Source organism: Niallia sp. Kr1 (genome assembly GCF_050389805.1).
Taxonomy (GTDB): domain Bacteria; phylum Bacillota; class Bacilli; order Bacillales; family Cytobacillaceae; genus Bacillus_BD.
This window is the reverse complement of record NZ_CP130945.1, coordinates 4865001-4980343: the sequence shown is the minus strand read 5'-3', so window position 1 is coordinate 4980343 and position 115343 is coordinate 4865001. Positions and strand designations below refer to the sequence as shown.

The following is a 115343-nucleotide window of genomic DNA, read 5'->3' as shown; positions in this document are numbered from 1 at the left end:
CGCCAGGTCTAAATGCCACTTGGAATCTCGATCCATGTACATAAAAGATCAGTGGAAATAGGAATTAAACCAACCAGTCAAGAGGAGGGAAACATATGCGTTTCGACGAGTCGTATTCAGGAAATGTATTTATTAAAAGTCATTCAGATTATAAGGAAAGTCAGGCTGTTATTTATGGAATGCCAATGGATTGGACGGTAAGTTTTCGCCCAGGATCTCGTTTTGGTCCTGCACGGATTCGTGAAGTATCAGTTGGATTAGAGGAATATAGTCCATATTTGGACCGTGAATTAGATGAAGTAAAGTATTTTGATGCAGGAGATATTCCTCTTCCATTTGGAAATCCGCAGAGAAGTTTGGACATGATTGAAGAATATGTGGATCAACTATTAGCAGATGGAAAGTTTCCATTAGGAATGGGTGGAGAGCATTTAGTATCATGGCCTGTCTTCAAAGCCATGCATAAAAAATATCCTGATTTAGCGATCATTCATATGGATGCCCATACTGATTTACGAACAGAGTATGAAGGTGAACCATTGTCACACTCAACACCGATTCGTAAAGCAGCTGATTTAATTGGACCTGAGAATATTTTTTCCTTTGGAATCCGTTCCGGCATGAAGGAAGAATTCCAGTGGGCAAAAGAAGTAGGATTACAGATTTTTAAATTTGATGTTCATAAGCCACTTTGTGATGTATTACCAAAGCTATCAGGTCGTCCTGTTTATGTAACCATCGATATTGATGTCCTAGATCCAGCTCATGCACCAGGGACAGGTACCGTTGATGCGGGTGGCATTACCTCAAAGGAACTATTGGCATCGATTCATGAAATTGCTCGTTCCAATGTGAAAGTAGTGGGGGCCGATCTTGTTGAAGTAGCACCTGTATATGATCACTCCGAACAAACGGCGAATACCGCAAGCAAAATGATCCGTGAAATGATTTTAGGTTTTGTAAAATAAAAAAGGGGGCAGTTCCCCCCTTTCTTGTGGTGTTTTTCACTCTTTTTCCTCCCCTTAAATACCATTATGATTGATCTTCCAAAAAATGGGTTATTCTAATGAAAGAAATAGACCATCCTTGATTTAACCTCCTTCAGCAAATGTCTTTGTATCGAAAGCTTGCGATAGATACAGGAGTCTCTAACGATAATAGATGGTGAGATGATTGCAAGCTTTTATCAATTCAGTAGGGGACCAAGCCCTGGCTGAATGAAGTGAAAGCCTCTGGTGGATGTCTCGGATTTATTAAAGGAAATTCCTCGGAGCGAGCTTCGGGGTTGTCTATGGTCGCAAATTCGACATGCGAATTTGATGTTCTCTTGAAACTATCTAGTAAAAAATTTATACTTAATAGGTTATCCCGTCTTAACTGACTGTGAGATTCCATATAATGGGATTTTAGGATAAAATGGAATGTAGATAAGCGGGCGAGGGTTAACTACCCGTAAAGGCTAGATGAAGGTGAACACAGACTTTATAAGCCTACGCAAACGTCTGTGTGACAGTAGACTGCTAGTCTCAACTAACCATCAGTGGGGAAGAACACTCACTGTTAGAAGTTCCACTTTATATAGATGAAAAGGGGTGTGGCAGTTGGTCAGCTTACAGACAGAACAATTGCCTGTTAAAATAACTGTAAATACAACGATACATAATGGTTCAGAAAAAGAAACCTATGAGTTAATTACGTTTGGACATTTTTATCAAAAAGCCAATTCCGTTTACCTTCGTTACGAGGAATTTCTCGAAGAGGGAACGATTCAAACGATTGCGAAAATATCTGGTCAAGAGGGCTCTCTACTCAGAACGGGAGCGGTTAAAATGCGAATTCCGTTTCGGAAAAATAAAACAGCAATAGGTAGCTATGAAACGCCTTATGGGGTATTAGAACTGAGTACGGCGACATCACATATAGACCATTCTTTTGACGAGGAATTAAAGCAGGGGGAATTTACCTTTTTATACCGTTTAAACATGCAAGGTTCAGTTACAGGTACATATCAATTAAGCATTCGATTTGAGGAGGATCATTCATGAACATAGTGGAGCAAGTAAAGACGAAATTAAGAGAAGAAGTTGCTGCAGCAGTTATTAAAGCTAATTTGGCAACAGAGGACCAACTGCCTGATGTGGTTTTAGAAATACCAAAGGATAAGGTAAATGGAGATTACTCTACAAACATGGCGATGCAGTTAGCAAGAATTGCGAAGAAAGCACCGAAAGTCATTGCGGAAGAGATCGTTACTCACTTTGATAAAGCAGCGGCATCGATTGAAAAAATCGAGATTGCGGGTCCTGGATTCATTAATTTTTACATGAATAATGGGTATTTAACAGACTTAATTCCAGCGATTTTAAACGCAGGGGACAAGTATGGAGAAACAACGGTTGGAGGAAATCAGAAAGTCCAAGTGGAATTTGTTTCTGCTAATCCAACAGGGGATTTGCACTTAGGGCATGCCCGCGGTGCAGCAGTTGGAGATTCTCTTTGTAAAATTTTAGCGAAGGCTGGCTATGATGTATCTCGGGAATATTATATTAATGATGCTGGGAACCAAATTAATAACCTTGCTCTTTCCGTTGAGGCGCGTTATTTCCAAGCACTTGGGATGGACAAGCCAATGCCTGAGGATGGGTACCATGGGGAAGATATTATTGGCATCGGAAAAAGCTTAGCTGATGAGTTTGGTGACAAGTTCGTTAACATCGATGAAAAGATGCGTTTCGAGCAATTCCGTGAGTATGGTTTAAAATATGAGATGGAAAAGCTGAAAAGGGATTTAGAGGATTTCCGCGTTAGCTTTGATGTATGGTTCTCAGAAACCTCACTCTATCAAAACGGTAAAATTGATGTGGCATTGGATGCGTTGAAAAAGGCCGGTTACATCTTTGAACAAGATGGCGCTACATGGTTGCGCTCCACAGACTTTGGTGATGATAAAGACCGTGTGTTAATCAAACAAGATGGTTCTTATACGTATCTTTTACCTGATATTGCGTACCATCGTGATAAGCTAGAGCGAGGCTTTGAAAAGTTAATTAATATATGGGGAGCAGACCACCATGGCTACATCCCAAGAATGAAGGCAGCGATACAAGCATTAGGCTATGATGCGGATACACTTGAAGTAGAGATTATCCAACTTGTTCATCTTTATAAAAATGGCGAAAAAATGAAGATGAGTAAGCGTACAGGGAAAGCTGTTACGATGAGAGACCTTGTTGAGGAAGTAGGTCTTGATGCAACTCGTTATTTCTTTGCGATGAGAAGTGCTGATACGCATATGGATTTCGATTTAGACTTAGCGGTATCCCAGTCAAACGAAAATCCAGTATACTATTCACAATATGCTCATGCTCGAATTTGCTCCATTTTGCGACAAGCAGAGGAGCAAAACCTATCAATCAAGAGTGATGCTAACTTTTCTTACATTCAATCTGAAAAAGAATTTGATGTTTTGAAAAAGCTAGGAGAGTTCCCGGAAGCAGTAGGTGAAGCGGCTGTGAAGAGAACGCCGCACCGCATTACAAATTATATTTTTGAATTAGCGTCTGCCTTCCATAGCTTCTACAATGCTGAAAAAGTATTAGATTTAGAACAAATGGAGAAAACAACGGCACGTTTAGCATTAATTAAATCTGTACAAGTTACATTAAAGAATGCCTTAGAATTAATTGGGGTATCTGCACCAGAAAAAATGTAATAAGAAAAGCATAAGCGCCTTGCCCACCCCCGATAAAGAAAACTCTCCGACTGGCAAGACGTAAGGCGGAGATTAGGAGTAGTTGCACTTATGCCGGTACGGCCAAGCGCAAGACGGGCCGGCATGAAGATTGGTTTTTAATCTTCTTGACGGATTGAAAGAAAAGTATAGGCGACTGCCCAGGGACGACGGGCTAGACCTGAGTCCCTAGGAGCCGACACTAGACAGGCTTGCGACCTTGAGGGGGTAGGCGCTGGAGCTAGACAACCAATAACTTTAAAAACTTAACTTGCTTAACTTTTGAAAAAACGGGTCTGTCCTACACTATGGACAGACCCGTTTTGTTTATAGGAAAAGTGAGATGGCTCTAGCGGTATATTCTTTACATATTGTCCAGGGGGTTAAGTGTTGCGTATCCTTGAGCTTTAAGAGTTTGGCGTTTTGTTGGTCATGCCTAATAATCTTTAACACTTCTTGTATATAGGCTGGATTGTAAGTATAGCAATTTATTTCGTGATTTAAGTAAAAACTTCTTTTATCAAAGTTAGCTGTACCTATATCACAAACTTTTTGATCAATGATTAGGATTTTGGCATGGTAAAATCCCTTTTGATATTGATAAATCTCGGCGCCCATCGGGATTAGCTTTCTAAAATAGGGATAAGAGGCTTCTTTCACTAATGGATGATCTGCTTTACCGGGCACCAAAATCTCCAGTTTTACACCTCTTTTAATTGCAGCCTCTAGTTCAGAAAATATATTTTTACCTGGAATAAAATAGGGTGTACCAATGATAATCGTGTTTTTGGCTTGACGAATTAAATCGGTAAATGTTTTTTCAAGATAAAACCCTTCAGATGGAATCACTTGGTGCTGATAGGGACCTTTTTCTAAAGGTGGGAAGTAGGGATCTCGGTATTGAAGACGAATGTTGGCTGCTATTTGCCAGTCGGCTAAAAAGACATCTTGTAAATCTTGAACGCCTTCCCCTTTTATTTTAATATGACAATCTCGCCAAGGGCTAAGCTTTTTATCTAAATTAATGTATTCCTTTCCCACATTAAATCCGCCGAGATAACCGATTTTTCCATCAATAACTGTAATTTTTCGATGATTCCTTGTGTGAAAAGAGTAAAAATAGAATGGAAAGGTAGGAGTTTGTGAAAAGGCAAGTTCAATACCTGTATTTTGTAATCTTTTTTTGATTTGACGTTTTGGTTTCAAACAACCAACCCAATCAAGTAAAAGGCGGACTTCCACGCCTTCTTTTGCTTTTTCCTCAAGTATGGATAAAAATTCATAACCAACAGCGTCATCCTTCAAAATATAAAAAAGCACATGAATATGTTTTTCTGCTTTCCGTAGCTCGTTAAAATAATCTTTAAAAAGCTCAGGTCCAGACGTAAAAGGGTTGATATCACTGGCTCGTTGAGGATAGATTTTAACCTTTAGGCGTTTCAGGTGCTGCTTTCGGCCAAGTATAAAATCAAGCACTAACCATATGACTAGAATGAAAAGCACTAGCAAAGCTTTCAAACGAAGCTGCCCCCTTTCCCTTGTATAGCTACTTTGTCATAGTATGTACGGGAAATGACCATCCTATGTTGAATGTAGCAATTGTACTTTATTTTAAAAATAGAACAGCTCTGCATTCTAGTCCGCAAATGGTCTATTTCCCTCAAACAAGTTTAATCTCCTCACTAACAGTTGACTCGGATCTTTTAAAGTAAATTTTCTCGAGCGAGCTCGGGATGGTTATCCGGAAACAAATTCAACGGGCGAATTTGATTATTTCGTGTATCATTCCTATTCAAAAATATTAAATTGTACTATAATAAAAAGTGAATGTTTTCTAAATTTTCAGTTAGTAGAAAGTGACAATTATGAATGAACCAGGGGAGAAGATATGGATGAAAAAGAGGGAAGTACATGCTTCAATCAAAGATGAGCGGTTGATTCAAAAACGTAGAGATCAGATGATCAATGGTGCTGTTAAATTGTTTATCGAAAAGGGCTTTCATCGGACAACCACCCGAGAGATTGCACGGGCTGCAGGTTTTAGCATTGGTACATTATATGAATATATCCGTGAAAAAGAGGATGTCCTCTATCTCGTTTGTGACCGAATCTATGATCAGGTAAAGGAGCGTGTTGAGAAATTTCTCAACCCCGAACATTCTACATTAGATGCTTTAAGACTTGGGATTGATCACTATATTCGTGTCGTTGACGATATGCAGGATGAAGTTCTTGTCATGTATCAAGAAGTTAAATCTCTATCAAGGGACGCTCTTCCTTACGTATTAAATAAAGAGTTAGAGCTAGTTGAGCTTTTTGCTAAGATGTTATCACGATGTGTGGAAAATAAAGAATTATTTTTAACAGAAGATGAGATTAAATTGTATGCGCACAATATTTATGTTGCTGGACAAATGTGGTCATTCCGGAGATGGGTATTGAGGAAACTATTCACGCTTGATGAGTATATTGTATATCAAACGAATTTTTTGATTGAAGGATTTAAAGACATGAGATTAATGAATATGGAGGTCCATCAATAAAAAGAAGTTAAATCCACAGTCAAGGAATAAAGTAAAAGGTTGAAAAAAGCAAAGGAAATTGTCTATCATATCTAGAATATTTAAAGAAACAAAAGTTAATCTTCCTTCAGTAGAAGTCTTTAACGACAATGAGTGGAGAGATGAGTGCAAGCTTTTATCAGTTCAGTGGGGGTAAAAGCCCCGAATGAAGCTAAAACCCCCTAATGGATGTCTTGGATTTTTCAAAGGAAATTCGACGAGTGAATTTGATCATTTTATTTGTGAGTTCGTTAGAATCCTTAAGGAATTGAAAGTTTTTTTGTCTAATGCCCCGGTGTCAAAGGGGGTATTGGGGGACCAAATGTGATGCATTAAACAGACGATTAATTACTAGGAAGAAGTGAAGAGGCTTGAAGTGGTTTTTAAAATTATTTATTTGGTCAGGCGTAGGAGCCTTTTCTTATTTTTTATACAATAAACAGCTTGGAGCAATTCCCTTTTTACTTCTGTCAGTTTATTTCTTTTTTTATGCAAAAAAAAGTTTTCAAAAAGAGAGGAAATAATCAAGAGATTCTCTGGCTAAAACTAGCATAAACCCCTGTTAATTGTTTATAATGAAGAATATGTATTTTAGTCGAACATATTACCTATTCTTATTCTTGTGGACTTTTCATTATTTTATTACATAGATGGGTAGTAGAGAGAAAGGAAGTGCGGGTCTTGAGTTTACAATACTCCAAAGAAGAACTGTCTGAAATGTCTTTAGTAGAGATTGCATACGAAGTACTAGCTGATAAGAAAAAAGCGATTCCATTTTCAGAGATTATCGAGGAAATGAAAGCATTACTAGGAAGTTCAGATGAGGAAATTAGAGCAAAAATTGCTCAATTTTATACAGATCTAAATATTGATGGTCGTTTTTTATGTCTTGGCGAAAATCAATGGGGACTTCGAACTTGGTATCCAGTTGATCAAGTAACAGAAGAAATTGTTAATCCTGTTAAAGCGAAGAAGAAGAAAAAGGCGAAGAAAGTTGTGGAAGACGACCTCGGATTTGATGATGAGTTAGATGAGGATTTAGATGGATTCGATGATCCTGAAGATTTAATTGAAGACGATATAGATGATGAGGACTTAGACGATGATGTCTTAGACGATGATGAGGATCTAGACGAAATCGATGACGAGCTTGATGAGGATTTAGATGAAGACATCGACGAGGATATAGATCTTGATGAAGATGAATTTGAATTGGATGAAGAAGAAGAGGATTTAGAGGAAGATCTTGATGTAGATGAGGAAGAGGAAGATTAAGGTTCCGAATTACACCTTGACTTTTTAATGTGATACTTGTAGAATACTTTTTGGGCTCTTAAATGAGATCATGAACTAATAAGAGTAGCGCTCCCTTACTTAGATAAGTAAGTGGAGCGTTTTTATTTTTAGTAGACATTGTTTACATTAAATGTTTAGCTTCCATACTTAGCTAGGCAAGGTGTCTTCGCGTTTCGTATTTGTCGAAAATTGGCACCGAACCTGCAAACAAATTTACTTATTTCTTTATCTTTAAATAGAGGTAAAATGCGCAAACTGTAATGGAGGAGGAATTATTAACATGACAAAATATATTTTTGTAACTGGTGGCGTAGTGTCGTCACTTGGAAAGGGAATTACCGCAGCTTCTTTAGGAAGATTGTTAAAAAACAGAGGCGTGAATGTTACGATTCAAAAGTTTGATCCATATATTAACGTGGATCCAGGAACGATGAGCCCGTATCAGCACGGTGAAGTGTTTGTTACAGATGATGGTGCAGAAACAGACTTAGACTTAGGTCACTATGAACGTCTGATTGATATTAACTTAAACAAATACAGCAATGTTACAACAGGAAAAGTCTACTCCACTGTTATCAAAAAAGAGCGCCGTGGTGACTATCTAGGAGGAACCGTTCAGGTTATTCCTCATATTACAAATGAAATCAAAGAACGCTTATTCCGTGCAGGACGTGAAACAAATGCGGATGTCGTCATTACGGAAATAGGTGGTACAGTTGGAGATATCGAAGGCTTGCCATACTTGGAAGCGATTCGCCAAGTCAAGAGTGATGTTGGTTCTGATAATGTGATGTATATTCACGTTTCTCTTGTTCCATTTATTAAAGCGGCGGGTGAAATGAAAACTAAGCCAACTCAACACAGTGTGAAAGAGTTACGTAGCCTTGGAATTCAACCAAACCTCATTGTTGTTCGTAATGAAATGCCAATGACACAAGAAATGAAAGACAAGCTTGCCTTATTCTGTGATATTGAAAAAGAAGCGGTAATTGAATGTATGGATGCAGATCATCTATTAGCGATTCCTCTTGCCTTACAAGCGCAAAATATGGATTCAATTGTGTGTAAACATTTGAAATTAGATTGTCAGGAAGCAGATATGACAGCTTGGACCGAGTTACTTGAAAAAGTTCGTCATTTATCGAAAAAGACAAAAATTGGTCTTGTTGGGAAATATGTTGAATTACAAGATGCTTACCTTTCTGTTGTAGAAGCATTGAAGCACGCAGGCTATGCTTATGATTCTGATATTGACATTAAATGGATTAACTCTGAAGATGTAAATGAAGAAAATGTAGCAGAGTTGTTAGATGATGTCGATGGGGTCCTTGTACCAGGAGGGTTCGGTGATCGTGGAATTGAAGGTAAGATTGAAGCGATTCGCTATGCTCGTGAACAAAAACGTCCTTTCTTAGGAATTTGCTTAGGAATGCAGCTGGCTTCAATCGAGTATGCTCGTAATGTACTTGGTTTAAACGGGGCTCACTCTTCTGAGATTGTACCTGAAACACCGCATGCGATTATTGACTTACTTCCAGAACAGAAAGATGTTGAGGATCTTGGTGGAACTCTTCGCCTTGGCCTATATCCTTGTAAGTTAACGGAAGGAACAAAAGCATATGAAGCCTATAAAGATGAAGTGGTTTACGAGCGTCACCGTCATCGTTATGAGTTTAACAACCATTATCGTCAGGCAATGGAAGAGAAAGGATTTATTTTCTCTGGTACAAGCCCAGATGGACGTTTAGTAGAAATTATTGAACTTCAGGATCACCCGTGGTTTGTGGCATCACAATTCCATCCTGAGTTTATTTCAAGACCAAATCGTCCACAACCGTTATTCCGTGACTTTATTGGAGCATCTTTAAAGCATAAAGAAAAATAAAAAGTGATATTAAAGCTGACTACTTAAGTAATACTATACTTAAATAGTTAGCTTTTTTTGCGAAATTGTAAAAATTTTATTAAAGGTGCTGATTTTGACCGCTGTTGATTAAAGTGGAAGGCACGAAGACTTATTCGGAGAAGCTAGACAGGAAAAGTACCTTTAAAAATACGAAGCGTCAAGGTCGATCTGGATAGCAGGGTGGAAAGCGAAATGGCTGAAACAGAATTCAGAATTTATCAACTCAATGTAAAGAAGTCAATTTTTCAAAAAAAGTCTCCTCCAACTATAAATTGTATGTTACATTTAAATAAAATGAATGATTAGTAAAACACTTTTGAAATATGTGTCCTACTAAAATTTTATTCCTTTAATGAAAGAAGGAATTAGTCGGTAAGACATAGAATTAAATAAAAGTGATTAACCATATAAATATAGACCTGTAAACGACGTAATTTAATATCAAACAACAAGTATTGAATTTTAATTCAGAAGAAGAGGTGGCACGATGGGGAAGAAGATACTAATAGTAGATGATCAGTATGGAATTCGGATCCTCCTTAATGAGGTACTACAAAAGGAAGGCTATGAGACGTATCAAGCAGCAAATGGCTTACAAGCGTTAGAAATCGTTCAAGAAAATGTACCTGATTTAATCTTACTCGATATGAAGATTCCTGGAATGGATGGCATCGAAATATTAAAAAGAGTGAAACAGATTCATCAGGATATGAAAGTCATTATCATGACGGCATATGGAGAATTAGATATGATTCAGGAGGCTATGGATTTGGGAGCGATTACTCATTTTGCAAAGCCTTTTGATATTGTAGAAATTCGAGAAGCTGTTAAAAAATATGTTTCCCAGCCTAGTGTAAAACAGAATTAATAGAGATGGAAAAAGGTAGAAAATCCCTAAAAAATTGAAATTTATTTAGAAAAATAGTAATTTCAGGATAATTTTGATATGATACTAGATGACTTCCCTATGGTTTTGTTCGTGTTATTTTTATTTTAAAAGGTAAAGGTAAACTACATAATCATTTATCGTGATAGAAAGACTATGAATGAACACCCATAAGGAATCGATCTACATATAAAAAGGGAGGAACTACGATGCCATTAGTTTCTATGACTGATATGCTGAATAAAGCAAAATCAGAAGGCTATGCTGTGGGTCAATTTAACATTAACAATCTAGAGTACACTCAAGCGATTCTTCAAGCTGCGCAGGAGCAAAAATCTCCAGTTATTTTGGGAGTTTCTGAAGGTGCTGGGCGTTATATGGGTGGATTCAAAACCATTGTCAAAATGGTTGAAGGGTTAATGGAAGATTACAACATTACAGTTCCAGTAGCGATTCACTTGGACCATGGTTCAAGTTTTGATAAGTGTAAAGAAGCGGTTGATGCTGGCTTCACATCTGTCATGATTGATGCATCACATCATCCTTTTGAAGAAAACGTAGAAATCACTGCAAAGGTAGTTGAATACGCACATTCAAAAGGTGTGTCTGTTGAAGCTGAATTAGGGACTGTTGGTGGGCAAGAAGACGATGTGGTAGCAGATGGAGTTATTTATGCGGATCCACAAGAATGTAAAGAACTTGTTGAACGTACAAAAATTGATACATTAGCACCTGCATTAGGGTCTGTTCATGGTCCATACAAAGGAGAACCTAAATTAGGGTACACTGAAATGGAAGAAATCGGAAAAACAACAGGTCTTCCACTTGTCCTACATGGCGGAACAGGAATCCCAACAAAAGATATTCAAAAAGCTATTTCTTTAGGTACAGCAAAAATCAATGTAAATACTGAAAACCAAATGGCTTCAACCAAAACGGTTCGTGAAGTACTAGCTGCTGATCCTGATGTATATGATCCACGTAAATATTTAGGACCAATGCGCGAAACGATTAAAGAAACAGTTATGGGTAAAATGAAGGAATTTGGTTCAGTAGGAAAAGCATAATTGAGTGTTAAACCGCCCATTAGAGGCGGTTTTCACTGTATGGTTATATTTTTCTATTTATTACCAATTTCACTTAGATAACTAGAACTTTACTTTAACATAAAGCGAAAAGATAAATTCCAATAAGTATCAAATAGTCGTAATTTTTATAATGAAAAGGGGTATAATGATGAAATTTTTTATCGATACTGCAAATATGGACGAAATTAGAGAAGCCCATGAATTAGGAATTATTTCTGGGGTTACAACAAACCCATCCCTAGTAGCAAAGGAAAAGGGCATTTCATTCCATGATCGTTTACGTGAAATTGCTGAATTAGTTCCAGGCTCTGTTAGTGGAGAGGTAATTGCGCTTGACGCGGAAGGAATGATCAAAGAAGGTCGTGAATTAGCAACCATTGCTCCTAATATTACCGTTAAAATCCCAATGACTCCAGACGGAATGAAAGCTGTATCCGTTCTTTCAAAGGAAGGCATCAAGACGAATGTTACCCTTATTTTCAGTGCAAACCAAGCATTACTTGCAGCTAGAGCAGGGGCAACTTATGTATCACCTTTCTTAGGTCGTTTAGATGATATTGGTCATAATGGCTTAGACTTAATTTCAACGATTGCTGAAATTTTTGCTATTCATGGAATTGACACAGAAATTATTGCTGCGTCAATCAGACATCCTCAACATATTACAGATGCTGCATTGCGCGGGGCACATATTGCAACAACTCCGTATAAAGTGATTAAGCAATTGTTTAAGCATCCATTAACAGATCAAGGGATCGAAGCCTTTATGGCAGATTGGAAAAACCGCGAATAATCTCATTTCCTTGAATTTCTGATTCTAATAGAAGGGTGACTTGAGAGATAGTCGCCCTTTCCCATAAAATATCCCGTTTTTTCTTTTACTCAAAAATAATGCAGAAATTTTAAATTTTTTCTAATATGATGGATGATGGTCATATTTTGTGTAAAATAAAGAATGGGTATATTGAATAAAGTCCATTTAAATATCCTATGATGGAAAGACATCCGATATATTAAAGAGCTATGTTAAAAAATGAATGTTAATTTTAAACTACAGTTTATTGCCGTGGAAGGCACAAGGACTCTTGCGGGAAAAGCATAAAGGCAAGACATCGTTAACAACAAATTTAACAGAGCCTAAAAAAAGAAATTAGTGTTGTGCCAAGTATTAGTTTTTTGAAGTTAGATTGATGTCTAGCTTCAGCGCCTAGCTCCTAGTGAACTTCCCGCTTCTTCCGCAACGATTGCGTCAACATCGATTCGCACTGTCGTGCTAATCGTGTTTCCTTTATCTCAGTGGGAACATCGACTAAAAACCGCCACGTCCTGTGGCGAACGTCGAAGTCAGCACATCCTGTGCAAGTCAGTTCATACGGAGCTGGGCAAGGCGCTTACGCTTTTAAATATAGATGGAAGGGAGTTCAAAATGGAAAAATTAATGATTGCAGGTGGCTATCCGTTAAAAGGGACTGTTCGAATCAGTGGCGCCAAAAATAGCGCTGTTGCCTTAATTCCTGCGACAATTTTAGCTGATTCCCCTGTAACAATTGAAGGGTTACCTGATATTTCTGATGTCCGAATTTTAAAGGGATTGCTTGAGGAAATAGGAGGAAAGGTAAATATTACGGAAAGTGATATGGTTGTAGACCCTTCATCTATGATTTCCATGCCCTTACCAAATGGGAAAGTAAAAAAGCTTCGTGCTTCCTATTATCTAATGGGGGCAATGCTAGGCCGATTTAAAAAGGCTGTTATTGGATTACCTGGCGGTTGTCATTTAGGTCCAAGACCGATTGATCAACATATCAAAGGTTTTGAAGCACTTGGTGCAAAGGTAACCAATGAACAAGGTGCTATCTATTTGCGTGCGGATGAATTAAAAGGTGCGCGGATTTATTTAGATGTCGTCAGCGTCGGCGCTACTATAAATATTATGTTGGCTGCAGTAAGAGCAAAAGGTCGTACAGTCATTGAAAATGCTGCAAAGGAACCGGAAATTATTGATGTCGCAACCCTTTTAACAAATATGGGTGCCAAAATAAAAGGAGCAGGGACGGATATCATTCGGATTGATGGTGTTGATGAGCTCCATGGTTGTAAACATACGATTATTCCTGATCGGATTGAAGCGGGTACCTATATTATTCTTGGTGCGGCTGTCGGTGAAGGGGTGATTGTGGATAATGTCATTCCACAGCATTTAGAATCCTTAATCGCTAAGCTTCGTGAAATGGGTGTCACGGTTGAAACGAAGGATGATCAAGTTTATGTTCATTCTGTTCCAAAAATGAAAGCTGTTGACATAAAAACACTTGTTTATCCAGGGTTTCCAACGGATTTACAGCAGCCTCTAACATCCTTACTAACGAGGGCAGAAGGAACAAGTATGATAACCGATACGATTTATTCGGCTCGATTTAAACATACAGATGAATTAAGAAGAATGAACGCAGCCATAAAAGTAGAAGGACGTTCATCAGTTATTAACGGTCCTGTTAAGTTAACAGGTGCAAAGGTAAAAGCAAGTGATTTACGTGCAGGTGCCGCCCTTGTAATTGCAGGTTTAATGGCTGAGGGCGTAACAGAAGTAACAGGACTTGAACACATTGACCGCGGTTATAGTCGTATGGTTGAGAAATTAAATGGCCTAGGTGCAACTGTCTGGCGTGAAAGCTTGACGAAAGAAGAAATTGAACAAACGAAGAATGCTTAAGCACCAAAACAAATCATTCTACCAGTAACGAATAGCAAATGCTGGGGAATAAATTATATAATTAGGAGAGGTAGAAAATGGAAAGAAGTTTAACAATGGAATTAGTACGGGTAACAGAAGGTGCTGCACAGCAATCAGCACGCTGGTTAGGTAGAGGGAAAAAAGATGAAGCGGATGATGCAGCTACAACTGCAATGCGCGAAGTTTTTGATACAGTACCGATGCGTGGAACGGTTGTCATCGGTGAAGGTGAAATGGACGAAGCACCTATGCTTTATATTGGTGAAAAATTAGGGACAGGCTGGGGACCAAATGTGGACGTAGCAGTAGACCCAGTAGAAGGAACGGAGATTGTTGCAGCAGGTGGATGGAATGCATTAGCCGTTTTAGCGGTTGCCGATCAAGGAAACCTTCTACATGCTCCAGATATGTATATGGAAAAAATCGCTGTTGGACCAGAAGCTGTAGGAGTCGTTGACATCAATGCTCCTGTTATTGAAAATTTAAAAGCCGTAGCCAAAGCGAAAAATAAACCAATTGAAGACGTGGTTGTGACAATCTTAAATCGTGAACGCCATGCAGAGATTATTAAACAAATTCGTGAAGCTGGTGCCCGTATTAAGCTGATTGAAGCTGGGGATGTAGCTGGAGCGATGAACACAGCGTTTGAAGAAACAGGCGTTGATATCTTATTGGGATCTGGAGGCGCTCCAGAAGGTGTATTAGCGGCTGTTGCATTAAAATGTCTAGGGGGGGAGCTTCAAGGGAAACTTTTACCACAAAGTGATGAAGAAATCAGACGTTGTAAGGAAATGGGTGTAGAAGTGAACCAAGTCCTTTATATGGATGATTTAGTTAAAGGTGATGACGCCATCTTTGCAGCAACCGGAATCACAGATGGAGAGCTTCTTAAAGGAGTTCAATTCAGAGGCGGATATGCAACAACTCATTCTGTTGTTATGCGTGCTAAATCTGGTACGGTTCGTTTTATTGAAGGCAGACATAGCTTAGCGAAAAAGCCAAACCTGGTTATAAAATAAGCATGAATGTGCTCTGGCAGGTATTTATTTTACCTGCTAGAGTTATTAACATATAAAGGATTAGAAAATAGAAAATTATTCCTTTTTTCCATCAAAAATATATTGATTTATGTCCACTGGAGAGGTAAAATAAATCATCCTTCTTCGTAAATCATGAAAACTAAAATATGAGAAGTTCTTCAATGGTTTTCAGATGCCTCTTAAATACAATGTAATCTTCCAAAAAACCTTTCATATCTATTGCCTAGAATGTTCTGCTTGTGAAAGGAATGATTGAAAATTCAAAAGAGTGGTGTAACTATGGGATTAAATATATCAAGTTTAGAGAATATGAAGTTGAAAGAGCTTTACGAATTAGCTCGTGAGTATAAGGTTTCTTATTATAGTAAATTAACCAAAAAAGAATTAATCTTTGCCATCTTAAAAGCACGGGCTGAACAGGAAGGGTACTTTTTTATGGAAGGTGTCCTCGAAATTATTCAATCTGAAGGCTTCGGCTTTTTAAGACCTATCAATTATTCACCAAGTTCAGAGGATATTTATATATCAGCATCACAAATTCGACGCTTTGACTTACGTAATGGGGATAAAGTTTCTGGAAAGGTTCGTCCTCCAAAAGAAAATGAACGTTATTTTGGATTGCTCCAAGTAGAAGCTGTTAATGGTGATGACCCTGAGTCATCAAAAGAACGTGTACATTTCCCGGCGTTAACTCCTTTATATCCAGATCGCCAAATGAAATTGGAAACTACTCCGAATAAAATCTCAACAAGAATTATGGATATTTTAGCTCCAGTGGGATTTGGTCAGCGTGGTTTAATTGTTGCCCCTCCAAAGGCCGGTAAAACGATGCTGATTAAAGAAATCGCTAACAGCGTTACGATTAACCATCCTGAGGCAGAATTGATTGTCCTTCTTATTGATGAACGACCTGAAGAGGTAACCGATATTGAGCGCTCCGTTCAGGGGGACGTGGTGAGTTCAACATTTGATGAAGTACCTGAGAACCATATTAAAGTGGCTGAATTGGTTCTTGAGCGTGCGATGCGTCTTGTTGAACACAAGCGTGATGTCGTGATTTTAATGGACAGTATCACAAGACTGGCTCGTGCCTATAACCTTGTCATTCCGCCAAGTGGACGTACATTATCAGGTGGTATTGACCCAGCAGCCTTTCACCGTCCAAAACGGTTCTTCGGGGCCGCGCGTAATATTGAAGAGGGTGGATCTTTAACGATTTTAGCCACCGCGCTTGTTGATACAGGTTCACGTATGGATGATGTCATTTACGAGGAATTTAAAGGGACAGGCAATATGGAACTTCATTTAGACCGTGCCTTGGCTGAGAGAAGAATTTTCCCAGCAATTGATATTCGTCGCTCAGGCACAAGAAAAGAAGAATTGCTCATTCCAAAAGATCATTTGGATCTCCTTTGGGCCATTCGAAAGTCCATGTCAGATTCACCTGATTTCTCAGAGAAATTCCTACGTAAGTTAAAGCATACTAAATCAAACGAAGAGTTTTTTGCTCATCTAAATGATGAAATGAAGGCAAAACGATCTTAATTTTTTTATAAATGGTAATAAATACGAAGTTGCATTTCAAATTAGACCTTGCTATAATATGAAGAGTGTTTTTTGTACAATGTTACGCTTAGGCGTATGTATATAACTCTGTCTCGAAAGATTCAGGGCGGAAGGAGATGAAAGGGAATGAAAGCAGGAATTCATCCAAATTATAAAAAAGCTACAGTGAAATGTGCTTGTGGAAACGAGTTTGAATCTGGTTCAGTAAAAGAATCAATCCGTGTTGAAACTTGTTCAGAATGCCACCCATTCTACACAGGACGTCAAAAATTCGCTGAAGCTGGCGGTCGTGTTGATCGATTCAATAAAAAATACGGTCTTAAATAAGAATTACGACTACGCTAAATTTAGTAAATGTAAACAGACAAACAGGCAGGTTTTCAACTTTGCCTGTTTTTTATTGCCGGAAATCTTTATTTAATATGGGGGATTTCTTGGCCTTCTCTGGTAAATTATGCTAAACCGCGCATAATCCCTTGAAAACGAAGTAAAAAAAATTTCCTAACGAAGTGATAGGATCCATATAGGTAAGAAACAATAGATAAAAAAATTAGGCTTTTCGATCTGTGTAATCGTTTTTGACTGAGAATATTGCCTATACTATAATTAAGAATAAAAGAAAAGTGCAAAAATATACTTTTTAACTAAGAGAATAGACTAGCTCCAGCGCCTAGCCCCTCGAGGTCACAAGTCAATCCGTTAGGAAGGTTAAAGGGCAAACCTTCGTGCCGGCTCGCCTTGTGCTTGACCGTACCGGCATAAGTGCAACTACTCCTTATCTCGGCCTAAAGGCTTACTTAGTCGGAGAGTTTACTTTATCGGGGCTCAGGAAGGCGCTTGCGCTTTTAAATTAAAAGAGGTGAGAGCAACAATGTTTGATCGACTACAAGCTGTTGAGGATCGATATGATAGATTAAACGAATTACTTAGCGATCCCGAAGTTATAAATGATACAACTAAATTACGTGAATACTCGAAAGAGCAGTCCGATATTCAAGAAACGGTTGCAGTTTATCGTGAATACAAAGAAGTGCGTGAGCAATTAAAAGACGCCAAGGAAATGTTAGAAGAAAAGCTTGATGCGGAAATGAGAGAAATGGTTAAAGAAGAGGTTAGCGAACTAGAAGATAAAGTTGAAGATTTAGAAGCGCGCCTTAAAATCCTCTTAATTCCAAAAGATCCTAACGATGATAAAAACGTAATTATGGAGATTCGTGGTGCTGCTGGCGGAGATGAAGCCGCCCTGTTTGCAGGTGATCTGTTCCGCATGTACAGCAAGTATGCAGAATCTCAACGTTGGAAAATTGATGTCATTGAAACACACACAACCGGTGTTGGTGGTTATAAAGAGATTATCTTTATGATTAACGGACATGGTGCTTATTCGAAACTTAAATTTGAAAATGGAGCGCACCGGGTTCAACGGGTGCCTGAAACTGAGTCTGGTGGACGTATTCATACATCAACGGCAACGGTTGCGGTTCTACCTGAAACAGAGGAAGTGGAAATTGATATCCATGATAAGGATATTCGTGTAGATACATTTGCATCAAGTGGACCAGGTGGACAAAGTGTTAACACGACCATGTCTGCTGTTCGTTTAACCCATATTCCAACGGGAATTGTGGTTTCCTGCCAAGATGAAAAATCCCAAATAAAGAATAAAGAAAAAGCCATGAAGGTACTTCGTGCCCGTATTTACGATAAGTTTCAAAGTGAAGCTCAGGCTGAATATGACCAACAACGTAAATCAGCTGTCGGAACGGGAGACCGCTCTGAGCGAATCCGCACGTATAATTTTCCGCAAAATCGTGTAACCGATCACCGCATTGGATTAACGATTCAAAAGCTGGATCAAATTCTTGAAGGCAAACTTGATGATATTATTAACGCCCTCATTATGGAAGAACAGTCCAGTAAATTAGAAAGTGCAGAGGATTAAGCATGGGTAAAGTTTTTGAAGCTCTTAAATGGGCTTCTTCTTTTTTACGTGAAAAAGATCGAGATGAAAATGCCGGAGAGTTATTATTACGTTTTTATACAGGGATGGACCGATCAAAGCTCTTAGCGAATTTGAGAGAAGAACTAGATCCTGCTGTGGAAAAGACGTTTCAAGAAGCGGTTGTATTGCATGGATCAGGTACACCGATACAGTATATCATGGGATTCGAAGAGTTCTATGGTCGCAAGTTTATGGTGAATGAACATGTCCTCATTCCACGACCTGAAACAGAGGAATTGGTCTTGAGTGCCTTAGAGCGGATGAAGTCTTTGTTTGGCGAGGATACAAGTCTGGATGTTGTTGATATTGGTACGGGAAGTGGTGCCATCGCAGTTTCTCTAAAATTAGAGCGATCCTCCCTCTCGGTTACTGCATCAGATCTTTCGAGGGATGCTTTAAAAGTAGCAAAGGAAAATGCTGAAACATTAGGTGCTGACATTAATTTCGTCAACGGAAATTTGTTGCAGCCTTTTATCGAGAAAGGACAAAAGTTTGATGTGGTGTTGTCTAACCCACCTTATATCCCGTTAGGCGATCAAAAACAAATGTCTATCGTTGTGACAGATCATGAACCGCACCAAGCCCTTTTTGCTGGAGAGGACGGTTTGGATATCTACCGAGACTTTTCCGAGCAACTGTCATTTGTTTTAAAAGAAAAGGCATTGGTAGGGTTTGAAGTAGGTGCTGGTCAAAGTCAGGAAGTATCCCAATTGATGCAAAAGGCTTTTCCTGCCGGAAAGATTGAAACGGTGTATGATATTAATGGGAAAGACCGAATGGTGTTTATCGAATTAGAGTAGAGAATTTCTCTCTCTCTCTTTTTTTTACGTAAAAACATTTAATAGATTCCTAGTCTATAAAAAAATTTATTTTTGCTAGTTTAAAAAGTTAGCTTCCTGTCCACAATGTGTTAGTGAAGGGACGGTGCTAACAAACATGAAACGAAAAGACGCTGCTATTATCTATTTATTAATTCTATCAATTGGAACGATTTTAAGTTTATATATACCAAAAAATGAAGTAACCGCAAATGAGGCTGTCGTCATCCCGAATGATGCGATTCGCCTTCGTATTCTAGCCAACAGTGATTCTGAAGAAGATCAAAGGGTCAAACGCTTGGTAAGGGATGAAGTGAATGCAGAAATTACCGAATGGGTATCACATTTAACGTCTAAGCAAGAGGCTAAAAGAGTGATCCAGGAGGGACTTCCAGAGCTTCAGCAAATTGCTCGGGATGTTTTAGAACAAGAACAAGTCAATCAATCGGTTAAAGTAGAGTTTGGAAAGGTAGATTTCCCAACTAAATTATATGGAAATTACTTGTATCCTGCCGGTGAATATGAAGCCATTCTGATTACCCTTGGTGAGGGAACAGGAGCAAATTGGTGGTGTGTACTATTTCCTCCCCTTTGTTTCCTTGATTTTTCAAACGGTGTAGCAGTCAGTGAAGGTTTTGATGAGGAAGAAGAAAAGCAAAAGGAAGATGAGCAACAGAAATCTCTTGAGGTTGTAAAAAATAAAGTCGATCAAGAGTTGAATCAACCTAAACCACCTGTTTACACAAGTGAAGATGAAGAGCCGGTTAAAGTGAAGTTTTTTATTAAAGAAATTTGGGATAAGATTTTTGGATAATAGAAGGAGCCTCTGGGCTTCTTTTTTTATGGCTGTGTTAAGTTGATCTTGTATTGTTAATTGTAGTGGAGTGGAAGGCGTGAAAACTTCTGTGGGAGAAGCGGGGAAGCGGGGTAGGCAAAGACATTGTAGACAAGAAGTGTCGTGGATAGCTGAGAGGCAAGCAAAGTGCATGTAACGGAAAACAACCACCGAGTTAACGTGGTTTTTTATAAAAAATGATTCTATTTACTCTATTTAATCATATTAATAGATTAACAAGGTTAATAGGAGGAATGGAACATGAATTCAATCGTACGGGTAGCAAAATTAGAGGACGTAGAAGTAGTAACAGGGTTCTTGGAAAAGGCAAAATTAAATAGTCATGGAATCGAGGAAATGGTGGATTCTTTTTTAATCATGGAGGATACTAGTGGAGTGAAAGCAACGATGGGAATGGAGATGTTTGGGGTTAGCGGTTTATTACGCTCATTAGTGATGACCGCAAATACTTCAGAAAATGATTTACTACAATTGTTCGAAGAAATGTTTTTACTAGCAAGAAAGAAGGAGGTAAAAGATCTATATTTAGCAACAAATAAATTAGGTGCAATGAAGTTTGTGGAAGTGTTAGGATTTGAAATTGTAGATAACGACCAGTTGCCGATGGCCTTTTCTCAGTCGGAGCATGTTAAACATATTTTGACTGTGGATAACTCAGTTTTCTTACGACGTAGATTAGTTTAAACATAAAAGTACCAGTTGGGGATATATCTACTAATATCCACAGGTTTTTCCACAAACTGCACAATTTTATCCACATTTTGTGGATAATGCTTGAGTTATAGCGATACTTCTTTTATACTTTCAAAGGAAAAATAGCATATTAACAGCAAAATTTTGAGTGTGTTGAAGGTGAAACAAAATGAATACTAATTACTGGGTTGTGGATAAAATTGTGGATACACTGGAAAATTCTCCACAACTTAAACAGGCAGCCGAATTATTGGAGCAAAATGAAGTCGTTGCTTTTCCTACTGAAACGGTATATGGCCTAGGTGGAAATGCCAAAAGCGATCTAGCTGTGGAAAAAATCTTTGCAGCTAAGGGTAGACCGAGTGATAACCCCTTAATTGTTCATATCGCAAGGAAAGAACAATTAAATGATTTTGTGGATGTTATCCCAGATTCGGCAAAGAAATTAATGGCACATTTTTGGCCAGGACCCTTAACCATTATTTTATCTTATAAAGAAGGAACTCTTTCTTCAAAAACGACAGCTGGATTATCAACTGTTGGGATTCGAATGCCGGATCATCAAGTAGCATTGGCGCTTTTAGAGCAGGTTGACTTGCCAATAGCAGCACCGAGTGCAAACCGATCGGGGAAACCAAGTCCGACGATGGCTCAACATGTTAAAGAAGATTTAGATGGTCGGATAGCTGGGATTGTTGATGGAGGACCGACCGGTGTGGGAGTTGAATCCACAGTGGTTGATTGTACAACGGAAATCCCTGTTATTTTAAGACCAGGTGGTGTGACAAAGGAACAACTGGAGGATGTAGTAGGTGAGGTTTTGTATGATCCGGCTTTGACCGATGTAAAAGAAACGCCAAAATCCCCTGGAATGAAGTATCGGCATTATGCACCAGATGCCCCGCTCTATCTTGTGGACGGTAGTAAAGAAGGAATTCAAGTATTGATTGATGGGTCAAGGCGTGAGGGGCTAAAAGTAGGGGTATTAACAACCGAAGAAAATCAGTCATTTTATGACGCAGATTATATTTTTACTTGTGGTAAGCGAGAACATCTTGAAACAGTGGCAAGCTCGATTTATGAAGCATTGCGTAGTTTTGATAAGGCGGGGATGGATCTCATTTATAGCGAGATGTTTCCTAATGTAGGAGTCGGAAATGCGATCATGAACCGATTGTTAAAAGCAGCAGGACAGAAAGTGATAAAAGGATAGGTGTAAACCGAAGACTAGGACGACAAGAGTTCGCTTTAAAAGTGCAAAACAGTAAATCGCAATGCAAATAGGGTGTGAAATTATATTTCTCGCCCTATTTTTTATTGCTGTAATAACTAAATTTTGGTTTTCTTGTGATTAAAAATTTAAATGTTAGTTTTCCTGTGATTAATAAATAAACGGAAAATTTCCGTTTAAATTGGAAAATAATCATATTTCTTTTAAACTAAGGGAATTTCTTTTGCTAATCGTATTCAAAACATTGAGTTTTGTCATATTTAGAGAAGTTAATCGGAATAACTCCGCTTATATCTGCTTCATAAGCCTCCCCTATATACATTAGTCGGATATTCTACGACTATAATCCTATTACCTATGCCGTCTTTCATCCTGCATAGCGTAAGTATATTCAACGCACATAAATAACTTATTTCCTTATAGAAACATCAGTGGCTTTCACTTCTCGTTATTACTAAACTGCATGGTATCGGCATTTTAACGTTATATTTTGAGGTTTTTTATGGGGGAAAGGATGCCAAATCTCCTTACAGAATATGTATGGTGACAGGTACCTCCCAAATTCTGACAGGTGCCTGGTGTATTAGATAATAATGTCGAAAGGTTTTTCCTTTCGGAAAATTAAAAAAGACCCCAGCTACTTCATGTTATAAAATAGAGGCACCTGACAGAAAACCTCAATCTTATATTCCGAAATGGAGGATGAAGTAGATGGGGTTAAAAAAATATAACAATATTAATAATATACAAGGAAAGAAAGGTAGTCAATTTAGTTCTCAATTAAGAGGCATTGATTTAGAAAAAGTATTGATAGTAGCCATTGATGCAGCTAAATTCTTTCAAAAGGCTTTATTATGTAATTACTTTGGGGATGTATTGGAGAAGCCGTTTTTCTTTGGAGTTAATCAAGATGGATTGAAATTATTATGTTCCAAAATAGAGGAAGCTCGTAGTGAAATTCAAGCAGAACGAATTTTTATTGGAGTGGAATCCACAGCACATTACTATGAAGATATCGTATACGAGTTAGGAAAAAGAGGTTATGGAGTTACCATCATAAACCCAGCTACTACATATGAGGAACGTGCCAGTGCATTAAATTGGAGTAAGACAGATGACTTGGATCTGTATGCAATTGCCCATGCTTTAATTCAAAATAAAGGAATGGAAAATAAGCTTCCAGAAGGTTCATATCGTAAATTAATGAAACTTACTAGGGCAAGAAGAAGAGAGGTTCAAAAACGTGCCTTAGTTAGAATACAGATTAGAACGCTAATGGATCACATTTGGAGAGACTTTCAAGGGTTTGTGGAGATTGAGAACAATAAACCTAAGAAAAAACTCATATTCAGTGACTTTTGGGGGCAATCTTCTTTATTTTTTATAGAACATTTTCCACATCCATCAAGTTTGTTAGAACAAGGCGAGAAAAAAGTTTGGGAGATTGTTAAGGAAAAAAAGCTGAGAATAAAAGAAACTCATATCCAAAAACTTTTTTATGTGGCTAGAAATTCAATTATAAAACAGGTAGAGGATGTTTCGGCTGAATTGCTTCTTCTTCGGTTAGCTATACAAGATTTATAACGGTTGAATGGAAATATAAAACTTATCGAAAAGGAAATTGAAAAGGAACTTCTTCAGACTGATGGGAGGCTCTTATTAACGGTCCCAGGAATCGGTGTAGTCACAGCAGCTGAGTTTTATAGTGAATTAGGTGACATTTCTCAATATGACAACGCTGGACAACTTATAAAGAAAGCAGGAACGAATCCAATAATAATTCAATCCGGTGGAACTCAAGGATATTATGGACGTATTTCTAAACAGGGCAATAGGCATTTACGCTTTATGGTTTATACAGTAGGTAAATGTTTAGCGCAGCACAATAAGGACTTGCGACCATATTATGAGAAGCTCAAAGCAAAGGGCAAACATGCCCGAAAAGCGTTTATAGCCTTGGGAAACAAATTTATTAGAATTGCTTTTTCAATGTTAAAAAATCGGAAGCCATATGAATCAAAACAATCAGACTACCGAGTGTTTAATGAAGTGAAGAAAAAATTACTTTATACCAAAATGAATACTTATTTAAATATTGTATTAGCCGCTTAAAGTTAAAAAATAATGAATCTCTCTTCTGGGATCGAGGGAAAATCGACATTGGTGCCGGAGGCGAATCGACCTCGAGTGACAGCATGATTTACCTTGTCCTGTAAATGCGAATTGTACGTTAATAACGGGTTTGAACTAACCAGGTTGCATCCATGCAGAATTGAAGCAAGGTAAGATTCTTATTCAGATCCGAGATGAGAGATTCATTTATAGCGTTTTCTGTCAGTTGCCTATGGAAAATTTTGTAAAAAATATGCATAGGGTGTGTTCCCTATGCATAAAAATCAAAAATTCCTATTTGACATAGTACGCTGTCACCCTACTAAATTCCCCCCAGTTCCGGTCGTCCAGGTTTTCCTTCTAAAAGTTATTGGACTTGCATAAGTTGAATTGAGAAAGCCTGAGGAGGAATGGGTATGTCGGGGATTATTGGAGAATTGATTACAATTATCATTATGGCCTTTGCGCTGGGAATGGATGCATTTTCAATTAGTTTAGGGATGGGCATGTATCGTCTTCAGTTTCGCCAGGTTTTAAATATTGGTTTTACGGTGGGGCTTTTTCATATATTTATGCCGTTATTAGGCATTATAGCTGGTCGGTTTTTATCAGAACGTTTTGATGCAATTGCTGGTTATATTGGTGGTGGTTTATTATTGATATTAGGGTTGCAAATGATTTGGTCAAGCTTTCGAGAAGATGGTGAGAGCGTGCTTACACCTGTAGGATTTGGATTGATTCTATTTGCTCTGAGTGTCAGCCTCGATAGTTTTTCAGTAGGATTATCTCTTGGTATCTATGGGGCTAAAACATGGCTTGTCTTGATTTGTTTTGGTGTTGGGGCCATGCTATTATCTTGGTTAGGATTGTTTGTTGGACGTTTTGTACAAGGTTGGATCGGGAAATACAGTGAAATTCTAGGTGGTGCGATTTTGTTATTTTTCAGCCTAAAGTTATTACTACCCTTTTAAAAAAACAGGAATAAAAAAATTCTATTTCTTATTTTTGGAAATGTGGTTAAATAATAATTGTGAAGGTTTGTTAAATTTTCACATCTAAGTCTATTGAACTAGTTTAAATTACCTTATAATGAATGAAAGGGTGTCTGTTTGTGACGAATGTTTTATTTGTCTGCACAGGGAATACATGTAGAAGTCCGATAGCAGAATCATTATTAAAGCATATAAATATTCCTGGTGTTGATGTGAAGTCAGCTGGGACCTATGCAGTAAATGGGAGTGAGGCGTCTACTCATACAAAAAAGGTATTAGATGAAAATAGCATTCCCCATAGCCACAAATCCACTACTGTTTCAGAAGATCTAATGGACTGGGCTGATTTTATTTTAACAATGACAACCGGTCATAAAAGGACGATTATCGATATGTTTCCGCATGCTCAAGCGAAAGTTTTTACATTAAAGGAATTTGCGAAAATGGAGGGGTATCCAGATATTGCCGATCCGTTTGGTGGATCTGTTGAACAATATCGTCATACCTACATTGAAATAAAGGAAGCTATTGAAAAAATAGTTGATATACTAAAAGAACATACATCATTCAAGTAAGGAGGAAACAAGGTGCAAGAAAAACAACATTATAAATGGGGCATCAGGAAGCAGCTTGTTATCTTTACAACAACACTCGCGATTATCACCTATACTACAAGCGGTTTTTTCATTTATATTCTTTATCCGATCGTTAAAGATTTTATTGGGATTGGAGAAATGACATTTACAATCATAACGTTTTTATTGGGAATTATATGGTCGGGAATACTCGCCTTTTTTGCAGCTGTGATTATCATCAATCCATTACGAAAGCTTGAAAAGGTTGCGATTAAAGCAGCTTCCGGGGATATTAGTGAAAAAGTGGACATACCAAAGGTAGATAATGAAATTCGTTCATTAGCCGTAGCATTTAATGAAATGTTAGTAAAGTTACGAGAAATGGTACATAACATTGATCAAAATTTCCAGCAGACGAATGAAACAGTCTTATCCATCTCGAATGAATCAACTGCAGCAGCAAAACAAGCATCAGCTATTGCTAGAACGACGTCTGAAATTGCTGCTGGTGCAGAAAATTCAGCTTCTGCTATTCAGGCAACAACCGAATCAGTTGAAGGGGTCATTGAAATAGCTCAACGTGTAGAGCAAAAGGCAAAGGTTTCTGAGTCGATTTCATGTAAAATGGTTAAAGACCTGGGGCATGCAAAGACGGTTGTTCAATCGCTTATTACTGGAATTGAAACGTTATCAAATGATAATCAACAATCGTTAATGACTGTTAAAGAATTAGAAGAAAACGCAGCAAAAATTGAACAGGTGATTCAACTTGTTGGAGAAATTGCTGGACAGACGAATCTACTCGCTTTAAATGCTTCCATTGAAGCGGCACGTGCTGGTGAACATGGAAAAGGTTTTGCTGTTGTAGCAGAGGAAGTTCGATTATTAGCAGATGAAAGTGCAAAAGCAGTTCAAGGGATTTCTCATTTAACGAAAAATATTCAACAAGGGGTCAACCGTGTCGTTGTTCAAATCAAACAACAGGTAGACACCGCTAATGAAGAGGTTTCAAAAGGTACGAAGACCAATGCAGCTTTAGAAGAAATGACAGCAAGTATTCATAAAATGGCAAACGCAACAGCTGAAATTTCCGATCTTGTGAAAGATCAAATGCATGGGATTAAGGCTTTATCAACTCAATCCGAAGAGGTGGCTTCCATTGCAGAAGAAACATCAGCAGGCGCTCAGGAAGTATCAGCTCTCATTCAATATCAAACAGACGTAATTGAAAGTGTTGAAAAGCTTACGATTCATTTAAGAGAACAAGCGGAAAGTTTACAAGGAACGATTACGCAGTTTAAAGTTTAACTTCCTTCAGCAAATGTCTTTGTAGCGAAAGCTTGCGACAGGTACAGAAGTCTCTATCGATTATAAGTGGTGAGATGAATGGAAGCTCTTATCCATTAAGTGGGGGTTCAAGCCCTAGATGATTGAAGTTAAAGCCTACGGCGGATGTCCCGGATTTTTTAAGGAAATTGCTCGAGCAAGCTCAGAGATTGTATCCGGACGCAAATTCGACGGGCGAATGTAATTAGAATACATCTATTGGACAAGCAATTTATAAAAATCCTTTTCCTGACTTTAGTAAAGAATGGAAGGGTTTTTATTTTTGGCTAATTGTGTCAAAATATAGGGGATAAGTATTTAAGTTTTCTAAAGCGGAATTCTAGGAGGTCTTTTTATGAAAGTGGCAATTGCTTCAGATCATGGTGGAGTGAATATTCGTGAGGAAATTAAATCATTAATGGATGAAATGGGTATAGAGTATGAAGATTTCGGCTGTGAATGTGGAACATCCGTTGACTATCCAGATTATGCGCTTCCAGTTGCTCAAAAGGTAGCAAACGGTGAGTTTGACCGTGGTATCTTAATTTGCGGGACAGGCATTGGAATGAGTATTGCAGCAAATAAAGTAAAGGGAATTCGCTGTGCCCTTGTACATGATGTATTTACTGCAAAAGTAACTCGTGAACATAATGATAGTAATGTGTTGGCTATGGGTGAACGTGTCATCGGACCAGGTCTTGCCCGGGAAATAGCTAGAACATGGTTATCAGGAGAATTTGAAGGTGGACGTCATGCCAATCGTGTAGCGAAAATCACGAAGTATGAAGAGGAGCAAAGGTAAGAAGTCGTTTTTCGACCAGGAATAGGTGAAAGAAATCGTTTTGACAGAACAAATCGTTATGAACCTTTCTTGTCCGATTATAGCTTCATTACGTTAGGAGGAGTGGCCATGAACACTAATACCATAGGTTCACAAATGGCAAAACTATTAGATGAGTTTCAAGAACAGGCTCAATTAAATAACAAACATCTACTTGTAGTCGGTTGTAGTACGAGTGAGGTATCTGGAAATCGAATTGGTACATCAGGTACCTTCGAAGTGGCGGAAGCCTTATTTTCTGAACTCGAAAACTTTCAAAAACAAACAGGTGTTTCACTAGCCATTCAATGCTGTGAGCATTTAAATCGCGCACTAGTAGTGGAAAAGGAAACTGCAGAGAAACGAAACTATGAGATGGTTTCTGTAGTCCCCGTACAAAAGGCTGGTGGCTCTCTGGCAACTTATGCCTTTCAACATATGAAAGATCCGGTAGTAGTAGAGTTTATTAAAGCGGATGCGGGAATTGATATTGGGGATACCTTCATTGGAATGCATCTTAAGCATGTGGCCGTCCCTGTTCGTGTTCCAAGCAAAGCAGTTGGAAACGCACATGTTACAATGGCAAAATCACGACCTAAACTAATTGGTGGCGAAAGAGCAGTTTATGTAAATAACCATGATAATCAATCCTGTAACTAAATTAATGATGATGGTGCTTTTTATTTAGTACCATCTTTTTTTGTTTTAGCTATGTTTGTAGTGTAAGGCACGAAGGCTTCTAAGGGAGAAGTGAGACAGGCGCATAAATAGGTGGCTCGGAGCAAACTTTAGCGGAAAGCAAAGTGCCTAAAACGGAAATCAACAAACAAGTTTACAGCGTTATATTCTTGCAAAACACGAATTATTAATATATACTTGTCGAATAATGTTCGGAATGGTAAAATAGTCGAAAAAGATAGAATGATTCCTTTTTTTTGCAAAGTATTCATTTCATTTTTTTCTAAACGTGGTAAGATTATTTTAAACAAAGTTGATATTAAGGGGGATCTTCATGAAACAGGTTGCGCAGCAAGATGAAAAAGTGTATAAAGCGATTGTACAGGAACTAGGACGTCAACGTTCGAAAATTGAATTAATTGCATCAGAAAACTTTGTTAGCCAAGCCGTAATGGAAGCTCAAGGTTCTGTATTAACGAATAAATATGCAGAAGGATATCCTGGTCGTCGTTATTATGGTGGCTGTGAATATGTAGATATCGTTGAGGATATTGCTCGCGATCGTGCAAAGGAGATCTTTGGCGCTGAGCATGTTAACGTACAACCACACTCAGGAGCACAAGCCAATATGGCCGTTTATTATTCAATCTTAGAGCATGGTGACACTGTGCTTGGGATGAATTTATCTCATGGAGGCCATTTAACTCATGGTAGTCCTGTTAACTTCAGTGGAATTCAATTTAACTTCGTTGAATACGGGGTTGACCCTGAGAAACATTTAATTGATTATAATGATGTATTAGAAAAAGCACGTCAACACAAGCCAAAATTAATCGTTGCAGGTGCAAGTGCATACCCACGTGCGATTGATTTTAAAAAGTTCCGTGAAATTGCTGATGAAGTAGGAGCTCTTCTAATGGTGGATATGGCGCATATTGCTGGACTAGTTGCAGCAGGTATCCATCAAAACCCTGTGCCATATGCTGACTTTGTGACAACAACTACTCATAAGACGCTTCGTGGACCTCGTGGCGGAATGATTTTATGTAAAGAGCAATACGCAAAGCAAATTGATAAGTCGATCTTCCCAGGAATTCAAGGAGGTCCGTTAATGCATGTGATTGCAGCGAAAGCGGTAGCTTTTGGAGAAGCTCTACAAGATAGTTTCAAAGAGTATGCTCAAAATGTAGTGACAAATGCACAAACTTTAGCAAGTGCCCTTCAAGCAGAAGGCATCACCCTTGTTTCTGGTGGCACAGATAACCACTTGCTATTACTTGATGTTCGTTCCCTTGGAATTACAGGTAAGGTTGGAGAGAAGGTTCTTGATGATGTAGGAATTACAGTGAATAAAAATGCAATTCCATATGATCCAGAAAAGCCTTTCGTTACAAGCGGAATTCGTATCGGAACAGCAGCTGTAACATCACGGGGATTTGGGTCAGAAGACATGAAGGATATTGCCGCTATTATGGCCTTAACGCTTAAGAACCCTGAAGATGAAACTAAACTAGCAGAAGCAAGACAACGAGTAGAAGCCCTAACAAGCAAATTTGAACTATACCCTGAATTATAATTTGGTGCCAGGCACCTTCCAATTTTTGGAAGGTGCCTCTTTTTTTCTGTTCGTGTTGCTCTTGGCGCTTTTTTTCTGTAAAATAAAACGCAGTGAAATTAGACAAGTTTTATCAAATTTAGACAAAGATCGGAAGGAGCATACGAACGTGGCAAAAGTTTATGTATTTGATCACCCACTTATTCAACACAAACTTACATACATTCGTCAAAAAGATACAGGGACAAAGGAGTTTCGTGAACTCGTTGATGAAGTAGCAACGTTAATGGCGTTCGAAATTACGCGGGATATGCCATTACAAGAGATTGAAATTGAAACGCCTGTACAGAAAACAAAATCAAAGGTTCTCTCTGGTAAAAAGATTGGTCTTGTTCCGATTCTTCGAGCGGGAATTGGGATGGTTGATGGCGTTCTTAAATTAATTCCAGCTGCAAAAGTAGGTCATGTTGGTTTATACCGTGACCCAGAAACATTAAAGCCGGTTGAATACTATGTGAAACTCCCTTCTGATGTAACGGAAAGAGACTTTATCGTTGTCGATCCGATGCTTGCCACAGGTGGTTCAGCGATTGCAGCCATCGACTCATTAAAGGCAAGAGGCGGAAAACATATTAAGTTTATGTGTTTAATTGCAGCACCAGAGGGTGTGGAAGCTTTAAAAGAAGCTCACCCTGATGTTGATATTTATATTGCTGCTCTTGATGAAAAGTTAAATGACCATGGCTACATTGTTCCAGGTCTAGGTGATGCGGGCGACCGCTTATTTGGAACGAAGTAAAAAGTCCATTGTAAAAAAGCAAATGGTACAAAAAAGCTAGGGAATCCCTAGCTTTTTTATTTTATTCACTCATCCCTCTGCATACAAACCACCCCCAGAGAAAAACATAAGAGAAAAGAGGGGGATTGGATGATGTTAAAAAAATGGTACATTTGCTTACTTATCTTTCTTGTTTCCGCACAGATTGTTTCTGCAGCGCCAGTGTCCGATCTTAAATCACCTCCATTACCATCTGAAAATCAGCGTTCTGAACAAACCGCTATATTTATGACCCCAAAGGATTTAACTCAACAAGAATTAATTGAAATAAAGGAAACCTACCCTGATATCAAGATCAGACAACAATTTCAATATGCTCTCAAAGGTTTTTCTGCAAAAGGACCTTTTACAAGTCTTGAAAAGTTGGCGAAGGAAATACCTATGACGAAACTGTCGGTTGTCAATCAATACAAATCGATGAATCTCTTTCAGTCTAGGGACAATTTAGACATAATTGGAGCACAAGAGGTTAGAGGAATGTTTGATTCCAAACATCAACGTCTGACAGGGAAAGGGGTCAAAATTGGTGTCATTGACACAGGCGTCGATTACCGGCATGAGGATTTAAGAAGAAATTATGGTGGAGGCCGAGATTTAGTAGATGGGGATGCAGACCCAATGGAGACGATGGATACAAAAGGATTGGGAACCTTCCATGGGACTCATGTCGCAGGAGTCATTGCTGCGAACGGACGTATGATGGGGGTGGCACCTGAGGCTACGATTATTGGATATCGTGCCCTTGGACCAGGGGGAATGGGGACAACTGAACAAGTGGTAGCAGCTATTGAACAAGCGATTAAAGATAAAATAGATATAATAAACTTATCACTTGGCAATAATGTGAATGGTCCAGACTTGCCCTTGAGTGTTGCGCTTAATAATGCCGTCGATCATGGAGTCATTGCAGTGACATCGTCGGGGAATTCGGGTCCAAACATCTGGACGGTAGGTTCACCGGGAACGGCATCCAAAGCGATTTCAGTAGGGGCTTCAACGCCTACAATGGAAATTCCATATATTGAAATAGGAGGAGAACGCATTCGCCTCCATCCTTTACAAGGAACAATTCCTTGGGATTTAGATCGCTCCTATGAACTAGTAGATGGTGGGATCGGAAAAAAGGAACAATTAACACAGATAGAGGGAAAGATTGTTTTAATGGAAAGAGGGGAATTAACTTTTTCAGAAAAGGTAAGCAATGCTGAAAACGCCGGAGCCAAAGCAGTGATTATTTATAACAATACACAGGGTCCATTAATGGGAAACTTAACGCAAACAAGTCCGATTCCTGTCATGAGTATTACGAAAAAAGATGGACAAAAGCTAAAGAAGCAGCTAGAAAAAGAAGTCACGCTGATAAAAACAATAATAAATGAAGAAAAAGATACCTTAGCAGATTTCAGTTCAAGAGGACCTGTTACAGCTACATGGGAGGTCAAACCTGACATATTGGCTCCAGGTGTAGCCATTAACAGTACAATTCCAGGCGGATATTTACCCCTTCAAGGTACCAGTATGGCGGCACCACATGTGGCAGGTGCATGTGCTTTGCTTAAACAGGCACACCCAGATTGGGGACCTGAGAAAATAAAAGCGGCCCTGATGAATTACGCCAAGCCTCTTTATAACGAGAAAGGGGAGTTATACAGAACCTATGAACAAGGCGCGGGTCGTATTCAACTTCAAGAGTCTCTAGAAGCGGAAGCGCTTGTTTATCCATCTTCACTAAAGTTTGGTAAGTTCAAAATGATAAACGAGAATCATGAACACCAACAAACCATTACAATTGAAAATACATCACAAAAGCCGAAAAAAATAGCTATTCAAATCCCTAAAAAGCATAAAGGAATTACATGGCATGTGCCTATGCCATTTGAAATTCCAGCAGGTGAAAAAAAAGTGGTGAAAATACAAATGACAGCAGAACCAGCACAATTAACCGACAAGATTTATGACGGAAACATTATAATAGAAAGCGATGGGATACCGCTACACCTGCCTTATTTATTTGTGTTAGAGGAGCCAGATTACCCACGAGTGATGGGATTTGACTTTGGTGCTAGCGATCATCCGGGAAATTATCGTTATGAAGTCTACCTTCCGGGTGGTGCAGAGGAATTTGGTGTAGCCCTTTTTCACCCAGATACCTATCAATTTGTACAATTTTTAGATTGGAAGCGAAATGTTGATAAGGGACTAATACAGGAGGAAATTTCTGCTGATTCTCTTCCGGAACAAGGAATGTATGTAGCAATGGTTTTTGCTAGAAAGGCGGATCAGGAGGATAGGGTTGAAACCATTGTTCAAATTCCATCTCACGTAGAATCTCCAAGCAAATAATAGGGAGTCTTCCTCCTTTAATATGTTGTATAAAAGAGGAGGAGGAACCCCGTTGTTGTAATATAGCAATATAGGTTTTGTAAATTTGAAAATTTTGTGAACAAATTGAATAAAGATGTGACATTTGTTCGTTTTCGGCAAAAAGTACGTTGACATGACTGTAAGTCTATTGTATTCTATCATAGGATAATATGGAAAGGTTTACAAATATTTTATTATTCAGCTTTTTAAATCTTTCTTGATAATGTTATTTCAAAAAAACGATGTAGTATCGTTATTTATCTGACAATTGCTACAATTAACAAAATCGCTAGAAATGATTGTCAATTTTTACATTTATTGTTTATAATAATTGAGATGGTACAGTTAGCGGCCTTAATTGTTTAGAAAACGGCAATATTGATAAGAACGCTTTACCTTCAAAAACAGCAAATGCTGACAAAAGTTGCTGAATTGTGTAAGTACTTGTATTGCAATTCACATAGGAGAATTAATAGTGTAATGCCAGAATATAGAAGCATGTTTTCCCGAGTAAGATCATACATATTTTACTTATTAGCTGCATTTGTACTTGGTTGGGGATTTACATCCTATCAGGATGTGTTTTTGGGTCTTATCCTTGGTACAAGCCTGAGTCTGTTTAATTTGTGGCTTTTAGTAAGGAGAATGGATCGTTTTAGCAAACAATTTGATAAAGGAAAGGTTGTTAAATCGTTAGGTTTTTTCTCAAGAGTAGCAACTGCAATTCTTGGAGTTCTAATTGCGATGGAATATCCTCAGTATTTTCATCTAATTGGTGTGGTTATAGGATTAATGATAGCTTATGTTGTCATTATGATAGATTTTTTTATAGAAAACAAGAACTACATATAATTAATAGTAAAAGTGAGGTGAATTATAAATGGATCATGGAGCTCCTATGGTGGAATTTCTAGGTTTAACTTTTAACTTATCAAATGTCCTCATGATAACTGTAGCAAGTTTAATTGTGTTCATCATAGCTTTAGTATGCACGAGAAACTTAGCTATGAAACCTACAGGAATGCAAAATTTTCTTGAATGGGTTATGGATTTTGTAAAAGGTATTATTCGAAGCAGCATGGATTGGAAAGAAGGGGGACACTTCCATGTATTGGGTATAACCCTGATTATGTATATATTTATTTCTAACTTATTAGGTCTCCCATTTGCAATCACTTATAATGGAGAACTCTGGTGGAAATCCCCAACAGCAGACCCAACCGTTACGCTAACACTAGCAGCAACGGTGATGGCACTCGCTCATTATTATGGAATTAAACAAAGGGGATTTAAACATTATGTGAAAGGATTTGTAACTCCTTTTTCGTTTATGTTACCCATCAAGTTAGTGGAGGAATTTTCTAATACATTAACATTAGGTCTTCGTTTATACGGAAATATTTATGCAGGTGAAGTATTACTCGCCTTATTAGCAGGCGGTTTAGCGACAGGTGTTGGTGGAACCATTGCAGCCATCATTCCAACAATTGCATGGCAAGGCTTCTCAACATTCATGGGTGCTATCCAGGCTTATATTTTCACATTGTTATCAATGGTCTACCTTTCTCACAAAGTAAGTCAAGACCATTAATATAGCTGTTCATAATATGAACATTAAATGAAAAATAATGATATTATCTCAAGGAGGAATTTAATAATGGGTCCAATAGCAGCAGCAATTGCAGTAGGATTAGCAGCACTAGGTGCAGGTATCGGTAACGGTTTAATCGTATCACGTACAGTTGAGGGGATGGCTCGTCAACCAGAAGCAAAAGGTATGCTTCAAGGAACTATGATTTTAGGGGTAGCGTTCGTTGAGGCGATTCCTATCATGGCCGTAGTTATTGCGTTTATGGTAGTTGGTCGTTAATTGAACTGATAGAATTTAATGGCGAAGAATCGTTAAGAGCCTTCGCCTTTCCTTTATGCAAATATTGAATGTAATCCGTAAGAACGAAAATAGATAAAGCTAGAAACATGTTTGAAGGGAGTGAACCGAACGTGTTAAGTAATCATTTTGTATTAGGCGCATCAACTGGCTTTAACAGTGGAGACGCTATATTCCAATTAGTGATGTTTATTATATTACTAGCGGTCATTAAGAAGTTTGCATGGGGTCCTTTAATGGGGATGATGAAGCAACGTGAAGAATTTGTCGCTAGTGAAATTGAAAACGCTGAAAAAAGCCGTAAGGAAGCAGCAGATTATTTAGAACAACAACGTGCATTATTAAAAGAAGCACGGAGTGAAGCACAAGGGTTAATTGAGAATGCGAAAAAACAAGCGGAAGTCCAACGCGAGGAAATAATTGTATCTGCACGTTCTGAAGCAAATCGTTTGAAAGAAAGTGCCAAACTTGAAATTGAACAACAGAAGGAACAGGCTGTTGCTGCAATCAAAGAACAGGTTACTTCTTTATCGGTATTAATTGCTTCTAAGGTAATCGAAAAAGAGTTAAGTGAAAAAGACCAAGAGAAGTTTATTAACGATTATATTCAAGAGGTAGGAGAGAAGCGATGAGTAGTCCGGCAATTGCAAACCGCTACGCGTTCGCACTTTTCCAGGTTGCTAAAGAACAAAAGCTTCTTGATCAATTAGAAGATGAGCTTCGTGTAGTGCGAGAAGTATTCAACCAAAACAAAGACTTCAACACTTTACTATCATCTCCAAAGCTATCAAAAGATAAGAAGAAACAGCTATTTCAGAATGTTTTTTCAAAGGCAAATCCATTTTTACAGAATACGTTTAAGTTATTAGTGGATCGCGGAAGAGAAGGACTAATTGCTCAAATAGCAGATCACTTTATTGGATTGGCTGATTCGGAAAAAGGGATTGCTGAGGCAACAGTTACCTCTACACGTCCTTTAACAGAAGAGGAAACGAAAGCACTTTCTGTAGCATTTGCTAAAAAGTTAAATAAAAAAGATCTTCGGATTGAAAATAAAGTGGATTCCAACTTGCTCGGAGGTATTAAACTTCGTATCGGGAACCGTATTTATGACGGTAGTCTCAAGGGAAAGCTAGAGCGCTTGGAACGCCAATTGTTACGTTAAGTAGTAGATAGGGGTGAAACTCATGGGCATTAAAGCTGAAGAAATTAGTGCACTGATAAAACAGCAAATCGAAAATTATCAGTCAGACATTCAAGTAAATGATATTGGAACAGTTATCGAAGTCGGTGACGGAATTGCTCGTGCTCATGGTCTTGATAATGCCATGGCTGGAGAGTTACTTGAATTTTCAAATGGCGTTATGGGTTTAGCACAAAACCTAGAAGAAAATAACGTCGGTATTGTTATTTTAGGTCCATATTCAGAAATTCGTGAAGGTGATGAAGTTCGTCGTACGGGAAGAATCATGGAGGTACCTGTAGGGGATGAATTAATCGGTCGTGTTGTAAATCCTCTTGGACAACCAGTTGATGGATTAGGTCCAATTCAAACTTCAAAAACTCGTCCAATCGAATATTTAGCACCAGGTGTAATGGATCGTAAATCGGTTCATGAGCCATTACAAACAGGGATTAAAGCGATTGATGCCTTAGTTCCAATTGGTCGTGGACAACGTGAATTAATTATTGGTGACCGTCAAACAGGGAAAACTTCTGTAGCAATTGACGCCATTATTAACCAAAAAGATCAAGATATGATTTGTATTTATGTTGCGATTGGTCAAAAAGAATCAACCGTACGTAACGTAGTTGAAACACTTCGTAAAAACGGTGCATTGGATTACACAATCGTAGTTACGGCATCTGCATCAGAACCAGCTCCATTATTATACTTATCACCATATGCTGGTGTTGCCATGGCGGAAGAGTTCATGTATAGCGGAAAACACGTTTTAATCGTATATGATGATTTAACAAAACAAGCATCTGCATATCGTGAATTATCCCTATTACTTCGCCGTCCTCCAGGTCGTGAAGCATATCCAGGGGATGTATTCTACTTACACTCACGTCTACTAGAGCGTGCAGCAAAATTAAGTGATGCAAAGGGTGCTGGGTCAATTACAGCATTACCTTTTATTGAAACACAAGCAGGGGATGTTTCTGCTTATATCCCAACAAACGTTATTTCCATCACAGATGGACAAATCTTCTTACAATCAGACTTGTTCTTCTCAGGTGTACGTCCTGCGATCAACGCTGGTTTATCAGTATCTCGTGTTGGTGGATCTGCTCAAATCAAAGCGATGAAAAAGGTAGCCGGAACCCTACGTCTTGACCTTGCTTCATACCGCGAACTTGAAGCATTTGCTCAGTTTGGCTCAGATTTAGATGCATCAACTAAAGCAAAACTTGAACGTGGAGCTCGAACAGTTGAAGTACTAAAACAAGATCTGAACAAGCCACTTAAAGTTGAAAAGCAAGTTGCCATTCTTTATGCTTTAACACGTGGCTTCTTAGATGATATTCCAGTTCACGATATTCGTCGTTTCGAAGCAGAATATTTATCATGGTTAGATACGAACAAGAAAGAACTTCTTGACCATATCGCAACCACAAAAGAATTGCCAGCAGACGAAGATTTCTCAGCTGCTATTAATGAATTTAAGAAAACATTTGTTGTTTCGGAATAAAGACACTGAGTTCCTAAATTAGAAGGGTTTTGTTATGCTCTTCGAATGGCACAAAGTGGGATGGAAATCTATTTTTATTAGCAAGATAGACCTGCCTGAAAAGGTGAATCAAGGTGGTGAAAACCTGTGGCATCTTTACGCGACATAAAAAAGCGAATTAACTCAACAAAAAAGATGAGTCAAATTACGAAGGCAATGCAGATGGTATCAGCAGCGAAAATGAACCGAGCTGAACTTAATGCCAAGTCCTTTGTTCCTTATATGGAGAAAATTCAAGAAGTAACAACCTCTGTTGCTAAAAATGCGGAGGATTCAGATCATCCAATGTTAAAATCACGTCCAGTAAAGAAAACTGGTTATATCGTGATTACGGCCGATCGTGGTCTGGCTGGATCTTATAATAGTAACGTTTTACGAGAAGTTTACAGAACCATTCAACAACGCCATAAATCCAATGATGAATTTGTCATTATTGCATTAGGTCGTGTTGGACGTGACTTCTTTGTGAAAAAAGGGATGAATGTCATTCTTGACATTATTGGTTTACACGATCAGCCTGCTTTTACAGATATTAAAGATTTTACGAGCAAAACAGTAGACATGTTTGCTGATGGAACTTTTGATGAACTCTACATCTATTATAGCCATTATGTAAATGCAATTAAATACGATGTAACAGAGCAAAAGATACTTCCGTTTACTGATTTGAGCACTGGCGGCGGTGGATTGACAAACTCCTATGAGTACGAACCATCAGCTCAAGCCATTTTAGAAGTATTATTACCACAATACGCGGAAAGCTTGATCTACGGTGCTGTACTAGATAGTAAGGCAAGTGAGCATGCGGCACGGATGACAGCAATGAAGAGTGCTACGGATAATGCAAATGATATTATTCGAAATCTAGATTTGAGTTACAATCGGGCGCGCCAAGCTGCTATTACTCAGGAGATTACAGAAATTGTAGGCGGAGCTTCTGCTCTCGAATAAAAGAAGAGATGATATCTCGATACTTAAAAATAGTCTAGCTCCTGCGTCTGTCTCATTCACTGTTAACCAGATGTTTGAGTGACGTCACGTTGACGTCAGCGACAATGGAGCCTTTAGGCACTTTTTCAAAGAATGATCTAGCTGTAGCGCCTCCCCCCTCGAGGTCTCAAGTCATTCCGTCAAGAAGTTTAAAGTGTAACCTTCTGACGGCTCGTCTAGTGCTGGTTGGGGATTGGCAAGGTGCTTTCGCTTTAAAATGATAGGAGGGAAAAGTATGAGCAAAGGACGCGTTGTTCAAGTTATGGGTCCGGTTGTTGACGTGAAGTTTGAGAGCGGTCAACTTCCAAGACTAAATAACGCTTTGAAAATCGCTCATCGTGAAGAAAATGTTGAGATTAACTTAACATTAGAAGTTGCTCTTCATTTAGGTGATGATACGGTTCGTACCATTGCGATGTCTTCAACAGATGGACTGACTCGTGGCATTGAAGCAACTGACACAGGTGCCCCTATTTCAGTACCAGTTGGAAATGTCACATTAGGACGTGTATTTAATGTATTAGGTGATACGATTGACCTTGGGGATGAAATTCCTGCAAGTGAACGTCGTGACCCAATTCATAGAGAAGCACCAAAGTTTGAAGAATTATCTACAGAAGTTGAAATTCTTGAAACTGGAATTAAAGTAGTAGACTTACTAGCTCCATATATTAAAGGTGGAAAAATTGGTCTATTCGGTGGTGCAGGGGTAGGTAAAACTGTACTAATCCAAGAATTGATCAATAACATTGCTCAAGAACACAGCGGTATTTCCGTATTCGCTGGTGTAGGAGAGCGTACTCGTGAAGGAAATGACCTTTATTGGGAAATGACGGATTCTGGCGTTATTAAACAAACAGCCATGGTATTCGGACAAATGAACGAGCCTCCTGGTGCACGTATGCGTGTTGCTCTAACAGGATTAACAATGGCTGAATATTTCCGTGATGAACAAGGGCAAGACGTGTTATTGTTCATCGATAATATCTTCCGTTTCACACAAGCAGGTTCAGAAGTATCAGCCCTTTTAGGTCGTATGCCTTCTGCCGTTGGATATCAGCCAACACTTGCTACAGAAATGGGACGTTTACAAGAACGTATTACATCAACTAACAAAGGTTCTGTTACATCGATTCAAGCGATTTATGTACCTGCCGATGACTATACGGACCCGGCTCCAGCTACAACTTTCGCTCACTTAGATGCAACAACGAACCTTGAGCGTAAGCTTTCTGAGATGGGTATTTACCCTGCGGTGGACCCACTTGCATCTACTTCTCGTGCCCTTTCTCCTGAAATCGTTGGGGAAGAACACTATGAAGTAGCTCGTCAAGTTCAACAAACACTACAAAAATATCGTGAACTTCAAGATATTATTGCGATGTTAGGGATGGACGAGCTATCCGATGAAGATAAATTAGTCGTTGCTCGTGCACGCCGTATTCAAAACTTCTTATCACAAAACTTCCACGTTGCGGAACAATTTACTGGACAACCAGGATCATATGTACCAGTTAAAGAAACTGTAAAAGGATTCAAAGAAATCCTTGCAGGTAAATATGATCATATTCCAGAAGATGCATTCCGTCTAGTAGGAAGAATTGAAGAAGTAATTGAAAAAGCAAAAGGTATGGGCGCAGAAGTATAATTTCGGACCAGGAGGGTAAAAAATGAAGACGATGAAAGTCAGTGTTGTTACTCCCGATGGACCGGTTCATGAGTCTGAAGTGGAAATGGTTAGTACAAAAGCCCAAAGTGGAGAGCTTGGAGTCTTGCCTGGCCATATTCCGATGGTAGCACCGCTTGCAATCGGAGCTGTTCGCCTGAAAAATGGGGGTAAAACAGATTTCGTTGCGGTTACCGGTGGCTTTTTAGAAGTTCGTCCGGACCAAGTAACCATTTTAGCACAAGCTGCTGAAAAAGCAGTTGATATTGACGTTGATCGTGCACTACGTGCAAAAGAACGTGCCGAACAACGCTTAAATGAAAGTAAGCAATCAGCTATTGATTTCAAACGTGCTGAACTTGCCTTACGACGAGCAGTTAACCGTATAAATGTATCAAAAGGTGACTTTTAATAGTAAACCTCCTTCATGTTGAAGGAGGTTTTTTTGTGATCAGGTAATTAGGATGATTTGATTGCTAAAACGGACAGGGTAGAGTGAACAGTCAAACAACGAGTCCGATATAAAGGCTGTCAAACGGGGGATGGCGGATGAAGTTGGCTATGAACCCGAATTCAATACTCAACCGGATAAGTACAACATTAAAAGTTAAATTGGATTCCGAAAAATAATCATCCGGATTGATTTGTTCGTTAGGTATATAAAAAATGAAACAGGCTCCTTCTCGTAAGGAGCTTTCCCTATAGTATTTCCCAGGGAAATACTATAGGGAGTCAGAGGGTGAATTTTCTGTTATTCATTAATTGAAGTTTCAAAGATTTAAAGATTAAAATGCCCTGTATTATAAACTTGAAATATTATTTTACCCTAAAGAAATCCAACTACTGGTCATGAAAAAGCCTTTTTTGAATATGGTTTAATAGGTGATTAAAACCATTCTTAAACTAAAAACTTTTTTGAAAAGCCTGAATTTAAAAACTAGTACATCGACACCATTTATTTACAGTGTTATAATGGAATCGGTTGCAAATGATTCAGTTTTTAAAACATTTAGAATAGACATAAAGGAGGCTAAAAAATGGATCTTCTTCATATGTATCAAAATAGTTATATCATTGTAGCAATATTTCTAGGTTTGGGAGTGATCTTACCGATTGTTGCCCTGTTCTTTGGGAAATTATTGCGGCCTCATAAACCAGATGAAATCAAATATTCAACTTATGAAAGTGGAATTGAGCCATTCGGTGATTCAAGAGTACAGTTCCATGTTCGCTATTTTATATTTGGCCTAATGTTCCTTATCTTTGATGTGGAAACGATATTTCTATACCCGTGGGCTGTTGCTTATGAAAAACTCGGAATATTCGCCCTAATTGAAATGCTGATATTTGTTATCATGCTTGTGATTGGTCTTATATATGCTTGGAAAAAGAAGGTGTTGAAATGGAACTAAACATGGATAATCTCACAGAGGCAGAGGTTGCGGAATTAAAAAGAAATGTTTTTATGGCAACACTAGATCAAATTAAGGCATGGGCTAGAAGTAATTCTCTATGGCCGATGACATTTGGACTTGCTTGTTGTGCAATTGAAATGATGGGAGTTGGTGGTGCCCATTATGATTTCGACCGATTCGGTTCTATATTCAGAACGTCACCTCGTCACTCAGATGTGATGATCGTTTCTGGTACGGTTACGAAGAAAATGGCTCCGATTGTAAAACGTCTATATGATCAAATGCCAGAGCCAAAATGGGTGATTGCCATGGGTTCCTGTGCGACAGCTGGTGGACCTTATGTGAAATCTTATGCCGTTGTCAAGGGCGTAGACCAAGTTGTTCCTGTTGATGTATACATACCAGGCTGCCCACCAAACCCAGCAGCTTTGATTTATGGAGTAAATAAATTAAAAGAGAAAATCCGCTATGAGGCAAAAACCGGGAAGAAGGTGATGTAACATGAGCGGGGAGAAAGACATAGAACAATTGAAAAAAGAGGCTGCTGCAAAGGCAAAAGCGGAGGCTCAAGCGAAAAAGATGGCAGAAGAACAAGATATGGCGGAAAAGCCAGAAGAGGATATTGATATAGCGAAGAAAAAGGCAGCGGCTGCAGCTAAAGCAAAGGCAGCAGCTCTAGCGAAAAAGAAAGCACAGGAAGCTGAAATATCGAGTTCCGCTGCAGGAGATGATTTAGCGAAACAAAAAGCAGCAGCAGCTGCAAAGGCGAAAGCTGCAGCATTAGCAAAAAAGGAAGCGCAGGAACAAAGTGGGAACTCAATGGATGAAGAGGCGAAGAGGAAAGCCGCTGCCGCAGCGAAGGCCAAAGCCGCCGCACTAGCGAAGAAAAAGGCAAAGGAACAAGCAGAAGCTGATGGTTCATCTAACGGGGATGATAAGGCAAAGGCGGTAGCAGCTGCAAAAGCCAAAGCCGCTGCCGCAGCAAAAGCTAAAGCAGCAGCAGTGAAGGCTGCTGGAGGTGCTGCTAAAGCAACTGAGATTGAAGAAAAGCCATCTAAAAACCAACCGTTATTAGATAAATATATCAAAGTGATACAGGAGCATCTTGGGAAAGAGGTAATAGAAGAAAGCTATATTAATAGATTATCTAAGGAAGTCCCTACTCTTATCATAAAAAAAGAAGCTTACTATAAAGTAGCCCAATTCCTTAAACACAATGAGCAATTAGGTTTTGACTATTTATCAGAGCTTCATGGAACTGATTTTCAGGACTACATGGAGTTATATGTATATCTTTATTCATTTCGTAACAATCAAGCGGTTGCCATCAAGGTTAAACTCGATCCTGACCAACCTGAGATCGATTCCATCGTGCCGCTATGGGCTGGTGCCAACTGGCCGGAATGTGAAGCGTATGACTTACTTGGGATTACCTTTACGGGACATCCCAACCTCCACCGTATCATGCTCGGGGAAAAATGGATCGGTCACCCGCTTCGAAAAGACTACGAGGACCAGAATGAGCTGGAGGTGTGACGATGCTTCGGACAGAAGAAATGCTATTAAACGTAGGACCCCAACATCCTAGTACACATGGTGTGTTTCGGGTCGTCTTAAAAATAGACGGGGAAATTATTAAAGAAGCAAAGCCGGTGATTGGCTATTTACATCGTGGTACTGAAAAGTTAGCAGAAAATCTCAATTTTACACAGATTATTCCTTACACAGACCGGATGGATTACCTTTCAGCGATGACGAATAATTATGTCATCTGCCATGCGGTTGAAACGATGATTGGAGCTGAAATTCCTGAACGAGCTGAATATTTACGGGTTATCACGATGGAATTAGGTCGTGTAGCTAGCCACCTTGTTTGGTGGGGGACGTATCTACTGGATTTAGGGGCCACTAGTCCATTCATTTATGCCTTTCGAGACCGTGAAATGATTATCAATCTATTAAATGAAATTTCAGGTGGACGTTTAACCTTTAATTATATGCGTGTCGGCGGTGTAAAATGGGATGCACCAGAGGGTTGGATTGAAAAGGTAAAAGAATTTATCCCTTATATGAGAGAACAGATCCAAGGGTATCATCAATTGGTCACAGGAAATGAAATCTTCCTAAACCGTGTCAAAGGGGTCGGCACCTATACAAAAGAGGAGGCGCTCCAATACTCATTAAGTGGAGCCAACCTCCGTTGTACAGGCGTCAAGTGGGATTTGCGCAAAAATGAGCCTTACTCCATCTATGATCGATTTGATTTTGATGTACCCGTTCAACAAGGAGGCGACGCTTGGGCGCGTTATCAAGTTCGTATTGCGGAGATGGAGGAATCTCTTAAAATTCTTGAACAGGCGGTTGAACAGTTTCCAAAAGACGGCCCTATCTTAGGAAAAGTACCGAAGATCATTAAACCACCACAGGGTGAAACTTATGTTCGAATTGAGTCACCACGTGGGGAAATTGGGTGTTATATTGCTAGTGATGGAAAAAAGGAGCCCTATCGACTCAAATTTAGAAGACCTTCATTCTATAACCTTCAGATTCTCGAAAAACTATTAGTTGGAGAAAATATCTCTAATTTAATTGTCATTTTAGGTGCCATTGATATTGTTTTAGGGGAGGTAGATGGCTGATGGAGGGGCTTTTACAAAGCAGTCCAAGTCTTTCAAACGTAGGAATCTTCTTTTTACTAGCAACAACTTTCCTGTTTGGGGTACTGGGATTTGTTACTTATGCCGTTTTGGCTGAGCGTAAGGTTATGGGGTATATGCAACTTCGTCATGGACCGAATCAGCTTGGAAAATGGGGACTTTTTCAAACAGTTGCGGACGTCCTAAAGCTTTTATTAAAAGAAGATACGATTCCAAAGCTTGCGGATCGACCCTTATTTATTTTAGCACCGATTATCGCCTTTGCTCCATCTTTTATGGTATTGGCTGTTATTCCCTTTACCGATAAGTTTCAGTTTGCTGATATTGGAGTCGGGTTACTTTACTATATTGCCATTTCAGGTCTAACGACACTAGGAATTGTAACGGGAGGATGGGCATCTAACAATAAATATGCCTTACTCGGTGCCATGCGGGCTGCTGCTCAAATGGTATCCTATGAAATTCCACTAGTCATGTCTGTCGTGGGCGTTATCCTGCTAACGGGTAGTATGAATTTAAATGATATTGTCGTGGCACAAGAAAATGGTTGGTATATTCTTTTGCAACCCATCGCGTTTGTCGTCTTCTTTATTGCAGCAGTAGCTGAATTAAACCGTGTACCATTTGATTTGCCAGAATCAGAGTCAGAGCTTGTGGCTGGTTATCACGTTGAATATTCTGGCTTTCGTTATGCCTTCTTTATGTTGAGTGAATATACGTACATGTTTGCTATGTCTGCACTCATTACTGTCCTGTTTTTAGGTGGGTGGTTGCCACTGCCATTTTTAGGCTTTATCCCAGGTGGTGTATGGTTTGCATTAAAGTTTAGTTTGATCCTTTTTATTCTTTTATGGCTCCGTGTGACGTTTCCACGTGTCCGTCCAGATCAGTTAATGGAATTTGGATGGAAGGTCTTGTTGCCAGTGGCTTTAGCTAATATTTTCATAACAGCTTTAATAAAAGAACTGGTGGGTCTTTTTTAAAATTATTTAGTATAAGTTTTTAAATTTAGATTAGTGTCTAGCTCCAGCGCCTACCCCCTCGAGGTCACAAGCCAATCCGTCAAGAAGATTAAAGAGCAATCTTCATGCCGGCTCGTCTTGTGCTAGTCGGGAGTGAGCAAGGCGCTTGCGCATTTCTAAAAAGAGGTGATGACATGCTTGGATTAATGAAGGGTTTAGGTTATACCTTGAAAAATTTAACACGTGAAAAAGTGACCTATGATTACCCAAATGAGCCGCTTCCACTGCCAGATCGATTTCGTGGCATTCAGAAGTTTTATCCAGATTTATGCATTGTTTGTAATCAATGTGTCAATGTTTGCCCTACTGATTGTATTACATTAACAGGGAAAAAGAATCCAGATCCTGAAGCAAAAGTCAAAAAGGTGATAGACACATATAATATCAATTTTGAAATTTGTATTTTGTGTGACTTATGTACAGAGGTTTGTCCGACAGAAGCGATTATTATGACAAATAATTTTGAGTTAGCGGAATACAGTCGCGACAAACTCTTCAAAGATATAGAATGGCTTGATCAAAATGATCAAAATGTACGGCAGGTGAATAAGCCATGATGTCCGGAGAATTTATAGTCTTTATCGTACTTGCGATTATTGCTTTATTGGGTGGTGTACTTCTTCTAAATTTAACGAAAGTCGTTCACATGGTATTGGCACTTGTCGCTACGTTTATCAGCATTGCGGGTATCTATATTTTACTTTCGGCAGAATTTCTAGCAGTCGTTCAGATTCTTATTTATTCTGGGGCCATCACGATCATCATGCTGTTTGGGATTATGCTTACCCGTCATGATGATAAGGTCGTTAATACAGGTGGGTGGTTAAGAAAAACCATTCTGTTACTTGGTGTCATAGGGTTTGGTGTGGTTGTCTACTTAGGAATCTATAACTTAGAATTTCCGCAAGCAGCTGAAAGTACACTTCATATCAACAATACGGAACAAATTGGGATGGCATTGTATGCCAAGTACATCATTCCATTTGAATTAACCTCTGTCATCCTTTTAGTTGCGTTAATAGGCGCCATTATTCTTGCCAAAAAGGATGATGAGAGAGGAGTGGATCAGGAATGAGTTCAGTACCAATTTCAGCCTACCTCGCACTAGCCTTGATTCTTTTTTGTATTGGATTATACGGAGCTTTAACAAAACGCAATACCGTAATTGTTTTAATCTCCATTGAGTTAATGTTGAATGCCGTTAATATCAATCTAGTTGCTTTTAGTAAATTAGGTTTTGCCCCTTCCATTGATGGTCAAATTTTTGCTTTGTTCATGATGGCGGTTGCGGCAGCAGAGGCAGCGGTTGGATTAGCCATCTTGATTGCTCTTTATCGTAATCGTAAAACCGTTCATATTGATGAAATGGATACGATGAAACACTGATCCGTACAGGTATCAGATTCTAAGAAAATTTTTGCAAAAAGGAAACCTCATTGAAGGAGACCAGTCCTACCCATTCCAAATATTATTGGATGGAATGTATAGGGTCTTCATCAAAAAAGACATAAGGGGGGTCTAACATTGATAGAGAATGCATGGGTCATACCGTTGTTTCCATTGCTATCGTTTCTCGTGCTGATCACGTTCGGAAGGCGATTTAAAGAGTCTAGTTTCAAGATTGGCATTTTCCTTACATTATTATCATTCATTTTTTCCGTTGTCGTGTTGTTTGAACGCTTTACATCATCAACCTATAAAGCGGAAGCCCTTTGGTTGGAAGTCGGATCTACTCAGTTGACGGTCGGTATGGAAGTGAATCAATTAAATGCTTTAATGCTTGTAATCGTATCTCTCGTCAGTTTCTTAGTACATACCTACTCTGCAGGATATATGAAAGGGGACGACCGTCTTTCTGTCTATTACGCCTATTTAGGATTGTTTACATTTGCAATGCTCGGTCTTGTCCTTTCTCCTAATTTATTGCAAACGTATATTTTCTGGGAATTAGTAGGGCTTGGGTCCTTTTTATTAATTGGATTTTATTTTTATAAAGAAGAAGCGAAGCGGGCTGCTAAGAAAGCCTTTATTATGACCCGAATTGGTGACGTCGGGTTACTAATTGGGATGATTCTATTATTCTGGGAAGTTGGTAGTTTTGAATATGAGGCTATTTTCCAAGCTGTACGGGATGGGGTTATTTCAGAAGGCATGCTTACGTTAACAGCCATTTTAATTTTCATTGGGGCTGTTGGAAAATCAGGTCAGTTTCCGCTCCACACTTGGCTTCCTGATGCCATGGAGGGACCAACTCCGGTCTCGGCACTTATTCATGCTGCTACGATGGTTGCAGCAGGAGTCTATTTGGTGGCTGCTTTGTTCCCACTCTTTGAAGCGAGTGAAGCAGCGTTATTGACGGTTGCCATCGTCGGAGCTGTTACGGCTATTTTTGCGGCAACGATTGCTCTTGTTCAGACAGATATTAAAAGAGTACTAGCGTATTCAACCGTTAGTCAACTTGGTTATATGATGCTTGCGCTTGGTTCTGCAGGGTATGTCGCCGGCGTCTTTCACTTAACGACACATGCTTTTTTCAAAGCACTCTTATTCTTAGCAGCAGGAAGTGTGATTCATGCTGTTCATACACAGGATATTGAGAAAATGGGGGGCTTATGGAAAAAGCTTCCGAAGACCGGAGTTCTCTTTTTAATTGGTACGATGGCAATTAGTGGAGTGCCATTATTATCAGGGTTTTTTAGTAAAGATGAGATTCTTATTTCTGCATGGAATGCAGAGAACCCTGTGTTATTTGTTTTAGCGATGATTACAGCCTTCTTAACGGCGTTCTATATGTTTAGATTGTTCTTTATGGTTTTTATGGGAGAGTCAAGAGCGGATCACCAGGAGGAGGTCCATGAGTCTCCAACGATTATGACGTTACCGATGACGGTACTTGCGATTCTGACAATTGTTGCAGGTTATATCAACACTCCTTGGTTTGGGACTTTTCTAGGAGATTGGTTGACCGATGGACATGGTCATGTAGAAGGACCGGTTTGGATTATGCTCGTGGCAACGATTCTGTCGCTTCTAGGAATCTGTTTAGCTTGGCTCATATATGGCAAACAATCACTTTCTCGTGATTGGCTGACAAGCAAAACATCTGTTGCCTATGGCATTTTATACAATAAATATTTTGTAGATGAGATCTATCAATACAGTGTTGTTGCAGGTGTCAAGGTTTTTAGCCTGTTTCTGAAATATGTGGAATGGTTTATTGTTCAAGGAATGGCTGAAGTCATTAGAGGAACAGTTCAGGGACTTGGTAAATTAGGATCTAAATGGCAAAACGGACAGATCCAAGTTTACGGAACAGTTGCTTTTGTTGGCTTGGCACTGCTTGTGGTCATCTATGCTTTAACAGGGGGGAATTTATAATGAATCTATTATCCATTCTAGTCCTTTCCCCTTTACTTGGTATGCTGATTCTCTTGTTTATTCCTAAACGAGAGGGAAAGCTTTTGAAGGTAATAGGTGTGTTGGCGACACTGCCGGCATTGTTCATTTCGTTGATTCTCTTTTTTCAATATCGATCAGGAGTAGATTTGAAAAAGTTTGATGTGAGTCATGAGTGGTTCTCCTTTAAAAATTCGATTCAATTTGGGGATTTATTTTCCATCCGCTATGAACTAGGGATTGACGGATTATCGCTTGTACTCTTACTACTAACAACAATTATCGCAACATTGGCTGCAATAGCATCCATCAAAATTATAACGGAATGGAAAGGCTATTTTCTTCTATTCTTATTATTGGAAATTGGAATGTTAGGTGTATTTGCCGCTGAAAACTTTATTTTGTTCTTCTTATTTTTCGAAATAACCTTAATCTCTGCCTTTTTTCTTATTGGAAAATGGGGATCCGATGAAAGGGAAAAGGCGGCATACAGTTTTCTTATTTATAACGGACTGGGTTCAGCGATTTTATTGATTGTGATTATTGTTTTATTTGCCCAAACGGGAACAGCTAATTTTGCAGCTTTACAAGAGATGATCACATCAGGTGCAGTTTCGGAATCCTTACAATTTGGGCTTTTTATCGCTCTATTGGTGGCTTTCGGATTTAAAATGCCGATCGTGCCGCTTCATAGTTGGATGGTTCGCGTCCACGTTCAGGCGCCGCCAGCGGTTGTAATGATTCACGCAGGAATTTTATTAAAAATAGGGGCATACGGTTTAATCCGATTTAATCTCGGATTGTTTCCGCAACAGGCTGAGAACTTTGCTGTGCTTCTAGCTGTTCTTGGTGTGATCAATTTGTTATACGGCGCATTTTTAGCGCTTGTCCAAACGGACTTTAAAATGGTTCTCGCCTATTCGTCTGTTTCCCATATGGGAATTGTGCTAATCGGTTTAGGAGCATTAAACGAAGCGGGAATTCAAGGAGCGATTTTTCAAACGATCTCACACGGATTAATTTCAGCACTTTTATTTTTCTTGGTTGGTGTATTTTATGAAAGAACCGATACGTCTGAAATTCCTAAATTGGGTGGAATGGCAAAGGCAATGCCACTTACAGCTGGCTTTTTACTAGTGGGTGTTATGGCGTCACTTGGTTTACCCGGAATGTCGGGGTTTGTTAGTGAATTTATGGCGTTCCTTGGTTTATTTAGAGAAATACCTTGGCTTGCAGCGGTTGGAGCGATTGGGATTATTATGACGGCGGTTTATTTACTTCGAGCTGTCCTTGGCGTCACATATGGGAAAGCCAATCGTGAATGGGCCGGTGTTACAGATCTCCATGGAGTCGAATTCGTACCTGTTATTGTATTGACTGTTTTGATTATAGCAATTGGAGTCTATCCAAATCTATTGGCTAGTCCGCTACAAGCAACCGTAGAACTGATTACACTGAAGGTAGGAGGGTGATGAAGGATGGATCTTGAAACGTTGTTATCATTTGAATGGGGTATCATGATGCCTGAGTTCATCATCCTTGGTGTCGCCACCCTTATAACCCTACTTGATTTATTTATGCCAAAAGGGCAAAGTCGCAAAATCCTTGGTTGGATTGGTTTTGTCGGAATCATAGCGGCAATCGTATCACTACTTGGAATGCTGGATCAAGAGGTTACGACGATTCTTTTTGATACGTATCGACTGGATGCTTTTGCCAAAGCTTTTAAATTTATTTTATTAGCCGGTTCTGCACTTGTCTTCTTACTCGCCATGAGCTATGAACCGAAAGAAGGCATAGATGAGTACCGAGGAGAATTTTTCTACTTGTTTTTAGCCGCCCTATTGGGTGCGATGATGATGTCTTCTAGTGGCGATTTAATTACATTGTTTATTGGGCTTGAGTTATTATCCATTTCTTCCTATATCTTGGCCGGTTTACGAAAGAAACATCTTGGTTCGAATGAAGCGGCCATGAAATATGTGATTAATGGAAGTATTGCAACAGCCATCACGATGTTTGGGATGAGCTATGTGTATGGTTTAACAGGAACCACGAATCTAGCAGATATGCGAGATGTATTAATCGGATTACAAGATTCGCAAATATCATTCCTGTTAGGAATTGCCTTTTTAATGATCTTTGTTGGATTATCCTTTAAGATTGCCGCAGTTCCATATCATATGTGGGCACCGGATGTGTATCAAGGGGCACCCACACCGGTTACGGCTTTTTTAAGTGTTGTTTCGAAAACAGCTGGCTTTATCATCATTGTGCGTATCGTTCTTTCCATCTTTTTATTAACACCTTCTGGTGGTCCAGATTCAAAACCGATTTTAATGGTGATGGATGACTATATAGCCTTGGTCGCTGCTGTAACCATGGTAGTTGGAAATGTAGTGGCACTCCGACAGACGAATATAAAACGACTGTTTGCTTATTCAAGTATTGCCCATGCGGGTTACTTGTTGGTCGCTCTGTCCGCTTTGTCGGCTTTTATGTTTGATTCGTTATGGTTTTATTTAATGGCGTATTTGTTTATGAATCTAGGGGCGTTTGCCATTATTGGAATCGTAACAGAAAAGGAAGAAACCGAAGATCTTCGTCACTTTTCTGGTTTATACCAAAGATCACCATTACTAGCTGTGGGAATGGCAATCATGATCTTATCGCTTGCAGGCATCCCTGGTACAGCTGGCTTCATTGGGAAACTGAACATTATTACAGGTGCTCTTGTTCTTGATCAGCCAATGTATGTGCTTGTTTCGGTAATGCTTGCGACAACCGTAGTTTCTTACGTGTATTACTTTAAGATTATGGTGCATATGTTTTTTCATAGGACAAAAGTTCAGGATCGAATTAAGATTCCAGTAACAACGGGCATTGTCCTGATGATTTGTGTGTTGGCCACCATTGGATTTGGGATCTTCCCGAATCTTGCCTTCGACTTTTTGCAAACGCAATTTCACGAATTTGGTGATTTTCTACAATAGAATGGTTTTCTTAAAAGGGGGGAGTACGTGTAAGGTGCTCTTCCTTTTTTACGGAAAATAAAGGCGTAAAATACGATTTGTAATGAAACTGTAAAATAAATGATAAATTTATGAAACAGAAGGATAAAGAATCGGACAACAGCGTATATATCATATGGTTACAAATTTAAAACAAATTTGAAACCTTTTGAACATGGAAACGTATATGAAAGAGTGTTTGATTAGATTTGGTAAAGGGGGGATGAATAGTGGGATATGGTCAAGAAGCCATCATAAGTATCATCTCGCATCTCGTCTTTATAGGGTTCTCATGGTGGTCACTCCAATCTTTAAATTTTGAAAAGTTTCTACGTAAAAATCGAGTTGCACAAGCAAGACTTTTATATCTGTTACTAGCCATTGCATTGGGGAGTATTGTAAGTAATTTTTTCCTTGATTATTTATTTTGGTCTCGACAGCTTCCAAGTCTTTTTGAATAACATTCATTAAATTAGGTCTTCATACCGTGTTAATTAGCGTATTTTTTAAGTAAAATTAAATTTGGTATGGCTTATACAAAATTCGACAAAATTCATCATGTATGATAGCGAATTAAAGATGGTTTACATATTTAATTTGGGTAAATTCAATTCGTTTTATGTAAGACAGGAATAAAATTGTATATGTCAAAAAGTGACGATTTTTCATCAGTATGAACTCCTTATCCTTGGTAAAAATGAAAGGTGAGGGGAGAGATACAAAAGATGAAAAAAATGATAATGGCTTTATTTAGTTTATTAGCGGTTGGATTTATTTTTATTAATATAACAAATGCCAAATCTGAACCAGATCTATTTACGTTAGCAACTACTTTAGAAAATGAACAAATTGACATTGATAAATGGTCCATTCATTCAAGGGAACAGATTGAAACGGGTGAAAAAGAAGAAAAGCTAAGCCAGTTTAAGAAACAATTTTCCGATTGGAATTGGGAAATTGTGGAGGATCAAGATCATTGGGAAGCAATAGGGACTTCAACAGGAAAGAGAATGACAGAAACGATTTCCATTCTTTCCGCAGACGGTTACTCCTATTTAATGTATGAGGTAACTGGGATTGGATGGGATCCAGAATTGAAAGATTCCTTTTCTACCATAATTTTTCCAACTTTAGATAAAATTTTTCATTCAAATCCCACTGTTTTCTCTTGTATCTATAGTGAACTAGATGGTAATATGAATGAGTCTGTGTCAGCCCATCTGACAAATCTGTTACATGTTTTTCAAGCAGAAGAGTTAGAGATGCTAAGGGAGGACAACTTTGTTTCGGCAACTGCGTATTCTCCATTATTTACAGAGTCGATCAAGGGTCATACAGAAGAATTTAATTTACAACTAGGACTGCGAAACCAAGGTTTGGGCGAAAAAACTACTCTTGTAGTTGGCACACCCATCATAACGATTGAATATTAATATAGAGATAATGGACGCGGAGGGGAATACTTTGGAAAAAATTATCGTCCGTGGCGGAAAAAGGTTAAGCGGAACTGTGAAAGTAGAGGGTGCAAAAAACTCTGTTTTACCTGTTATCGCCGCAACACTATTAGCAAGTGATGGAAGAAGTGTCATTCGAGATGTGCCTACACTCTCCGATGTATACACCATCAATGAAGTTTTACGTTATTTAAATGCCGAGGTGGCTTTTGAAGATAATACGGTTATAGTGGATGCATCTAAAACGTTGAGTGTAGAGGCACCGTTTGAATATGTAAGAAAAATGAGAGCTTCTGTTTTAGTAATGGGCTCGCTTCTTGCTAGAAATGGCCGTGCTCGAGTTGCTTTACCAGGCGGTTGTGCGATTGGTTCAAGACCGATTGATCAGCATTTAAAAGGTTTTGAAGCAATGGGTGCAAAAGTAAAAGTAGGAAATGGTTTCATTGAGGCTGAGGCAACAAACGGTCGATTACATGGAGCAAAAATTTATTTAGATTTCCCAAGTGTGGGAGCAACAGAAAACATTATGATGGCTGCAGTATTAGCTGACGGAGTAACCGTTATCGATAATGTAGCAAAAGAACCAGAGATTGTCGATTTAGCAAATTTCCTTAATAAAATGGGTGCCAATGTTAAGGGTGCTGGAACAGGAACCATTCGTATAGAAGGTGTCGATGTTCTTCATGGTGCCGATCACAACATTATTCCTGACCGTATCGAAGCTGGAACCTTTATGGTTGCTGCGGCGATCACAGGTGGAAATGTCCTTGTAAAAGGGGCTGTTCCAGAGCATCTAAACTCACTGATTGCCAAAATGCAAGAAATGGGTGTTACCATTAACGAGGAGCCAGAAGGTCTTCGTGTAATTGGTACTGATCGTTTAAAGTCTGTGGATATTAAGACTATGCCACACCCTGGTTTTCCAACAGATATGCAATCACAAATGATGGCATTATTGCTTCAAGCAAACGGAACTTCAATGATTACAGAAACGGTTTTTGAAAATCGTTTTATGCATGTTGAAGAATTCCGCCGCATGAATGCCGATTTAAAAATTGAAGGTCGTTCTGTTATTGTTAACGGTCCTTCTCACTTACAAGGTGCTGAAGTAGCCGCAACGGATTTACGTGCAGCTGCTGCATTAATTCTTTCGGGCTTGGTGGCAGATGGCGTAACTCGTGTTACAGAATTGAAGCATTTGGATCGTGGATATGTTGATTTTCACGAGAAATTAGCTTCACTTGGTGCCGACATTGAAAGAGTCAGCGAAGTCGAAGAAGTTCCTTCTTACCAAAAGAAGTTTGTTTCAGATTTAAATGCCTAAATACGGATAGAAAACCGCATGCCAAGCCTAATGCGGTTTTTTATTTTGCAAAAAATAGCCCCTTAGTGCATCTTATTCTCCTTGAAAAAGAGATGACCTATACACTCTCTAGCATCCTTCCGCATAGTAGTTTTACCGAAGAAAATGAAATTATGCAAGGTTTGAATTTTAGTCATAAATGCTTGTCCATATCCATATGATTGAATGAAGAAGGAAAATGTAGGTCCTAGTAGAAATAATGGTTAGGACAAATTTTGACTTTTTATAAAAATTTCATTCTATAGCCAGTATGGAGGATAAACATGAAGAGAATTAAACCAGTCGTTCTACTAGCCGCAGCATTATTTTTTGTCACCTTATTGGTTCCTACGATCTTAGTGCTTCCATTTGGAGAAGAAACCGTGAGCGGGAAATTAGGGGAAAATCTTCAAGCTCAAACCGAGCAGGAGCCTAGTGCTCAGCCTGCTACAACCGAGCCGGCCATTGAGGTTGCTGTGTACCGGGCGTCTAAAGAAAGTGTTGAAAGCTTGCCATTAGAGGAATATGTCGTTGGGGTCGTAGCGTCAGAAATGCCTGCTGATTTTGAAAAGGAAGCATTAAAGGCACAAGCTTTAACCGCTCGAACGTATATTGTTAAACGATTGATGATGGATACAGGTAAGGATTTACCTAAAGATGCGGATGTAGGGGATACCCAGTTTTATCAGGTGTATAAAAGCAAGGATGAACTTCGAAAATTATGGGGATCTGATTATAATTGGAAAATAGCTAAAGTGGAAGAAGCTGTTAGGGAAACCGCTGGTCAAATCTTAACCTTTGAAGGGAACCCAATTGATGCGACTTTTTTCTCGACTAGTAATGGCTATACCGAAAATTCAGGAGAGATTTGGTCTAATTCGTTACCTTACTTAAAAAGTGTAGAAAGTCCTTGGGATAAACAATCTCCGAAATTTAATGGACAGAAAGTGATTCCTGTAGCTGATTTTGAGAAAAAATTAGGTGTTCAAGTTCCGGAAACCGGGGACGTCGGGAAAGTCCTTGAACGGACAGAAGGAAACCGAATCGGGGTTGTAGAGATTAATGGGAAAAAACTAAAGGGAAGCGATATCCGTACTAAATTAGGACTTATGTCTACGGACTTTACATGGGAGAGAAAAGGCAACAACATTATTATCGAAACAAGGGGGTATGGTCATGGTGTTGGAATGAGCCAATACGGAGCCAATGGCATGGCCCAAGCAGGAAAACCATATACTGAAATTGTTCAATACTACTACCAAGGCGTCGAAATCGCGAGCGCCGATCCATTCATCACAACCATTACAGCGAAAAAATAAAAAGAGTGCCAGGCACCTTCCATATTTTGGAAGGTGCCTGGCGCTTGTTATTATTTTCCAATAAACATTTGAGTCCAGTAGTTGCCTGAGGATACATGTCCAACTCCGATGTGTGTGAAGTTTGGATTCATGATGTTTTCGCGGTGACCTTGAGAATTCATCCAAGCCTGTACGACTTCTTCAGGTGAACGTTGACCCATTGCGATATTTTCACCAGCGGTACGATAAGAAATACCGTAGGCTTTCATCATGTCAAATGGTGAACCGTAAGTGGGGCTATTATGACTGAAGTAATTTTTCGTCCGCATATCATTAGATTTTTCTCGTGCCACTTTACTTAATTCCACATCAAGCGTTAGCGCGGGTAGTCCATTTTTCGCACGCTCTTGGTTTGTTAACTCAACGACCTTTTGTTCAAAAGCACTCACAGATGAAGAAGCAGGTGTAGATGCTTTAGGTTGCTGAGCTTGAGCCGGTTTTTGCTGTACAGGTTGTTGTACGGGCTTTTGAGCAGGTTGTTCTGTTTTTGGTTGTGCTGGTTTTTGTGTTTGCTCTTGTTGTTGTGTTGGTTGTTGAGCAGGAGCTGGCTGTTTTTCAGTTATGGTAGCTTGTTCAGTAAGCTGTTTTTGTAAAGTATTTACGAATTGAGATAGGGATTGGTTGTTAGATTGAGTCCCATTTAATTTTGTCATATATTTCTGTAGCAATTCATTCACTTGCTGTTGATCTAGCTTTTGACCGGCTTGATATACATATACTTTAGATTGAGCTTCAACTGGTGAAGCGGCTTCCGCTTTATTCATACCTGGAGTTGAAACTAGTAGGGCAGCAGCTGCTGCGATGGAAAAGATCATTTTTTTATTCATTGATAAAAATCCTCCTATATAAATCACTTTTTCTAAAGTGTTGCGAACTGTTTCGCTTACGAGAAAATCATAACACGAGGTTTTTGTAATATTTGTGGAAGGATTTAACATACATAAAAGGAGATCAATTTGGGAAGTGTATTCTTTTTGTAAAAAATAAGGCGTAACAAGCTTTCAGAGATATAAAGGATAGGAATGGAATATAAGTCATATTTTTGCATAACACCCATATTTTCCTATGAAATTGGGATTGACAGGTTTTCGTAACGGGTCTCTTTATAACATTTATTACAGTGATGAAACAAAATAGAGGGGGTTATAACAAAATAAGGGTGACAGGCGCATTCCAAAATCTGGAAGGTGCCTGTCACCCTATAAGACTTCCTATTTTAAGTTCCCTATATGATAGAGAAGGTTACCTAGTTTATGGAATCTTTTCCTTTGATAGGCCCCAAATACGATCCAAGATGCGACGAGTACCCCGATGACATCCTTAATGAGGTCAATGACGGTAGCGGAACGGTAAGGGACGAAATATTGATGAACTTCATCGCTTAGACCATATAAAGAGGAAATCAGAATCAAAATGAGATTTAACCTTGGTGAAACTTCTTTAATGGTTAAAGCAGCAAGAAATAATAGAATGTATAGAATGCCAAACTCTACTAGATGCAGGGACTCTTTAATGAGCGAATCCCATCTTGGTAATTCAACGACTGCATCGGCGGGCATACTTGATAGAATGAAAATAACAATCATATAAAGGAGCGGCAATACTCTTAAGATGATTTTAAGCATAAAAACCTCCGAGGACGAAATTTAGTATTTATTGTATGGTTGATCTCTATTCTACTTCATTTTCCACTTAAAAAAACTTTTTTTTGAAATCATGAATAATTATAAACGTTTTGTCGAAAAATAAGTCCAAAAATTTTTTTCAAAAAGGTATATATTAGCAGTTATTTGATCAGAATGATTGCTGAGGTGATGATAAATGAGAGAGGAAGAAAAGAAACAAGCTTCTCTAAAAAAATTCTTTAAAAAGCGTTGGGTTTATCCAACCGTATACATTGCAAGTGCAGCTTTGATTTTAACAGGGGTTCTATGGTTCCAAAATAGCAACACTGAAAATGCTACAGAGTCTGATAAGTTTGGCTACGAAACTTCAAATAAGGAAAATCAATTTAATGAACCTGCAGAAGAAGTAGCTCGTTCCATGGAAAATATTGTCCTGCCACTATCTGAGAAAGATCGCACTAATGCTGTTATTAAAACTAAATTCTATGAGGACACTGCGAATGAAGCTGATCAGGAAGCCGCTATCGTGGTTTACCAAAATCAATATCATCCAAATACAGGAATTGATATTTCGGTTAAAGACAGTGAAGCCTTTGATGTTGTAGCAGCATTAAGCGGAACCGTTACAAACGTTCAAGAAGATGCTCTTTTAGGAAATGTGATTGAAATTGAACATGATGACAACATCGTAACTCGTTATTCATCTGTGAAAGATATGAAAATCGCAGTAGGTGACAAAGTAGAACAAGGACAAGCTCTTGCAACAGCAGGAAAAAGCTTATTCAACGAGGAAGCTGGTGTACACGTACATTTCGAAATTCGCAAAAATGATGTACCTGTTAATCCAGAAAGCTATTTAGATAAGCCATTTAGTGAGTTACAAGAAGCAAGTGTGATAGAGCAAGATGAAGCAACAGCTTCTGAAAAGCCAGAAATCATTGACTCTGAAAAGTCTAAAGAGGATCAAGATAAAGAAGCAACAGAAGATCCTGCAAAAGATGAGAAGTCTTCAATAGAAGAAGAAAAACCAGCTTCGGACGATAAAGAATCTTCAAATGAAGAAGAAGAAACTTCTACTGACGAAGAAAAACCTGAAGACGAAAAGAAAGACGAGTCAACTAACAAAACGAAAAACCAAGACGCTTAATACCAATATTTTACAGGTGACAGGCACCTTCCATAAAATGGAAGGTGCCTGTCACCTTTTTTAATTTCTTTTCTTTTGGCTTTTTAACCTTTAATTTATTAAATATTCTGAAGTATTTGAGTAAATTTGGTTATTTGTGCATATTCCTGCATCGAACCTAATAAACTGATACAAACCTGTCATATGAGAGTGTTTGAGGTGAGGAGTCGTTTTGACCATCTAAGAGTAGATTTGGATCTGGACGTGTTTTAATCCCTGTAAGTAGAAAGCTTTTGCTTTCTGCCGTATGCTTTTAACCTTATTCAGCAAAAGTCCTATGCTTTGAAAAAAGTGGGTCTGAATTAAAAAGATATTCTGATTCAATGGGTTTTCACTTCTGCTGAATAAAGTTAAGATTCTGGCGGATGCCTTGAATTATATTGGGCGCAAATTCGCTGGGGTGAAATTGATTCTAAACAACATGCGGTTACCTAATAATATAAGCCTAAGAAGCGAGTCTCATTTCACACTTCTCACATCCAAATTAGGGAGGGCGAGTGGTGTGCACGATTACATCAAAGAGAGAACTATCAAGATTGGAAAGTATATCGTGGAGACGAGAAAAACAGTTCGCGTAATTGCGAAGGAGTTTGGCGTATCCAAAAGTACAGTCCATAAAGATTTAACTGAAAGGCTTCCAGAAATCAATCCTGACCTAGCGAATGAGGTAAAAGAAATCCTAGACTACCATAAATCGATCCGTCACCTAAGAGGTGGAGAAGCAACTAAATTAAAATATAAGAAAGAAGAATTTGAAGAAGAACCAGTCAAATAACCAAATGTCTTATGATTAAGAAAAGAAGGTGAGTCTACTATATTTGTAGCCTGATCTTCTTTTTTAATTGTATTGCATGATCAAAGGTTCATGTTGATTTGGGACTACTTTTAATTGAAGTGGAGAAGGTGCGAAATGAAGACCCGACCTCCTGAATGAGAAGCAGACCATGAAAGACACCGGAAACGCGAAGTACAAGGTAAAGGATGGCTTGGGTGTAACCAAGCGTTGAAGGACGTACCTGAAACGGAAATGGACAACCAAGTTTAAATGGGTCAATTGTTTTGAAAGTCCAATACATTCCCATCAATTGAAGGGAAAATATTTTTTGACAAATTCCTACATATTTTTTAATAAACGTTACACTGTTGTAAATAATTGTGGTAAAATAAGCAATTGGGTGAAGAAATAACAAAAAGTTCATTTTTTTAGGATATATGTACAAAATAACAGAAAGTTAACATCAGGGCATCCTAATGAAATAAGGAAACCGGTGTTTGTGTCGTAGAAATACATAATATAGTCATAAAGGCTATGTGATAATAAAAAGAAGCATCCGGCCAAGGAGGAAAATCAAAAAATGTTCGCAAGGGATATTGGTATTGACTTAGGTACGGCAAACGTCTTAATACATGTAAAAGGCCGTGGAATCGTATTAAATGAACCTTCAGTTGTGGCAATTGATAAAAGTACAAATCGAGTATTAGCAGTTGGGGAAGAGGCTAGACGCATGGTGGGAAGAACACCTGGAAATATTGTAGCCATTCGCCCTTTAAAGGACGGAGTTATTGCTGATTTTGATGTAACCGAAGCGATGTTAAAGCATTTTATCAACAAATTAAATGTAAAAGGATTTTTGTCTAAACCACGAATTTTGATTTGCTGTCCAACGAATATTACAAGCGTTGAACAAAAGGCAATTAAAGAAGCAGCTGAAAAAAGCGGCGGCAAAAAGATCTTTTTAGAAGAAGAGCCAAAGGTAGCTGCAATTGGAGCGGGAATGGACATCTTCCAACCAAGCGGAAATATGGTCGTTGACATCGGTGGAGGAACGACAGATGTGGCTGTTTTATCAATGGGTGACATCGTAACTTCTTCTTCAATCAAAATGGCTGGAGATAAGTTTGATACGGAAATTCTGAACTATATTAAAAAAGAATACAAGCTTTTAATTGGGGAGAGAACGGCTGAAAATATCAAAATTACAATCGGTACTGTACAGCCTCAATTGAAAACAGAAGAAATGGAAATCAGAGGTCGAGATATGGTAACGGGACTTCCACGTACGATTACTGTGACATCTGATGAAATTGCGCAAGCACTAAGAGAATCAGTGGCTGTTATTGTTCAAGCAGCAAAAAGCGTTTTAGAACGGACGCCACCAGAACTATCAGCTGATATCATCGACCGTGGTGTCATTTTGACCGGTGGTGGAGCATTACTTCATGGAATCGATATGCTATTGGCAGAGGAATTAAAAGTTCCTGTTTTAGTGGCTGAAAATCCAATGGACTGTGTGGCAATTGGAACAGGCATCATGCTTGATAATATTGATAAACTATCTAGAAGGAAAATTGGATAATTTAATCTCAAGCCCGTTAGAAGAGGTGAAAGTCCCTTTTAATGGGCTTTTTTCGTTTAAAAAGGGGTTTGGTTCAATTAATGTGGATTTTGGTTCAATCCTTTCCCTTTTTGGTTCAATGAACAGTAAGATTGGTTCAATTGCCCCTGTATTTGGTTCAATTATTCTAAAATCAGGTGTTCCTCAAGTAAAACTATAATTTCCCAATCGTGAATCTGTATTATTTTCGAAAAAGGTACTGATTCTTGGCGAGATTTTTTCTATAATAGAAGATAAGGACTTGTACGATAAAATGAGGTGTGAAGATGTTAAGAGGTTTTTATACAGCGGCTTCTGGAATGTTGGCGCAACAACGGAAAACAGAAATGTTAGCAAATAACATGTCGAATGCAAATACCCCAGGCTTTAAGGCGGATCAATCGGCAATTCGTGCCTTTCCGGAAATGCTGCTGCAAAGAATGGACAAAGGAAATGGCGTTACGCCAGGGTCCTCCAGAACAATTGGGTCTCTGAACACGGGTGTTTATATGCAGGAGGTCATGCCAAAGTTTCTACAAGGTGACTTAAAAGAAACGGGCTTAAAAACGGATGTAGCGCTATTAGATGTAAGCTTACCCACGAATCCTGAAACAGGCATGGTTGGCTCGACCTTTTTTACGGTTGAAGGCAATGATGGAGGCAGACGCTATACGAGAAATGGAAATTTCACATTAGATGGAGCGGGATTTTTGACGACTGGTAGTGGTGCCTATGTTTTGGATCAGCAGGGAAATCGAATTGGGCTGCCGAGCGACCAATTTGTAGTCAATGATGAAGGACAGATTATTGTTGGTTTTGACGAAAATCAGGAAGTGGTAGCACGAATCGGGATTGCCTATACAAATGATCCGCATTCCATGGTAAAAGAAGGAGATGGGCTATTCCGTTTTGAGGGAGGCAACCTCGCTGATGCTTATAATGTTGATGGGCTCTTTGTGAAAACACAACAAGGATTTCTAGAGCAATCCAATGTGGACACCGCACAGACCATGACAGAAATGATGGCAGCCTATCGGACATTTGAGGCAAATCAGAAGGTACTACAAGCCTACGATACCAGTTTGCAAAAAACAGTAAATGAAGTAGGCAGAATTGGATAAAACTAGAGAACTATTTTGTAATGGGGAATAGAAAGGGGGATCCGCCATTGAATAGAACGATGTTAACGGCAACGAATACGCTAAGTCAGCTACAAAAACAAATGGACGTGATTAGCCATAATATTGCCAATGTGGACACGACTGGTTATAAAGCGCAAAAGGCAACGTTTACGGACTTGCTCGTACAACAATTTAATAATCAACGACACGCTGCGAGTGAAGTAGGAAGATTGACTCCAAATGGCATCCGTCAGGGAACAGGTGCAAGGCTTTCACAAATTCAAATGGTGATGGCTCAAGGAAGTATCAAACAGACCGATCGCGAGCTTGACCTTGCTTTTACAAAGGAAGGTCAGTTCTTTCGTATTGAAGTTCCAAATGATGCCGGCACTGAAATTCAATATACAAGAGATGGTGCGTTTTATTTATCCCCGACACCTGATAATGATATGATGCTTGTTACAAGCAATGGAAATTCGGTATTAGATGAAAATAATAATCGGATTATCATAACTGGACAACCTAAAGAGTACCAGATTAATGAGAATGGGCAAATCACGGTTTTGATGGAAAATGGAATTTCTGAAACCTATTATCTGGGTGTGACACAAATAGATAAGCCACAGTTTCTAGAACGAAAAGGTGGGAACCTGTTGGGACTTCCAAATAATTTTGCAGAGCTCAATGTAGATGTAGAGGATATCCTAACAGATTTAGAAGGTCTAGATCGCAACCTTATTTCCATGAGACAAAAGGCATTGGAGCAATCCAATGTTGACCTATCACAGGAAATGACAGATCTAATGCAAGTCCAGAGGTCGTATCAATTTCAATCACGATCGATTAATCTAGCCGATCAAATGATGGGACTTATTAATGGAATTCGCTAAAAGGGGAACACATCAATGGCTGTTAATGAAAGTAGTCGCGAAGCTTTAAGACTTCAAAAGGAAGAGGAGAAGCAAGAGCAGAAAAAAAATAAAATTCGATTGCGACTGATCCCCATCTGGATGCGGGTGATCATCGTCCTTGTATTAATTATTGGAAGTGCAGGAGCAGGGGCTGCAGTTGGATATGGAGTACTTGGCGACGGCAAAGCACTCGACATTTTTAAACGCTCAACATGGACCCATATGATTGATTTAGTCCAAAAAGAAAAATAAAATGAAACAAAGGGACGGTTCTTCATGTTTCATGTTTGTACAGGTTATATTTTAGATGAATGAAACACGCAGAACCGTCCCCTTGTTTCAAATTGGAGGTATACATATGTTAGATATTACGCAAATTAAGGAAATTATTCCGCACAGGTATCCGTTTTTATTAGTGGATCGCATTTTAGAAGTGGAAGAGGGCAAAAAGGCAGTGGGCATTAAAAATGTTTCAGCAAATGAAGAATTTTTTAATGGTCATTTTCCAGAATATCCAGTGATGCCAGGTGTGTTGATTGTTGAAGCACTTGCTCAAGTTGGAGCGGTTGCGATGTTAATGAAGGAAGAAAATCGTGGACGACTTGCTTTTTTTGCTGGAATTGACAATTGCCGATTTAAAAGACAAGTGGTACCAGGCGATCAATTGCGTTTAGAAGTAGAGATGGTTCGCCTCCGAAGTACCTTTGGAAAAGGAAAAGCAGTGGCTACCGTTGATGGTGAATTAGTATGCGAAACGGAAATTATGTTTGCTCTAAGTGAAAAAAACGAATAAGAGTAAGTTGAAACATGGGGACGGTTCTTCATGTTTCATTTTTATGAAACGGGTCTAACGCTTCCCAATATGAATGAAACAGGAGAACCGTCCCCTTTTTTAAAAAGTTATTGGCAATTTATTTAATCTCTGGTAAGATATATTCAATTGAATCGGCGATGGAGTTCGCCATTAACTGCCTAAGAGCTAATGACTCCTCCCAAATTTGATCTGAAATGATCTTTTTTGGGAGGAGTCTATTTTGTTTTTAGGCAAAAAATATAATGAAAAGGAGAACGATATGAATAGGATTAACAACGTTATTAACGAACATATTCATTTGCAATTGTTGTTTTACCTGATGAAATGGACTGTTTTGGCTGGTTTGGTTGGAGTTTTAGCAGGTTCTGCTTCTGCCTTTTTTCTCGTTAGTTTAGAATGGGCTGCCCAAACAAGAGAAACCTACACATGGTTCCTATTTTTACTTCCACTTGGGGGAGCGTTTGTTAGTTTTCTCTATTGGAAATACGGATTAAACTCCTCAAAGGGGAATAACTTAATAATTGAACAGGCACAAGGAGCGAAGGAAAGTATTCCCTTTCGAATGGCCCCTTTAGTCTTATTTGGCACGATCGTCACTCACTTGTTTGGCGGCTCTGCTGGACGAGAAGGTACTGCTGTTCAAATGGGAGGGGCCTTCTCTGAACTGATTGGAAAAGTTTTTAAATTAGATGAAACCGATCGAAAAATTATCATTATTTGTGGAATTAGCAGTGGATTCGGATCTGTATTTGGGACGCCTTTAGCAGGGACCGTTTTTGGGCTAGAAGTATTAGCATTAGGACTAATTAAACACGAAGCTATTTTTCCTGCTTTTATTGCCGCTTTCGTCGGTGATCTTGTGACGACAGTTGTATGCGGAGTCGGTCATCACCATTATGAAATAGGCGCAATTCCAGCATTAACTCTTGTACTCATAATAAAAATTATTATTGCCGCTATTTTATTTGGTTTAACAAGTACGTTATTTTCAGCATTAACAGATTGGTTAAAAGTAAAATATACAAACCTATTTCCAAACCCGGTGATTAAAAGTTTCGTTGGTGGACTTGTTATCATCATACTCGTATATGTAGTAGGAACAAGAAAATTTTTAGGCTTAGGAATTCCGCTCATTGATAATGCCTTTGAAGGAGATGTTTCTCCTCTTACCTTTATAACAAAATTACTTTTCACTTCTCTTACACTCGGAGCCGGTTATCAAGGAGGAGAAGTAACCCCTTTATTTGTCATTGGATCTACACTAGGCAGTTCTTTAGGGGAAATACTGCAGGTTTCCATTCCCTTTCTAGCTGCATTAGGATTTATCGGTGTTTTTTGTGGTGCGACTAATACTCCTATTGCTTGCTTTATTATGGGGATAGAGCTGTTCGGGTCAGAAGCTAGTCTTTATCTATTTCTTGTTTGTATAATTAGTTATTTATTCTCTGGTCATACTGGGATCTATACTTCTCAGCAAATCAGTATTTCAAAAAGTAAACGCATTATCGTCAAACAAAATGATACGCTCAAAACAATAAAATTACATAAGAACAAAAAGAAGAAGTAGTATGATTTCACTCTGAAAATTTACTACTTTATCAGTTAAGCGATTTACAATAAAATCTGAGTTACTAAGACGATTAGGAATGGGATGGATTAATAAGCAAAGGGGCTTGGTCAAATTCTGTTTTCCTCCTACCAATAATTTCTGTAGGTAAATAATATTCATGAATGGGGTAACCTAAATACGACCAATCGGGGTCTATTTTAAAAATTGAAAGGGGTTTTCCCATGAATCGAAAGATTTTAGCTTTAGCTGGTACTTCATTGTTATCCGTCATGTTACTAGGCGCATGTGGAGATGATCAGGATCCACCACCAGAAGATAATCAAAACCAACAGATTGATGAAAATAACGGAAATAACGGTGTCGATGAAAACGATGGTGTTGATAACAACTTGAATGATGATAACAACAACGACACGAATCGTAATGACAACGATATGAATAATAATCTTAATGGTGGGAATACAAATGACGTTAATACTGACAATGATGGTGATCCGGCGACTGACCGCAATACGGGAGAAGAGGAAATTGTTGAAGACAGACTCGATATGAATGACCGAGATAATAAAGATAAATAAAAAACAAAAGCTGTCAGATGATTCGAATCTGGCAGCTTTTAACTTTTTAGTGCTTTTTTAAAGGTGGTATCGTAGGCTTTGTGATCATTTTATGTTTAAATTCTTGAAGCAATTCTTGACCTGTTAATCCTCTTTCAATCAAATCAGCCAATAATAGCTCAACATAAGTATTTGAGTTTTTAACATATCCCGAGAAGAGGAGGCTCATCCTACCGTTACCTAGTTTATTGATTTTTAGGAATTGACTATAAAAAAATGCAGGATCATTTTCCCGTCGTGAAATGATAATTTGAAGTGTGGAGGGACTGTCCTTTTTCAATAATTCCTCAAAGTATTCAAGATAGTCTACTGAAACATATGCTTCTAACAACCAGGTGCGAGTATCATTTTCTTTGTTAATGACAAGTCCTTCAATCAGATTAATTTCTTTTAATCCGTGTTCCTCTACGACATACAATGAGATTAATTTAAATGTCTTCATAATCCCTCCTGGTATTCAAGCCATTATATAAAATTATAACATGGTAAGAAAATTCGGAAAATAATTTCCGGTAAATTTTACTGAAAGTTGATAATAATTATTTAAGATATAGTAGATTTGACCTAAAACCTAATACTTTAGACTCTATTTTTAAAACATGGCAAGAGAAACGTAATTTATTTGTGTTTTACATAAACTTAGCGGCTATTGTATGATGGGACCATCAACAAAGAGAGGTGAAATGAGATGATTAATCAAGTCACATTAGTTGGGAGATTGACAAAGGACCCAGAGTTACGAATTACGCCTGAGGGAACCACTGTTACAAATGTAACGGTAGCTGTTAATCGCCAATTTCGTAATCAGCACGGGGAAATTGATGCAGATTTCGTACAATGCACTCTTTGGAAAAAAGTAGCGGAGAATACAGCTCAATACTGCCGAAAGGGTTCCTTAGTTGGAATAACAGGACGAATACAAACTCGATCCTATGACAATCAAGAAGGAAGGCGGATTTATGTCACAGAGGTAGTAGCAGAAACGGTCAAATTTTTGGACAATCGGCGTTCCAATTCAGCCCAGAAGCAGCCGTTAGAACATCAAGTTGAAATCGCGAAGGAGGCTTAACTGTGTCAACGATCCAAAAAAATGAATCAGACCAAAGAATTGAACTCCTCATTGAAAATCTAATCCGCATCCAAGGCTCACTGAATGCCAAAATGGATTATCTCAATCGCAGGCTAAGGCAGATCGAATATACACTTGAGCAAACATCACAACAAGAACAACACCATGCTTTAAATTAATGATAGATTGTCATTTTTTATTTAATATATTGAAAACCCTTACAACACAATCTCTTCCTATAGAAAATCAATGACTGCCACGTAATACCTCCTCATACTACGCGCCTGCTGCTTACGCAGGTGCATTTTTTTATAAGGGAGTATAAATGCCCGTCAACTTAAATGAAAATCCGCCTACAAGCGTAGACGGATTTAATAAAATTAAAATATGAACAATATAACAAAGAATATGGCCATTAAAATAAGTCCGACTGGCAGACCGAAAACAGCCCATTCCTTACTCGTGATGTTTAATTTACCGGCAGCAATAATGTTTGGAATATTACCAGGAATCAGCATTCCTCCAGCAATAAGTAGACCTAAAAGAATGGCACGAATTGTTTCGTCATCCATCGCAGGGCTGACTTCTGCTGCTGCAAGTGTTGCATTATCAAGAACAGCTGATAACATATTTATCCAATATAACAATCCAGGGGCAAGACCAAGTATGTATGCTTCAATTAATGGCTCAAAACCATGTCCTAAGAAGGTAAGACCCATTACGAAAAGATAAATTTTTGCTGCGCGAATGATAATGTCTTTATAAGATTCAGAAGGATTTTTTGCGCCTAATGTATTTGGACTTTCTGTTGTTTTTACAAAGAATACAGAAATAATTCCTAATATGATAACACTCGGAACGACTTCAGGACCAATTAAACTAAATAAATAACCAAAGTCCTCACTCATTTTACTAACTACAATGGTTGAAAGCGGTTCCCCGATGGGTGATAAGGCAGCCCCTAAACCGATAGAGAAACAGGCTAAAATGGTAAACCGAATTTCCGATTGGCGCTCTAATGGCAGTACATTAACAATAATAACAAGAATAATCGCAGCAATAATGGCTGTTATAATACTTGAAGCAAGCCCTAAAATAATAACCATTAATCCAAGGAAAATTCTAGGGGTTAAGGCTTTACTGGTAGCTAAGATAGCTTTTTCTAAAGGCACTTGAGCCCATTTCGTAATTAATCCGGCAATTAAAACAGCCAGCGTGATCTGAATCGGATCGACAAGAGCCTTTTCAATCAAATGCATATTCATCATTCCACTAACAGTTGCAGCCGCAATCCCCATAATAAAAAGGAACGCTTCTAAGTTGTGCTCTACTTTCTTTACTGAGAATGGTAATACTAGTACTAAAATTAAGATAATAAATAATCCAACCACATGACCAGATCCCTTTCAAAGAATTTTTAAAAAACTTTCTCTAATTATAGCATGTAATTATCGAAAAAAGTCGATTTATAATGAAAGGTGAAATTTTAAAATATATTTGAAAAATAAAAAAAGACCGTTGTCAAACAACAGTCTTAACGTAAATAAATCAAATCTCGAAGCTCGTCGGTTGAAAGCTCTGTAATCCAGCTATCGCTCTGAATTACTTCATCATTAAGAGCCTGCTTTTTATCCAACATGAGGTCGATCTTTTCCTCAAGGGTTCCAGTACAAATAAATTTATGAACGTGGACAAAGCGTTTTTGTCCGATTCGATAGGCGCGATCAGTTGCTTGATTTTCAACAGCTGGATTCCACCAACGATCATAGTGAATCACATGGTTCGCAGCGGTCAAATTCAACCCTGTGCCCCCAGCCTTCAACGAAAGCAAAAAGACAGGAAATTCCCGATCTTGGAAGCGTGCTATCATTCCGTCACGTTGCTGCTTGGCTACACTTCCGTTTAAAAAAGGAACCTCGATACCGAACTCAGCCTTTAGCATTCTTTGAATCATATGACCCATTTCGATGTATTGCGTAAAAATAAGACAGCTCTCATCCTGCTCAATAACAGAGCCGACAAGCTCCTGTAGCTTTTCCAATTTCGTTGAACGTTGTATTAAATTGGACGGTCTTTCTTCTTTTAAATAGAGTGCCGGATGGTTACATAATTGCTTCAAGCGGCTTAGCATTTGTAAAATAAGACCCTTGCGCTCAAATCCTGTTAGTCTTTCGATATCAGCTAATGTGTCCTTAACCAATTGTTCATACAAGGACGCTTGTTCAGCGGTCAATGGACAGTATTCCTTCTGCTCTAATTTATCTGGCAAGTTTAATGCCACGTCCTCATCCTTCTTTGTTCGGCGTAACAAGAAGGGGCGGATTAACGCTTGAAGCTGACTAATTTTCGCTTTATCATTATCCTTTTCAATCGGAATCACATACCGCTTTTGAAATTGTCCTAAACTTCCAAGATAGCCATGGTTGGTAAAGTCAAAGATTGACCACAATTCAGTTAAGCGGTTTTCCATTGGCGTTCCCGTTAAGGCAATATGGTGAAGTCCCTTTAGCTTCCGAACCGCTCGGGATTGCTTTGTCCCTGCGTTTTTAATGTTTTGCGCTTCATCAATAGAAATGGAACTCCACGTCAGTGATGAGAACTCATCAAAGTCAAGATGGGATAGCCCATAGGAAGTTAGGACAACATCGGTATCCTCCACAGTTTGAGAAAAATTCTCACCCTTTAAACGATTTGAGCCATAATGCAGATAGAGCGTTAAACTTGGCGCAAATTTCTCAATTTCTTTTTGCCAGTTGCCTAGAACAGAGGTCGGGCAAATAATCAGTGCGGGTCCCGGTCTTTCGCTTTCTTTTACTTTTAAAAGGTAGGAGATCAACTGAATTGTTTTCCCGAGCCCCATATCATCTGCAAGGGTTGCTCCAAAACCAAAGCGGCGTAAGAATAACAGCCAACTCATCCCAAGCTGCTGATAAGGGCGCAACTCGCCTTGAAAGCTGTCTGGAACATCCTCAAGCGCCAGTTCTTTTAAATTGCGTAAACCCTTCACCATCTGCTTCCAATTTCGATTTAATTCAATTTCAATGTTCATAAAGGTACGCGGATCATCCAGTTCATCTACTTCCACATCATCTGCACCAAAAAGTTCTTGTTCAATAATGTCTCGAACATGGAGACCTTCTTTCTCAGCTTTCTTCATGAGTTCTTGGATTTGATGGATAAAAGTCGGGTCAAGCTTAATCCAACGACCGCGGATATAGACAAGCTTCCGTTTTTCCTCCACAAGACTGTTAAATTCATCCTCCGACAAATCAACGCCATTCATAGAAAAGCGCCAGTCATAATCCAATACAGCCTGTAAGCCAACAAAAGATTGGCGGTGACTGCCTGATGTTCCTTTTACTTTGGCTTTGACCTTCAGGCTCGCACTTTTCATCGCTTGCCACCAGGAAGGAAGAAGGATATCCATTCCTAAGGATAGTAAGGTTTCACTAGCCTCGGTTAAGAAAACCCAGGCTTCCTCTTCAGTCAGTTTATCAGTCAACCCCTTCTTTCCTTCAAGCCATGGAAAGAGGCGAATCAGGCGCTGTTGCTCTTGTTCAATCCGATCCAGGTGTGGGTACCAACTGCGAGGATAACTGCTCTCATTCCCAAGGTCAACTACAAGCGAGGGGTCCTGTTTATCCCGAAGAAAGAGTTCCAACGACCAAAAATCACTGATGTCAGCAGGTTCCTCAAGTTTTAGACCAAGTGTAAAGGGAACAGGGTCGTCGGTGATGCCCATCCAAATCCGAAAGCTTTCTTCATCAAAGAAGGCAGCCAACTGGTGGGGGGCGACGGTTCCATCCTGTAAACTTTCAATTTTCTCACCGAACTTTGTTTTTAACTCTTTATTTTGATTTAAATAATCATTCAATGCATGATTAAACCAATTTTTCATAAACGGGCGGATATTTTCCCTTTCCCAAAAGTCAGGGGCAAATTCATCAATGACTCGATCGGGTAGCGACCAGTGAAATTCATCTTTCTCCCATGCTGGAAAATCAGGCATCCATTCTTTCTCGATGACAGCATCATAGATCGTGTGGGCGGAGGCAAGACAAACTTGTGCTACCTCATCCCAGTCCCATTCAACCATACGATTAAACTGATCATGGGCAAAAAGGGTCGCCAACTGCCACCCGTTTAAAACGATTCCTTCCATACCATCGTGGGTTAAAGATTCCACCATCGTTCCATAGTAGCTTTCTTTATGGTAATTAAACAATAAATACTGCCATGTGGAAGGAGAGTAGGTTCGTTCGTTTTCATCCATGGCTGTGATAAAATAGCGATCTTCGCCTAAATGGGTTACGTTAATTTTAAGATATCGTGTTTTAAGCATCGATCAGCTTACCCCTTTTACATTCTTCTTGAAACGCCCGCATCCGTTTTGTTCTAGCTAAAATCATCTCAAAGTACTCATCCCATTCATCAAGGCGCTTCATTTTTTTATACAACGTACGAAGTTTTTTTAACTTCCTTACGGCTTGGCGATAATAGGTGCGATTTTTCCCCTCAATATCAGCTTTAATCGCTTGATGATAAAGCGGAAGTAAAATCTCAGGTGCATTTGTCTGCAAGGTTTTCAGCGATTCTTTTGACACAGACTCCATCGTAAATCCAATATACGTCTGTAGTTCCATCCATTTATCATAATCCCCTTTTTCGAGAAGAAAGTGCTGGTAGTCATAGGAACTATAGGGGAGCATGTTGAATAAGGCTTTTTCGACTAAATCGGGACGCTCATTCTCTGTACAATACGGCATAACCGCCTTTAAGGCCATATGCATAAATTGACGAGCTCCATAATAATCATTCTGATAGGTTAAATAGTCTTTCATCAGACCGATAAAATGAACAATATAAAACTCCATTTGTTTCGAATCAAGAAGACCTAGCCAATAGAAAAAGTAAGGCGTGAGGTCGGAATCACATAGGACAATCATCTCTCGTGCTTCTTCGTGAACGCCAAGAAGGATGTTTAAGTGAATCAATCCAACAGTCGTAGGAAAATTGGGTGAGGGATGACTAGCCAAGTTTTCCTTCATTTCTTCACGCCAGCTTCTTTTTTTAAATAAATCAGTCCACAGTAATCGAAATAAATGAATCCGTTCATAATCAAAGCTTGCAGGTCCTGTAATCAAGTTGACCGTTTCATACCTTAATTTTTCAATAAAAGTATCAAAAGAAAATGGGAGTGACTGTACCGATAATTTATAAGATAATTGCTCCATTTCATCTAGTATATTCTGAAAAAGATGACGATAATGGTGGTTGATTGTTTTTTCATCATGGTCAAGTTCGACACTTAGTTCGAGTAGTTTTTGAAAAGAAATGACATTTGCAATCAGACTATATAGGTTTTTCCATTCCTTTGAAAGAGGCGCATCTGCTTCAATGCGTCGTTCATACACAGAAAAGAGTTCGTTGATTATATAAGGCTTTGGTTCAGGATTGCCTTTCACAATGACATCAAAGCTCTTCCGAATAGAGTCTGTCCAATGTTCATAGTCTGGGCTTGAATGTCGGGTATTTTTCAACAAATCCCGAGCGCGCCCGATTCCAAGTGATTTTGCTTGTTTCTGTTCTCGTATCGGCTCACGCCAATGGGTAAGCCATGTTGAAACGGAACTATTATAAGAAAGCAGTTGAAAGAAAGCAGCCATTTGATGTCGGCAGATTCCCTCTTGAGGGCAGCTACACTCGCTTAAATAAGGAAAGTTTAAGTCCAGCTTCACTTTAACTGGAGTCACATCCTGAATAACCCCATTTACCATTTCATCTTTTTCCAGCTTCAACTGAGACACAGACCCTTGGCGGTACAGAATAAATCCTTTATGGACAACTTGTGCGTCCTCAGGATGACTCGACTTGAGTGTCTCTTTTAAATAGTCCGAATACAACTGCAAAGGCTCCAGAAAACTTTCAGGGATCACTCCCATCACCACCTTCCCGTAAAAATCCATATTCTTTTATTATACAACTCAAAGGAACCGATAGTAAATGGAACTTAAAAACAAGACAAATCACTTGGGGGTAACAGTCGCCTTCCGGATTCTGTATGGTGCCTCTCGCCCTATTAGTTTTTCTCTAAATGAGATGTCGGATAAATGAATTTTTAGTCAAATTAAGGTAAAATAAGAAGATAGAATACGATTTTTGGAGGATGGTAGGATTATGTTTCAGGTCCGGCTTTTCAAAACATTGAAAGAACCCTATTATACGGCACTGCAGTTGAGAAAAGCGGAGGACCTAACGGGATTTTGGATGAAGCTGATTCTCCTACTGCTTTTCTCGGTTTTACTAGCTTTCGTGACCTCATTTTTGGGAGTTGGAAACGATATTTTATCGGCAGAACTTAATCAACGCTCACCAATAGAATTTGAAACAATCAAAAGTTTATTTGCAATCGGACAAATCGGATGGTCCCTATTTGAGGCACTTTTCATTCTCTTCATTCCTTCCTTATTCTTTTGGGCACTTTCAGATATAGAATGGAAAAAGTTTATTGTGGTACAGCAAGGTGTCCTCGTTATTTTATTAATCGAAAAAATACTTCTCCTGCCATTCGCCATTTTTTTAGGATTATCCCTTGACCTATCGAATCCGTTTTCGCTCGGCATTATCGGTCAAGCCCTTACAAACCAAGAATATGTACTACAGATTTTATCGCAAATATCCATTTTTAAAATTTGGGCGATTGTCTTGCAATACAAATACATAAAAGTATTAGCAGATCATTCTGCTAAACGGACGGCATTATTTGTTATTGGGTTTAACGTGGTTATTTTATTAATTTCAGCGTTTTTTAGCATCATGGATCTTGAGACTTATGTATAGGGAGGTGGGGAGATGAAGTTCAAATTGCAATTTGTGATAGTAGCGGTTGTGCTATTGGTTGGGGTGAACCTTTTTCTTATTTTAAAAGAGGATAGTAAAGTTGCGAAATCTCTCTATGTTGGGCAATGGGTGAGTGCTAAGGAACAGGACTTGCAGGAATCACTTGTTACAGACGGGGTGTCAGCGCCGCTTGAGGAACAATATATTTATTATGATGAGAACAAAGGGAGTTTTGAGGGGTTTGTTGTGAAAGAAGGGGACGAGGTGGAGGTCGGCTCTGAGCTTTTCTACTATTCTACTGACTCTTATACAGATGCAATGGCTGTTCTTCAATCGGAGCGTGATAGTATTGAGAAGCAGTTAGAAGGACTTAAAACGAAACAGACGAACCTAGGCAGCCTGTTAGCAAGCTCGAGTGCGATGTTGCCCCCGCTTGACGAAGGAGAAAATACAAACGATCGTTTTATCGAAATGGATTTGGTTGAAACCGAAACGGAGATTAGCAGATTAGAGGGTGAATTGGAGAAGTATGACGAGCAACTATCCTCTATTGATGAAAAGCTTCCTTATCTTCATGAAATTAGTGACATGGACGGAACGGTTAAGAAAATGAATGAAGATTTGTCGAACCCGATCATCACGATTGCTTCGAATGAACCAATGATTAAAGGAATGGTAACAGAGGCAGACCAAGGGAAATTGCAGCCTGGTCTCGATGTGTTGGTTTCCTTGAAAAATGGAAATAAAGCCTATGAAGGGAAAGTTCAGCAAGTGTCGACATTTCCAGAAGAAGAACCATCTGTGAAAAAGGAGAGTCAATATTCATTTTCCGTTTTATTAACAGAACCGATTGAAGGGTTAACTCACGGAACTCATGTAGACGTCAAAATCATAACTGAAGAAGTTCTGGATGCGGTGACAGTTCCAAGCCCTAGCCTCCAACGCTCACAACTTTACGTTCTTCATGATGGGAAGATTAAAAAGCGGAATGTAGAAACAGGTCTACAAATCAATCAAACTCAGGAGATTTCAACAGGACTCCAAGCAGGTGAAGTGGTTGTCCGGAAACCAGTCAGCTTTGAAGGGAAAAGCGTACCCTTTTACACTCCGTTGCATATGAACCAATGGGAAAAAGGGATGTATAGTGATTTACGGAAAAAGGAAATGTTGAGGCTGGTGGGGAAAGGATTCTTTGCTGGGCATGAGTATTGATGGGAATAAATATAGGGGTTATCCAGGAAGCAAAATGTTACGTTCTTCTGCTTCCGGATAACCCCTATTCTTGAGTTTACGCTTTTAAATCGGAAAGTACTAAGTGTTTTATTCCATTTACTTACAGGTGCCTGTCACCCGAATTTAATAAAAACGTTTAAAGCTATCAAAGTGCTTGGACCAATATGGGTTGTCTAAGCCTGTTATGGTAACACCTGATGAACTGGCGTTGATGAACTGGTTGTTTCCGATATAGATGCCTAAGTGAGAAATCCCTTTTTTATATGTATTTTTAAAGAATACGAGGTCGCCTACTTGTGGCTTATCTACATAAAAAGAACGGTCAAAATAGCCTTCCGCAGATGTCCGCTTAATGTCATAGCCTGCTTTATTAAATACATAGTAAATGAATCCACTGCAATCAAAACCTGAAGGCGTTGTGCCGCCCCAGACATAAGGAACTCCGACCAATTTTTTCGCTTCATTAATCAGTGTTGTAACAGAAGCGGAAGAACTTGATTCAACTGGTTTTGATACTTGAACAATCTTATTATCATCGGACGTTTTAGTGGATGAAGCCGTTCCTGTCACTTTTAATGTTTGTCCTACAAAAATTAAATCAGACGTAAGATTGTTGAGGGACTTTAAGGTCTGAACAGTGGTGCCAAAGTTCGCCGCAATTTTCCCTAGTGTATCACCACTTTTTATCACATATGTGTCCGTTTTTGCATTATCTGTATTAGGAGTTGAAGATACCTTGTTTTCTGGTTTACTTTCTGTTTTAGCTTCGCCGCTTACTTTTAAAATATCGCCAGCAAAAATGCGATCAGAGGTCAAACCATTAAGATCCTTTAGCTTCTGAACCGTTGTACCAAATTTTGCAGCAATTTTACTTAGCGTATCTCCACTTTGAATTTTGTATTCAGATGTGTTTCCAGTTGAAGAAGCTGTTTGTGTTGCTGACGCCGGCGCTGATTCTATAGTAGTTGGCTGTGAATTCACGGCGCCTGAGCCTGAAACCTTCAGGACTTGTCCTGGGTAGATGAGATGACTTTTGAGATTGTTTCCTGTCATTAACTCTGCAAGAGAAATCTCATGTCTGTTTGCGATTTTTAATAACGTGTCCCCAGATACAACTGTATAGGTTCCGGTTGAAGTGTTTGCCGATGTGTTTTTTACAGTTGATTGCTGGGTTTGTTCCGTCGATGATTTTACGTTCAGCTTTTGATCAACATATATGGTATCTGATGTTAGTCCGTTCCACTGCTTTAAGTTAGAAACCGTTGTGTTAAATTTGTTTGCGATATGTGTAAGTGTATCTCCTCGTTCTACTGTATATGTATCGCTATCTGCAAAGGCAGACGTTGCCCCAAAAGCCGATGAAACGATCGCTACCGTAGCGGCGGTGGCAAGTTTGTTCTTCATTTTGACAATCACTCCCAAAAACTGCATAATATACCAATATTTTAACATATTAATCTAGCAAGTGGGTACCATTTATTGGAGATATGTGAAAATTATGATAGATATTGCAAAAATACTAGATTATATGTATTATAGTATCACGTGCTTTGCAACGAAATGCTTATATACTTGACAAATATAGACATTTGTCACAAATGGGAAAGGTGAGCGTGATGACAGAGCAAGAGCGAAAGAAAAAACAGCTATTTAAAAATCTCCTTGAAAAAATGTATGAAAAAGGGGAAACGGAATCCAATATTTCCACCCAAGATTTACTGAAAGATATGGAAGTAGAATTACGTTACATCTTATCTAGCAAATAAACGCCACTTCAGCTTTGAAGTGGTTTTTTAGTATGAAAATGATAAAATAAATAGGAGGAAAGGATGGTGTGATATGAAGAAACTGGCAATCTTCGTTGTGATGATGGTGGGATTTCTCGCAGGCTGTAATAATGAACCTCAGCCGTCCGATCGTTTGTCGCAATATATTAAACTTTGGAATGACAAAAAATTTGAAGAAATGTATGATTATTTAACTTCGAACGCACAACAATCCATATCGAAGGAAGACTTTGTGAGTCGCTATGAAAAAATATATGGCGATCTCGAAATTCAAGATTTAGAGATTATCTTTGAAAAACCAGAAGAAGAGAAGGATCTTGAGGAAACAGTCAGCTATCCATTTTCTGCTTCGATGGAAAGTGTGGCCGGGAAAATTAAATTTGACCACTCAGCCACTTTAACAAAGGAAACAAAAAATGATGAAGAAAATTGGTATTTGGATTGGGATACTACATATATATTCCCTCAATTAGGGGAAGGGGACAAGATAGGCCTCTCTACTACGTCAGCTAAGCGTGGGGAAATACAAGACCGTAACGGTCAGCCGTTGGCGATGAATGGCATGGTCTATGAAGTCGGAATTGTACCAGCAAATTTAGGGGAGGAAAAGGAAACTGTTCTTGCTCAAGTGTCATCTCTTTTGGGAGTAAGCGTCGAGCAAATCAATAATACTTTAAATGCTTCATGGGTAAAGCCAGAATTCTTTGTTCCGATTAAAAAGGTATCTTTAGAAGAGCGTGACCTAGTCGCGCAAGTTACTGAGCTTCCTGGCGTCCAATCTAAGCAGGTGGAGGCGCGGGTTTATCCATTGAAAGAAGCCGCAGCCCATTTAATCGGTTATGTTGGGACGATTACAGCTGAGGAACTCGAGGAGTTGAAAGGCAAGGGTTATGGAAGCAACGATGTGGTTGGAAAAAGAGGTCTTGAGGAGTTATTTGATGAAAAGCTAAAAGGTGAAAATGGCGTCACCATTACGATTAATAAAGCGGATGGATCTCAAGAAGTCTTGGAGCAAAAAGAGGTCAAAGATGGTGAAAACATTAAGTTGACGATCGATGCAGCCATGCAAATGAAGGTATATGGGCAACTATCTAGTGATGCTGGAGCAGCGGCTGTGATCCATCCAACAACAGGTGAAACGCAAGCGTTGGTGAGCTCACCTAGCTTTGATCCGAATCTGCTAACGTTAGGAGCAACTTCTGAGCAATGGGCGGCGATGGAAAGTGATCCACTGCAGCCACTCGTAAACCGTTTCGTTGCCAACTATACTCCAGGATCGGTCATTAAGCCTTTAACCGCAGCAATTGGCTTAAAGGAAGGTACACTCGATCCGAACAAGGAAATGAATGTTAGTGGCGATAAATGGCAAAAAGACGATTCGTGGGGTAATTATTTTGTTACAAGAGTTAAAGAAGCTTCAAACGTCAATTTAGAAAAGGCACTTCTCTACTCAGATAATATTTACTTCGCACAAACCGCCCTAGATTTAGGCGCGGATAAGTTTATTAAGGGTTTAAAGGATTTCGGCTTTGAAGAGGAGATTCCCTTCACCTATCCGCTTGAGAAATCTGTAACAGGAGCAATGGATCGCGATGTGAAAGTAGCGGATTCTGGTTATGGACAAGGTGAAGTCGAAATGAACATTTTGCACCTTGCGACAACGTATACACCTTTTGTTAACGAGGGGACCATGTTGAAACCAACGTTGCTATTAGAGGATGAGGACGGAGTGGCTTGGAAGGAAAATGTGATTAGTGCCGAACAGGCGTCCATGATTTCTGGTTATATGGAAAATGTCATTAATCATCCTGAAGGCACCGGGTACAAGGCTAGGGTTGAAGGGATGACCCTTGCTGGAAAAACCGGAACAGCTGAGTTTAAAGCCAAACAAGGTGAAAAGGGTCATGAAATTGGCTGGTTTGTTGCATATAGTCCGGATTTATTGGTGGCTATGATGGTAGAAGGCACCGGTTCAGGTTATACTGTTGAGAAAGTACGGAATGTATTTGCGGAGTAAGGTGATTGTGGGACTGTCTGGGAAAGTGCAGAGCACTCTTTCTGGACAGTCCTTTTTTGATTGCTTGGGTGTTGTTTTTGTAGGGGGTGAAGGCTGTAATTGTGACTTAGGGATGGGGAAATGGTCTTCATAAGGATGATGAAGACCAAAATCAGCTAGAGATGCTATGGAAATGGTCTTCATAAGGTTAATGAAGACCGAAATCAGATGGAAGAATCAAAAAAATGGTCTTCATAGGGGAGAAAAAGCTCAAAATCAGATGAGAGTTCCAGAAATAGTGGGTCTTCAAATATGCATGTCTAATAGATTGAAAAATAAACATGATCACTACGTAAAGATTGTTTGAAAACAGTTTGCGCCATTTTATAAAACTCCCATTTCATGGTATGATAACAAATAGTGAACAGAAAATAAGGGTTTAAGGAGAGGTCCGTTTTGAAAAAGGTGAGAAAAGCGATTATTCCAGCGGCAGGGTTGGGAACACGATTTTTACCAGCAACAAAGGCGATGCCTAAGGAAATGCTTCCGATTGTAGATAAACCAACCATTCAATATATAGTAGAAGAAGCGATTGAATCTGGAATAGAAGATATTATCATTGTAACGGGTAAAACAAAGCGGTCGATTGAGGACCATTTTGACCATAACTTAGAACTTGAGCAGAACTTAGAAAGCAAAGAAAAATTTGAAATGCTAGAAGAAGTTCGGAATATTTCTAACATGGTAGATATCCATTACATACGACAAAAAGAACCAAAGGGTCTGGGACATGCGGTTTGGTGTGCGCGAAACTTTATTGGCGATGAGCCGTTTGCTGTGTTACTTGGTGATGACATTGTCCAAGCTGAAACGCCTTGCTTAAAGCAACTAATCAACCAATATGACAAAACACTATCATCTGTAATCGGTGTTATGCAGGTACCTGAAAGTGAAACTCACCGTTATGGGGTTGTTGATCCGTTGGAAAACTACGGCAACACGTACCAGGTTCGTAACTTCGTGGAAAAACCAAAAAAAGGAACGGCACCGTCAAACCTTGCAATCATCGGAAGATATATCTTTACACCAGAAATCTTTATGTTTTTAGATCGTCAAGAAGTGGGCGCGGGTGGAGAGATTCAATTAACGGATGCAATTCAAAGATTGAATGAAATCCAACGTGTATTCGCCTATGAATTCGAAGGAAAACGCTATGACGTTGGTGAAAAATTAGGCTTTATTGAAACAACAATTGAATTTGCTCTTCAGCATGAAGAATTACGTGATGACTTACTACGCTTTATGGCAAAAAAATTAGATAATGCTGAGGCATAGGACCATAGTATATAAGAAAATGACCTTTACTGATTTATTCAGAAAAAGGTCATTTTTTTTATGTAGGTCTTTAAATGAATTAACCGACCAGTGTACGAGGTTCAAACAGACAAGAGCAAGAGTGGAAGCTTAGTTCAAGTCCGATAAAGAGGTTCAAACGGACAAGAGTAGGAGAGTGGATCGAGTTCGATAGAGAGGCTCAAACGGCAAAAGTAGGAGTGGGGAAAGTTGAATTTTAACGCTCTTCAATGATTGGGTATAAAAGAAGTAAGAAACAAAAAGTGACAAGATCAAAATTAGTAGAAGCTTAATGAAGTTTAATCTAAGAGCCAGGTAAATTCCTCTGGCTCTTTTCTAATGAAGGTAGACGACATAAATTCCTCCTTCAACGCATGATTTACAGGAATATTAGGATAATAAAAATAATGATTTCAAAGTTGTTGGAAGATGCTAAACAGTAACAACTTATAAAGGAGGATCCAATGAATACAGTTTTTATCATCGTCAATATCATTATTTTCCTTATCCTACTTGCAGTCCTTTACTATATGCAGAAAAAACACATCTCCTTTTCAAAACGAGTATTTACGGGTTTGGGATTGGGGCTTGTGTTCGGCTATATTCTCCATCTTCTGTATGGTACAGACTCAGACGTAACGACGGGGACGATTGACTGGCTCAATATTGTCGGTAGCGGTTATGTAAAGCTTTTGCAAATGATCGTAATGCCGCTTGTGTTCGTATCGATCGTTGGCGCTTTTACAAAAATGAAGCTTACCAAGAACATTGGAAAGATTAGTTTTCTGGTCATCGGTATTTTGATTCTGACGACAGGAATCTCAGCGGCAATTGGAATTGGTACAACCCTTAGTTTTGGACTAGATGGATTCGAAATTGCTGAAGGAGAAGCGGAAGCCGCTCGTAACGCTAGTCTGGTTGAGCGAGTGGAAACAGCCCGGAATCTAACCATCCCACAGCAATTGCTAGAAATGATTCCAAGCAATCCATTTGATGATTTAACGGGTGCACGCCCAACGTCGACCATTGCTGTTGTGATATTTGCGGCTTTTATTGGTGTGGCTTTCCTTGGTGTTAGGCGGAAGCAACCAGAAGAAGCAGATCTTTTTGCTAAACTGATCAATTCTCTGTATTCAATTGTCATGCGGATTGTAACATTAGTTTTGCGTTTAACGCCTTATGGGATTTTGGCGCTGATTACAAAGGTAGCGGCTACAAGTAATTATGAGGCGATTATCAGCTTAGGAAAATTTGTTCTTGCTTCATATGTTGCCATTATTCTCATGTTTATTGTGCACTTACTCTTGTTGGCAATGGCGAAATTAAATCCGATGCGTTTTCTGAAAAAAGGTTTACCCACTTTAACCTTTGCGTTTACGTCCCGTTCCAGTGCGGGTACCTTGCCCATGAATATTAAAAGCCAAATAGATGATTTTGGTGTTTCAGAAGGGATTGCCAATTTCGCGGGTCCATTTAGTCTCAGCATTGGACAAAACGGTTGTGCTGGTATTTATCCAGCCATGCTTGCGATCATGGTGGCACCACAGGCAGGGATTGACCCCAGAAGCCTTTCGTTCATATTAACGTTGATTGTAGTTATTATGATTAGTTCCTTCGGTGTCGCGGGCGTCGGCGGTGGGGCAACCTTTGCTTCGTTAATTGTGCTGTCTGTTATGGACCTTCCAGTAGCTATTGTTGGTTTGCTTATTTCGGTGGAACCGTTAATCGATATGGCCCGTACTGCATTAAATGTAAGTGACGGCATGTTGGCAGGGGTCCTTACTAGCAGGATTACCGGTGATCTTAAGGAGTCCGTTTATCGTCAACCAGAGATCGCTGAGGGTTAGGGTTAAATGGGAGATCCATAATTCCTAATGTTTCCCTAGGAAATAATGATAGCGTGTCAGAATAAACAAAAAGACCACCAAATCTTTGGGTGGTCTTTTTGGAAAACATGGGAAACATGGGGGTGCTTCATTTATTTCCTATAGAACAAAAGGTGCGTATCACTTGTTCGGCTGTGGTTTCTACTAGTTTCGAAGCTCTATTGATGGCTTCTTGTAAGTCCATAGGGGTATTTACAATACTGTGAATACTTGTAATTCCATATTGGTACAATTCATGTATTCCTTTACCAATCGATCCGGAGAGGACAAAGACCGGAATCCCTTGTTTTTTCGCTACTTGGGCAACTCCCATCGGTGTTTTGCCAGACGCTGTTTGAAAATCAATTTGACCTTCCCCGGTAAACACACAAGCGGCGCCATTCATCTTTTCTTCTAAACCTGTGTATTCGACGACAATATCAATCCCACGTGTCGTGCTAGATGGGAAAAAGGCTTGGAATGCGCCACCAAGTCCACCTGCTGCACCAGCACCAGCTTGATCGTGTAAGCGAACTCCTGTTTTTCTTTCAACTAAATCAGCCCATTTTGATAAAGAGGAATCCAGAAAAGCGACCATACTTTCGTCTGCTCCTTTTTGTGGACCAAAAACATAGGAAGCGCCCTTTGGTCCGATTAAAGGATTTTGGACATCGGATGCAATAAAGAATTGACAGTCTTTGATTCGAGGGTCAAAGTTCTGTTCATCAATCTCAACAATGCGCTCAAGTTCTGCCGCTCCATTACCAACTTCGTTACCTGTGGCATCGAGCAAGCGCATCCCCAATGCTTGCAGCATCCCAATTCCTCCATCATTGGTGGCGCTACCGCCAATAGCCAAAATAAATTTTTTACACCCATTATCCAAGGCTTTTTTAATTAATTCTCCAGTTCCATAGGTGGTCGCCAGTAACGGATTTCGTTGTTCAGGTTCAATAAGAGTTAATCCGGAAGCACTTGCCATTTCGATTACGCAAGTTTCTTGATCACCTAAAACTCCGTATGATGCCTGAACGGGATTTAACAACGGTCCCCTTACCGTCACCTCAACGTTGTGCCCATTTGTGGCTGCTACTAAACTATCCATTGTACCTTCGCCACCATCTGCAACGGGAACGAGTATGGTTTCTGCCTGAGGAAATGCCTTTTTGATGCCTTTTTCGATCGCCAAAGATACCTCTAAAGAGGTTAAACTTCCTTTAAACGAGTCTGGTGCAATGATAATTTTCATCCTGTTCCCACCTTACGCGATGTAATGATTCCATTATAATATGATCATCTGAATCATTCATCAGTTGAAAAGAATCGTTTTTATACTTTAGTCCCGTTAAATAGGATCGAACGGTTTCTATATTTTAGAGTAAAGAGGGGATTTGTTGTCTCTAAAGTATAGAAGTGAAGGAAAGCAAAAGAAGATTGCCTACACTTATCCTAGCTTTGCTTGGTGTGTGGCAATCTTTTTTGATTTTTTTTGGCATCTGCATTAATGTGCATCTAGTATAAAATTTAACGTCTATTAATACTTCCATTAAAGATAAATTTTTAGATAATATTTAATTTTTCAAATAAATAGTTGAATAATGTTAAAGAAAATATTAATATTATTAATGTAGGGAGGGAGAAAGGTGAAGCGAGAGGATGTACCAGAATGGATTTTGGCTTTAGATAAAGAATCACTAGAATTTATTAGGAAATTTATTTTAAATTCCGGATCGTTAAAGGAAATTTCCAAAATATACGGAGTATCTTATCCAACAGTTAGAGTAAAACTCGATAAGCTTATAAAGAAAATTGAACTCAATAGCAAAAAAGAAGACATTGAGTTTGTCAGTATGATTAAAAATTTAGTTATTGATGAACGAATCAGCTTAGATGTTGCAAAACTGATTATTGAAAAATATATATCTGAAAGGGTTGATCCTTAATGTCTGAGATCTATGGATGGGTTATTGCACTTTTGGCTATTGGGATTCAAGTTTATTTATCAAGAAGAGAAAATGGATATTGGGGCGCTATATTGCCTGTCTTGTATGTAATCTTTATCGTAGGCTGGTTTATTAAGAGGTTTGGTGAGGTCGATACTCTATCATTGATACTAGCAGCTGTTGGTGGATTGGCCTTTTTAGTAAGTGTCTGGATTAATGGCAGAGAGTCTGTGAAAAAGAAAAGAAAAAAGGAAATGGAAAAAATAGAGTTACAAGATCTTTAAACTTATAAAGTTGGAAGGTTTTCTAGTTGACTAAAGGAATCTGGATTAGCATATGAAAGGATTGAATGATGAATAAGTCAGATGTCAATAAAGTCTACAAATATATGATTCAGACTTGGAAAAGTGCATGGATGCGTTTAAAGAAATCCTTTTGGAAGTATGGGTTATTGTATGTCATCGTCTTTATCATTTCTTATCTTATTACTTCATTGGCAAATCCAAATATGGAAGAACTTGCTCACGGTTTAGATGAAAGTATTAATGGGGGAACTAGCGTAGATGGTTATTGGGAATATACTGTTTTTCTATTTAAGAATAATTGGATCGTGTGCTTACAAATTCTACTTCTCTCTTGTATTCCTATCCGTTTTCTATATACTCTTCCCCTTATTACGACAAGTGCTCTAATTGGAGTTACTGTATTTCTAGTCCAGCAAACCCATTTAAATGTTTTACAAACATTTGGACTTGGTTTTCTTCCTCATGCGATCTTGGAACTTACTACATTTATCCTAGCGGCTTGCTATGGAAGTTTGATGAACAGGGTTGTTATTAGAAAAATAAAAAATGTATTTCGTAAAAGTAAAAAAATAGTTCCTTCATTCCGCAAACATGTAAAAGAAGCTTTTATTGGATTCATATTGGTTATAACCCCTTGTATTTTTATAGCAGCTATTATTGAAGGATTCCTATCAAGATTTTTATTGGAAGCCTTTTTAGGATAAAACGGTTTTTATGACTTATTGTAAAAAATTCCATCTTCAAGACACAGCGAATGCTTTTTATAAACTAGAAGGACTACCCGCTAAATATTTCAGTACCTCTACATAAAGAATAAAAAAAGATGCCGTGGCACCTTTTTTTAAGGGACAAGGAACCGAACTTGTCCCTATTCAACCACTTCAATTAAAACCATTTCATTTGAATGGGTTAAGGCTTCTTTTAGGGCTGATTCAAATTCATTCGTGGTTTTTGCCCGAACTCCTTTAATACCAAAACTGACTGCCAGTTGAACAAAATCGGGGTTTTGAAAGGTGACGCCATAACTATCCCCGAATTGCTTCGTCATTTGCTGGACTTCCAGCTTTAACATCGAATCCTTTAAAACAATGATGATAAAGGGAAGACCAAGACGTTTGGCAGCCTCGATTTCAGCAACATTCATTAATGCACCGCCATCCCCTGTAATACAAATGACAGGAGCATCGGGACAAGCTAATTTCGCACCGATCGAGCCAGGGATGGCGATTCCCATCGAGGCCAGCCCGTTTGAAATGATTAGTCGGTTTAGCTTTTTGGGTTGATACGTGCGGGCGATCGAGACTTTATGCGCTCCGACATCTGAAAGGACAATCGTGTCCTCTGATGTGTTGGTTTCAATACAATGGAGGATCTTTTCAATGGTTATAGGTTGATCGCCTGTTTGGGGATGATGATCATTTATTTGATATGCATTCATGATCTTTTCCTTAAGATTTCCAGATGGGACCCAATGTTTGGAAGAGAGCTCAGTTTCATTAAGGGTTTGGAGAGTCCTCTTTATGTTTCCAACACATTCGACCTCGACTGGATAGTTTTCATTAATTTCAGCAGGTAAAGCATCCATATGTAACACGGGAATTTTCTTTTTATTCCACTCTTTCGGAAGCTGCTCCACAAAGTCAAAGCCAATCGCAATTAATAAATCGGCTTCTTCAATGCCTTGTAAAACCTCATCGTTTTTATTAAATCCGAATGTAAAATAATTAGATGGATGTTCTTTCTCCAAAATCCCTTTTGTCATAAAGCTGTGTGTAACAGGAACTTGAAGGGTGTTGATGAAGGTTTGAAGTTCTGGGTAAGCCCCTTGTCGAACTACACCATTCCCGACGATTATAAATGGTTTCATATGGTTTTGGATGAGAGTATGTGCAGCCTGTATCGTTTCTGGAACAGGTACGGTTTCCGGTAAAGGATTGCTCGGAAGTGTTTTACCTCCGATCTGTTGTGTTAAAAAGTTCTCTGGCACTACCACCGCTACCGAACCGGGCTTTTCCATTTGCGCCATTCGGAATGCTTTTCGAATCACCGTTGGGACCGTCACAGAATCCATGATTTGTTTGCTCCACTTTGTTACCGGTTCGCATAGTTTCTCGATATCTACATATTGATGGGATTCTGGATGGTTCCTCTCCACATCCGCTTGCCCAATCAATGCAATTACGGGGGAATGATCAAGGGTTGCACTGGCTAAACCAGTTAATAGATTGGTTGCCCCTGGACCTAATGTTGATAAACAAACTCCCGCTTTCCCTGCTAATCTTCCATATACATCTGCCATAAAAGCAGCGCCTTGTTCATGCCTAACATTCACATATTGAATTTGGCTTGACTTTGATAAAGAATCGGCAAGATCTAGAACCTCTGTACCAACGATTCCAAATACATATTCCACTCCTTCTGCTTCTAAACACTGGATGATCACGTCAGATACTTTCATGTTTATAGGTCTCCTTTAGGATTTTTCTTATAAATCATTTACTAGGGTTTATATTATTGAGATTTGGTATCAAGCGATAGGTTGATAAGATTGAAATACTTCTAGATTTTTAGGACTATTAATCATGAACTCGTCCACTCTTCATTATTTTGATAGATTATAGAGCACTTATTCATCAATTGGAATGTAGAAAACAGGGGGAATGATCTGCCCCCCTGTTTCTTAATAACCAGAATCCTCTGATGAAAGATTGTCTAGCATGGTATAGTCGTATTGTTTTAATGGCTTTTCTGCCGGTCCTTCTAAGACTTTTCCGGTATAAGAAAATCGAGATCCATGACAAGGGCAGTCCCACGAGCAGTCACCACTGTTCCATTCTACTTCACACCCAATATGGGTACAGGTGGTATCCACAATAAATACATTGCCATCTTCATCTTTATAGGCTCCTTTTCGATGCCCGTTAACGGTAATAATTCCACCTTCACCGTTTGCTAAGTTGTTAATATTTTGGTTGGAAAATTCAAGCTTTCCTTTAACTAAATGCTTGACCACATCGGCGTTTGATTTAAAGAAATTTTTCAGGCTTGGATTTGCATAGAATCGTGATGGTGTATATAAATCATGAAAACGATTCTTTTTTCCTTGAATCATATCTCTAAATAACAAGGCCGCTGCTGTTCCGTTCGTCATTCCCCATTTTCGATAACCTGTCGCCACTAAAATATTGGGCTGACCTGAGGTGATTTCACCGATATAGGGGATTTTGTCTAATGTCACTAAGTCCTGAGCAGACCATCGATAAACGATCTCTTCAGACTCAAATACCTGTTGACCAAACATCTCTAACGCCTTGTAATGTTCCATCGTGTCTTGGCCCTGTCCGGTTTTATGGCTTTCTCCTCCGATTAAAATCAGTTCCTCGCCGTTTATGTTGGTGGAACGAAGCGAACGAGATGGTTCGTCAACACTCAGATACATACCGCCTGGAAAACGATCCTTCCCTTTAATGGCTATAATATAGGAACGATCCGCGTACATCCGCGCTGAATAAAGCCCCAATCCTTCATAAAATGGAAAGTGGGAACAAGATAAAACATAATTGCCCGTCACGCGTGCTCCATCTCGAGTAAGGACGGTGGGGTGCTCTCCCGTTTCAATATTCACTGCTACGGTATGTTCAAAAATGAGTCCGCCTTTTTCAGTAATGATTTCGATCAAATGCGCCAGATATTTCACTGGATGAAACTGTGCTTGATTTTTCATGAAAAGCGCTTTTTTAATGTCGATGTTAAAAGGGATTTGATCAACTAGCTCGCCATCGATTCCGATTTTATTGTAAGCTTCCGCTTCTTTTTCAAGCTTTCGTGCATATTCATCCGTAGTTGCATAAAGATAAGCGTCCTCTTCATTAAAGTCGCATTCGATTCTATGTTCATTAACGGTTTTTTTGATAAAATTTAATGCCTCTGTATTGGCTTCATAGTATAGCCTTGCTGTCGTTCGTCCAAAGTTTCGGAGGAATTCATCATAGATCAAATCATGCTGGGCTGTGATTTTTGCCGTTGTATGACCCGTCGTACCGTTTAATAATTTGTCTGCTTCTAAAACAGCTACTTTCAAGCCTTCATTCACGAGCAAATATGCAGATGTAAGACCTGTAATCCCACCTCCAACGATGACGACATCCACTGCAATATCCTTATCCAACCGGGGGAACTCCGGTAAATCAATAAATTCTCTCCAATATGGTTCAGGGGCTTGAGGCAATTTCCCGCCCTTATGTTGATTTTCTGTCACAATAAACCCTCCATTTTAAACTTTTAACAATCCTGCTATAAGGATTTCCATCATTGTAAAAATCATACTCAGAGATGGAAGGGCTGTTTAAATAAAAACTGAAAGGAAAAAGGAGGTGAAGGTAGAGGTAAATATAGACCGAGTAAATATCATCAATATGATAGGAATATTTAAAAAAGTCGCAATATGTATAAATTTTCTGTTGACAGATAATAGGTATGTTTGTAAAATAAAAATATAGTAATTGATAATGATTATCAGTTTCAATATTCTACTTGAAGGAAAAGGAGATACGATCATGAATCTATCAAAATTATTCAAGCCTTTCCTAGTTAGTTCCGTTTTAGCGATTGGACTAGCTGGTTGTGGGGCAGCAAACCAAAGTGACAAATCAGGTGATGAAGCAGCCTCCAAACCTGAAAAACAAGAAGTGAATATTTATACGGCCAGACATTACGAAGTAGATGATGAAATTTATAAAAATTTCACAGAAGAAACTGGCATTGAAGTAAATGTAGTAAAAGGGGAAGCTGAAGAGCTGATCGAGAGAATCAAGCGTGAAGGCGAAAGCACATCAGCTGATTTATTTGTAACAGTAGATGGCGGGGTCTTGGCTAATGCTAAACAGAATGACATTCTTCAACCGGTTACTTCAGACGTAATTAATGAAAACGTTCCTGAAAATATGAGGGATACTGATAATAACTGGATTGGATTGGCAACAAGAGCACGTATTATCGCCTATTCAAAAGACAGAGTTTCACCAGAAGAATTGTCTACTTATGAAGACTTAACAAGTGATAAATGGAAGGGCAAAGTATTAGTTCGTTCTTCAACAAGTTTATATAACCAATCTTTATTGGCATCGTTCATTGAATTAAACGGTGAAGAAAAAGCAGAACAATGGTCACAAGGAATCGTAAACAATTTTGCCCGTCAGCCGGATGGCGGTGACCGTGATCAAGCGAAAGCCATTGCTGCAGGAACAGGTGATGTAGCAATCATGAACACATACTATGTTGGTTTACTAGCTAATTCTGAAGATCCTGAAGATAGAAAAGTGGCTGATAGTATTGGAGTGTTCTTCCCGAACCAAGAAACGAATGGAACACATGTTAATATTAGTGGAATTGGTTTAACCAAACATAGTAAAAATAAAGAAAATGCGATTAAATTAATTGAGTACATGACAAGTGCCGAAGCTCAGGAACTCTTATCAGCTCAAAATTATGAGTTTCCTGTAAATCCTGAAGCGGCTAAGCCGGAATTACTAGAGGGCTGGGGAGATTTCAAAATACAAGAATTAAATTTTGATACTTTAGGGGAGCATAATAAAAAGGCAATCGAAATCTTTAATAAAACAGGCTGGAAGTAAAAATGAAAACAGAACTGATTAAACGTAAAATTAAAAAAGAGTTTAACGGTTGGTGGTTTTTGAGTATCGTTGGGGCAGTAGTGATTCTACTGCCTATCCTTTTTATTTTCTCTTCAATTTTTCAAGAACCGAATGAAAACTGGTTACATATTCGTCAGTATCTATTGAAAAATTATGTAGCAAATACCCTTATACTTGTCGTGCTGACCAGTATTCTTACAACCTTTTTAGGAGTTAGTTTAGCTTGGCTGATTGCGGCCTATGATTTTCCTCTCAAACGATTTTTTCGATGGGGACTAATGCTACCTTTAACAATTCCAACTTTTATCGCCACCTATACGTATCGAACCATGTTGGGCTATACAGGAGTCATTCAATCAACATTAAGAAATCAATTTGACTATCAAATAAATCCAGAATGGCTGACTGTTGCAGGAATTCCTGGAGCTGTTTTTATCTTTACATTGTTTTTGTATCCGTATGTGTACATGATTACCAGAGCGTTTCTTGAAAATCAAAGTACATCCTATATTGAGAGCGCAAGGTTATTAGGAGGTAAACCATTATCTGTTTTTTTTAGAGTGGTACTTCCTCTATCAAGACCTGCGATCATCGGAGGGACCGTTTTAGTCATCTACGAAGTACTAGGAGATTATGGGGTGACTAGCTTTTTAGGAATTCACACCATTACGACGGCTATTTTTCAAACATGGTTTAGAATGTACGATGTCCATTCAGCGATGAGATTGGCTGCGTGGTTGATGTTGATTATTGTGGGAATCTTTATATTGGAAAGATTACTTAGACAAGGTCGGCGATATCATTTAAGTAGTAAATCAAGACCTCTTGTCCCTGTTAAGCTCAAAGGAGCGAGAGGTATAGCAGCTTTCGGGTATTGCAGTATGATCTTTTTAATTGGATTTCTCATTCCCCTCGTACAGTTGATATTTTGGGCAGTAATGACTTTTGAAAAAGTGTGGGATCCAGCATTCTTGACTTTGATTAATCAAACTTTATATGTGGCAGTGATATCAACTGTCATGATTTTGATTTTTTCAATTGTGGTAGCAAATATTAACCGAACTCATTCTACCTTTTCATTTATCTTATCAAAATCAGTGACAACGGGTTACTCAATTCCTGGACCGATTATTGCGATTGGCGTGCTGGCTGTTTTTATCTCACTGGATGAGTGGCTCGCCCCCTTGTACTCCTATATGGGATTAGGGGAAGCACCCCTCATTTTAAGTTTGTCGTTAATCATGTTAATTGTCGGCTATTTTATTCGATTTATGGCAACCGGATTTAATGCAGTTGAAGTTGGATTTGAGAAAATAGGAACAAAATATTTGGAAGCTTCCAGAATGCTTGGACTAGGTGTAACGAAAACGTTTTTTAAAGTCGATCTTCCCTTAATTAAAGGATCGATCATTAGCGGCTTTGTGATCACATTCGTTGAAATATGTAAAGAGTTGCCATTGGCCTTGTTATTAAGACCTTTTAACTTTGAAACATTGGCCACCAAAACCTATCAATATGCAAATGATGAGCAAATCTATGAGGCTTCGATCTCTTCTCTTTTAATTATAGCGATTAGTATACTATCGATTGTATTGTTACAAATGATAAGTAAGAAGGTGAAACAATGAGTATTGTAGATGTAGAAGGTCTTACTTTTTCATATTCCCGAAAAGAGGCTCCAGTGATTAATGATCTTTCCTTTTCAATCGAAAAAGGGGAAATCGTTGGCATCTTAGGACAAAGTGGTAGCGGAAAAAGTACCATCCTCCGGTTAATTGCAGGCCTTGAGTTGCCGTTGAAGGGAACGATCAAAATTGCGGGACATACGGTTGTCAGCGAAAAGGAATTTATACACCCAGAGGATAGAGGGGTTGGGATGGTTTTTCAAGACTATGCCCTGTTTCCTCATATGACGGTCAAGGATAATATTCTTTTTGGGTTATCCCGTATGCCACGGAAGGAACGAAGGCAGCGTGTTGATGAGATGCTTGAACTTGTACACATGGAGAATTTCGGGGACAGATATCCACATGAGTTAAGTGGTGGACAGCAGCAGAGAGTCGCGTTAGCAAGAGCGCTTGCACCCAAGCCGAATGTATTGTTACTGGATGAACCTTTTAGTAACCTCGATGCGGACTTAAAAGCGTCTATTCGGGAGGAACTCGGGGTTATCCTAAAAAAAGCAGGTATGACTTGCATCATGGTTACACATGATCGAAATGATGTGGATGCCATTTGTAATTATAGTATTATGCTGGATCAATCGCAGGAAACTAAAGTTTTTAGCAGATCGCCGGTACAGGAGACGAAAGAATTAAATTTTCATAAGTAACATAGAGATAAGGGGACAGTGGACTGTTCCCTATTTTTGACCAATTTCCATATATAACAAAAACTACCAAATATTATTTATATGGTAGTTTTTGTTGTTAGTATTATAGGATTTTATTAGAAATGATTAATTAGGTTCAACATGAACATGAACAGAATAAACATCATGTTCTTTCGTTAAAGCTTGTTCCACATTCGTAGAAACATCATGTGCCTTAGTAATATCCATTGTCGAATTCACTAAAATGACAACGTCAACAACCGGATTATTACCATAGTTTCTCGCCTTAATGTCTTTAATTCCCTTGACACCATAAGTTTTTAAAATGGTTTTTTTATACGATTGAATCGCCTCGTCGTCAAAACCATCTGTCAATTGGTGGGAAGCCTCCCGAAAAATATCCCATGCTGTTTTACAAATTAACAAGCCTACAATGACGGCGGCTAATGGATCCAGCCAGGCCATTTGGAATTGTGACCCGAAGATACCCACAGCTGTTCCAATACTTACCCAAGCATCTGAAAGGTTATCCTTTGCTGCGGCCATGACGGACTGACTATTAATCTTCTTAGCTAAGCGCTTATTATAGTGGTAAACACCGTACATGACGAGCGCGCTAAAAATCCCTGTCCATGCCGCAATCACATCAGGGGATGTATGTCCACCCTTAAAGAAGGAGGAAATAGCGGTATGTAAGACTTGAATCCCTACTACCATCATGATAAAAGAAGCTACCATGGAAGCAACGGTTTCAGCTTTCCAATGACCATATGGATGATCTAAATCAGCTGGTTTTTGAGAAAGCCTCAAACCGATTAAAACGGCAATAGATGCAATAATATCAGTCGTATTGTTTAAACCATCGGCTTTCAGGGCCTCTGAATCCGCCATATAGCCAATCGCTAATTTTAATGCAGATAAACAAATATAGGCAATAATACTAATGATAGCCCCGCGTTCTCCAAGTTTTAAATCACGATACTTTTGTTGATCATCCATATTATCACCTCTCCTAAACTCTGTAACTATCTTAACAAGGCAATTTCGTGTGGGTCTACAGAAACCTTTTTTCACAAATGTATAAAAGTAATTTCTATGCAAATAAATTTCCCTTGGGCAAAATACGGTAGAATCGTTAAAAAAAATGAACAGTTTCTATGTAAATGGTTTTGGGTAGGAAGAGGATAAAACAATGGAAGATTTATAGCAAAAAACCAGAGTGGGTTCCACTCTGGTTTTTAATGATATTTTAATGATATTTTACCTCTCCCAGTCATAGGTTACTGTTGTTCCTCGCGCTTTTTAGTTTCCAGTCGTTCTTCCAACATTTTGATCATAAAAAGGAAATGGCCGGCTTCTCGTACAACATGGTCTGCTAGAAGAGGATCGATGACATTGCGAATTTGACAGGATTTGATTAATTCTAACCCCGTTTTTTTAAACTCCCTCAACTCTTCGGTCGCGGATTCGCTATCTTTATTCATCTTACCGATAATTGGGTAGGTAGGCTGTTTACGATATAACATCGATTCTACATCCCGTGCTTGATTGAGAAGTGTTTCAAAATCATCCCCAAATTTACGAGCCGTATTTACTAAATTTCTTTCAGATTGATCGAGCAGGGAAGCAATGAATCTTGAGTGTTCCATCATGATCTTTAGCCAAAAAACATTCTCGCTAATAATCGCATCTTGAATCGGATCTAAAATGCCTTTATTAAACTTTTTAAGCGTTCTCATGAAATATTCTGCTTCACGTGCGATATGATCGACGAGAAGTGGAAAGTTAAATCCATGGATTTTGCAATTGACAATGAGAATTAAAAGGTTTCGTTTAAAGTTTCGAAAACCATGAACCAACTCAATGCTTTCTTCATTAAATCTTCGAATCAAATCGGCATTGGGAGCGATTTGATACGCCTTTTTTTCCTGTTCTTCAAAAAAATGATAGAAACGATCTGCTTGTTGAATTAATGGTTTATCATTCCGGTTAAAACCTTCCCCTAAGAAGAAGGCATGTTCCTTCATGATTCTTAGCCAAAACCGATTTTCGGTTAAGGATCGTTCAATAAATAATTGTTCACTTAAAGCTTCAGGTCTTGCAGCAAATGCTTCGGGTGAAACTAACATCTGATTAAACTGCTCGGATGTCACATGCCCTGGAATATGGTGCTGATGATCCATTGTTCAACCCCCTGTTATAGGATAAATAGGTAAAAAGAAGAATCCTATAAAAGATATGTTGCATAACAGCAAATCATACTTAAGGGAATTGTAATATTCATCACAATCAGGTGAAAAGTTTTCACAATATTTGAATTGCAATTGATATTTTTCTGTATTAAAATCAAAAGCATAACTAGATATGCTCAATTATTCACAAACATTAAGGGAGGTCTTTCATGTAATACAAAATAGGTTTATTTTTTTATAGGATTATGCTCAATCTTTCACAATATAAAGGAGGATATTCATGGCTATTAAAGAAGCAGAACTCACACAAGGAAAGGTTGTATTAAATAAGATTAACGAATTGGTTTCCAACGCTGAAAAGGCCTTAAAGGAATTTAAACAATTTGATCAAAAACAAATTGATCAAATTGTAAAGGGAATGGCGATAGCGGGATTGGACCAGCACATGCCTTTAGCAAAACTTGCAGTCGAGGAAACTAAACGAGGAGTTTATGAAGATAAAATCATCAAGAACTTATTCGCAACGGAGTACATATGGAATAGCATAAAAGACGAGCCTACAGTTGGAGTGATTCATGAAGATCCATTAGAAGGAATTGTGGAGATCGCAGACCCTATTGGCGTGATCTGTGCAGTAACACCGGTAACCAATCCTACATCCACGACGATGTTTAAGATATTAATCGCGATTAAAGCCCGGAACCCGATCATCTTTGCTTTTCACCCATCTGCACAAAAATGCTCAAGTGAAGCAGCGAGAGTATTACGGGATGCGGCGATTAAAGCAGGGGCACCACGGCATAGTATTCAATGGGTTGAGGCTCCATCGATGGAAGCCACCCAACAGTTGATGACACACCCTGGTATTTCTCTCATCCTAGCAACCGGTGGTTCGGGAATGGTTAAATCAGCTTATAGTTCAGGAAAACCAGCTATTGGAGTGGGTCCTGGTAATGTTCCTTGTTATATTGAAAAATCAGCCAATCTTAAACGGGCGGTAAATGATCTTGTTTTATCAAAAACCTTCGATAATGGGATGATTTGTGCTTCAGAGCAAGCGGTCATTATCGATAAAGAAATTTATGAGGAGACAAAAAGGGAATTAATTAAACTTGGCTGCTATTTTCTATCAGTAGAGGAAAAGGCAAAAGTAGAAAAACTAGTGATTAATGAGCGTACTTGTACGGTTAATGCAGCGATTGTTGGACAAACAGCAAGCAAGATTGCTGAAATGGCAGGGATCCAGGTTGCAGAGGATACAAAAATTCTCATTGCTGAATTGGCTGGAGTCGGACCTGACTTTCCTTTATCTCGTGAAAAACTAAGTCCTGTTCTTGCCTGCTATAAGGTTCATTCCACAGAGGAAGGAATGAAATGTGCAGAAGAAATGCTTGAATTTGGGGGTCTTGGTCACTCTGCTGTTATTCATTCTACGAACAGGGACGTTCTTAATGAATTTGCTAGAAGAATGAAAGCCGGTCGAATTATTACAAATTCTCCTTCTTCCCAAGGAGGCATTGGTGATATTTATAATGCGAATACCCCATCATTGACATTAGGATGTGGATCATATGGCGGCAACTCAATCTCAGTGAATGTGACGGCTGCACACCTGATTAATATTAAGAAAATGGCGAGAAGGAATAATAATATGCAATGGTTTAAAATTCCACCAAAAATTTATTTTGAGAAAAATTCGATTCAATATTTAGGAGTCATGCAAGGAATCTCTAAAGCAATGATTGTGACCGATCCGTCGATGGTCCAATTCGGCTATGTCGATAAAATTGTTTATTATCTTGAGCGGAATCCAAATAACGTTCACTATCAAATATTTTCACAAGTTGAACCCGATCCTTCGATTGAAACCGTCATGAATGGAACAAAGATGATGGAGGAATTTCAGCCTGATGTCATCATTGCGCTAGGTGGGGGTTCGGCAATGGATGCCGCAAAGGGCATGTGGTTATTTTACGAACACCCAGAAGCTGACTTCTTCCAGTTAAAACAAAAATTTATGGATATTCGTAAACGGGTTATTAAGTATCCGCAGCTTGGTACAAAGGCAAAGCTTGTAGCGATTCCAACAACGTCTGGAACCGGTTCAGAGATGACTTCATTTGCGGTTATTTCTGATAAGGTCAACAATATGAAATATCCATTAGCCGATTATGAATTAACACCGGATATCGCGATTATTGACCCTCAATTCATCATGACCCTTCCAAAATCAGTAACGGCTGATACAGGGATGGATGTATTGACACATGCGATCGAAGCTTACGTGTCGGTTATGGCGAACGACTATACAGATGGTCTTGCCATTAAAGCGATACAATTGGTGTTTCGATATTTGCCTAGAGCCTATAAGAATGGTAACGACGAAGAGGCAAGGGAAAAAATGCATAATGCTTCTGCAATAGCGGGTATGGCTTTCTCGAATGCTTTCCTTGGCATTAACCACAGCTTAGCCCATAAACTTGGCGCAGCGTACCATGTTCCGCACGGACGTGCCAATACGATCCTTTTACCGCATGTAATACGCTACAATGCAACAAAGCCGAAAAAATTGGCAACCTGGCCAAAATATGAACATTATATTGCTGATGAACGCTATGCAGAAATTGCTAGAATACTAGGATTGCCATCAAAGACAACGGCGGAAGGAGTCGAGAGTCTCGTTGGAGCCATTATTTCTTTAGCAAAAGAATTAAATATTCCAATGAGCCTCGAATCTCAAGGAATTGAAAAGAGAGAGTTTGAACAACAAGTAGACGTATTAGCGGATCGTGCCTTCGAAGATCAATGTACAACAGCAAATCCTAAACTGCCACTTGTGTCAGAGCTTGCTGAGATCTATCGTAAAGCATATAAAGGGATTTAAGAGATACAAGGGGAACATTAAAGAATTTTTATAAAGCATATGCCGTTTCTTGGGGTGTGTTGATGAGGGGAGATGGGAAAACCCATAAACGTTTTTATGAGCAATGGTGGTTTTGGCTATTTCTGTTTGCCTTTGTTAGTGTGGTCTTTATTACTAGTAATAAAGATAAAGTAGAACAAACAGAACCAGAACAAGATGACGCAATAGAAATGAAAGAAACAGTAGCAATAGAAAAAGAGGCACAAGGGAAAGAAAATCCACATCAGGAAACGGTAGAGTTGGCACAACCAGCATCTGGAACCTCTTCGGATCCATCTGTCTATAGTAATCCGGTTAGTAAATTAGATGCTAACAAAGTGAAGAGAGAAATTGAGGAAAAGGCTGTACATGACTGGCCGGATGATTATATTATGCAAGATTTTCAGGTAGAAGAACAAACGAAATCATATCATAATCTTTTAAAGCTAAACATTGATTCAAAGGTGAAAGAGGAAATACTAAATAAGGCTGTAAATGATTGGCCTAACGACTATACAATGGTTGAGTTTCAATATAACCAACAGGTATCAGCCTATGAAGATGTTATGGATCTTAAACCCGCGGATGAGGCTGAAAAGAGAGTATTAGAGAATGCGAAAAGGGATTGGCCGAATGATTATGAAATGATCAAGTATCAATATGAAGAACAATTAAAGGCTAAAATAATTGATAATAAGGGATAGGGGACAAGTCCCCTATCCCTTATCCGATTTTAATTCATACAACACTTTTTATACTTCTTCCCACTTCCGCATGGACATGGATCATTTCTGCCGACCTTTTCGGTTTTTACAGGCATAGTGAATGGGTCGAGCATGGAATTTCGTTCTTCCTGAAGCCGAGCTTCTTCTTCTAAGCTTTTCTCCAATTCTAGCCGATGGGGTTGATCTACTTCATTTATGACGATATTGGCATAAAGGGATTTATCTAAATCTAGCAACATTGAATCATAGCCATCTTCTATCAACTTCTGTACTTTCGGGATGGCTTCAATGGAAAGATGTTGGCAAAGAGCGTCCGCAATCATTGTTTTTGCCGTGGGATCGGTTGCGTTGTCGAAGAGATGCAGCAACAGTTGCTCTGCTTTCTTCGTTTTAATCTTAGCTAGGACCTCAATAGTGAAATAGAAGGCAGGCTCATTTAAAGCAATCTTTGCCACCTCATCGATGACGATCTCTGTTCCTATTTTAATAAGAGCATCTCTGGCTTCTTCTAAAGCAAGGTCCCCCTCATCTTTATCGAGAATTTGAACTAATTCAGGAATGACGGATTCCGTTCGTAGTTCACCAGCCATATAGAGGTTGAAGATTCCTGCATAGTTAAGATAGTTATTTTCGTCTAAATTGGTACGAATTCCATTCTCTATTTCCCACTGAGGAATTTCTCCGCGAAGAATTAATTCTTTCACGATTCTTTTGCCAAGATGATAAATCGACTGGTCATACTTTTTCTCAAGGTCGTTCATGATTTGCCCAAATTCCATCCAAAGCGCCTCATTATCTAAATCTTTGATTTTTTGGAGGTTTTGGAAATAGATGCCTCCCAAATAAGGTTTCAACAATTCTTTATAAGCTAAAAGTAATTCTGTTTCTACTTTATTTATGATTCTAAGAATCCAAAAGTTATGTTGATCCATACTTGGGTTATTTTCTACGAGCCTTTCCAACCCAACTTCGTTAACGGGCATAAAATCAACATGGGGAAGCACGGATTGAGATGAAATAGGATTTATTTCATGTGATTGTAAAGCAATTAAAAAGGTATTTGGAGTAGCAAGATAACTGTTTTTCAAAATCGTTGCTGCATACTTACGAACAAATACATTCTCACTCAAAAGAAATGGTTCGACTTTTTCTAAAAAATGGTTCATGGATAGTTGCCCTTTCTGTTTTTTTACTTTAAGTATAATGGAAGGGTAGTTTTGTGTCACACAAGAACGGTCCCCATGTTACTTATGCTTTTGTAATGTTTCGTTATCAACCTGTTATATTCGTCATGAATTTAATATCTCCCTGACCTTATTGTGTAAGATTCATATGCTAAGCTTGTCCGTAAGGTTACAACAATGGGAGGCAATGAAATTGAAACATAAAATAGGATCGATTCTAACAGCAGTTTTAATTATGTTAGTCGGTACAAATACATACGCAGAAGAAATCACGGTTCAAAAGGGAGATACCTTGTGGGGACTCTCGCAACAATATAATACTTCCGTAGAATCGCTAAAAAAATGGAATCAGCTATCAGATGATCTCATTTATGCCAATGATGTTCTTGAGGTTTCACCGATGAAAAACGTAATCATAGAGGAAGGGGATACCCTCTGGAATATGTCACAGGTTTATGGAGTTTCAGTAAAAGATTTAATGGAGTGGAACCAATTATCTTCAGAAATCATTCATCCAGGATTAGAACTTGTTATTTATACAAATAAAGAATCGTTACAAGATCATGAAAAGCCTGTTCAGGGAGGAGCGGCAGCAAAAATGACTGCAACAAAGGCTCCTGCTTCCGAAGCACCTACAGGAAAAGAAATCACGGTTGAAGCAACCGCGTACACAGCGGAATGCGAAGGGTGTATTGGCATCACCAAAACAGGTGTGGATCTGAAGAATAACCCTGATAAAAAAGTGATCGCAGTGGATCCGTCCGTGATTCCTTTAGGTTCAGAAGTTTACGTTGAAGGATATGGGCACGCAACAGCTGAGGATATCGGTAGTGGAATCAAGGGACATGAAGTTGATGTATTTATCCCTGTCCATGAAGATGCGTTAGAGTGGGGCCGAAAACAAGTGAAAGTAACCATTATCGATTAATAGAATGTAAAGGGGTCAGACTCCCGTTGCGCAAACGTGCTAAAGCAATGGGGTCGGTCCTTTTTTTCTTTATATTACAAAAATTTTATTTATTCTTCACATAGATTTAATATTTATTCGTTATTCTATTCTTCTATGAAACTATTAGACGGAGGAATTATTGTGAACTTAAAATATACATTCATAACAGGTATCGCAGCAGCAGGTCTTCTATTTTCGGGTGTTCAAGCCTACAACGTTTTAGCGGAAGATTCTTCTTCATTTTTCCAGTATAAGGGCGGTCACCTTAAAGTCTCTCAAGTGGGTCAATATGATAGTGGAGCTGGAGAAGGTGGAACTGAAATTTTAGCTTATGACGAAAACTTAAACCGCGCTTTTGTCACAAATGGAGCAGAATCTGCTCTTGATATTCTATCATTTAATAGCTTGGAATCAGAAAAATTTAACACAATCGAATCATCGAAACGAGTTTATTTAGAAGATTTTGGGATCGAAAATGTAAAAGACATTACAAGCGTTGCCTCACATCCTACTAAAGATTTGATCGCTTTATCTGTAGTTAGCGACCCTAAGACCGACCCCGGTTATGTTGTATTGTTGACAAAAGAGGGTGAATATTTAACCAAGGTTCTAGTTGGTTCTTTACCGGACATGGTTACTTTTACTCCTGATGGAACAAAGCTCCTATCCGCCAATGAAGGTGAGCCAAATGATGATTACAGTGTTGACCCTGAAGGGTCAATTTCTATTATTGATGTAACAAATCTAGATTCAGAAGCACTAAAGGATTTACAAGCAATAACATTAACATTTGAAGGAGTTCCTTTGGATGATAATGTTCGAGTAAGTTCAAAAGGAACTATTCTTCAACAACTAGAACCAGAATACATTTCAGTATCTGACGATAGCAAATGTGCATACGTAACCCTTCAAGAGAACAATGCCATTGCTACTGTTGACCTTGAAACCAATACTATTATCGATGTTAAAGGATTAGGAGTGAAAGATCATTCTTTACCGGGTAATGAACTAGATGGTAAAAGAGATGACAAAACCAAGATTGAAAGACTCCCGCTTTTAGGCTTCTATATGCCGGATGCCATTGATACATTTACTGTAGGAGATAAAACCTATATCGTTACAGCTAATGAAGGAGATGCCCGTGATTACGATGCCTATTCAGAAGAAGCGAGTATAAAAGATATTGCGGACCTTATTCAATTAAATGCGGAACACTATGAAGGATATAATCAAAAACAACTTGATAGATTGGTAGAAAACGGACTTCTTGATGAGTTAGCTAAAACCAATATCACCCTTGAAAATGGTCTGAACGAAGAGGGAAAATATGAGGCACTATACTCTTATGGTGGTCGCAGCTTCTCCATTTTTGACGCTGAAACAATGGAATTGGTTTATGACAGTGGAAAAGAGTTCGAAGAATTGACTGCTAAGGCATTACCTGACTACTTCAATACAACAAATGATGAGATTAGCTACGATAAAAGAAGCTCTGCTAAAGGACCTGAGCCCGAAACGGCAATTACTGGTGAGATCAACGGTATTACATATGCCTTCATCGCACTTGAACGAACAAGTGGAGTTATGGTTTATGATTTAAGCAATCCTAAAAAGCCTAAATTTGTAACCTTTATCTCAAGTCGTGACTTTAGTGAAGATGTGAAGGGCGATGTATCTCCTGAAGGTTTACACTTTATTCCTGCAGAAACGAGCCCTACTGGAAAAGCTTTACTAGCTGCTACACATGAAGTTTCAGGAACAGTAGCTGTTTATGAATTTGATACGAAAAAGGGTCAGAAAAAATAACTTCATAATAAAAACAAAAGAGGCTATCCAAAAGGTCGGTGAAAGTTGACTTTTGGGGGCCTCTCTTTTATTGTTGTCCATTCAATCGGAGTGACCTTAAAAGGACTTGCTGTTGAAGAAACAAAGAATGGAGTTTATGAAGATAAAATCAACAAAAATCCACTTCGCTACTGAGTACATATCACATTAAAGATACAGATGGAGTCATCCATTAAGTTGTATGAGTGAGAGTGTGACCCCATATTGAGCTATCTGTGCTGGAACACTAGAACCATCCCTTTGTTTCAAGCTTAGATATAGTGAAAAGGTGGAAGGTAATTAAAGTAAGGTTATAAGAGCGGTGTAATGAGGGGAGATGGGAAATCTCTAGCTTCTCGGGGGTGATTATAATCATTTATTACAAAATGTAAAATCGATTCTGCCAACACCTCTCATCTATCAGCAGAATCGTTTAGTAGTTATTCAGCTATTTCTTGCAACTTTTCCTTTGCAAGTGCTTTTAGTCGGACGGCTTCAGACACACGTTCATGTAAATCTTCGGCTACTTCTACAAAAAACTCTCTGTTTATAACAGCATTTTTAAGTTCTGATACATTTCGACAGGTTTGATGTAACACCGTATAGACGGCTCCATATTGTTTATAATGATGAGTATCACTTCCACCTACCACTGGTTTATCAAGAGCGGAGGCGAATTCATTCACATCTTTAATATTTTCTTGAATCCCCCGTGTATGCAAGTCTTTGCCATTTAAATCAAAAGCGTCTAACTTTATTAATAAAGAAGGGTCGTGCTGGGTTAGTGACGTTTCAGGGCGATAAGGGTGAGCGCCAATGACGAGCATTTCATATTTGGATCGCAGTGCCAATAAATCCGCGAAAGGAATGAAGGAGCCTTTTTCAGTAAAATCATTTAGCTCCTTACGCATATCGCGAACATCCTGAACATCTCCAATACATAAAATATGCCCAACTTCGAGTACGTCTACTTCCATCCCTGGGAAAACCTTTAAACCATAGACATCATAGAACCCATCTACATAGGGGAAATGAGCATCGATTGTATCATAAACCTCAAAGAAATTACTTGTATTAAAATGCTCAGTTACTGCGATGCCATCAAGACCGGCCTGAAGCGCACCTTTTGCCATCTCTTCAAAATGAGAGATTGAAAAATCAACTTTTTTAGACAGTTTCGCATGTGTGTGAAAATCAAATTTCATAATAATCCCCTTTATAAAACAAAATGTAAAGCATGAACAATGACTAAATAGAAAATCGTGATTAGGATAAATGAGTAATCCATATAGGAAAGTTTGAGATAACCTGTTTTCAGTTTCACCATATCCTTGTTACTGGCACCGTACGTAAATCCCTTTACTTCTAGCGCCTCTACCGTTGTTCTCGAACGTTTTGCTGTATTTAGGATCAACGGATAAAAGGAACGAATAAAAACAATTAAGAAATACGTGATTTTTCGCCAATAGAAAAAACCACTTTTGTCAGGAGCTTTTCCTCGTAATCGAAAGGATAGGATAATCTGTTGAAATTCCTCTAGTAAGGTTGGCAAAATCCGGTATCCATAAGCAACACTAAAGGAAAATTGTGCGGGAAAGCCTAATCTTAACAAGGCATCGCTAAATTTCTCTGGATTCAGACTCGTAAAAACGGCAACACTGGCAAGGGAGATCCCGCCTAGCTTGATGCTTAGCCAAAACATTGGAAGGACGGTTTCCAAATTCCCGCCAAAAAAGAGTGAAATCAGAAACAGAAAGACCATTTCCCCTAATAAACCAAGTCCTAATACCGTTAGAATCAACGGACTGACCTTCGCCTTATAAGTTAAAAAAACCATGAGCAGCAAGTAACCAATTAATACAACGTGACTATGAATAAACCAAGGCACAATCGCAAAGTAGCAATACCAAAGCAAAAGGACACGAGGATCAAGCTTGGTTAAGAGATTCACCTCGGTACTATAAGCTGTTCGAACGAGCTCTCCTTTTACATATTCAAGAGAAAACTTGTCATCTATGAATTTACTAATTTCCAACGGAAACACCTCGCTTTAATCCCTTCCAATAGTCAACAAAGGAATCGACCGTTGGACAGTAAGGAACATTCAGCTTTTGACATAGTCGAATGATTTGTGGCGGTACCAGATTGGCCCGTTCAAGTAATTCATCTTGCTGAAAAATCGCTTCGCTGGAATCATCCGCAATTAATTCGCCACCATTCATGACAAGGATACGGTTAGCCCATTCGGCTACAAGCCCCATATCATGGGTGGCAATGATAATCGTATCCACATGTTTTTTAAGCTTTTCGAGCATTCCTATAACCCTAGCTTTTGTTGCAATATCTAAATTGGCCGTGGGCTCATCAAGAATAATAATCGAAGGGCGCATTGCTGCTCCAATGGCTAATGAGACCCGGCGCTGTTGACCACCACTTAACAAACGAGCATCCTGATGCTGCAGGTGAGTTAAATCGAAATCCTCTAATAGTTTGTCAACAAGAGAGGAATCTTCTACTTTTCTAGCTTTTAAATAGAACTCAATTTCTTTCCGTACACTATCATCAATAAACATTTCCTCAGCATTCTGAAACACATAAGCGACATGATTGACCATCGCTTCTGGTGTATGTTTTTTAATACGTTCCCCAAACAATTCCATGATTCCATCTGTTGGTTTCGTGACTCCACTTATCACTTTTAATAAAGAGGATTTTCCAGCCCCGTTATTACCAACGAGTGCGATTTGATCCCCTTTGAAAAAGGTAGTAGAAACCGAGTTTAACGCTATTTTCCGATGCCTTTTAAGGGTTCGATAACTAACTGTTATATCTTTTAACTGTAAAACAGATTGTTTTATCCGTTCTGTAGATGGAGATTTAATTGAGCGAATCTTAGGCTGGACTCCGAAATAGTCGACCGCTTCCTCTAATGTAATGGGGTAGTTTCCCTCTCCACTAATTTCATGAGCTGCTAACGTCACCTGCGGGGGATAAATTTGTCGTTGTATAAGATCCTCTACACTGCATAACGCTTCACGAACGTCTTTTTTCCAAAGAATTCTCCCTTGATCCATCAGAACGACTTGTTTGCAATAATTAGCAATAAATTCGGTATGATGCTCAATCACAATGATCGTTGTCCCGTAGTGCTCATTTAACGTTTTCAGGACGTCATAAATCGTTTTGGCATGTTGAGGGTCTAACTGGGCAATCGGCTCGTCGATGATTAGCACTTTAGGCTTCATGGCAATTGCACCTGCTAATGCAAGTAAATGCTTTTGACCACCGCTTAATTGCCAGACAAACTCATCGGCTAAATCGCTCAAACCTGTGACCTGCAACGCCCATTTTCCCCGTTCCTTAAAGTCCTCCAGCCCATAATTTAATGGGACAAAGGAGGCATCATCAAGAACAGTTGGGCGAAGCAGTTGGTTTTCAAAATCTTGATACACATATCCAATTGATTTAGAGAGAGTCGCTACAGGATGATTGGAAGTAAGCAGGCCATCACTTTCCACTTCTCCTTCGAATTCTCCTACATAAAAGTGGGGGATCAATCCGTTCATCGTTTTACAAAGAGTCGACTTTCCTGATCCATTCCCGCCAATAATGGCGAGAAACTCTCCTTCTTCAACAATTAAACTAGCATCATCTAATACTTTATTTTCGCTTCCAGGGTATTGAAAGGAAACATTGCGAATTTCAATTAACGGTTTAGACACTCTTATTCATATCCTCGTTTATATTGGTTTCTTTCCCCTTTTTTAATAAAAATAGAATAATAGCAACAGAGCAAATGGCTGCTACGCCAATGATGATCCAAATAAATGAAGCCCCGTACACCTCAACAAATTCTGGTTCCCAAACCAATAGTTCAATATCAGATTCTGATAATGCTTCAAAAATAAATGCCATGATAGATAGTACAATGGCTACTCCAATAAACTTCGGTGTTATTATCTCCTTGATTGGATAATTCATTTTGTTGTTTCGAGGCTTCATTCCAAGCAACGGTTCGATTTTTCCATATAGCCGTGGTACTAAATATAAAGTAGGAAGTAGGGCAAATAAGGTACCTGAGAAAATCAAATCGGTTAAAAATTCCACGCCTTCTACGACAAAGATACTTTCCGCTAATCCTGGTACGGCTTCAAACTCTTCAACCCCAATGACAACCTTTAAAATATCAACTAGGGTAGCGATCACGAGGAAGATTCCATAACCTGCAATGGCCCCAATGGCTACTTGTGATTTGCTTTGAGGGTTACGAACGATCATTCCGCCAATCGCCATTCCAAGGGCAAATAAGATAAACTTTTCAACTTCACCAATTCCACCAAATTGCCCTAACATGAGCTCACCGAAAATTAATTCCCCTGTAGAAGCACCAATTGCAGCATAAAGGGGATGGAACAGCATACATAACGCTAAAGGAATGAAAGCAAAAGCATCGATAGAAAGTTCAATCGGTCCCAATTGAAGGGATGGAACAAGCTCCGTGAACATGTTACTAAGACCATAAAGACACATCGATAAAATAAAGACCATCATTTTTTGTGACTGTGTTAATTGGTACGGTTTTGTTTTCGTTAACAACTTCTTCTCCTCCTCAAATTCTTTATTCACATTCATTGTAGGGATGGATTGTTAAGAGGACGTTAAGGAATGATATGAAAATTGTAAGGTATTTTTAATTATTATTTTTATGAAAAATATTTTTCATAATGTGATAAAGTGTTTATAGGAGGGAACAAGAAAATGGATATAAAATGGGATGTTTCCAAACTAACCGCTAGTCAAAAAAGAATTGCGGATTTTATCGAAAAAAATGGTGAGCATGTTCTGTACTATACAGAAACGGAGATCGCGAAATCCTTAGGGGTAAGCAATGCAACGATTTCGAGATTTTGGAAAAATATCGGCTTTGATAACTTCAAATCCTTTAAAGCGACAATAAAAGACCAAGAAATGGTTTCACCAGAAAATAAATTGAAAAATTCATTGTTGCAAATTCAACAGAAAAAATTGCAAGTTCATGAACATTTGCTATCGATGACGAAGAGTCAACTCGTTAATACCTTAGAATCACTGGATGTAGAGAAGTTTAAAGAGGCTATTACGTTGATGTCCCAATGTAGGAGGCTGTATATTCATGCTCCTTCTTCAGCAGAAGGACTTGGGATATTAATGAAACATCGCTTAGCACGGTTTGGTTTAGATATTGAGATTTTGCCTAAAAGTGGTCATGAGATTTTTGAATCCTTAATGCATTTCAGGAAAGAGGATGTGGTGTTCATCTTCGGATTTGTGTCGATGAACCGAGAGGCAAGCGTCTTATTGGATTATGCCAAAAAGGTAAACTACAAAACGATTATTGTGACGGATTGCTTAATTTCAGATTTTCAAGATAGCGGTGATTACGTGTTCTACTCGAATCGTGGGGAGCTGGGGGAATTCCACTCCATGATCGCCCCTACTTTTCTAATCGAAAACTTCATCCTCGGCATCGGTCAACAACTCGAAAAACAATCACTTCGGAATTTAGAGAAGCTAAGTGAATTGCGACAACAATATAAAGACCAACTACCGAGGCTGAAATGAATTTGATGAAGGGCGCTATCTTCTAGATAGGGTGACAGGCACCTTCCATAAAATGGAAGGTGCCTGTCACCATCCAAAATTTAGTATTAGAATGGAGTTGTTAGGATGGAGAATATTCAAAGCGTACATACCCAAGTTATTCAATGGTTGGATGAACTTGTGCCTTTTATTAAACGATCATTATCGCAAGTCCTACAAATTGAGGAGAAGGCACATCGTCAAGATCTTGTTACCAACATGGATAAAGAAGTGCAAGATTTTCTTGTAGGTAAAATTACTGAGAGCTATCCCAATCATATGATTATTGGGGAAGAGTCGCCATTACCTCCATTGAATGAAAACAGAGAGCATGTCTGGACCATTGACCCGATCGACGGGACGGCTAACTTTGTGAAACAGAGTGACCATTTTTGTGTATTAATCTCTTATTATGAAAATGACATAGGGAAACTTGGATATATCCTTGATGTCATGAACGAAGATTTATATTATGCGATTGAGAACGAAGGGGCTTTTTTGAATCATGAAAAACTGACAGAACCACCTGAAATCTCCTTACAGGATGGATTGATTTCAGTCAACGTGAGGGAATGGTACGGAAAAGAATGTTTTGGAAAATTGTCTCAGGAATCCTTTGATATTCGCTATTTTGGCTGTGGCGGTATTGATAGCATTCATGTCATAAAAGGGAAGTTTGCAGCCTTTGCCACATCCAAATCGGGAAACTGGGATTTAGCCGCACAATTAATTTTTGCAAAGGAATTAGGGTTGAAGGCTTCTCGTTTCGATGGTAGTGCCATTACTTATTTAGATGGCGGGGACTGGGTACTGTCTAATAAAGGTACCTATGATGAACTGATTGAGATATTAAAAGGATGGCATGAGTCGTAGGGCATCTTTATTCATTTTAAAGAGAATTCCACGTTCAAGTGTAGCACTTTCTAGAAAAAACAGCTCCTTTTCGTAAAACGTAGGTTCATTTGGTTAAACCAAATCAGAGCTAAAATACGAAAGGAGCTATTGGTATAAGGATAACCAGGAGATACAAAGGTTAAAACGTAAAAAGCGGTAATAATTAATTCCCCCTACTCATTTCCTCAAACTTCTTTTGATAAGAGAAAAAGCCTACCTGCTCTCGAATCTTCTTTTAATGTTCATTCATCCAATTCAACATATTAATCATTTAAAAACAAATGTTATTCAACAATCTGAAATTTATATTTGTATTTTTAGTATAGTAAGAGTGAGAAGAAAGAGAGGGGATGAAATGAAAGTAAATATAGATATAAATGAAAAATACGATGAAACAACCGTGACGATTCATGCAAAGAAATGGTCGAAAGAACTTGAAGAGCTAATAAGAAAGTTAGAATATCAAACGCCAAAGCGAATCATCGGTGTCCAAGGAGGTAAATCTGTTCTCCTTTCTCCTAGTGAGATCGACTTTATATTTGCTGAAAATCGTAAAGTCTATGCTTCGATGAATCAGAAATCAATAGAACTAACTATGAAATTATATGAAGCCGAAGAGTTGTTAGAGAGCCATGGATTTTGTCGCTTATCGAAATCAGCTCTTGGAAATCTAAATAATATGGTTTCCTTTGAATTAGCCTTTAACGGTAACCTATGTGTGTATTTTCATTCAGGTAGTAAGGAATATGTTTCGCGAAAATATGTTCATGAGTTAAAAAGAAAACTGATTTTAGGAGTTGAGGAATATGATCGTTGAAATGGTTAGAAGAAGTATGCTTGGTTTGGGATTTGCGGCTATTTTCACATTTGCTATATTAACGGTAATGATGTTGCAGGATGTTCAGGTTTCGATTCCGATCGTATGGAAGAATATGCTAGGCAGTATGGTGATGGGAATTTACTTTGGATGCGCGTCCCTTATTTTTGACATTGAAGATTGGAGTCCTTTAAAGAGAACGGTTGTTCACTTTCTCATCTCGGTGATCACTTGGTTAGCCCTTGCCATCTATATGGGCTGGGTGCCGTTTGAATTATCTACGATTCTCATCGGAATCGGAATCTTCATTGTGGTCTATCTACTATTTTGGTACGGCTCCTACTTATACTTTAAACGGATTGAAAATGAAATGAATAATTCAGTGAAAAAATAGAATGGGACAGGGGGACAGGTAAGTGACTCAGTTAATTGTAGAAATGGGTCAATGGACCTGTCCCTCAAGGTCCACAAATCTATTCACTAGATGAAGAGCCCGTTGATGATGCAACGGCTGCAGATGTAGCGGCAATCATGGCTACTTGTTGGGCCTGAATCATAGCTTCCATAGCAGCGGTGATTCCTGCCGAAGCGTCTGCATAATCTTGTGATACAAATAGAGATGAAATGGTTAGAGCCATGTCTTTATACCATCTAAACGTTTTTAATGCGGTTAGTTCCTGAACCAACGACACAGCTTTATTTGTTTGATCTGAGAGAGCGATAATCCCAAGAGAAGGATAATGCATCCCCTTAACCTTATAACGGCTTTGTTCAAATGATTCTTTAGCCTTAATAACTTTTCTCGTTAATTCCTGTGAGTAGGTCCCGTTCATCACAAGCATATTGGCTAATAACTGTAAATCATTCCCTTTGTAAAAACCTCTTTCATCGAAAGCTGTATAATATTTTTCAGCAGTTTCTACTAATTCCGAAACCCGTTCAGGCTGTTTGGCAATGATCACAGCGGCTGGATAATCATTGTATGAAGTGATAAAAGGATGATATTTTTTCATTTCATCATAAATCTCTTTAGGGCGTCTCGCTTCAGTATCCCTTTCCATTAGGATCGCCGCGATATATGTATACATGGAGGAAGCGAAGCCATTATTCCTAAGTATCTTATAGTTTTGATGTAATCGTTCAATTTCTTCGTCATAATGATTGGTTTTTACATAAATGAGTCCTGCCATGGAAAAGGTAATGGTTCTTAATGGTGAAAACGCAGATGAACTTTTTTTCACCTTCTCTACTACATTTCGAAAATCAGAAGAAATGATTCTTTTCTTTTTTGCCGCACTCTGCGCAGCTGTCATCATCACGAGGCGTTTATCTACCCACTTTCCACCCGAATTCTGCAACGTTTCCATGTTTTCTTGAAATAAACTGATTTCCATTTTCGGTCCTCCCAATAACAATCTTATGACTTTATATACGATTGAAAGAGACTATAAGTTTCAAGAGAACGGACACAGAGAAATCCTAGTGTATTTAATTGCAAATGAGTTTTGACAGCGTATCAAACATGTAGTGCTTTTTCCGATATGAACGGAATTAGTACGAGATGACCGATGTGTTTTTTTATTTTGGGACTATCGATCTTATTTGCATCATAATTAATCTGAAAATTAGGGTAATATGATAATCTACAAATAGGGTGGTCATAATGATGTCAAAAAAGCGAAAGAAAAAGAAACAAAATATAAGGGTTAAAAAAATACAATCGTTTAGCATGACTTGTCTAATTACTGCATTAGTTGCAGGTATTGTCATTTCGATGTTATTAGCCAACCAATTCTCAGAACATATGGTTTGGGGCAATGTTTTTATTCAATTAATGGTTACTTGCTTTGCATTGTTGCTCTCATCTGCGATGATTGGGTGTATTTTTCTAATTCAAAGAAAAGCGGGGAAGATTGCGCTAGGTTTTTTCGGGGGTTTGTTTTTATTGACTACTATTTCTAGCATGGTTACCGGTATTCAATTACTTCGTGATAAAGAGTTTTATGAACAAGGAAAGTATGAAGTCATTATAGGAAAGCCTATCAGGGTTGACTACAATCGCCCTAAAAGTTCAGAGACAACATATGTAGATTCGTTTGAGGTTGATGGAATCGAAATTATAACTTCTCATTTATCTATTGATCAGATTTATTTCGATTCAAATTTAAAAGATGAAATGGTGGTCGTTAAATATCTTCCAAATAGTCGCTATGCGATAGCGGTATACTAGGAAGTTTTTTCAACGAGGATAGACCCTATGATGTAATGACTCATAGGGTCTTTTGTAGATATTCCTTTAGTACACCCACCAATTCGTTAATATCCGATTCAGTATTATGTGGAGAAAGGCTCACTCTTAGAGCGCTGTCTGCAAGAGAACGGCTAAAGCCAAGTGATTCTAGCATCGAAGGTCCACGAGAATGATTAGATTTACAAGCTGCAGCACTAGAAATAGAGATTTCTCGAGAGCTTAGATAGTCTACAACCTCATTATTAGAAAGTCCCGGCAAGGAGAAATTTACAATATGCGGTGCTCCTTGCTTGTTTGAATGAATCACAGCACTAGGAATCTGGTCTGTCAGCGTGCCCATACAATAATCACGTACTGCTTTCATCTGCTGGACATCCTTTTCCATACTAGAAAAATTAAATTCTACAGCTTTCCCAAAACCAGCGATTAAAGGTGTGCTCTCGGTACCAGATCGCACCCCCTTTTCCTGACCTCCACCAAGATGAAGTGAAAACATTTTAGTTCCTTTTTTTACATACAGAGCGCCTGTTCCTTTAGGACCGTGGAGTTTGTGGGCACTAACTGAGATTAGGTCAGCTCCAAGAGTTGCAGCTGTGAAGTTTATTTTTCCATATCCTTGTACAGCATCATAATGAAGCAAGGCAGAGGAATTCTTTTACAGGATGATTTGTTTGATTTCGTTTATCGGAAAAATAAATCCCGTTTCATTATTGACTAACATGGTGCTCACCAAAACAGTCTTCTCATTGATTGCTTTTTCCAGTTCGTTCAAATCGAGTTTGCCACCTAGTGCTGGAATATAGGTAACTTCCCATCCTTGTCTTTTTAGGTCCCGGATTGTTTTTGTGACAGCAGGGTGTTCCGCAACGGTTGTGACAATATGGTTTCCTTGACGTGAATTAGCAAGGCAAGCCCCTTTAATAGCCAAATTATTCGATTCAGTTCCTCCTGATGTGAAATAAATGTCATCTCGGTCTACTTGGAGTGAATCAGCAATAATTTTTCGAGCTTTATCCATTTCCTGCTTGCTTTCTTTGCCAAGACGATGGGTGGAGGAGGGGTTCCCATAAAACTTCGTGAGCATTTCTACTATTTTATCTTTTACCTCTGGATATGGCTTGGTCGTAGAACTATTATCTAAATAAACCTCTCGCAATTTTTTCACTCTTTCTTTAAAAAGTTCCTGATAGGACGTGTCGAATTCTACTATTATAGTAGCAATTATGTTTATGTCGTGTAAAACGGGAAAAAGGTATACTGTTACGTGTAGTGTTAGGATGATCGATTAATAGATAAAACGGGCGCTTATGTTTTGTGCGGGTGAGGTAACAGTCATAGGGGATATAACTGATTCTGGAGAAGAGCATCGTACTAAATAATAAGAAAGGTTTAGTCAATATAGGCATAGAGGCTATAACGACATACTACAATTACTTCGTTATACATTCTGTCAAAGACGAATTGATAATGGAGTAGACGTTGAAAGGTTCTCAAGTTTAGCGGGTGAATAGTAATATAACCAAAATGTATATAAAGATAAGGGTGAAAAAACTACAAGTAGAAGCTGTAAAAATAAAGCTTCCTTATATAGATGAATTAATTTTAAAACTCCTTTCGTTTTGAGAAAAGTTTTTTGTAAAAAAATAATTGATTTCTGTTTGTAGAGATGATAATATATTTCTTCGTTGCCCTTATTTTTTAATAGAGCAATAAATATAGTTAAAAAATAGGTTAAAAAAAGTTTTAATAAAGAAGTTGACTTCGGCGATTGTAGATGATATATTAATACATGTCGCTGAGATGAGAAGTTAAAAAACTTCTGCAAAACAGTTGACTTCAACGAATTTAAGTGATAGACTTCAAAAAGTCGTTAAAACAACGACGGATTGTTCTTTGAAAACTAAACAAAGCAGATAACGTCAACGTTAATTCTAGTTACTATATGTAACAAAAACTAGTTGCTTAATTGCAACAAACTTTATGAGCTTTATCAAACACTTTATTGGAGAGTTTGATCCTGGCTCAGGACGAACGCTGGCGGCGTGCCTAATACATGCAAGTCGAGCGAATCTGAGGGAGCTTGCTCCCAAAGATTAGCGGCGGACGGGTGAGTAACACGTGGGCAACCTGCCTGTAAGACTGGGATAACTTCGGGAAACCGGAGCTAATACCGGATAATTCTTACCAACTCATGTTGGTAAGCTAAAAGACGGTTTCGGCTGTCACTTACAGATGGGCCCGCGGCGCATTAGCTAGTTGGTGAGGTAATGGCTCACCAAGGCAACGATGCGTAGCCGACCTGAGAGGGTGATCGGCCACACTGGGACTGAGACACGGCCCAGACTCCTACGGGAGGCAGCAGTAGGGAATCTTCCGCAATGGACGAAAGTCTGACGGAGCAACGCCGCGTGAGTGATGAAGGTTTTCGGATCGTAAAACTCTGTTGTTAGGGAAGAACAAGTACGAGAGTAACTGCTCGTACCTTGACGGTACCTAACCAGAAAGCCACGGCTAACTACGTGCCAGCAGCCGCGGTAATACGTAGGTGGCAAGCGTTGTCCGGAATTATTGGGCGTAAAGCGCGCGCAGGCGGTCCTTTAAGTCTGATGTGAAAGCCCACGGCTCAACCGTGGAGGGTCATTGGAAACTGGGGGACTTGAGTGCAGGAGAGAAAAGTGGAATTCCACGTGTAGCGGTGAAATGCGTAGAGATGTGGAGGAACACCAGTGGCGAAGGCGACTTTTTGGCCTGTAACTGACGCTGAGGCGCGAAAGCGTGGGGAGCAAACA

At 38.9% G+C, this 115343-nt stretch carries 105 protein-coding genes, 1 rRNA gene, 1 pseudogene and 1 riboswitch (1 of these 108 only partly in view); of the genes and pseudogenes, 87 read left to right on the top strand and 20 right to left on the bottom strand.

Translation table 11 applies throughout. From position 1 onward, the window contains the following. Positions 1–95: 95 nt before the first annotated feature. From speB to argS, 3 genes are all read left to right on the top strand, one after another. Entirely contained in the window at positions 96–968 is an 873-nt protein-coding gene (gene speB, locus Q5760_RS24660; protein ID WP_428910133.1) for an agmatinase, read from the top strand. Positions 969–1601: 633 nt separating this feature from the next. After that, entirely contained in the window at positions 1602–2045 is a 444-nt protein-coding gene (locus tag Q5760_RS24655) for a DUF1934 domain-containing protein (protein WP_428910132.1), read from the top strand. Further along, positions 2042–3712, top strand: coding sequence for an arginine--tRNA ligase (gene argS / locus Q5760_RS24650; protein ID WP_428910131.1), 1671 nt, complete (start codon positions 2042–2044; stop codon positions 3710–3712). The genes Q5760_RS24655 and argS overlap by 4 nt, the downstream gene beginning before the upstream one ends. A 345-nt stretch (positions 3713–4057) precedes the next feature. Here argS and cls read toward each other — a convergent pair whose 3' ends face one another. Continuing rightward, entirely contained in the window at positions 4058–5248 is a 1191-nt protein-coding gene (gene cls, locus Q5760_RS24645; protein WP_428910130.1) for a cardiolipin synthase, read from the bottom strand. 374 nt (positions 5249–5622) lie between these two features. On the opposite strand from cls, the gene Q5760_RS24640 reads away from it, so the two are divergent. From Q5760_RS24640 to spoIID, 49 genes are all read left to right on the top strand, one after another. Next, positions 5623–6273: a TetR/AcrR family transcriptional regulator gene (locus tag Q5760_RS24640; protein ID WP_428910129.1), complete on the top strand. Its 651-nt coding sequence runs from the start codon at positions 5623–5625 to the stop codon at positions 6271–6273. A 690-nt stretch (positions 6274–6963) separates the two neighbouring features. Next, positions 6964–7566, top strand: coding sequence for a DNA-directed RNA polymerase subunit delta (gene rpoE / locus Q5760_RS24635; RefSeq protein ID WP_428910128.1), 603 nt, complete (start codon positions 6964–6966; stop codon positions 7564–7566). A gap of 301 nt (positions 7567–7867) precedes the next feature. Continuing rightward, positions 7868–9472, top strand: coding sequence for a CTP synthase (locus Q5760_RS24630; protein WP_428910127.1), 1605 nt, complete (start codon positions 7868–7870; stop codon positions 9470–9472). A gap of 508 nt (positions 9473–9980) precedes the next feature. Beyond that, complete coding sequence (locus tag Q5760_RS24625; protein ID WP_428910126.1) at positions 9981–10361, top strand: response regulator; 381 nt, start codon at positions 9981–9983, stop codon at positions 10359–10361. A gap of 227 nt (positions 10362–10588) precedes the next feature. After that, positions 10589–11446, top strand: coding sequence for a class II fructose-bisphosphate aldolase (locus tag Q5760_RS24620; RefSeq protein WP_428910125.1), 858 nt, complete (start codon positions 10589–10591; stop codon positions 11444–11446). Positions 11447–11615: 169 nt separating this feature from the next. Next, positions 11616–12260 carry a fructose-6-phosphate aldolase gene (gene fsa, locus Q5760_RS24615; protein ID WP_428910124.1) on the top strand — a complete coding sequence of 215 codons (645 nt, stop codon included), beginning with the start codon at positions 11616–11618 and terminating at the stop codon, positions 12258–12260. A gap of 633 nt (positions 12261–12893) precedes the next feature. Then, positions 12894–14180, top strand: a complete 1287-nt coding sequence (locus Q5760_RS24610; RefSeq protein WP_428910123.1) for a UDP-N-acetylglucosamine 1-carboxyvinyltransferase — start codon at positions 12894–12896, stop codon at positions 14178–14180. Positions 14181–14257: 77 nt separating this feature from the next. After that, positions 14258–15220 (top strand): class II fructose-bisphosphatase, encoded by a 963-nt coding sequence (glpX, locus tag Q5760_RS24605; RefSeq protein ID WP_428910122.1) that lies wholly within the window; start codon positions 14258–14260, stop codon positions 15218–15220. A gap of 300 nt (positions 15221–15520) precedes the next feature. After that, complete coding sequence (gene rho / locus Q5760_RS24600; protein ID WP_428910121.1) at positions 15521–16786, top strand: transcription termination factor Rho; 1266 nt, start codon at positions 15521–15523, stop codon at positions 16784–16786. A gap of 147 nt (positions 16787–16933) precedes the next feature. Further along, positions 16934–17134: a 50S ribosomal protein L31 gene (gene rpmE, locus Q5760_RS24595; RefSeq protein WP_428910120.1), complete on the top strand. Its 201-nt coding sequence runs from the start codon at positions 16934–16936 to the stop codon at positions 17132–17134. 544 nt (positions 17135–17678) lie between these two features. After that, positions 17679–18749, top strand: a complete 1071-nt coding sequence (prfA, locus tag Q5760_RS24590) for a peptide chain release factor 1 (protein WP_428910119.1) — start codon at positions 17679–17681, stop codon at positions 18747–18749. A 2-nt stretch (positions 18750–18751) separates the two neighbouring features. Beyond that, complete coding sequence (gene prmC / locus Q5760_RS24585) at positions 18752–19609, top strand: peptide chain release factor N(5)-glutamine methyltransferase (protein WP_428910118.1); 858 nt, start codon at positions 18752–18754, stop codon at positions 19607–19609. Positions 19610–19745: 136 nt separating this feature from the next. Beyond that, positions 19746–20441 carry a stage II sporulation protein R gene (gene spoIIR, locus Q5760_RS24580; RefSeq protein WP_428910117.1) on the top strand — a complete coding sequence of 232 codons (696 nt, stop codon included), beginning with the start codon at positions 19746–19748 and terminating at the stop codon, positions 20439–20441. 282 nt (positions 20442–20723) lie between these two features. Next, entirely contained in the window at positions 20724–21167 is a 444-nt protein-coding gene (locus tag Q5760_RS24575) for a hypothetical protein (protein WP_428910116.1), read from the top strand. A 178-nt stretch (positions 21168–21345) separates the two neighbouring features. Beyond that, positions 21346–22389, top strand: coding sequence for an L-threonylcarbamoyladenylate synthase (locus Q5760_RS24570; protein WP_428910115.1), 1044 nt, complete (start codon positions 21346–21348; stop codon positions 22387–22389). Between the two features lie 729 nt (positions 22390–23118). Further along, entirely contained in the window at positions 23119–23991 is an 873-nt protein-coding gene (locus tag Q5760_RS24565) for an IS110 family transposase (RefSeq protein WP_428910114.1), read from the top strand. Positions 23992–23994: 3 nt separating this feature from the next. Continuing rightward, the gene (locus tag Q5760_RS24560) at positions 23995–24519 is read left to right on the top strand and encodes a transposase (protein ID WP_428910113.1); all 525 of its coding nucleotides are present in this window, start codon (positions 23995–23997) and stop codon (positions 24517–24519) included. A gap of 416 nt (positions 24520–24935) precedes the next feature. Further along, complete coding sequence (locus Q5760_RS24555) at positions 24936–25490, top strand: manganese efflux pump MntP family protein (RefSeq protein WP_428910112.1); 555 nt, start codon at positions 24936–24938, stop codon at positions 25488–25490. A gap of 140 nt (positions 25491–25630) precedes the next feature. Next, positions 25631–26086: a low molecular weight protein arginine phosphatase gene (locus tag Q5760_RS24550; protein ID WP_428910111.1), complete on the top strand. Its 456-nt coding sequence runs from the start codon at positions 25631–25633 to the stop codon at positions 26084–26086. Between the two features lie 12 nt (positions 26087–26098). After that, entirely contained in the window at positions 26099–27394 is a 1296-nt protein-coding gene (locus Q5760_RS24545; RefSeq protein WP_428910110.1) for a methyl-accepting chemotaxis protein, read from the top strand. Positions 27395–27767: 373 nt separating this feature from the next. Further along, positions 27768–28214 (top strand): ribose 5-phosphate isomerase B, encoded by a 447-nt coding sequence (gene rpiB / locus Q5760_RS24540; RefSeq protein WP_428910109.1) that lies wholly within the window; start codon positions 27768–27770, stop codon positions 28212–28214. Positions 28215–28322: 108 nt separating this feature from the next. Then, positions 28323–28892, top strand: coding sequence for a TIGR01440 family protein (locus Q5760_RS24535; protein WP_428910108.1), 570 nt, complete (start codon positions 28323–28325; stop codon positions 28890–28892). A gap of 352 nt (positions 28893–29244) precedes the next feature. Continuing rightward, a complete protein-coding gene (gene glyA, locus Q5760_RS24530) occupies positions 29245–30486 on the top strand; it encodes a serine hydroxymethyltransferase (protein WP_428910107.1) in 1242 nt (413 codons plus the stop codon). 148 nt (positions 30487–30634) lie between these two features. Continuing rightward, the gene (gene upp, locus Q5760_RS24525; RefSeq protein ID WP_428910106.1) at positions 30635–31264 is read left to right on the top strand and encodes a uracil phosphoribosyltransferase; all 630 of its coding nucleotides are present in this window, start codon (positions 30635–30637) and stop codon (positions 31262–31264) included. Positions 31265–31396: 132 nt separating this feature from the next. Then, positions 31397–33646, top strand: a complete 2250-nt coding sequence (locus Q5760_RS24520) for a S8 family serine peptidase (RefSeq protein ID WP_428910105.1) — start codon at positions 31397–31399, stop codon at positions 33644–33646. A 501-nt stretch (positions 33647–34147) separates the two neighbouring features. Further along, on the top strand, positions 34148–34519 hold the full coding sequence (locus tag Q5760_RS24515) for an ATP synthase subunit I (RefSeq protein WP_428910104.1): 372 nt from the start codon (positions 34148–34150) through the stop codon (positions 34517–34519). A gap of 28 nt (positions 34520–34547) precedes the next feature. Continuing rightward, on the top strand, positions 34548–35258 hold the full coding sequence (gene atpB / locus Q5760_RS24510; protein WP_428910103.1) for a F0F1 ATP synthase subunit A: 711 nt from the start codon (positions 34548–34550) through the stop codon (positions 35256–35258). A 66-nt stretch (positions 35259–35324) separates the two neighbouring features. Next, positions 35325–35537 (top strand): F0F1 ATP synthase subunit C, encoded by a 213-nt coding sequence (atpE, locus tag Q5760_RS24505; RefSeq protein ID WP_428910102.1) that lies wholly within the window; start codon positions 35325–35327, stop codon positions 35535–35537. Between the two features lie 131 nt (positions 35538–35668). Continuing rightward, a complete protein-coding gene (locus tag Q5760_RS24500) occupies positions 35669–36187 on the top strand; it encodes a F0F1 ATP synthase subunit B (RefSeq protein WP_428910101.1) in 519 nt (172 codons plus the stop codon). Then, positions 36184–36720 carry a F0F1 ATP synthase subunit delta gene (locus Q5760_RS24495; protein ID WP_428910100.1) on the top strand — a complete coding sequence of 179 codons (537 nt, stop codon included), beginning with the start codon at positions 36184–36186 and terminating at the stop codon, positions 36718–36720. The genes Q5760_RS24500 and Q5760_RS24495 overlap by 4 nt, the downstream gene beginning before the upstream one ends. Positions 36721–36742: 22 nt before the next feature. Further along, a complete protein-coding gene (gene atpA / locus Q5760_RS24490) occupies positions 36743–38251 on the top strand; it encodes a F0F1 ATP synthase subunit alpha (RefSeq protein WP_428910099.1) in 1509 nt (502 codons plus the stop codon). 126 nt (positions 38252–38377) lie between these two features. Continuing rightward, positions 38378–39241 carry a F0F1 ATP synthase subunit gamma gene (locus tag Q5760_RS24485; RefSeq protein WP_428910098.1) on the top strand — a complete coding sequence of 288 codons (864 nt, stop codon included), beginning with the start codon at positions 38378–38380 and terminating at the stop codon, positions 39239–39241. 274 nt (positions 39242–39515) lie between these two features. Then, on the top strand, positions 39516–40928 hold the full coding sequence (gene atpD, locus Q5760_RS24480; protein WP_428910097.1) for a F0F1 ATP synthase subunit beta: 1413 nt from the start codon (positions 39516–39518) through the stop codon (positions 40926–40928). A gap of 22 nt (positions 40929–40950) precedes the next feature. Continuing rightward, the gene (locus Q5760_RS24475) at positions 40951–41358 is read left to right on the top strand and encodes a F0F1 ATP synthase subunit epsilon (RefSeq protein ID WP_428910096.1); all 408 of its coding nucleotides are present in this window, start codon (positions 40951–40953) and stop codon (positions 41356–41358) included. A gap of 625 nt (positions 41359–41983) precedes the next feature. Continuing rightward, on the top strand, positions 41984–42358 hold the full coding sequence (locus tag Q5760_RS24470) for an NADH-quinone oxidoreductase subunit A (RefSeq protein WP_428910095.1): 375 nt from the start codon (positions 41984–41986) through the stop codon (positions 42356–42358). Beyond that, positions 42349–42861, top strand: coding sequence for a NuoB/complex I 20 kDa subunit family protein (locus tag Q5760_RS24465; protein WP_428910094.1), 513 nt, complete (start codon positions 42349–42351; stop codon positions 42859–42861). The genes Q5760_RS24470 and Q5760_RS24465 overlap by 10 nt, the downstream gene beginning before the upstream one ends. A gap of 1 nt (position 42862) precedes the next feature. Next, positions 42863–43897 carry an NADH-quinone oxidoreductase subunit C gene (locus tag Q5760_RS24460; protein ID WP_428910093.1) on the top strand — a complete coding sequence of 345 codons (1035 nt, stop codon included), beginning with the start codon at positions 42863–42865 and terminating at the stop codon, positions 43895–43897. Between the two features lie 2 nt (positions 43898–43899). Then, on the top strand, positions 43900–45000 hold the full coding sequence (locus Q5760_RS24455; RefSeq protein WP_428910092.1) for an NADH-quinone oxidoreductase subunit D: 1101 nt from the start codon (positions 43900–43902) through the stop codon (positions 44998–45000). Further along, positions 44997–46001, top strand: a complete 1005-nt coding sequence (gene nuoH, locus Q5760_RS24450) for an NADH-quinone oxidoreductase subunit NuoH (protein WP_428912682.1) — start codon at positions 44997–44999, stop codon at positions 45999–46001. The genes Q5760_RS24455 and nuoH overlap by 4 nt, the downstream gene beginning before the upstream one ends. A gap of 173 nt (positions 46002–46174) precedes the next feature. After that, complete coding sequence (gene nuoI, locus Q5760_RS24445) at positions 46175–46597, top strand: NADH-quinone oxidoreductase subunit NuoI (RefSeq protein WP_428912681.1); 423 nt, start codon at positions 46175–46177, stop codon at positions 46595–46597. Beyond that, positions 46597–47115: an NADH-quinone oxidoreductase subunit J gene (locus Q5760_RS24440; protein ID WP_428912680.1), complete on the top strand. Its 519-nt coding sequence runs from the start codon at positions 46597–46599 to the stop codon at positions 47113–47115. Before nuoI ends, Q5760_RS24440 begins: the two co-directional genes overlap by 1 nt. After that, complete coding sequence (nuoK, locus tag Q5760_RS24435) at positions 47112–47426, top strand: NADH-quinone oxidoreductase subunit NuoK (protein ID WP_428910091.1); 315 nt, start codon at positions 47112–47114, stop codon at positions 47424–47426. Before Q5760_RS24440 ends, nuoK begins: the two co-directional genes overlap by 4 nt. Before the next feature lie 138 nt (positions 47427–47564). Continuing rightward, positions 47565–49418, top strand: coding sequence for an NADH-quinone oxidoreductase subunit L (gene nuoL / locus Q5760_RS24430; protein WP_428910090.1), 1854 nt, complete (start codon positions 47565–47567; stop codon positions 49416–49418). Further along, a complete protein-coding gene (locus tag Q5760_RS24425) occupies positions 49418–50908 on the top strand; it encodes an NADH-quinone oxidoreductase subunit M (protein WP_428910089.1) in 1491 nt (496 codons plus the stop codon). The genes nuoL and Q5760_RS24425 overlap by 1 nt, the downstream gene beginning before the upstream one ends. 6 nt (positions 50909–50914) lie before the next feature. Further along, positions 50915–52429: an NADH-quinone oxidoreductase subunit NuoN gene (nuoN, locus tag Q5760_RS24420; protein WP_428910088.1), complete on the top strand. Its 1515-nt coding sequence runs from the start codon at positions 50915–50917 to the stop codon at positions 52427–52429. A gap of 245 nt (positions 52430–52674) precedes the next feature. Next, on the top strand, positions 52675–52908 hold the full coding sequence (locus Q5760_RS24415; RefSeq protein WP_428912679.1) for a DUF1146 family protein: 234 nt from the start codon (positions 52675–52677) through the stop codon (positions 52906–52908). 264 nt (positions 52909–53172) lie between these two features. Beyond that, positions 53173–53880, top strand: coding sequence for a YwmB family TATA-box binding protein (locus tag Q5760_RS24410; protein ID WP_428910087.1), 708 nt, complete (start codon positions 53173–53175; stop codon positions 53878–53880). A gap of 31 nt (positions 53881–53911) precedes the next feature. Further along, positions 53912–55225: a UDP-N-acetylglucosamine 1-carboxyvinyltransferase gene (gene murA, locus Q5760_RS24405; RefSeq protein WP_428910086.1), complete on the top strand. Its 1314-nt coding sequence runs from the start codon at positions 53912–53914 to the stop codon at positions 55223–55225. A 302-nt stretch (positions 55226–55527) separates the two neighbouring features. Then, on the top strand, positions 55528–56562 hold the full coding sequence (gene spoIID, locus Q5760_RS24400; protein WP_428910085.1) for a stage II sporulation protein D: 1035 nt from the start codon (positions 55528–55530) through the stop codon (positions 56560–56562). A 50-nt stretch (positions 56563–56612) separates the two neighbouring features. Here the strand turns inward: spoIID and Q5760_RS24395 are convergent, their stop codons facing one another. After that, positions 56613–57428, bottom strand: a complete 816-nt coding sequence (locus Q5760_RS24395) for a CAP domain-containing protein (RefSeq protein WP_428910084.1) — start codon at positions 57426–57428, stop codon at positions 56613–56615. Positions 57429–57812: 384 nt separating this feature from the next. Continuing rightward, positions 57813–58226 (bottom strand): VanZ family protein, encoded by a 414-nt coding sequence (locus Q5760_RS24390; RefSeq protein ID WP_428910083.1) that lies wholly within the window; start codon positions 58224–58226, stop codon positions 57813–57815. 196 nt (positions 58227–58422) lie between these two features. On the opposite strand from Q5760_RS24390, the gene Q5760_RS24385 reads away from it, so the two are divergent. From Q5760_RS24385 to Q5760_RS24340, 10 genes are all read left to right on the top strand, one after another. Next, a complete protein-coding gene (locus Q5760_RS24385; protein ID WP_428910082.1) occupies positions 58423–59373 on the top strand; it encodes a peptidoglycan DD-metalloendopeptidase family protein in 951 nt (316 codons plus the stop codon). Positions 59374–59914: 541 nt separating this feature from the next. Then, positions 59915–60187: a sporulation transcriptional regulator SpoIIID gene (spoIIID, locus tag Q5760_RS24380; protein ID WP_338450190.1), complete on the top strand. Its 273-nt coding sequence runs from the start codon at positions 59915–59917 to the stop codon at positions 60185–60187. 580 nt (positions 60188–60767) lie between these two features. Beyond that, the gene (locus Q5760_RS24375; RefSeq protein WP_428910081.1) at positions 60768–61769 is read left to right on the top strand and encodes a rod shape-determining protein; all 1002 of its coding nucleotides are present in this window, start codon (positions 60768–60770) and stop codon (positions 61767–61769) included. Next, on the top strand, positions 61762–61968 hold the full coding sequence (locus Q5760_RS24370; protein ID WP_428910080.1) for a hypothetical protein: 207 nt from the start codon (positions 61762–61764) through the stop codon (positions 61966–61968). The genes Q5760_RS24375 and Q5760_RS24370 overlap by 8 nt, the downstream gene beginning before the upstream one ends. Before the next feature lie 106 nt (positions 61969–62074). After that, a complete protein-coding gene (locus Q5760_RS24365; RefSeq protein ID WP_428910079.1) occupies positions 62075–62908 on the top strand; it encodes a flagellar hook-basal body protein in 834 nt (277 codons plus the stop codon). A 47-nt stretch (positions 62909–62955) separates the two neighbouring features. Continuing rightward, on the top strand, positions 62956–63798 hold the full coding sequence (locus tag Q5760_RS24360; RefSeq protein ID WP_428910078.1) for a flagellar hook-basal body protein: 843 nt from the start codon (positions 62956–62958) through the stop codon (positions 63796–63798). 15 nt (positions 63799–63813) lie between these two features. Beyond that, entirely contained in the window at positions 63814–64071 is a 258-nt protein-coding gene (locus Q5760_RS24355) for a DNA-directed RNA polymerase subunit beta (protein WP_428910077.1), read from the top strand. A gap of 106 nt (positions 64072–64177) precedes the next feature. Further along, on the top strand, positions 64178–64612 hold the full coding sequence (fabZ, locus tag Q5760_RS24350) for a 3-hydroxyacyl-ACP dehydratase FabZ (protein ID WP_428910076.1): 435 nt from the start codon (positions 64178–64180) through the stop codon (positions 64610–64612). A gap of 145 nt (positions 64613–64757) precedes the next feature. Beyond that, a riboswitch (Fluoride riboswitch) is annotated at positions 64758–64818 on the top strand. A gap of 74 nt (positions 64819–64892) precedes the next feature. Further along, positions 64893–66200: a voltage-gated chloride channel family protein gene (locus Q5760_RS24345; RefSeq protein ID WP_428912678.1), complete on the top strand. Its 1308-nt coding sequence runs from the start codon at positions 64893–64895 to the stop codon at positions 66198–66200. A 224-nt stretch (positions 66201–66424) separates the two neighbouring features. Beyond that, positions 66425–66781: a hypothetical protein gene (locus Q5760_RS24340; RefSeq protein WP_428910075.1), complete on the top strand. Its 357-nt coding sequence runs from the start codon at positions 66425–66427 to the stop codon at positions 66779–66781. Positions 66782–66827: 46 nt separating this feature from the next. Here the strand turns inward: Q5760_RS24340 and Q5760_RS24335 are convergent, their stop codons facing one another. After that, positions 66828–67262 (bottom strand): YwpF family protein, encoded by a 435-nt coding sequence (locus Q5760_RS24335; RefSeq protein WP_428910074.1) that lies wholly within the window; start codon positions 67260–67262, stop codon positions 66828–66830. Between the two features lie 246 nt (positions 67263–67508). Here Q5760_RS24335 and ssb point away from each other — a divergent pair, with 246 nt between their 5' ends. Both ssb and Q5760_RS24325 read left to right on the top strand, forming a co-directional pair. Beyond that, positions 67509–67889, top strand: coding sequence for a single-stranded DNA-binding protein (gene ssb, locus Q5760_RS24330; protein WP_428910073.1), 381 nt, complete (start codon positions 67509–67511; stop codon positions 67887–67889). Between the two features lie 2 nt (positions 67890–67891). Beyond that, entirely contained in the window at positions 67892–68068 is a 177-nt protein-coding gene (locus tag Q5760_RS24325) for a hypothetical protein (RefSeq protein ID WP_428910072.1), read from the top strand. Positions 68069–68269: 201 nt separating this feature from the next. On the opposite strand, the gene Q5760_RS24320 is transcribed toward Q5760_RS24325, so the two are convergent. The 3 genes from Q5760_RS24320 to Q5760_RS24310 form a co-directional block, all read right to left on the bottom strand. Continuing rightward, positions 68270–69280, bottom strand: coding sequence for a DUF1646 family protein (locus Q5760_RS24320; RefSeq protein ID WP_428910071.1), 1011 nt, complete (start codon positions 69278–69280; stop codon positions 68270–68272). Between the two features lie 143 nt (positions 69281–69423). Then, positions 69424–72231 carry a DEAD/DEAH box helicase gene (locus tag Q5760_RS24315; protein ID WP_428910070.1) on the bottom strand — a complete coding sequence of 936 codons (2808 nt, stop codon included), beginning with the start codon at positions 72229–72231 and terminating at the stop codon, positions 69424–69426. Then, positions 72224–73696 carry an SWIM zinc finger family protein gene (locus Q5760_RS24310; RefSeq protein ID WP_428912677.1) on the bottom strand — a complete coding sequence of 491 codons (1473 nt, stop codon included), beginning with the start codon at positions 73694–73696 and terminating at the stop codon, positions 72224–72226. Before Q5760_RS24310 ends, Q5760_RS24315 begins: the two co-directional genes overlap by 8 nt. 370 nt (positions 73697–74066) lie before the next feature. On the opposite strand from Q5760_RS24310, the gene Q5760_RS24305 reads away from it, so the two are divergent. Both Q5760_RS24305 and Q5760_RS24300 read left to right on the top strand, forming a co-directional pair. Continuing rightward, positions 74067–74729 carry a hypothetical protein gene (locus tag Q5760_RS24305; RefSeq protein WP_428910069.1) on the top strand — a complete coding sequence of 221 codons (663 nt, stop codon included), beginning with the start codon at positions 74067–74069 and terminating at the stop codon, positions 74727–74729. A gap of 12 nt (positions 74730–74741) precedes the next feature. Further along, positions 74742–75941 carry an efflux RND transporter periplasmic adaptor subunit gene (locus Q5760_RS24300; protein WP_428910068.1) on the top strand — a complete coding sequence of 400 codons (1200 nt, stop codon included), beginning with the start codon at positions 74742–74744 and terminating at the stop codon, positions 75939–75941. 144 nt (positions 75942–76085) lie between these two features. Here Q5760_RS24300 and Q5760_RS24295 read toward each other — a convergent pair whose 3' ends face one another. Then, positions 76086–77393 (bottom strand): LysM peptidoglycan-binding domain-containing protein, encoded by a 1308-nt coding sequence (locus Q5760_RS24295; protein ID WP_428910067.1) that lies wholly within the window; start codon positions 77391–77393, stop codon positions 76086–76088. A gap of 185 nt (positions 77394–77578) precedes the next feature. Between Q5760_RS24295 and Q5760_RS24290 the strand changes: the two genes are divergently transcribed. From Q5760_RS24290 to Q5760_RS24275, 4 genes are all read left to right on the top strand, one after another. Continuing rightward, positions 77579–77728 (top strand): hypothetical protein, encoded by a 150-nt coding sequence (locus Q5760_RS24290; RefSeq protein WP_428910066.1) that lies wholly within the window; start codon positions 77579–77581, stop codon positions 77726–77728. Positions 77729–77801: 73 nt separating this feature from the next. Then, the gene (locus tag Q5760_RS24285) at positions 77802–79766 is read left to right on the top strand and encodes a penicillin-binding transpeptidase domain-containing protein (protein WP_428910065.1); all 1965 of its coding nucleotides are present in this window, start codon (positions 77802–77804) and stop codon (positions 79764–79766) included. A gap of 435 nt (positions 79767–80201) precedes the next feature. Further along, positions 80202–81080, top strand: a complete 879-nt coding sequence (galU, locus tag Q5760_RS24280; RefSeq protein WP_428910064.1) for a UTP--glucose-1-phosphate uridylyltransferase GalU — start codon at positions 80202–80204, stop codon at positions 81078–81080. 482 nt (positions 81081–81562) lie between these two features. Then, positions 81563–82945: an L-cystine transporter gene (locus Q5760_RS24275; protein WP_428910063.1), complete on the top strand. Its 1383-nt coding sequence runs from the start codon at positions 81563–81565 to the stop codon at positions 82943–82945. 127 nt (positions 82946–83072) lie between these two features. Here Q5760_RS24275 and Q5760_RS24270 read toward each other — a convergent pair whose 3' ends face one another. Then, entirely contained in the window at positions 83073–84212 is a 1140-nt protein-coding gene (locus Q5760_RS24270) for a glycerate kinase (protein WP_428910062.1), read from the bottom strand. A gap of 394 nt (positions 84213–84606) precedes the next feature. On the opposite strand from Q5760_RS24270, the gene Q5760_RS24265 reads away from it, so the two are divergent. From Q5760_RS24265 to Q5760_RS24255, 3 genes are all read left to right on the top strand, one after another. Continuing rightward, positions 84607–84906, top strand: coding sequence for a DUF2089 family protein (locus Q5760_RS24265; protein WP_428910061.1), 300 nt, complete (start codon positions 84607–84609; stop codon positions 84904–84906). Beyond that, the gene (locus Q5760_RS24260; protein ID WP_428910060.1) at positions 84906–85190 is read left to right on the top strand and encodes a hypothetical protein; all 285 of its coding nucleotides are present in this window, start codon (positions 84906–84908) and stop codon (positions 85188–85190) included. The genes Q5760_RS24265 and Q5760_RS24260 overlap by 1 nt, the downstream gene beginning before the upstream one ends. A 68-nt stretch (positions 85191–85258) precedes the next feature. After that, positions 85259–85915: a stage II sporulation protein M gene (locus Q5760_RS24255; protein ID WP_428910059.1), complete on the top strand. Its 657-nt coding sequence runs from the start codon at positions 85259–85261 to the stop codon at positions 85913–85915. 164 nt (positions 85916–86079) lie between these two features. On the opposite strand, the gene Q5760_RS24250 is transcribed toward Q5760_RS24255, so the two are convergent. Next, positions 86080–87669, bottom strand: a complete 1590-nt coding sequence (locus tag Q5760_RS24250; protein ID WP_428910058.1) for an acetolactate synthase large subunit — start codon at positions 87667–87669, stop codon at positions 86080–86082. A 222-nt stretch (positions 87670–87891) separates the two neighbouring features. Further along, complete coding sequence (locus Q5760_RS24245) at positions 87892–89469, bottom strand: FAD-dependent oxidoreductase (protein WP_428910057.1); 1578 nt, start codon at positions 89467–89469, stop codon at positions 87892–87894. Positions 89470–89767: 298 nt separating this feature from the next. Here Q5760_RS24245 and Q5760_RS24240 point away from each other — a divergent pair, with 298 nt between their 5' ends. From Q5760_RS24240 to Q5760_RS24230, 3 genes are read left to right on the top strand one after another with little or no spacing between them, the layout of a single operon-like run. Then, positions 89768–90844, top strand: a complete 1077-nt coding sequence (locus Q5760_RS24240; protein WP_428910056.1) for a Fe(3+) ABC transporter substrate-binding protein — start codon at positions 89768–89770, stop codon at positions 90842–90844. A gap of 2 nt (positions 90845–90846) precedes the next feature. Continuing rightward, the gene (locus Q5760_RS24235; protein ID WP_428910055.1) at positions 90847–92493 is read left to right on the top strand and encodes an ABC transporter permease; all 1647 of its coding nucleotides are present in this window, start codon (positions 90847–90849) and stop codon (positions 92491–92493) included. Next, positions 92490–93197, top strand: a complete 708-nt coding sequence (locus tag Q5760_RS24230; RefSeq protein ID WP_428910054.1) for an ABC transporter ATP-binding protein — start codon at positions 92490–92492, stop codon at positions 93195–93197. Before Q5760_RS24235 ends, Q5760_RS24230 begins: the two co-directional genes overlap by 4 nt. A 126-nt stretch (positions 93198–93323) precedes the next feature. Here Q5760_RS24230 and Q5760_RS24225 read toward each other — a convergent pair whose 3' ends face one another. Then, entirely contained in the window at positions 93324–94196 is an 873-nt protein-coding gene (locus Q5760_RS24225) for a cation diffusion facilitator family transporter (protein WP_428910053.1), read from the bottom strand. Positions 94197–94477: 281 nt separating this feature from the next. Then, positions 94478–95380 (bottom strand): DUF2935 domain-containing protein, encoded by a 903-nt coding sequence (locus tag Q5760_RS24220; RefSeq protein ID WP_428910052.1) that lies wholly within the window; start codon positions 95378–95380, stop codon positions 94478–94480. Between the two features lie 289 nt (positions 95381–95669). Between Q5760_RS24220 and adhE the strand changes: the two genes are divergently transcribed. Together adhE and Q5760_RS24210 are read left to right on the top strand one after the other, a co-directional pair. Next, positions 95670–98273, top strand: coding sequence for a bifunctional acetaldehyde-CoA/alcohol dehydrogenase (gene adhE / locus Q5760_RS24215; protein ID WP_428910051.1), 2604 nt, complete (start codon positions 95670–95672; stop codon positions 98271–98273). A 62-nt stretch (positions 98274–98335) separates the two neighbouring features. Next, positions 98336–98995 (top strand): hypothetical protein, encoded by a 660-nt coding sequence (locus tag Q5760_RS24210; RefSeq protein ID WP_428910050.1) that lies wholly within the window; start codon positions 98336–98338, stop codon positions 98993–98995. A 29-nt stretch (positions 98996–99024) separates the two neighbouring features. Here the strand turns inward: Q5760_RS24210 and Q5760_RS24205 are convergent, their stop codons facing one another. Continuing rightward, a complete protein-coding gene (locus Q5760_RS24205; protein ID WP_428910049.1) occupies positions 99025–100146 on the bottom strand; it encodes an SEC-C metal-binding domain-containing protein in 1122 nt (373 codons plus the stop codon). Between the two features lie 241 nt (positions 100147–100387). Between Q5760_RS24205 and Q5760_RS24200 the strand changes: the two genes are divergently transcribed. From Q5760_RS24200 to Q5760_RS24190, 3 genes are all read left to right on the top strand, one after another. Then, the gene (locus Q5760_RS24200; protein WP_428910048.1) at positions 100388–101128 is read left to right on the top strand and encodes a LysM peptidoglycan-binding domain-containing protein; all 741 of its coding nucleotides are present in this window, start codon (positions 100388–100390) and stop codon (positions 101126–101128) included. Positions 101129–101290: 162 nt separating this feature from the next. Then, on the top strand, positions 101291–102955 hold the full coding sequence (locus tag Q5760_RS24195) for a choice-of-anchor I family protein (RefSeq protein WP_428910047.1): 1665 nt from the start codon (positions 101291–101293) through the stop codon (positions 102953–102955). Between the two features lie 45 nt (positions 102956–103000). Next, the gene (locus Q5760_RS24190) at positions 103001–103129 is read left to right on the top strand and encodes a hypothetical protein (RefSeq protein ID WP_428910046.1); all 129 of its coding nucleotides are present in this window, start codon (positions 103001–103003) and stop codon (positions 103127–103129) included. Between the two features lie 284 nt (positions 103130–103413). Here Q5760_RS24190 and Q5760_RS24185 read toward each other — a convergent pair whose 3' ends face one another. From Q5760_RS24185 to Q5760_RS24170, 4 genes are read right to left on the bottom strand one after another with little or no spacing between them, the layout of a single operon-like run. Then, the gene (locus Q5760_RS24185; RefSeq protein WP_428910045.1) at positions 103414–104178 is read right to left on the bottom strand and encodes a PHP domain-containing protein; all 765 of its coding nucleotides are present in this window, start codon (positions 104176–104178) and stop codon (positions 103414–103416) included. A gap of 11 nt (positions 104179–104189) precedes the next feature. Beyond that, on the bottom strand, positions 104190–105008 hold the full coding sequence (locus Q5760_RS24180) for an energy-coupling factor transporter transmembrane component T family protein (RefSeq protein WP_428910044.1): 819 nt from the start codon (positions 105006–105008) through the stop codon (positions 104190–104192). After that, a complete protein-coding gene (locus tag Q5760_RS24175; RefSeq protein WP_428910043.1) occupies positions 104998–106695 on the bottom strand; it encodes an ABC transporter ATP-binding protein in 1698 nt (565 codons plus the stop codon). The genes Q5760_RS24180 and Q5760_RS24175 overlap by 11 nt, the downstream gene beginning before the upstream one ends. Further along, complete coding sequence (locus Q5760_RS24170) at positions 106688–107569, bottom strand: cell division protein FtsQ (RefSeq protein WP_428910042.1); 882 nt, start codon at positions 107567–107569, stop codon at positions 106688–106690. The genes Q5760_RS24175 and Q5760_RS24170 overlap by 8 nt, the downstream gene beginning before the upstream one ends. A gap of 162 nt (positions 107570–107731) precedes the next feature. Here Q5760_RS24170 and Q5760_RS24165 point away from each other — a divergent pair, with 162 nt between their 5' ends. From Q5760_RS24165 to Q5760_RS24150, 4 genes are all read left to right on the top strand, one after another. Further along, complete coding sequence (locus Q5760_RS24165; protein ID WP_428910041.1) at positions 107732–108574, top strand: MurR/RpiR family transcriptional regulator; 843 nt, start codon at positions 107732–107734, stop codon at positions 108572–108574. A 105-nt stretch (positions 108575–108679) separates the two neighbouring features. Continuing rightward, positions 108680–109465, top strand: a complete 786-nt coding sequence (locus Q5760_RS24160) for an inositol monophosphatase family protein (protein WP_428910040.1) — start codon at positions 108680–108682, stop codon at positions 109463–109465. A gap of 259 nt (positions 109466–109724) precedes the next feature. Then, a complete protein-coding gene (locus tag Q5760_RS24155; protein WP_428910039.1) occupies positions 109725–110303 on the top strand; it encodes a LytTR family DNA-binding domain-containing protein in 579 nt (192 codons plus the stop codon). Next, the gene (locus Q5760_RS24150) at positions 110293–110697 is read left to right on the top strand and encodes a DUF3021 domain-containing protein (protein WP_428910038.1); all 405 of its coding nucleotides are present in this window, start codon (positions 110293–110295) and stop codon (positions 110695–110697) included. The genes Q5760_RS24155 and Q5760_RS24150 overlap by 11 nt, the downstream gene beginning before the upstream one ends. 79 nt (positions 110698–110776) lie before the next feature. Here the strand turns inward: Q5760_RS24150 and Q5760_RS24145 are convergent, their stop codons facing one another. After that, entirely contained in the window at positions 110777–111697 is a 921-nt protein-coding gene (locus tag Q5760_RS24145) for a DUF4003 family protein (RefSeq protein WP_428910037.1), read from the bottom strand. Positions 111698–111969: 272 nt separating this feature from the next. Between Q5760_RS24145 and Q5760_RS24140 the strand changes: the two genes are divergently transcribed. After that, positions 111970–112533 (top strand): hypothetical protein, encoded by a 564-nt coding sequence (locus Q5760_RS24140; RefSeq protein ID WP_428910036.1) that lies wholly within the window; start codon positions 111970–111972, stop codon positions 112531–112533. A gap of 40 nt (positions 112534–112573) precedes the next feature. On the opposite strand, the pseudogene Q5760_RS24135 reads toward Q5760_RS24140, so the two are convergent. Continuing rightward, positions 112574–113719 (bottom strand): annotated as a pseudogene (locus Q5760_RS24135) (cysteine desulfurase family protein). An 834-nt stretch (positions 113720–114553) separates the two neighbouring features. Between Q5760_RS24135 and Q5760_RS24130 the strand changes: the two are divergent. Continuing rightward, a 16S ribosomal RNA gene (locus Q5760_RS24130) occupies positions 114554–115343 on the top strand (it continues 760 nt past the right edge of the window).

What these genes read in the sequence shown, in the direction of transcription:
- speB (WP_428910133.1), top strand. Translation starts at nt 96, where the DNA reads ATGCGTTTCGACGAGTCGTATTCAGGAAATGTATTTATTAAAAGTCAT.
- argS (WP_428910131.1), top strand. Translation starts at nt 2,042, where the DNA reads ATGAACATAGTGGAGCAAGTAAAGACGAAATTAAGAGAAGAAGTTGCT.
- Q5760_RS24640 (WP_428910129.1), top strand. Translation starts at nt 5,623, where the DNA reads ATGAAAAAGAGGGAAGTACATGCTTCAATCAAAGATGAGCGGTTGATT.
- Q5760_RS24630 (WP_428910127.1), top strand. Translation starts at nt 7,868, where the DNA reads ATGACAAAATATATTTTTGTAACTGGTGGCGTAGTGTCGTCACTTGGA.
- Q5760_RS24625 (WP_428910126.1), top strand. Translation starts at nt 9,981, where the DNA reads ATGGGGAAGAAGATACTAATAGTAGATGATCAGTATGGAATTCGGATC.
- Q5760_RS24620 (WP_428910125.1), top strand. Translation starts at nt 10,589, where the DNA reads ATGCCATTAGTTTCTATGACTGATATGCTGAATAAAGCAAAATCAGAA.
- fsa (WP_428910124.1), top strand. Translation starts at nt 11,616, where the DNA reads ATGAAATTTTTTATCGATACTGCAAATATGGACGAAATTAGAGAAGCC.
- Q5760_RS24610 (WP_428910123.1), top strand. Translation starts at nt 12,894, where the DNA reads ATGGAAAAATTAATGATTGCAGGTGGCTATCCGTTAAAAGGGACTGTT.
- glpX (WP_428910122.1), top strand. Translation starts at nt 14,258, where the DNA reads ATGGAAAGAAGTTTAACAATGGAATTAGTACGGGTAACAGAAGGTGCT.
- rho (WP_428910121.1), top strand. Translation starts at nt 15,521, where the DNA reads ATGGGATTAAATATATCAAGTTTAGAGAATATGAAGTTGAAAGAGCTT.
- rpmE (WP_428910120.1), top strand. Translation starts at nt 16,934, where the DNA reads ATGAAAGCAGGAATTCATCCAAATTATAAAAAAGCTACAGTGAAATGT.
- prfA (WP_428910119.1), top strand. Translation starts at nt 17,679, where the DNA reads ATGTTTGATCGACTACAAGCTGTTGAGGATCGATATGATAGATTAAAC.
- prmC (WP_428910118.1), top strand. Translation starts at nt 18,752, where the DNA reads ATGGGTAAAGTTTTTGAAGCTCTTAAATGGGCTTCTTCTTTTTTACGT.
- spoIIR (WP_428910117.1), top strand. Translation starts at nt 19,746, where the DNA reads ATGAAACGAAAAGACGCTGCTATTATCTATTTATTAATTCTATCAATT.
- Q5760_RS24575 (WP_428910116.1), top strand. Translation starts at nt 20,724, where the DNA reads ATGAATTCAATCGTACGGGTAGCAAAATTAGAGGACGTAGAAGTAGTA.
- Q5760_RS24570 (WP_428910115.1), top strand. Translation starts at nt 21,346, where the DNA reads ATGAATACTAATTACTGGGTTGTGGATAAAATTGTGGATACACTGGAA.
- Q5760_RS24565 (WP_428910114.1), top strand. Translation starts at nt 23,119, where the DNA reads ATGGGGTTAAAAAAATATAACAATATTAATAATATACAAGGAAAGAAA.
- Q5760_RS24555 (WP_428910112.1), top strand. Translation starts at nt 24,936, where the DNA reads ATGTCGGGGATTATTGGAGAATTGATTACAATTATCATTATGGCCTTT.
- rpiB (WP_428910109.1), top strand. Translation starts at nt 27,768, where the DNA reads ATGAAAGTGGCAATTGCTTCAGATCATGGTGGAGTGAATATTCGTGAG.
- Q5760_RS24535 (WP_428910108.1), top strand. Translation starts at nt 28,323, where the DNA reads ATGAACACTAATACCATAGGTTCACAAATGGCAAAACTATTAGATGAG.
- glyA (WP_428910107.1), top strand. Translation starts at nt 29,245, where the DNA reads ATGAAACAGGTTGCGCAGCAAGATGAAAAAGTGTATAAAGCGATTGTA.
- Q5760_RS24520 (WP_428910105.1), top strand. Translation starts at nt 31,397, where the DNA reads ATGTTAAAAAAATGGTACATTTGCTTACTTATCTTTCTTGTTTCCGCA.
- Q5760_RS24515 (WP_428910104.1), top strand. Translation starts at nt 34,148, where the DNA reads ATGCCAGAATATAGAAGCATGTTTTCCCGAGTAAGATCATACATATTT.
- atpB (WP_428910103.1), top strand. Translation starts at nt 34,548, where the DNA reads ATGGATCATGGAGCTCCTATGGTGGAATTTCTAGGTTTAACTTTTAAC.
- atpE (WP_428910102.1), top strand. Translation starts at nt 35,325, where the DNA reads ATGGGTCCAATAGCAGCAGCAATTGCAGTAGGATTAGCAGCACTAGGT.
- Q5760_RS24495 (WP_428910100.1), top strand. Translation starts at nt 36,184, where the DNA reads ATGAGTAGTCCGGCAATTGCAAACCGCTACGCGTTCGCACTTTTCCAG.
- atpA (WP_428910099.1), top strand. Translation starts at nt 36,743, where the DNA reads ATGGGCATTAAAGCTGAAGAAATTAGTGCACTGATAAAACAGCAAATC.
- atpD (WP_428910097.1), top strand. Translation starts at nt 39,516, where the DNA reads ATGAGCAAAGGACGCGTTGTTCAAGTTATGGGTCCGGTTGTTGACGTG.
- Q5760_RS24475 (WP_428910096.1), top strand. Translation starts at nt 40,951, where the DNA reads ATGAAGACGATGAAAGTCAGTGTTGTTACTCCCGATGGACCGGTTCAT.
- Q5760_RS24470 (WP_428910095.1), top strand. Translation starts at nt 41,984, where the DNA reads ATGGATCTTCTTCATATGTATCAAAATAGTTATATCATTGTAGCAATA.
- Q5760_RS24465 (WP_428910094.1), top strand. Translation starts at nt 42,349, where the DNA reads ATGGAACTAAACATGGATAATCTCACAGAGGCAGAGGTTGCGGAATTA.
- Q5760_RS24460 (WP_428910093.1), top strand. Translation starts at nt 42,863, where the DNA reads ATGAGCGGGGAGAAAGACATAGAACAATTGAAAAAAGAGGCTGCTGCA.
- Q5760_RS24455 (WP_428910092.1), top strand. Translation starts at nt 43,900, where the DNA reads ATGCTTCGGACAGAAGAAATGCTATTAAACGTAGGACCCCAACATCCT.
- nuoI (WP_428912681.1), top strand. Translation starts at nt 46,175, where the DNA reads ATGCTTGGATTAATGAAGGGTTTAGGTTATACCTTGAAAAATTTAACA.
- Q5760_RS24440 (WP_428912680.1), top strand. Translation starts at nt 46,597, where the DNA reads ATGTCCGGAGAATTTATAGTCTTTATCGTACTTGCGATTATTGCTTTA.
- nuoK (WP_428910091.1), top strand. Translation starts at nt 47,112, where the DNA reads ATGAGTTCAGTACCAATTTCAGCCTACCTCGCACTAGCCTTGATTCTT.
- Q5760_RS24425 (WP_428910089.1), top strand. Translation starts at nt 49,418, where the DNA reads ATGAATCTATTATCCATTCTAGTCCTTTCCCCTTTACTTGGTATGCTG.
- nuoN (WP_428910088.1), top strand. Translation starts at nt 50,915, where the DNA reads ATGGATCTTGAAACGTTGTTATCATTTGAATGGGGTATCATGATGCCT.
- Q5760_RS24410 (WP_428910087.1), top strand. Translation starts at nt 53,173, where the DNA reads ATGAAAAAAATGATAATGGCTTTATTTAGTTTATTAGCGGTTGGATTT.
- spoIID (WP_428910085.1), top strand. Translation starts at nt 55,528, where the DNA reads ATGAAGAGAATTAAACCAGTCGTTCTACTAGCCGCAGCATTATTTTTT.
- Q5760_RS24395 (WP_428910084.1), bottom strand. Translation starts at nt 57,428, where the DNA reads ATGAATAAAAAAATGATCTTTTCCATCGCAGCAGCTGCTGCCCTACTA.
- Q5760_RS24390 (WP_428910083.1), bottom strand. Translation starts at nt 58,226, where the DNA reads ATGCTTAAAATCATCTTAAGAGTATTGCCGCTCCTTTATATGATTGTT.
- Q5760_RS24385 (WP_428910082.1), top strand. Translation starts at nt 58,423, where the DNA reads ATGAGAGAGGAAGAAAAGAAACAAGCTTCTCTAAAAAAATTCTTTAAA.
- Q5760_RS24375 (WP_428910081.1), top strand. Translation starts at nt 60,768, where the DNA reads ATGTTCGCAAGGGATATTGGTATTGACTTAGGTACGGCAAACGTCTTA.
- Q5760_RS24365 (WP_428910079.1), top strand. Translation starts at nt 62,075, where the DNA reads ATGTTAAGAGGTTTTTATACAGCGGCTTCTGGAATGTTGGCGCAACAA.
- Q5760_RS24355 (WP_428910077.1), top strand. Translation starts at nt 63,814, where the DNA reads ATGGCTGTTAATGAAAGTAGTCGCGAAGCTTTAAGACTTCAAAAGGAA.
- fabZ (WP_428910076.1), top strand. Translation starts at nt 64,178, where the DNA reads ATGTTAGATATTACGCAAATTAAGGAAATTATTCCGCACAGGTATCCG.
- Q5760_RS24345 (WP_428912678.1), top strand. Translation starts at nt 64,893, where the DNA reads ATGAATAGGATTAACAACGTTATTAACGAACATATTCATTTGCAATTG.
- Q5760_RS24340 (WP_428910075.1), top strand. Translation starts at nt 66,425, where the DNA reads ATGAATCGAAAGATTTTAGCTTTAGCTGGTACTTCATTGTTATCCGTC.
- Q5760_RS24335 (WP_428910074.1), bottom strand. Translation starts at nt 67,262, where the DNA reads ATGAAGACATTTAAATTAATCTCATTGTATGTCGTAGAGGAACACGGA.
- ssb (WP_428910073.1), top strand. Translation starts at nt 67,509, where the DNA reads ATGATTAATCAAGTCACATTAGTTGGGAGATTGACAAAGGACCCAGAG.
- Q5760_RS24315 (WP_428910070.1), bottom strand. Translation starts at nt 72,231, where the DNA reads ATGCTTAAAACACGATATCTTAAAATTAACGTAACCCATTTAGGCGAA.
- Q5760_RS24305 (WP_428910069.1), top strand. Translation starts at nt 74,067, where the DNA reads ATGTTTCAGGTCCGGCTTTTCAAAACATTGAAAGAACCCTATTATACG.
- Q5760_RS24300 (WP_428910068.1), top strand. Translation starts at nt 74,742, where the DNA reads ATGAAGTTCAAATTGCAATTTGTGATAGTAGCGGTTGTGCTATTGGTT.
- Q5760_RS24295 (WP_428910067.1), bottom strand. Translation starts at nt 77,393, where the DNA reads ATGCAGTTTTTGGGAGTGATTGTCAAAATGAAGAACAAACTTGCCACC.
- Q5760_RS24290 (WP_428910066.1), top strand. Translation starts at nt 77,579, where the DNA reads ATGACAGAGCAAGAGCGAAAGAAAAAACAGCTATTTAAAAATCTCCTT.
- Q5760_RS24285 (WP_428910065.1), top strand. Translation starts at nt 77,802, where the DNA reads ATGAAGAAACTGGCAATCTTCGTTGTGATGATGGTGGGATTTCTCGCA.
- Q5760_RS24275 (WP_428910063.1), top strand. Translation starts at nt 81,563, where the DNA reads ATGAATACAGTTTTTATCATCGTCAATATCATTATTTTCCTTATCCTA.
- Q5760_RS24270 (WP_428910062.1), bottom strand. Translation starts at nt 84,212, where the DNA reads ATGAAAATTATCATTGCACCAGACTCGTTTAAAGGAAGTTTAACCTCT.
- Q5760_RS24260 (WP_428910060.1), top strand. Translation starts at nt 84,906, where the DNA reads ATGTCTGAGATCTATGGATGGGTTATTGCACTTTTGGCTATTGGGATT.
- Q5760_RS24255 (WP_428910059.1), top strand. Translation starts at nt 85,259, where the DNA reads ATGAATAAGTCAGATGTCAATAAAGTCTACAAATATATGATTCAGACT.
- Q5760_RS24250 (WP_428910058.1), bottom strand. Translation starts at nt 87,669, where the DNA reads ATGAAAGTATCTGACGTGATCATCCAGTGTTTAGAAGCAGAAGGAGTG.
- Q5760_RS24240 (WP_428910056.1), top strand. Translation starts at nt 89,768, where the DNA reads ATGAATCTATCAAAATTATTCAAGCCTTTCCTAGTTAGTTCCGTTTTA.
- Q5760_RS24235 (WP_428910055.1), top strand. Translation starts at nt 90,847, where the DNA reads ATGAAAACAGAACTGATTAAACGTAAAATTAAAAAAGAGTTTAACGGT.
- Q5760_RS24230 (WP_428910054.1), top strand. Translation starts at nt 92,490, where the DNA reads ATGAGTATTGTAGATGTAGAAGGTCTTACTTTTTCATATTCCCGAAAA.
- Q5760_RS24225 (WP_428910053.1), bottom strand. Translation starts at nt 94,196, where the DNA reads ATGGATGATCAACAAAAGTATCGTGATTTAAAACTTGGAGAACGCGGG.
- Q5760_RS24220 (WP_428910052.1), bottom strand. Translation starts at nt 95,380, where the DNA reads ATGGATCATCAGCACCATATTCCAGGGCATGTGACATCCGAGCAGTTT.
- adhE (WP_428910051.1), top strand. Translation starts at nt 95,670, where the DNA reads ATGGCTATTAAAGAAGCAGAACTCACACAAGGAAAGGTTGTATTAAAT.
- Q5760_RS24210 (WP_428910050.1), top strand. Translation starts at nt 98,336, where the DNA reads ATGAGGGGAGATGGGAAAACCCATAAACGTTTTTATGAGCAATGGTGG.
- Q5760_RS24200 (WP_428910048.1), top strand. Translation starts at nt 100,388, where the DNA reads ATGAAATTGAAACATAAAATAGGATCGATTCTAACAGCAGTTTTAATT.
- Q5760_RS24185 (WP_428910045.1), bottom strand. Translation starts at nt 104,178, where the DNA reads ATGAAATTTGATTTTCACACACATGCGAAACTGTCTAAAAAAGTTGAT.
- Q5760_RS24165 (WP_428910041.1), top strand. Translation starts at nt 107,732, where the DNA reads ATGGATATAAAATGGGATGTTTCCAAACTAACCGCTAGTCAAAAAAGA.
- Q5760_RS24160 (WP_428910040.1), top strand. Translation starts at nt 108,680, where the DNA reads ATGGAGAATATTCAAAGCGTACATACCCAAGTTATTCAATGGTTGGAT.
- Q5760_RS24155 (WP_428910039.1), top strand. Translation starts at nt 109,725, where the DNA reads ATGTTCATTCATCCAATTCAACATATTAATCATTTAAAAACAAATGTT.
- Q5760_RS24150 (WP_428910038.1), top strand. Translation starts at nt 110,293, where the DNA reads ATGATCGTTGAAATGGTTAGAAGAAGTATGCTTGGTTTGGGATTTGCG.
- Q5760_RS24145 (WP_428910037.1), bottom strand. Translation starts at nt 111,697, where the DNA reads ATGGAAATCAGTTTATTTCAAGAAAACATGGAAACGTTGCAGAATTCG.
- Q5760_RS24140 (WP_428910036.1), top strand. Translation starts at nt 111,970, where the DNA reads ATGTCAAAAAAGCGAAAGAAAAAGAAACAAAATATAAGGGTTAAAAAA.